Source organism: Aeoliella sp., assembly GCF_965227375.1.
Lineage (GTDB): Bacteria > Planctomycetota > Planctomycetia > Pirellulales > Lacipirellulaceae > Aeoliella.
On record NZ_CBDDFX010000002.1, the window covers coordinates 3,510,612 to 3,625,954 of the forward strand.

Genomic DNA, 115,343 nt, shown 5'->3' on the forward strand with positions numbered 1-115,343 from the left:
ATCCCCTTGGCGGACTCGTTCTTCGAGCGTGTCGCCACTTCCATCAACGCCCCAGCCGCTCCCGAACGCGACAAGGTCTTGTAGGTCGAGCTTTCCATTCAAATCGATGTCGCTGACGGTAAACGGAAGCAATTGTCCCGAGTCGAGCGGAGTGGAGATCTGGAGATAGTTGATGCGGGTCTGCTTGTCCCCTGCGTTGCCCGAATCGAGGGTCAGGTGACCGTCGAGCACAACCACCAAGTGGGTTGCTACCGCGAACTCGTTAGGCTCCAGGTGCTCGTTGTTCCAGTAGTTCTGCCCTTCCACATTCAACGTGTGGTCACTAACGAACCCTGCGTCCCCTACGCTTGCCGTCACCAGATATTCGCCGTTGGGAATCTCAATTTCCCATTCTCCACCGGCGTGAAAATGGAGCAAGGTGTCGAGCAACTGGTTGGGATTGAGGTCGCGGTCGCGACTAACGTCGGTGTGGTCCGACGACCATCCGTAGTTCCATCCATTCCCTTGGTTTCCATATAGTTGACCTGAATCTGCCAGATATCCTGCTGGAGTCGCGGCGGTATCTAGTTGGAAGTTGATGTTCACCACGGGTTCGCTGGCGGCCAGAGCCAGCCTTGCTCCGGCCCAGTCGGCGTGGTCGAATCCCACGCCATCCCCCCCGTCTTCCACAATCAGTTGCAACTCGGCGACACCGCTCACCACGACGTCGGCGGTCTTGGTGGCGGAGGCTCCTGTCATCGTGCCACTGTTGTAGAGTTCGATCCCGTCGCCAAGCACACGAAACACGACCGAGCCCTGATTCACCTCATCGTCCACACCGATGTCGGAGATGAACCGGGCGTACTGACCGTTGAGGTCGTAGGTGATTTCCGAATAGGCGTGCACGCCCAGTCCCTTGCTATAAGTCACGCCGTTCAGGGTGAGAGGTCCTCCGTCGCCCGCTGCATCCTCTCCATTGCTCCGATCCAATTCGATTGGACCCCAGCCGTTAACCACCGGCGCTGCTGGCGTGAGATCGCTGACGTACACATACGATTCGTCGAAGGTCTGGTACAAGGCGACGTAGGCTGTGTCGTCTTCGGGTGTGAAGACAGTCCGATCCGGCGAGGTGGTGCCATCGAGCCATTGAGTGAAGTAGGCCGTCTGGCCATTGACGGTTTGATACAGCGGCGCCGATAGCGTTCGCTCGACGTTTTCGACTCCGGTGTCCGCGAACGGCCTCTCTACGACCTGTCCATCAATCAACAGATTGCCGGCACCGCCTGGCAGATTAGTCTCAACGACGAAGTCAGACTTTTCCGGCAACACGTCGATGAAGGTCGATGTGCTCAGCCCTGCCGAATCCGTCGCGGTCAGGTTGATTCGGTACCAGACGTCGTTGTCGGTTTCCGTAGCAGTAGGGACGGTGAAGCTTCCGTTCGAAATGCCCGTGGTCGGTGGAATCAACGGATGGGAGTGCACGTTGTGATGGAAGTCGACTCGCCAAGTGAGCGCAGATGGGCCCAGCGTCCCGTCTTCGCCACCGGCGCCGAGCCCTTCGAAGCTGATCGTATCCCCAGCGCGATACGTCGCTCCAGCGACCGGGAGCGTAATGTGTGGAGTGGGCGGAACGTCGCTTGTGACGCTCAGTGTGGCTGCCGAACTGACGACGTTGCCAAGCAAGTTGCTCACCAAGACTCGGTATTCGTTCCCCGAGTCGCTTAGCTGGACGTCTTCCAGCAGCAGCGTGGCTTCGTGCGCACCCTGAATATCCGAATAGCTGCCACCGGTAGAAACCTGCCATTGATAGGTAAGCGGCGAAGTGCCCGCAGCGCTCACTTGGAACTGCGCATCGTAGCCAGCCGACACCAACTTGCTTTGGGGGTGCGTAACGACCGCAGGGGGAACATCAGCCGAATAGGCGATGCGCCGGACGCTCCCCGTGCCTATCCCAGGCGCACCACCCGCGCCGGCGCCGCGGGAAATGTAGTAGAGTGCGCCGTCGGGCCCGAATTCAATGTTCATTGGATAGCCGGCGTCCGTCGCGAAAACGGCGGCCGTGTCCGACTCAGCGGGGTTGTCCGGATCGATGATCCGAATCTGACCGCCACAGAACTCGGAGAAGAAGACCATTCCCTGGTACTGCGATGGGAATGGACTGAGGCCACCGTTGTTGAACGCTAGTCCCGTAATCGCGCATCCATTCGCGTGGCTATAGGCATAGAGCGGTTCAGTGAAGTCGGGGAACTGGCTCGTGTTGAAGTTGCCTTCTGTAAGCGGCCAGCCGAAGTTCAGCCCCGGCTCGGTGGCGTCGTTGATCTCCTCCCACGATCCCCCTCCTACGTCGGCAATCAAGTACCGGCCGGTCACGGGGTCCAAGTCCCCCGCAAAAGGATTCCGGAGCCCTGAGGCCCAAATGTAGTCCTTCCACGTGATTCCATCAGCTTCATCGTAGTAGGGGTTGTCGGTGGGAATGTCCCCATCGGCGTCGATGCGAAACACCTTTCCCAACGGCGACTCGAGGTCTTGCGATTGCTCCGCTTGTTGCGACTCGCCGATTTGAACGTAGAGGTATCCCTCATCGTCGAAGTGAATCGCGCCGCCAATGTGCCAGGGAGGATTTCCGTAGTCGGACAAGTTGGGAAGTTCGAGCAGAGGAACTTCGCTTCCCGCCAAGATTGTATTCTCCGTCGTCGGATCGACGGTCAATCGGCTCAGACGGTTGTGCGGCTCAGGGGAATCGGCCGTGTAGTAGACATAAAGGTAATGGTTGGTCTCGAAATCTGGATCGAGTTCGATGCCTTGCAAGCCGTGCTCCGCCGAGCCATCGGCGTCGAGTTGATAGGCGAACGACGTACCCGATTCTCCCGGCTCGATCACTTCGATGCGGCCGTCTTGAAAGGCAAGCCAAATCCGGCCGTTCTCCTCGATGTCGAACGTGGTTGGGCTAGTCAGTTCGCTTGCCAGGACAGACTCGGTGAACCCGACGGGAACGTTGGCAAGCATGCAGCGATCCTCAAGACGCTCGATGCCAAGACGATGCCCCCCGCTGTGATGACTGCCCATATTCTCTGTTCCAACTCTTACAGACCGCTCACATCGATCACGTTGCCATCTTCTCGGTTGCCCAGATCACGATGGACCTGCCAGTCAATGTCAAATGGCAACGAATGGACACTGCCATCACAGAAAGCCATCAGCCACACCGCCGGGTGCGCCGAACCGAATCGGCCACCCCCGTCGTTGTCGGGTTCGGTGTCTTTGGCTGGCACCAGCGCCACGATGTTGCCCCCTTGAAGGCGACCCGTGACGCGATAGTTGTCATTGTTAAACCCGGTGCACCACGTTTCGTTGTCGGCTCCCCACCTTCCATCCTCGTAATGCTCCACGGGGATGTACCGCTCGCCAATCATGTAGGTGTTCGACGTCCCATCACTGATGCGACGCATGGGAACCTTGCTCCGTTCGTACGATATGCCAACCATATAGGGCTCGTAGGGAAGGCGATTCGACGGCCAGTTGTGAGTGAGCGCCTCGGTATAGTTGGTAGGTCCTTGGCCGTAGGGATTAGGAAACTCGTTGAATGCGACACCTGCGCACATTGCGTAGTCCGATCGACCCGCTTCGTTAGGAGTCAACGCGTTGAACAGACCATTCGATCCCCCTTCATTCGTACCGAGTGTATAGGTACGGGCGGCGCGACGCGACGGGCAGTTCATGAAGTCGATCGGCGTCGTCACTACGTACTGGGCACCCACTCGCTGATCTCGCGATAGCACCGCTGGATCGCCATCAGCGCCCGTATCGTGCAAAGGCGCCTGCTCCATAAATGGCAGCGTGTTGTACACCCATCCGCCGGGCTGATCAGGACCAAAGCCGCGATCGGGGTCCCCGACCCAGTACCAACCCCAACCACCCGTCTGAAAGTGCTTCATCACGTCGTGGTGATTGAGTGACCCAAGGGCCAACTGCTTGAGCTGGTTCTTGCACTTGGTGCGGCGTGCCGCCTCGCGGGCCGCTTGTACGGCCGGCAAGAGCAGAGCCACTAGTACGCCGATGATGGCGATCACCACCAGCAGTTCGACCAAAGTGAAACCGAGGCGCGGACTGCTCCTTTCGTGCAACGCAACTCTATCTCGCTCTGCTATCCAGTTCATACTGACAATCTCCCTATATGCATCGCCGGCGAGCCTGCGACCAAAAGGCCCAGGCACTCCCGACGCATTCCAAACCAATTGCTCCGATGAGAATGTCCTTCCACAAGGCATTCGTGGCGAAGAAACTGCCAGAAACTGCGACCTGTGGCGGATTTCTTGCCGCGACACCAAGCAGGTTTTGTGGATTTCCTGCTATTCGATGCGATACCAATCGCCCACTGGCGGACAAGCCTAAAGGAAAGCAGCTGCGCGAGGCGCGGGCCTCGGCAGCAGCGGAGTCTGCGCGAGCCGAACTTAGCGAACGGTCGCACAGCTTCATTGCCACGTGGGGTAGCCGCAGATGGCGACCTGTGCACTGGCAACCAATCGACCGGCGGCGTGTACCGGGTTGCGAGATCAATTGGGCAGTTTGATCGACCGCAGCACCGGAACACGCCAGCCGGTCTGGTGCACTCAGTGATTCATCGCCAGTTTTTTCGCCACTTCTTGCATTGAGGTGGACATTACAATAGTAGCGATGATGAGGCCACTTACAGCGTGAGTGCTGCTCGCCACCGTACGAGCAACACTGCGTTGGAGTGCTCGGCCAAGAGCAGAAGGCAGATCCAGAGATGCACCCCCGGAGTATTGAGAGGAGTTTTCATGACACCTTCGATGTGCTGGTGGACATCTTTAACATGAGGGGCTTGCTTTTTGACTTCGCGGGGGCGGCCCAAAGGATCGGATAGTCACCGACAATCCTCTTCGATTTCTCTATTTGACTTTGCTGCTCGAACCACACCTCATATGGAGCTGGATCATGCGGAATGGCGGGTATGAACGGCAATTCTACTGCATTGCAGCTAGCTTACTTGCCTTGCTCATGTCTGGGTCGTCTGCTTATGCGTTCGACGTGTTCTGGACGGCAGGAACTAGCAGTTGGAATTCCTCATCAAACTGGGACTCAGGAGCCGTTCCCTACGTCTTTTTTGAAGACGTGGCGATCATCAATAACAATGGTGTCGCTACGCTCAATACCGCAGCTACTGGATTGGACGAGAACAATCAGGTAAAGAGCCCCTTGGATGCCGGTGGGCTGATCTTGGGCCAGACAGTCGGGGACTTTGGGACGCTGCATCTCCAGTCAGGGGGACTTCTGAATCTTGTGCAGGGGACGGGACAAGCCGAAGGATTTGCCAACATCGGCCTGGGAGGGGGAACAGGTGTGTTGCAAGTCGATGGCGGCGCTACGTTCACTACGACCTTACTCGACGTCGACCCCGGAAGTACGGTTGAGATTGGTGCCGGTAGCGGCGCTGCTTCAGTCGTTTCGTCTGGTGGAATATGGCTCGCTGGCAGGACGATTACTCACGGGGCTGGTCACGAGTTTCGCTCGGACTCTTTTGTAAACTTCCAGGGTGGCACCGAATATGTGGTCGACTTGCAGTCGTCGTCGCATGCCACGCTGGTTGCTGCAGGGGCGATCGTAGGAGTGCAAGGTCCGCTGGTGGTTGAAGTGTCAGGTGGCTACACACCCACTGTTGGTACAACCTGGACCATCCTGGACGGTCAATCGATCAATGGTACTTTTGATCTCGACCTGACCGGACTGGCCGATCCGGTTCCTGGTACACGATTCATACAGCAAGTCGTTCCCGGCGGGAATGGACAGCAGCTGCAACTTACCTACCAGGCGGTGGCCACACTCGCGCTGAATGCCAATACGGGCGCCATGTCGATTTCAAGTGAAAGTGGCGGCCCCACGAGCATCATCGGCTATTCGGTAGATTCTGCTGGCGGTTCGTTAAACCCTGCTAGCTGGAGTAGCCTGGACGATCAAAACACTGGTGGCGCCGATGTTTGGCAGGAAGCAAGCCCGACCTCTACCTCGCTGAGTGAGCTGATTGGCAACGGGACGGACTCGCTTAGCGTTACCTCCACAGCAACAACGCTAGGAAATGGATATGCGTTCGCTCCGACCACCTTCGGTGAGTCACCTGATGTTCAATTCGAGTACATCACGCCAGACGGTCAAGTTGTCCAGGGGCTCGTAAAGCACACGGGCACTGCCGCCTACAACAATCTGGTTCTTACCGTCGATCCTGATACGGGGGAAGCGAGGTTGCAGAACGGGTCGACCTTCACGATCGACCTGCTCGGCTATTCCATCGATTCGGACTCAGGCTCGCTGCAGCCCGGAAACTCCGACTGGTCTAGTCTCGACGATCAAGGCATTACCGGCTGGCAAGAGGCAGCACCAACGGCCAGCTCTCTGTCGGAACTCATTGATTCCGGTATCGAGACGCTGACGCTGACGCCAGGCAAGTCGTACCTGCTGGGTACTTTGTTCGACAACATTGGTGGTTCGAGAGATCTCGAACTGGAGTTCCTCCTCGATGGAGACCCAACAACGCACCTGGGTGTCGTGGTGTACGAAACGATCATCGACGGCGTGGTGGGAGACTACAACAACGACGGGGTGGTTAACCTTGCCGATTACACTGTGTGGCGCAACAACCTGGGCGGTGATTCGGGGGCGTTGGCGAATCGCGACCCTGCCAACACCGGGGTCATTAGCGCGGCGGATTACGCATCCTGGAAATCAATGTTCGGTGCCACAACGGATGCTGCCGCCAGCAGCACCGTGGCCGCCTCTCAAAACGTCCCTGAACCGGCAGCTTGGTTGCTCGGAGCATTTAGCACCAGTCTGCTCTGGAGGCTACGCCGGCAAAGCTATCTGGCGTGGTCGTGGAATATGGTGGTGAGAGCACGGCTTTGATTTTCGGTTCCACCTACTTTGAAAACACCTTACGACTTTTGATACTTCCTTTTCGAAGCAGCTTAAACATCGAGGTATAAAGGCAATGAGCATTTGCGTAAGTCTGTCCAAGGTTTCGCGCCCAGCGCAGCAGTCGGTGGCATTGGTGCTGCTTACAGGGGTTGTGTTAACGGCCTTAGCATCCAGCGGAAGGGCTGGCAGCATTGGAGTCAACATCACTGTGAATCGGGACGGAACCGCAGACAACGACAGCGATATCACCGCGTTGGAGACCACTGGACTGGAGCCTCAGACCGACTGGAACAACGTCTACGCCCTATTCGCCGGCGATGGGAACATTCACACCTTCGACCCCAATGGCGACCTGCTCGGAACGGCGGGCGAAACAGCAACCATCACCAACAATTCGCCTACCGGTAACTGGCGGACGCAAAACCTTGACGGTGCCAGCGGAACCGCCACCAATCGACTCTTCGATGGATATCTGGAGGCTTCCATCGAGCAAGGCACCCAGGTGTCGTTGACCGTGGATGGTTTGGATGAGGCGGTCTATGCCGCTGGTTACGACGTGATCGTCTACTTCGGCATCGAAGGCGGCACCCGCAACGGCTTTGTGGGTATGAATGGTTCCTCGATACCGGTCACGGTTACTAGCAAGTTTGGCGTATTCGACACCGATCCCTTGGACGGCGATGGCATCAACACCTACATCTTTTCTGGTGTTACGGGAACCAGTTTTACTGTGACCGCTCAGGGCGATACGACCGGCGACCGATTCGGAATTGCCGGTCTGCAGATCACAGAGATTGGAAGCCACGTCTTCCTGCCCGGCGATGTGAATGACGATTCTTTCGTCGATGAGATTGATTTCGGCATTATCCGAGATCACTTCAAGCAGAACGTTGCGTCCCGTGATTTGGGAGACCTCGATGGTGATGGCATCGTTAGTTTCAGCGACTACTACGAGTGGCGGACCAACCTGCCTCCGGGAAGCTCACTGGCGGGGCTGAGCCTCTTTTCGACAGTGCCCGAACCATCGACCCTTGGGCTACTAGCCACGGTTGCGCTAGTTGTAATCGGTGGACGCAAGCTCAAGTGCAAGTAGCAAGAGCAAGAAGCTCCGCAATCAACTCTGGTTCGGAGGAGACCACAAGAGGAATGGCAGAGGTTCGTGGCTTTGTGATTACTCACACCAGTGGGTTCTCTTTTCTTTCTCAAGCATGGTGAATTCAAAAGGACAAGCAACTAATGAAACGATCAACCCTATTCGCTGCGACTGCATTGTCAGTTGCCATGGCAGCCGGAGCGATGGCCGGCACCATCGGAGTAAACATCACCATTAACCGCGATGGTGGCGGACCAAACGATAGCGATATCGCTTCCGGCGATGTTTCCGGACTGGTTCCCCAGGACATGTGGAACAATGCATACGCCGAATTTGCCGGTGACGGCAATATCCACGCTTTCACCGGAGGAAGCGACGCCCTGGTTGGCACGGGCGGCGAGACGGCTACCATCACCAACAATAGTGCCACCGGAAATTGGCGGACCCAGAATCTCAATGGTAGTGGCAGCGATGCTACTCACTACCTTTTTGACGGCTATCTCGAGGCTTCCATCGAACAAGGCACCCTGGCCTCCTTGACCATCGACGGACTGGACGAGGCCGCGTTTGCTAACGGCTACGACGTAGTCGTCTACTTTGGCATCGAGAGTGGCACGCGAAATGGTTTCGTGGGCTTGAATGGCTCGTCGGAGAGCGTGGTGGTGACTGCCGAGTTCGACAATTTCGATACCGACCCATTGGACGGCGACGGCGTGAACACCTACGTTTTCTCGGGGGTAACCGGAGACAGCTTCACCGTGACCGCACAGGGCGATACGACGGGCGATCGCTTGGGCATCGCGGGCCTGCAAATCGTGCCGGTACAGATTCCCGAACCCGCTTCGGTTGTACTGCTTGCTTTGGTTGGTGGTATGGTGGTCCTTGCAGATGGCCGACGATTTCCACTTCGTCGAGGCTAGGGCCGCTTCCACCACCGGCTAGAAGCCGTTCCGGGGCAACGTCCCGGAACGGCCGCGGCAGGATATCAAGCAGAATCCTGGCGATGAACGGCGTGCGGCACGGCGCAGAAACTGAAATAATTCCAAATTGTATGACACTTTCACCGCGTCTCTGGACAAACCTAATCGGAGCACTCTACTACTACGTAGCATTCTGCCTCGACGGCCGACCTAGATAGGGCAAGCATGGACCACCACCAGGGAGATGAAATCGCCAAAGATTCGGTTGGTGGTTCGGAGATCGAGAATTTTGTTCACCTACTGACGGAGTCACAAGGCAGCCTCAAGGCATACCTGCTCGCCGCGCTGGGCAACTTTGATGATGCCGCGGAAGTGTTACAACGTACCAATCTCACGCTCTGGCGAAATGCTGCGAAATTTCGCCCCGGGGCGGAGTTCATGCCATGGGCTGTGACCCTGGCTCGATACGAGGTTATGTCGTTCTACAGGGACCGCAGTCGGGACAGGCATGTGTTCTCCGAAGAGGTTGCGTTGCTTATGCTGAGTGCGGCCACCGAGCATGCACCTGACTTGGACGACCGCCACCATGCGCTTCGGATCTGCCTTGGCGAGTTGCCCAAAGCCTCCCAGAAGATGATCCAGTTGCGGTACGAGCATCGTAGCCCAATCGCTGAGATCGCGCGAGAATTGAAGCGGACCGAAGATGCGATTAAGTCCGCATTGCTCCGCATACGCAAGTCACTTGCTAATTGCATCTTAAAGCGACTGGAGTTGGATTCAGCCCCTTAGCCAGGCGACTGAGACAGGCTAGAGACGTATGGACGACACAGACAAACTGCCGACGGACCTCCAGGAGGTCTTAATTCGTATGCTGTCGAACGAGGCGACAGGCAGCGAGGTTGCGAGCCTGGACAAGGCACTGAAGCACTCGCCAGAACTCCGCGCCCAGGCCGCCCAGTTCCTTTGCGATGAGTCTCTGCTGTCGGAGTTGTGTGTAACGCAACGCCAGGCCGACGACATACTCTTCCTCCGCAACTCGCCACGCAGACCGGCCGAAAACAACTCCTCGCCACAATCGCCGAGGCGGGCTACGTCAGCGAACTCCGTCCTGACTCGTATCAACCGACACGGGTTGGCCATTGGGGCGGTTGCGGCCCTGGTGATCGTGGCGTTTGCCGTCTATACCGCGGTGCTCAATCGCCAGCTTTCTCGCCTGCACGACTTGGCCGTCGTAACGACCGACTCGGCTCCCAGCAATGTGCAGAAGAGCAGAAGAAAAGGCGGCAGGAATTCCAAAGAGCCAGCAACCGAAGTTGTGGGACGGGTTGCAGGATTGGACGCGCCAGTGTGGAAGGAAGGGACCACTGGTCTGAGCTTTGGCGATCGTATAACCAAGGGCCAAACGATTGAACTCGAGAGCGGTGTCGTGGAGCTTCTGCTTTCCACAGGAGCCAAACTAACGGTCGAAGGCCCCGCCCGATTGGAAGCGCACTCGGCGCTCGAATCATTTCTGGAACGCGGCCGCCTTGCGGCCGCGGCCCCACGGGTCGCTCGAGGGTACACCGTCATTACACCGACCGCTGAACTAGTGGACATCGGCACGCAGTTTGGTGTCAAAGTAGAAGACACCGGCGACTCTGAGCTCCATGTTTTCGACGGCGATGTTGTGGCACGATCGCGGCTCTCGTCTAAGGGAGCCGGCACGCTGATTCATGCCAAGCAAGACGAAGCGATGCGGTTTGACTCCGTAAGCGCAGACCCCCAGCGGTTCACCGCTCGCGAGACCGACTTCGTTCGTCATGTGAACCAACTCTACGATCCTAGTGAACTACCCAACCTGCCGACCACCACTTCCCTCGCTCAGTGGTACACCGCCGACACCTGCAAAGCAGTAGCGGGCGGCAATCAAGTGGGTACTTGGAACGACTTGTTAGTGGGCGACAACGGCTTTGCCGATAACGCGTGGCAGTTTGACGAACTGCGGCGTCCCGAGCTTGTACAGGATGGCGCCGGCCGCGCCGCATTGAAGTTTGATGGCTGGTCTACCTGCATGGTTACCAGTCCCGTGGAAGGAAGCGATAAACAAACGGTTTTCGTGGTGCTTATGCCGGCTCCCATCGCCTATGACAATACCCAGTTGCTCTATATGTTCGGTATGGAACCCACGTTGGAGATTGCCGTACTGACCGATTTCACGGCGCGCGGCTGGGTATGGCCCGGCACGGGGAAGTCGGCTGCAGGCGAGATTCATACCACGCGTATCGACAACAGCAAGCCGGCTGTGCTGGTGTATCAGTATGACACTACCCAGAACGTATCGAAGTGCTGGTTGAATGGAGTGTTGCAGGGTCAGGGCACTGCTGCTACCGACATCAATCATGCGAGCCAACGGTTCATTGGTATCCACCGCGACATGCACGCCGCATTTTTCGGAAACCTGTACGAGATCGCCGTATTCAACGACACCTTTAGCGACGACCAACTAGACGAGTTCTGGGCGTACTTTTCGCAGCGATACGGCATTGAATTACCGTAGGGTCCGCGAAATGGGCAGGCCAGCGGTCGCCGCCGTGATCGAAGAATGACTTCCTTTTCCCCACAAATCTCAGCACATCGTTAGCCCCGACGCCCTCGCTGGATTACAATCGCTCTTACTGCTCCACCTTGCTCACCCTGTCCGCTGCGGGGTTGCCACCGTGCCTCACACCAAACGCGTCCTTTCTGACTCGGCTGGGTCTCTTAGGGGATTCACAATCGTCGAGATGCTTGTGACTACCGGCATCATGGGTGTGCTGCTCACGCTACTTCTACCCGCAGTTCAGGCGGCGAGAGAGGCCGCTCGACGTGTTGAATGTAAAAGTAACCTTAAGCAGCTCGCTATCGCTTGCCATAGCCATCACGACGTGCATGGTTTCTTTCCTAGCGGCGGCTGGGGATGGTACTGGACCGGCGATGCAGATCGTGGATTCGGGAAGGACCAGCCAGGCGGTTGGATTTACAATACGCTCCCCTACTTTGAGCAGTACAGTTTGTACGACACCGCCTCCGACGGAGACCCCACTCGGCTCTCTCGAAAGCAGCGGTTGGGGGCATCGAAGATCATTCAAACTCCCCTGTCCATCATCAACTGCCCTTCGCGTCGCGCGAATGCCGTTTACCCCATGACTGCCAATGACGGGGGGGCACTTGGTTTCTACAACTCACTAACACCCGATGTGGCTGGTCGAAGTGACTATGCCGTCAATTCGGGACATGTATTCAACGAGTGGCCGCTTCGAGCACTCGGAAGTGGACCTCGCAGTTATGAGGAGGCCCGAACTTGGTCGACCAATAGCTATTGGGGAGTCGACCAGGCGCCGTTTGATCGCACGCTACCCGATCAAGTGGTGATGACCGGGATCTCGTATGAACGAAGTACCGTTTCGGTTCGTCAGGTGAACGCTGGATTGACCCACACCTACCTAATCGGGGAACGGTATATCCCAGTCACGCACTACGAGACGGGATTGCATAACGGAGATAACGAAACATGGTGTACCGGCTTCAATAACGATAACTATCGTAAGACTGGACGGCTTGTCGATGGGCGGATCGCCGAGTGTTTGCCGGTGCCCGATACTACAGAGAACGTCGTCGACGCCGCCGGCCGCTTCGGCTCGGCTCACTCCGGCACTTGGAACGTTGCCTTCTGCGACGGCAGCGTCCATCAAGTGTCGTACGACATCGACTGGCGAATCCACCGCGATGCCGGCGATCGACGAACTGACTAAGCACAACTCAACAGCTAGTTTGCGATCGAGCCTCAATTCGGAAGTTTGGCGCAGCGTGGCGTCCCGAACTAGACGGTGCGTGCTAGTCCTATTCACGTTTCAGGTCGGGCATCACCGCAATTTGCGTTAGCGATACACTGACATGTTCGGCGGCATATTCATGACTACTTATCCACAAGATTTATCGGTGCTATGCAACCGACGGCAAATAGAGCAATGCGGAACGGCGGGCAGGGTTGCCCGCTGCTCGTTTTGGGAAGGTGCGTTCAGCCCCTGAACGACGAGTCACTTGCGGAGCCCGAAGTCGCCAGAAGCTCATGGGACCCCTCGAAGATAGCTCGTATCCGCGGAACTACAAATCACTCGAAAAAGCAGGCTGATGCAGTTTGACGTCGTACTGACTCTCAAGACGATTCCGAATCCAGAAGATCCCCGCCAGCAATATCAACATCCAGAATGCGGAAGCTTCGGGTACAACCTGACTTGCGGTTGTCGTACTCTGTAGTGCGATCGTCTGCCCTCCGTGGTCCTTCCAGATTCGATAGTCGGTTTCGTCTACAATTCCATCTCCATTCCCATCGGCTGCTTGGCCGATACCAGTAGCCCCCAGTGTATTGCGCCACACGGTGTAGTCCGCCAAGTTCACCACCCCATCGCCATTGAAGTCAGGTCTGTCGGGCAATGTGTCGTAGATGACGCGCAAAGTCCTAGGATCGGAATCCGCCTGAAGCAGTAGCTGAAAGGCCAAGTCGCGTATTCCGCCGCCAGTGTCGAAGATGTTCCCAAGCCGAATCACCTGATCGTCCGCGAGTGTATAGCCGCCAGACTGAAGTAGCTCGGCCAATTGAACGGGCGACGGATTTGACTCTCGCCAGCCACCATCGTCGATACCCGATCCATCGAGATCATCGAGGCTTTGCCACTCATCCGGAAGCAGCGAACCACTGTCGGACAGCAATTGGTAGCCTTCGAATGCGACGTTGCTACCCGATTGGTTTCGGAGCTGGACTTCGCCGGTCGTCGGGTTCACCAACACAAACAGCTCTCTAGTTTCTGGGATTGTTGGCAGGGCAGTAAGTCTGAAGATTTCTCCGGTCTGCGAAACGCTGCCCGCAGGACCTCCATCGCCGATCTTGACTAGGTACACATTGCCAGCGTTGTCTTCGCCGAACGAGACAATGTTGGTGACTGAGCCCGCATTGACTTGACTCTGGAGATCCGCGGAAATCTCGCTAACACCCGTCAGATTCATTCCATCAAATGAAGTTGAAGGGGTGTCTCGATCAAATTCTGCCATCCAGATTCTGCCGCTGAACGAATCGGCGAAGAAATAGCTATCTTGCAGGCTCTGAACTGGGCCGCGATAGACGTAGCCACCAGCAATCGAGACGCCAATTGCATGGTCGTACTCAAAGATCGGATCAACCGAGTTTCCGATTGGCCCTCCCATTTCGGGTGAACTGCCGCCAGGTACCTCGATAGTGCCTTCACGATTGGACCAGCCAAAATCCAAACCTGCTTGCCCGTCTTTGACGAAATCAATCTCCTCTCTGGTCAACCAGCCCACGTCGCCAATGTACATGTCGCCAGTCGCCCGGTCGAAACTTGCTCGCCACGGGTTGCGGAGTCCAGAGTGAAACACCTCGCCTAGCGCTTCAGTCGAATCGACGTGTGGATTGTCGTCAGGTATACCGAAGTTCTTGGTTGCATCGTCGGGGTAAGCATCGATGCCGGTTCCGACTTCGATACGCAGCACCTTTCCGTAGTTCGTGCCAAGGTCTTGCGAAACGTTCACGTAGTTGGCACTTCCTTCGGGGAATCCACCTTCGCCAGTAGTGATGTAGAGGTGGTTCACGGCAGAGCCGGTGGCGCCAGGTTTGAATCCAATCCAACCAATGGAGTGCCGTCCTGGCCGGGTGGCCAAAGTGGGATAGCTGAGAATGGGATTGGGCGACATTGTCACACTGCCGTTTTGGTCGGTGAACTCATCCACTCGGCTGTTGCCGAGACTGTCTACCCAACTGACGTAGAACTTTCCGTTACTTTGAAAATCGGGATGAAACGTCATGGTATGTAGACCGCCGTCGTCAAACCCTGCCTTGGCGTCAAGGTTATCGATTTCAATGATCGACTCTCGAACTCCCGTCGTGAGATCGAACGTCGAAATGCGTCCCTTGGTCGAATTCCCCAGCCGTTGCTCAACGACGTAGAGGATGTCTGTGTCGCCAGGCGCTTGGGTGACATACACAGGATGGTCGAGCCCTGTTGCAACACGTTCAATACCAAAATCTAGTCCTGCAGACGGGCGAACAATGCCCCACAGGATGACGCCTAGAAGTGTGACAATCTCAATTGACCTACGAGGACGCATTGATTTCGATTCCGTTTGTGTAGACGACAGAATTCACGAACCGACAACAGCCCTTGGATGCGCAACCTGCCACCTCAACGTGGCAAGATCCTGCGCAGAATTTCAAGTGCGCCACCGCGGAAACAAACCAATCACAGCAGTCAGAATGGCGCCCACTGTCGCCGTGGCCGGTTCCGGTACCTGATCGACACTATTTGCAGTGAGCATCCCGCCGCTCGAAACGCTAAAATGATATTTCCACACTTGATAGTCCGCTGCGTCTACAATTCCGTCCCCATTTCCATCTGCAGTCTGGCCGATACCCGTGCTGCCAAGCATATTGCGCCATACCGTGTAGTCCGCCAGATTGACAAAGCCATCGCCATTGAAATCGGGGCTCTCCGGTAATGTTTCGTAGATGACGCGCAAAGTTGTAGGTTCGGAATCCCTTTGGAGCAGCAACTGAATGGTCAGGTCACGATTCCCGCCGTCCGTGTCAAAGATGCTTCCGAGTCGAATGATCTGCTCGTCAGCGAGCAGATAGTCGCCAGACTGAAGTAGCTCGGCCAATTGAATGGTCGATGGATTCGACTCCCGCCAGCCACCATCTTCGCTGCCCGGTCCGTCGAGATCATCGAGGCTTTGCCACTCATTCGGCAGCAGCGAACCACTGTCGGACTGCAGCATGTAGCCCTCGAACGCTACGTCGATACCTGACTGATTGCGTAGTTGCGCTGTACCCGTTTCTGGGTCTACTAGAAGGAAGATATCTGCAATTCCCTCAATGTGGTTTCCAGAAGCTACAGTGCTAAGTGTGAACTGAAACTGATTAGCTGGATCAGTCCTCCATTGGTCCAGATGAGGGGAGTAGGTTTTGACTTGAACCGTCTGGCCATCGGGCAGAAATTCAAGCAGTCGAATCCAGCCATCGCCTCCGTTGGCATCAGCTTGTGCATTGAACAACATCTGATGCACAGACTGACCCGCCGAACCAGTGCTCTCCAGGTAACCGAGCTGCCCTCCGATGATCACATGGCCATTGAAGGTCATTTCGAAGTTGTCATTAACACCGACCAACTCTCGCCAAAGTTCCTCACCATCGTTCGTATCGTTCGCAGGGGCGCTGTCGTCGGTATCGGCGGTGCCATAAACGTGTGGGTTGGCTCCCTGCCCTGATCCAGAGTGTGTGTTGCCCGGCTCATCGTTAGACGTATTTTGATTCGTCCAGTCGTATCGCGTGCTATCGCTATACAGGTAGGCATGAGTTAGAAGGACAGCCGTGTGGTCAGCATAGCGTTCGTCTGAGGCAACGGCATTCGCCCAGTCAACAACCTCCTGCCGAACGCCCCATTCAAGAGAAAAGACAAGCATTTTCCGGCCGTCGGGTGCGGCAAACTGGTAGGCAACGTTCTCGAGCGTCCGGTTTGCCTCGGGCTCTTCGGAGTCGGTTCCAAAACGCGATATGTCTTCGAACTGCTCCGCTATCCTGAGATCAGGGAATATGAGTCCTTCATCGCTTTCGTACAAGCTTTCGTCAAAGTAGTCGTTAAACAGCGTCTGTCGATTTCCCGCGCCGCCGCCCGGTCCATAGTCATGATTACCAGTTGCAAGTATGTAAGGGACATTCCCATCCATGTTTGCGATCGCGGGCTTGGCTCGTCCCCATTCGGTGGTGTCATTTCGGTTAGTAATGTCGCCCACATGCAAAGCCAATGAGATATCGTTGCCCTCGTCGGCAAGCCAGTTGGTAATCGTTGAGAAAATTCCGTTGTTCAGGGTCGTATAGTTTTGCGTATCTGGAATAATTGCCATCGTCCATGATCCAGGGACGGACGGAGCGGGCGGAATCGGCTCGGGGACTTCTGTCACCGCCCCTCCCACGACCGAAGAGGGTGTCGCAGAGCCATCGTACAAGGACTGAATATTCGCCGCGGATAACGCTCCATGGTGAATTGCAACGTCGTCGATGAACCCGTCCCAATTGCGCGATCCATCTCCGCTACGGTGATTTCCAATACTGAATCCACTCGAGGAAGGATTCATTCCGTATCCGGACGGCAGCATCGCACTGTCAAAGAGCTGACCATCGTGATAGAAGCTTACTTCACCCGCACTTTGATCGATCACGACTGCAGAATGGTGCCATTGCGAGTCATCAACTAACGGGCCGCTGTTGCTATCGTTTGAGATAGAAGGGGACTGTGTGAACCACTGCCCTCTTTTCTCGCCATCGGACGTATCGCTGCGGACTCCGTATGAAAGTGAATAAGATCCCACGGTTTCCCAGATGAAATTCCTGGTGTCCATTCCGTCGCCTGCGATATCCTCCAGTCGGTACCAGCCAGAAACGGTGATCGAGTCGCTCGTCGAGAATACAGGCGAAGTTGCAATCTCTACATAGTTGGCATCGGCGAGGGAGTCATCGATCTTCAGTCCGCTAGAACCAACACGGAACTCATCTGCACTACTGCTGATCATAGTTCCCGCTCCCATGGCAACCCCATCGAATGATGGGGAATTCACGGAGCTGGAATAGTCGCCTTCAAAATCCCACCAGGCCGTGAGGGATGTCTGAGCAACAACCGTGCCAGCGAACAGGCTCGCCGCTGCCATGTGCGTTAATAAATGCAAAGTTCGCAACCACGTCGCGAAGACGCCTTGATCGATAAGCATAACAGTGTCTTGTAATTGGCGTTGGAAATGATCAGAGGAGTTTAGGGCGAGTAAAACATGAGGTACCCCATGTCACGCCCGCGCGCAAAGAGATGCGATCGGCAACGGCGACCGCGTTCTCTAGCAAAGTGCGCGCGTTGTTCGTGTACGCACCTTTAGCCCGAATGCGATCAAAGGCTGGCAGATTCGTGGTGCCTAGCAGATCGATCACCGATCTGCGCAGTCTGCCAATACCGTTGGCTATCATATGGTCGACATTGAGCGCAACGGACCGACTTGTGGTGCCGGCGTCCACAGGGGTAAACAGAAACACCCTGGACAACAGATTCCGGTAGCACGACCAGATCACACCGGGAGACTCCTGCCTCCAAGCTAGAAATCGAATGCTCATTTGTTGATCACGCCCAGTTTGAAAAGGCCACATCGACTACGTGCCCGCATCGTCGAGGAGGCTTCATTTCCAGCACACTTCAAGGCATGAAGGATGGCGCAGGGCTGCCCACCTGCGCCGTCCCTCAACCATCGCAGCAAGGTCGTCAAATGGCCTGCTATGTAGCTTCACCGCTTCGAACGCTTTACGACGCCGAGGGCTACCAACGCTCCAAGTCCGATCAACCAACTACTCGGTTCCGGCACCACAGCTTGCCGCTGCAATAGGGACACCTGAGCGTCGGTGAGAACATGGTCGTAAAACGCCACCGCATCGATCTGACCTTCGAAGTTCCGACCCGTCCCAGCGCGATGGCCGCCGATCACTAGGCCTCCCACTGCTGTTCGTGTCGCCAAGTTGTCTTCCGTCTCGATCAATTGGCCATCGAGGTAGACTCTCATCAATCCCGTGTCTTCGTTGGTTCCTCCGTCGGCATCGAAGGTCACGATCACGTTCTGCCAAGTATTCAGAGCCATCGGTTCTTGGACAACCGATAGACTGGGATGCGTGAACACCTCCATGACATCTGTACCAGACACGTCTCGCAGGCCGATGGAGGCTGTCCAAGCGCCGTCTCCACTGGGCGTGTCGAAAGCGGAAGTCTCTAGTACGAAGTAGCGGTTGCTGCCTTCGATGCCTTCTTCTTCGTTCTCGAGGGCGGTCTTGTACCACGCCGTGTAACTGAAGTCCTGACCAGGCTGCAAGACGTCGCCACCAGTGTAAGCGTACTCTCCATTGGCACGCTCGAATGTCGCGGCGTTACCGAACCTCCCGCCCGTATCCCCAGCCGTGGAGCCGTTAACGGAAGTCAGGTCGTACGCGACGCCACCGACGTCAGCCGTGAAGTCATTGTCGAAGGAGTAGTAGGTTACCAATTCCGCATGTGTTGGGATACAGAACATGGCGATCACGCAAATGTAGATGCATCTCATGAGGTCGCTCTCTTTCTGAAGGATAGAAGTCAAACGATAGCTAAAGAAACTCTATGCAGACACTACAGACAGCTTCGCTCTATAGGCCTCGTTGCCTAGGTCGCATGATCTGGACGGCGAATAGCGCACCAATGCCAATGGCAAGAACAAACCCAGTTGCAGGCTCGGGCACATTTGCGCCTGCCACGGCCGCTATGCCGCCGTTGTAGCTAGTACCAAAGTTGTCCTTCCACACTTGATAATCAGCCGCCGAAACTACGCTTGCTCCGGTGCCGTTTTCATTGATAGCCGACGCTGGACTACCGAGGTTGTTGCGCCACACGGCATAGTCGGCGAGGTTGACGACACCGTCGCCGTTGAAGTCGCCAAAGTTGGCATCGGATGGAGTGAACTCATCGTAGACGACCGTTCCAACGAGTGGCACGCTTTCGCCTGCCATCAAGAAGCTGAAAACCAAGTCGCGATGGTCCGTAGCGAAGTCGTAGATCGATCCGAGCAGTTTGCCTGCCGAACTCACCGAAAGTGCACTATCTTCATTTAGCTCGGCGATGAAAGAAGTCGTCCCGGGCGATTCTCGCCATCCCCCGTCGTTGTTGCCAACGCCGTCGGCATCGTCGAGGCTAGTCCAGTTGCCTGGCACCAACGAGTCCATCGACGAGGTGATTTCGTATGCTTCGATGTCTACTTGGAAACCTGACGGGTTGCTGAGTTTGACGTCGCCGTCCGTGGGATCGACAGTAAGCACCAAGTCGTTGACATAGCTGGAATTGATATTCACGATACCTTGTCGCACCGCGCCATCGGATGTCATGTAGTCAAACACTAGGTCGGCTCCAGGAACCGGAGCTCTGAACTCGGGTGGAGCATCTGGTGCGTAGATCGCGCCGAGACTCACTCCGGTTTCATCAATCGAAGTCGATCCATCCTGGTTCAACTCGGCCAACTGATTGGCGGAGCCCGGCGTTTCGCGCCAGCCGCCGTCGTTGTTGCCAGGGCCATCGAGATCATCCAGGCTGCTCCATCCAGAGGGATTCAGACCGCCGCCCGCCGAACGAACACGGTAGCCCTCAATCGTTACGGGGAAGCCTGCAACTGGGCTCATTATGGTCGCTGTTCCACCATTGTCAGCGTCGATCGCAAGTACGAGTTGCGTATCGACAAATAGCTCTGCCGCCTCACGACCGCCACCAGCTTCCACTGTCCGGGTCTGCCAAAAGAGGCCATCTTGCAGAGTAACTCCTGTCGCCGAGATGTCCGTAAAGGACCCAGAAATCGAATTGGCCTCGATTAAAGTCCATGATCCGGAACTATCGGGAGTGAATCCAGAGAATGTGATTTCCAGAGTGCCACCGAGGCTCGCATTCTCCCCGACCTGGATTGGAGTCAATCCCCCGCTAGTGATCTCTTGCACTAGCGCCCCATTGAGCGACAAGATCTCTGCTTCAAATACACCACCGCTGGCAACATCCAGTACACCGCTCCCACCAAAACTCGCTGCGCCAGTGGTAAAAATCCCGGTGGGATTGGAGTTTGCATCTACGGTTTCGACAGCGTCGACTTGAATGTTGCCGCTGGACGAGACCGCGAGAGTTCCGTTGGACACATTCATGTAACCTTGCGTGGGTACCATGTTGGAAACAGTTGCCGTCCCGCCGTTGCCGATGATTGCGATCTCGTCGAACTGCCCTTCAGGCACAAAAGGGCCATTAATCGAGGGGTGGTCCCAGTTGGCGGCAATGTTGAAATCGCCGTCGAAGACTCCATTTCCTGGGTCGGAACCTACCCACTGGACTTCGACTTGGGCCGACGCCCGCGTCGCCCAGAGCACCAGCCCCAAGGCGGCCATCAAAGCGAGAGGCCTTCCAGTAAAGAATCGTCTCATGGTTATCTATGCTCGCTTGAATTGCTTGTTGAATGATCCGGGTCCATCAAGTACGTCGTTCGTTTCAGCGGCAACGTATGTTACGAAGTCCGAGCACAGCCAAGACGCCCCCCAACAGGACAACCGTCGATGGCTCCGGAACTGCAAAACCCGCAGCAGCTAGAACCGACGCAGGCGCGTTGTCCCTCCACTGACGGAAGTCGGCAAAGTTCACCACGCCATCGACGTTCAGATCACCATTTGTTCCGAGTGTGACTCCTTGCGAAAGGTTGTCGCTGATGTCGTAGAAGTCCTGAACGATGTAGGTAGAAGGATCGCGGGGTTCAGGAATGGCCAGCCCGCTCAAGCCCGTGTTGTAGATGCTGATGATCGATTCTGCGGGGAGAGCCGCATCCCAGAAAGCAATCTCATCCAACTTGCCGTCAAAACCGCGAGTGAGAGCGGTATTCCTTGCGTTACCGATGTTGATGGCTTCGCTGACTAGGCTCGTGGTCGATCCTTCCAGCGGCGAGTCGACCTCAGTTCCATCAATGTATGTGCGAATCGTAGTCACACCTCCAACGCTCTCGTATGTGTGAGCTACATGCTGCCATTGGCCAGCCGTATGAGCATCGGCGTAGAGGATCGATCCGAGGCCGTTCGTGAATGTCTGCGTATCGGCAAACCCGTCAACATCACTGTAGCTCCGGAGTCCGTACGAGATGTCGTAGTCGGTGCTTCCTTCATAGACGAAGAAGCGGCCAGTCGGACTGCTAGGCACAGTGTCTAGGTTGTACCAAGCGGAGACCGTGAAGTTGTCGCCGAGTTGATTGGTGCCGCCGCCACCGAATCCAAGATTTGTGGTCAGGACGTTCCCATCTGCTCCAGTGAACTCGACAGCATTGCCCACGATTCCACCAGCTACCCCTAAAGTGTGGCCTGATCCGGTTTCTGTAAGATCTGGACCACTAAGGCTGGGAGCATTCTGCGAATCTTCAAAGTCGTAGTAGGCCACCAAGTCGGCGGAGGCAGGGCTCACTGCGATAAGGAAGGCAAGGCCAGCAAGCAGGCAAGTCAGCGATTTCGACATTTTGATGTTCTCCAAGAGAGTTTGGGCAGATCGCACAACTTAGGGAAACAGTGGGTCAGGAATCCGTTGGGAAAAGCCCCAAGTGCCTCGCTGGCCTGCGACTTCCCCAGAATCACCCCGTTCCGCTAAACTGAAGGAGCATGTGTTCGAAAAGGAACAGTCTGCTGCTTAACAAAAAGTTAACAGCATGCACGTTTGGTGACTAACAATCACCTCGACGTCAGTTTACCGGCCCTCTAGCCCCCGTCAATGAAGTGTCAGAGAAATTAGTTGAATCTTCACAAACTTCTGCGAATCCCAGTTCGAGCGACCCCTCAGCCAACTCTGGCGGGAATCTGGTTGAACTGGCGCAGCGCATCCGCCAAAAGCGCATAGACCGCCGCATGACGATCGAGCAATTGGCAGCCGGGACTGGTCTTACTCGCAGTTGGCTGAGCAAAGTAGAGAACTTTCGCGTTACTCCATCGCTACCTGCGTTGTTTAAGATCGCTGCTAGCTTAGGCACCCCCCTCTCAGAGCTAGTTGAAGGGCTGGAAGATGGCCCAGAGCTTTGTATTGTGAGGAAAGGAGAGGGAAAGGAGTTTGATCGCGACCCCTCGCCGGACAACGACATCCGTTACGAGTCGCTTGCGCACCGCCGGCAGTCGCGCGCCATGGAGCCATTCCTGCTCACCATCCCGCCAAAGGGGGGGAGAGCTCAACTGCTGCCCCATGATGGTGAGGAGTTTCTAATGGTCATCTCTGGAGAGGCATCTTTCGATTACGGAGATGATAAGTTCGTAATGGGGGAAGGAGACTGCCTGTACTTCAACGGATCCACTCCGCACCGGGTCTACAATCTTAGTGACTGCGTCGCCGAGGTACTTTGCGTTTTCTTTGTCTCCAACTAGGAGAAGGCACGGAAACTTCACCGAAAGTTAACTTCACTTTTGTTGACTTTAAGTCACCCTCCTGTATCCTGATGGCGTAGTGCTTCTGCGAGGAGCACGCGGTACGGTTAGCATCCCGCACCGCCGAGCGGCATTAATTAGTTGCAGGGAGACGGATACATGCGCGCGTCCATGGAATCTAAGGCTCGGGGTGGTTTTACTTTGGTCGAGTTGCTTGTAGTGATCGCCATTATTGGAATTCTGGTTGCCTTGTTGCTGCCGGCGGTCCAGGCGGCACGAGAAGCGGCCCGCCGGATGAGTTGCGGCAATAACCTGAAGCAGTTGGGGCTAGCTTCGCTCAATCATCATGACACGCATGGGCACTTTCCCCTGGGCGCTGCGGCGAACGAAGGCTCGATGTGGTCATACTATACGCTCCCATTCCTCGAAGAGGGAGTGTCGTATCAAGCGGCAACCATTCAAGAGCATTCAGGATTGAACTATCAATGGGGAAACCCTGGTGGGTCTTATAGCGACGTCAGCCAGCTGCCTGAGAATATTCGCCGCAACACGCAATTGCAGGAGATCGTCTATCCAGTGATGCGGTGTCCCTCGGCAGCGCTCCCCGAACACCAGTTGGATGTCGCCATGGATAGCTTCTACGTCATGCGACGAGTGCCAGCATCCTATCTGGGAAACGCCACTGGATTGGTATCCAACGGATACAAGTCGGCGTGCCCCGCGAAGGTGATCTCTACTTCAAACGGTAAGATTCAAACCGAGAATACACGTTTTGGTGACCTCGACGGGGTGCTGTATTCGTGGAGTCGCACAAAAATAAGACAGATCACTGATGGAACTTCTAACACGATGTTGATTGGCGAAGCCCTACACGATTCCGATGCTCAAGAGCGTCTCGGTCCTACGAAAGAGCCGGACGAGGGAGACCACAAAGACCATTGGGCGATCGGTAGCGACGACATCGATATATCTCGGGCTGGTGCGCATGGGCTCGATGTCTCGGAGTGCTTGGGTTCGCTTGCCGTGCCGATCAACTACCAAGACCAGTTCCCCAACAACTCGGCCTGTGAGTCCCCTGGATCGCCTGGAAGCTCAGACTGTCAGCGCGTTCAGCTCGCGTTTGGCAGTGTGCACTCGGGCGGTTTTCAGATGGTTCGCTGCGATGGCTCAGTCGCTTTTATTGAAGAGAACGTCGACGCCGACGTGCGTAGCGCTCTGGGAACTCGCGCCAGCCAGACTGCTGCGGATTCGTGCGTTCAACTCGGCCCACGCTAACTGTTAGTCGCACAGAATTGCTCGAATCCTAGCAATGGATGTATTGAGAATGGGTCTATCACGGTTTGATCGGCGCAAATTCATGGTCGCTGGTACTGCTGGCATATCCGCGCTGGCAATCGACAAGGCCGCCGGCCAGGAAGAGTCTCGCGCGCATGCCGAAATCAGGGCATGTGTGCTGGAATATCCAGATCGCTGGACGGAGAATTCGACGGGGCTCTCACAACTGTTGACCACATCTGGTGCTAACGCAGCTGAGTTGCAACTCGACCGTTCGCCCCTTGAGCAGCAACCTCGTCCACAACTAATCGGCTTTGGTTCGTTCACGAATAATGACAAGGCCTACAAAGACTATGTTCGTCGCTATGCGACAGAGCTTCAAGAATTCGTGGCGGCCGGTGGCGTCGTTCTGGAGATGACGCAGTCGGACCAGTTCGGCAATACGGTTCACTACCTTCCAGCCGGTATGCAGGCGAAACGTGGTGATCGCGACCTTTCTTCGGTGATAGCCCTGGATCCCAGACACCCGTTAGTTGCCGATTGGTGGCCCGATGGGACATCGCAACTGGGTAGCGACTTCTTTCACCGGAGGAATCCGAATTGGGAGAGCTTTGACACGTGGGACGGGTTGCAAGTGGTGTTGGCCTCGGAAGTCGACGGCCACAGTCCTTGCCTCCTGGAAGGCGCGCACGGCGATGGCAGGTTTCTGATATGCAGTCTGTGGCTAGACAAGTGCTATCGCCCAGACGGTTCGTCCACCTATGGCAACGCAGCCGTCGACGCCAGTAATAAGTTCTTCACCGCTGTGGTGAACTACGTTCGCATGGTGACTTCCGGTGCCGCACCGTCCGTCGTTGCGACGCCAATGCCCCCTGCGTTGCCGACTGGACCGATGGTTGGCCATGTCGATGCAGAAATGGCGCGAATCTGGTTTCGCCCAAGCGAAGATCAAAGAAGGGTCCCAGCGTGGCGATGCACCGTTATATCGGGCGAAGGTGAAGAAGTCACCGCCACCAAAACGCCTGATGCAGACCACGACTTCACGCTGCTGTTCGACATCGAAGGCCTGGAGCCCGCCAAGCAATATACCTACGAGATTACACCAAGCACTGCGGAAGAGGCGGCGCTGAGAAGTTTCGGACCCTACAAATTCAGCACTGATACGCTAGACGGGACGCCCAGTAGAGTGGTGCTTGGTCTCGGGTCATGCGCACCTTCCGATCCGAATTACGTTTGGAGTCGCATCGTCGACGAAGGGTGCGAAGGATTCGTCTTCCTGGGCGATACTCCCTATGTTGATTCCGGCGACTTGAAGGTAGCCCGCGAGAAGCACCGCCGGTTTTTGTCGCAGCCTGAGATTGCCAAGATGATTGCCAATATGCCGTGCTGGGGCACGTGGGACGACCACGATTTCGGCCGCAATGACGGGCACGGGGACTTCCCCGGCAAGCACGTTTGCCGCACAGCGTTTACTGAGTATCGAGCCAACCTCGAATTTGGGCATCGAGCCGACGGACAGCTTCAGACAGACCCGTTTGGAGATGGCCGCGGAATTTATACATCGTTCCGAAGAGGACCCCTGGAGGTATTTCTCATTGATCCTCGGTGGTTCAGTCGTACTGAAGCGAGTTGGGCCGATGACCAACATCCAACATGCATCGGCAAAGTGCAGTGGAACTGGTTAAAACAAGGTCTGAAGAATAGCACGGCGACTTTCAAAGCCTTGACTACGGGGATGATCTGGGACGACAAGACCAACTCCGAGATGGACGACTGGCACACCTATCGTTACGAACGCGAGGCGATCTTCGACTTTATTCGCCAAGAGGCCATTCCTGGATGCTTTTTGATTGGCGGCGATATCCACGTCTCTCGCGCATTGAATTATGGACCGCGAGTAGGTTACGACCTATGGCAGTTTATTATTAGCCCGCTACACGATCGGATCATACCTGCCCTGGACGTTCCGCATCCGAACCTTGTACATCACGCCCTTGAGCCGCATGTGTTCCTTCGTCTTGAAGTCGAAGACCATGCTACCCCAGCCACGCTAAAGGCCGAGTGGATAAACCGCGATGGTAAGAGGATCTTCGCGGTGAATCTCGACAGTACACAATTGACGCCAAATACCTAGTCGTGATGTGGCTGCTCGCCACGCCAACGCCTAATAACAAACCTAGCGAACGGTTGCCCTGCAAGGGTGGCCACTTATCTCTCGCCACAGCCAAGTTGTAGTAGTTCATGAGTTCGCCAGTAGCATCTGTTGTCGCATCGCGCCTATTAAATGATCTTTCACTCAGACGCACAGAGTTCGGAGATGATGCTTGCGACAGTTTGCGCGCAAAACTGCTGCACCTCGGCGCGGTTCACCCCTTGCTTGTAAGAGACCCAGCGGCAACCGCAGCATCCAGCATTGATGAAGAGCTGGTCGACGTTCTTTCGAATGGTACTCGATGTGCCGTATTGGATGTAACTTCACCCTTGTCACCCGCAGATGTGGACGAGTATGGGCGGGTCTGCAGTGAGGGAGATTTCGATTGCGTTGTCGCAGTTGGCGGCGGCGCAACGCTGGACGCAGCCAAGCTTATCGCACTTCGCGCATCGAATGACATGCCGACGCTGTCCCTGTTGGATGGAAGTTGTGATCCCAATTCGATTCCCATCATCGCCATTCCGACGACGGCAGGCTCCGGAAGCGAGGCCACGCACTTTGCTGTGCTGTTTGTGGGGGAGGTAAAGCACTCTATCAGTCACCCTACTTTGCGACCTTCTGTTTCGATCATCGACCCTTCGCTAATCGTGTCAGTGCCACAGAGGGTGGCCGTGGCTGCTGGGCTGGATGTGCTTTGCCAGTCCATTGAATCACTTTGGTCGCGACGCGCGGATCGAAAGTCGCTGACTTATGCATCAGAGGCACTGCGACTGGTTGTTCCGAATCTTCGTCCGGCGGTGATGGATGCCGATTCCGACGCACAGGCGGCACTTTGTCTTGCCTCTCACTTAGCGGGGCAGGCGATCAATCGCAGCTTCACCACCATTTGCCACGCTCTTTCTTACCTCATCACGGCTCGGTATGGCGTACCACATGGATTGGCGGCGGCCTCAACATTGCCGGCGTCTCTCTTGTTCAACTGCGACCGCCGGCTTCCAGCCAATTCGCCCTCAACGAGAGCCGGCGACATGGACCGATGCCTCCAGGAATTAAAGAGCTGCTTTAATCGCGACAGCATCGAGGCCATCACGCGCGACATTGTACTACTGATTCGCTCCATTGGTGGAGCAGCGAGCGTCTTTGAGCTAGGGTTGCCGACAGACTATCAACCGGTTGAGCACGCGGAGAAGTTCAATCCCGAGCGACTACGCAACAACCCTCGTCGCGCCACTCCGGATGACATTGTTGGCATTCTGCGACAGACATTTGATCACGACGGCTGCGCGAAAGCCTAGCACTAATTCGCCTAGGGCTCCCCGAAATAGTAGCTTGTAGTTTCTCTGGTGGTGCATCGCTAACTGACTCACTTACTGCGTTAGATCCCGAGGATGGACCAGCCGCCGTTCCGGCCCGGTCGGCCTGAACTGAATTAGGTCAGAAAGACCTCCGCATTTGCAGAATCATTTTGACGACGCCAACGCCCCGGCCTTTGCGATCCTAACACGCCGGTCCCGAAGTGCCCCAGGTGGGCGTGTCATCTGCGCGTAACGGCAGCTGCTGAGGTCGAAATCACCGCAGCAGATTTGGCGGATTCAGAACTGAGCGAAGGTGGACCAGCTTCAGCGACTTGGGTCCTTCCACTAAGTGCAGAGATGTCCCATCGGTGAGGACACCGCCCGCAGTTGCGCCCATTCCCACTGCCGAGACTAAAGGCCCCGCTGACGATTCCGCAACTCCACGCGGTGTACATCACCTCAGCGCCGATGGGCCTTGTCGAACAATTCCCTCAAACCAAGCGTTTTATGGGTAGGAATGGATTCTATTTCTTATCTGAAGGAGCGTTGTCATGGGGAAGAAGCGGAAGACTGCTTACAAGGTCACGAATTGGCGTGAGTACAACGAGTCGTTAGTGCGGCGGACTGATATCACTTTGTGGTTCGGCGAGGACGCGCTAGCGACCTGGGAGCATGCTAACGAGGAGGTAAAGCGAGGGCGCCCTTTTACTTACAGTGACACCGCGATTGAGTGCTTGCTGATGCTCCGTGAGTTGTTTCGCTTGCCCTATCGCCAGACCGAAGGTCTGGGGCGGGCGCTGGTGCAACTGATGGACGTGGATGTTCCGATTCCCAGTTTCACGCTGCTAGCGTAACTCCGTGAACTCCAGCTTTTCGCACCTTCGTTGGAGGGAGAGGACGCCAGGCAATGATTCTGGTCGGCGAGCAGGCCGTAGCGGTCCGTCCGGCTCATTCTGCGGGCTCACGCCAGCCCATACCCAATTCGGATCCTTCCAAGGGATTATGGAGTGACGCAGCGATAGCTTCCATCGCGGGTTGCTCACTTCCGACGAAGCCGATGTCCCTGATGGGGTGCTACGGAGCTACTCACAGCCTCAGCACACAGTTTCCAGGACATCATTAAGCGGCCTTGGTCCGCGTCACTCGTCGACTCTGGATAGTGGCGTTAAGGCCGGGCCCTGCAGAATCTCCCCTTCCGGACCAAATCGCGAACCGTGGCACGGACAGTCCCACGAGTTTTCTGCGTTGTTCCATTGCACGAAGCACCCCAGGTGTGTGCAGACAGGCGAGCGGAGATGAAGCTGGCCATTTCCGTCTCGGTACGCAGCGACCTTCTTGCCATCGTGTTCACAGATTCCACCCTCGTCGTTACCGAGCCGACCCGTGTCGGGTGCCGCAAGGGCACTCAGCCTGTCACCAACGAAGTGCTTAGCGGCATCTAGATTCTCTCTTATCAAGTTCTTTGCAGCTCGAAGATGAACGCGAGCTGGGTCGAAGAACTCTTGCCAGGGATTGTCACGTTCGATAACAAGATCCGTGAGTATCGAGGCAGCGGTAGTGCCCATCGCTAGGCCCCACTTATTGAGACCAGTGACGGTGAGCACACGGCCCGAAGTCATTGGCAGCCTACCGACGAATGGAATTCCGTCCGCAGGAATATAGTCCTGTGACGACCAACGATTATCGATCCTTGAGACCGGGAACCAGCGAAAGGCCCATTTCTCCAGCTCGCTGAAGTGCTCGCTGGCATTGGTGTCTTGGCCGACTTTGTGATCCTCGCCAACCACGATGACGCGGCGGGAATTAAGTTGTCGAACGGATCGCACTGGCGAATCGGCACTGATATACATGCCTCGTGGCGCCGAGTCCGATCGGAGCGCAGCGACTACTCAATACGAGCGACTGGGATAGGTTCGTGCGAACAGCCCTCCACGGTCGAGGAATGGCAATAATGTTGCGAGGACGACGTAATCGGCTTTCAGTTGCGCACACGCTGTTCTCAGAATGCAGTGGTCATCCTGCTCGAAAGATGCAACCCGCGAATTCTCGAAGAGCTCTCCCCCGGCTGCAACAAATGACTTTGCTAGGTGACGGCAATAACGATACGGATCGAACTGGGCTTGGTTGTCGACTCGCACTGCACCTTCCACCGCGAATGGCAAGTCGGTTTGCTTTGTAAAGGCCGCCTGCAGGCCTGCGCGTGCCGCTGCCTCCGTTTCGCGTTGAAGTCGATGCAGTAGTTCTGGCGTTGTCGTATAGGTATATGCCGACCGACGTGAGAAGCCACAGTCAATTTCCAACTCAGAGACAAGTGTCGCCACACGTTCGATGCCGGCCTGGTTAGCCGCCGCGTAGGCCGCGGAAGCGTCACTCCCTAGATCTTTCTCCAGATCGACATAGCCGAGTCGGTGCAGGGCAGTCAGCTTAGCGGTAGAGTGACCGGAGACGCCGCAACCGACGTGGTTCGCCTCAACAAGGGCAACCTTCAGCCCTTCTCTTTGAAGCAATATTGCTGTCGTTAAACCTGTAATGCCCGCTCCGACAACCGCCACGTCGACGCGGCGATTAGACAGCAACAGAGGAAACTCAGGCTTCGGCTCTGAGGGTAGCCACACGGACTCTGAAGTCGTCCGATGCATAGGAATACCTGCGAAGTAAGTGCGCTCACTGATCAGTAATTCGTATACCGGATCGCCAGCATCGAGGTCACCATTTAGCTCCGGCACCGCTGATCATCGTTCTCCAATCCCCTTCTCAAGGTCACTTACAACGAATGCGGATTGTTTTGCTAGTTAGAAGCATCTTAAGAGTAATCGAGGCAATTTATCGCGGTCGAGTGGTTATTCACTGAGGAATTAGGCGAGTCAGACACGGCACACCCGTTTCGTTCGTACTCGTGCCTTTGCCCTGGAGCCCTGCCATTCAAAGTCACACACCGACTTGCGCAGCGACTGGTTTGAGTTCCACTTTCAACCAACCTTCCTCCCGCTTGTCAAAGGCCTCGTAGGCCTCGATAGCCGAAACGAGTTCCTGTTGTTTGGTCAGCACTCTTGTCGGGTCCACAGCACCCGATGCAACTAGCCGAACCAAGTCGGGCAGATACCGACGGTGATTGCAGTTTCCCATGTTGACCGTCAGATTTTTGTTCATCGCTGCGCCGATGGGGAATGTCTGACAGGTAGGCGGATAGACGCCAATGATCGACAGCGTTCCGGCTTTGGCCAAGCTATTCACAGCCCATTTAAGGGCTTGCGTGGGGGCGTTGCCTTCTTCCCACAACCGTTGCTCTGCATCTGCCGTTTTCGAAGCATTAGGACGCTCAGCATCAATTCCCACTGCGTCGATCACGCGATCCGGGCCAATACCACCAGTCAGTTCACGGAGGGTTTCCACCGGGTTTTCTTCATCGAAATTGATCGTCTCGGCGCCCATTGATTGGGCTGTTTCGAGACGGGAGCCGATATGGTCGATGGCCAACACTCTTCCCGCGCCGAGATGAAACGCGCTCATGATGGCGAATTGCCCTACTGGTCCGCAACCGAATACTGCCACCGTGTCTCCTGGTCTGACCTCTGCCAGCTTGGCTCCGAAATATCCAGTGGGAAAGATGTCAGACAAAGGAATCGCCTGCTCATCGGTTATCTCGTCCGGAAGTTTGACGAGCCCGACGTTGGCAAAGGGGATTCGGGCGTATTCGGACTGAAGGCCGTCTAGTGGCCCAGACGCTTCCGGACCACCAAAGAAGGTTGTGCCGGCTAAGCTGCCATTGGGATTAGCGTTGTCACACTGGGCAAAGTAGCCATCTCGGCAGTAAGAGCAGCAGCCGCACCCCACCGTCGACGGAACGACCACCCGATCACCACGACGCAGATTCCTCACCTCTTTTCCGGTCTCTACGACTATTCCGACAGCCTCGTGGCCAAGAACCGTGCCTGGCTTCATTCCGGGAAACGTCCCCCGCACGAAGTGCAGGTCGGTTCCGCAGATGGCGCTAGCGGTGACCTCGACGATCGCATCCGTTGGTTGCTTGATGACCGGGTCGGGGACTTCGTCGAGGCGAATATCGCCCACATCATGATATACGACGGCCTTCATAGTCTTTCCTTATATTTATTGAGTTGAGAGTCCCAGGTTGATGTGCAAGTCCTGCGCCGACGCCTGGCAAATTAGTTGTAAGGAATACGACTTGCTGGGATCAGAACTCTTACAGTGGCCAATTGCCTCAACCATTGAAGTGCTCACTAACTGTGTAAAGGGATCATGGACGGGTTTTTCATTCGCGATGCGGCCGGCCTTATTCGAATCGCGTCAAGCGCCGTGGTCACCTACGTCAGCGTCGTCGTCTTCGTCCGCGCGGCGGGCAAGCGTGCGACGTCCCAGATGAATAACTTTGACTGGATTGTCACAGTCGCCATCGGTTCGGTGGTCGGATCAACGATCGTGCTCCGCGACTTGCCACTGCTAGAGGGGATTGTTGCCGTGGGGACCTTGCTTGCGGTGCAGTACGCAGTGACGAAGCTGTCGATCCATACACCCGCATTCTCGCGGCTGGTTCACGCCTCGCCCACACTGCTCTTCTATAGGGGCGCTTTTATATACGCTGCCATGAAAAAGGAGCGAGTGACGGAGCAGGAGATCCTAAGCGCAATCCGGCAATCCGGAATCCATGCGACATCGCAGGTAGAGGCCGTCGTGCTAGAGACGGACGCGAAGCTAAGTGTCCTCAGCCGCCCTGATACCGACCCGCCTACTTCGGAGGCGTCGACGCTGGCAGAAGTCTCGAATTATTCACAGGTAACGTAGGCCTGCCGCGTTGGTAGCGGTCGGGGGGCTTTGCACAGTACCGTCAATACCTCACGAATCCTCTCGCATGGACGTCGCCACATCTGAGTGCCTTTCAGTATCCCGCGATATCAAGAAGCCATAGCAGGCCTGCTAGCGCCGGTGCGGCGATTGCGACGAACACGCCAGGCGAGACGCCGACAAGCTGCGGCAGCGTCAGCTTGCCGCGTTGGCCCCAACGGCTGACGGCTTTCGTGCTAAACTTCGAATTCAGCGCGTAGATGTACGAGCCCAATACGAGCCCCGCGACGCCCACTAGCGCGTCGAGATTTCCCTGACCGAGAGCTGCTGCATTGGTGCCCGGGCAATAGCCCAGCAGCCCAAAGCCGACACCGAATATCAGCCCGCCAATGATGTCGGCGCCGTACTTCGTCTCGTTGATCTGCAGCTCGATGACGCCCATCCGTCGTAGCAGGTAGCTGCCCACCATCCCGACGATGATCGCCGTCACCATGATTTTTACGACCACGAAGTTTTCGAGCAGCAGAACGCCGATGAGGATGTCGAACTTGGCGACGCCCCCTTTCTGCAGGAGAAATCCAAAGATCACTCCAAACAGCAGTCCTGCGGCCAACTTACCCGGAGAGGCTTCCAACCAGTTCCACTGCTGGGGGTCAGATCCTTCCTCAATCTGCGATTCCGCCTGTTGTGGCGGGTTCCGCAGCGTTGGATCGGCCGGCGGCAAGGCAGTATGGAGCTTCGTATCCATCGGGCAACTCTCCGAGTGACTCACATGCGGTACATTAATATGGCTGTAGCGATGCCGCCTACGAAAAAGCAACACACCGCGATCCAAGAGCTGACCGCAAGTTGAAGCGTGCCGCTGATTCCGTGCCCACTGGTGCAACCTCCTGCCATGCGCGCACCGAAGGCCATCAATGCCCCGCCGATGAGCGCGACACCCGTTCGCAGAGCGGCGCTGTCGCTCCCGAATCGGGCGACCCACATGTCCTGAAGATATGTGCCGGTCAACTCCCCGCCAGACCATGCCGCGACGAACGCGCCCAATATGGCGCCGAGGACGATGGTCAACGTCCAGCCGATCATCGGCCTATTTTCCTGGTAGTAGGGCAGCGAAGCGATGTGCGCCGGCGCCACCAGCCGGCCAATCATCCCAGCGGCGTCCGAATAGCCGCTGGAGGCGCCGATCTTCTTGCCCGCGAGGGCTAGCGTCGTAAGCACCAACAGCCCGATCAGTCCCCCAACCAGATACGGCGACCAAGCCGGTTCCGGATAGGGATAGGGCGACGGCAAGTCTTCGGTGGCTTGCAGGTTGGTAGCGGGCCACAGGAAGACCATCGTATAGAGGAAGACTCGGCGTTTGACGATGCGTGCATCGCGTGCACATGATGAAAAAGTCACTGCTTCACCTCTAACCCAGTAGCCTTCCAGGCCTTCATACTGCCCGGGACGTTGTAGACCTCGCCAAAACCGTCTCGCTTCAACAAACTGGCGGCAATGCTGGCCCGATAGCCACTGCCGCAGTACACGGCGATGGGCCGGTTGGGATCGAGCCCTAGGTCACCGTCTATGCCATCGCGCATCTCGGCTACGTACTTGTGTTTGGCACCGTCGATGCGGCCATTGTCGTACTCGCCGGCGGAACGGACATCTAACAGTTGCAGCCGATCCAACTCCTCGGCAAGGCGGCGGACCGAAATCTGCTGCACGGTCTCCAATGGCAGCCCCTTGTTGTTCCAGGCCTTCATGCCACCGGCCAAGTAGCCGACAAACCGAGTATGCCCAACGTAGGCAAAGTGCCAGAGAATCCAGTCGAGTTGCGTCTCATCTTCTACTACCACCAGGATAGGCTTGTCGTACGAGAGCATATCTCCGGCCCATACAGACAGCTCTGGCCGATCGCCGATGTTGATGGCTGCCGGGATGTGACCGCCGCCAAAGGACAACATCTGCCGCGTATCGACAAGCTGCGCCTCGCCTTTCTCGATGGCCTGCTGAAATTCTTCGGGCGGCAGACCAGGCGCAGTTGGGGCACTACCGATCGGCTGCGGACCCTGTGAATTGATCCTTTTCAGAATCGGGTAGTGCTGGGGCACCGGCGGTGCGCCTCGCTTGACGAGGGACTTGAAGGCATCGAACTGATCGTACTGCAAAAACTCGTTCGTTCGTCGTTCATAGCCGATAGTGCTCATGGGCCGCTCGCCGATATCCGCACCACAGGCAGATCCAGCCCCATGGCACGGGTAGATGAGGACTCCATCATTGAGCTGCAGATAGTAGTCTCTAAGCGTATGAAACAGTTGCTCGGTAAGCTCATCGGTTTCTTCCTCTCCCAGCAGATCGGGCCTACCGGCGGAACTGACAAATAGCGAGTCGCCGGTCAGCACGCCCCAGGGGTCATCGGTGCGATCCTTCTCGGCCAGTTCGTAGGATACGTGCTCGGGAGTATGTCCTGGGGTGTGACGCACCGTCAGAGCGACCCCACCAAACTCAAAACGATCCCCATCCTTGACCTTGTGGACGGGGAAATCATACGAAGCGTCCCCTTCGCCGCTGGCGTAGATCTTGGCCGATCCCAGCCGCTGCTCCAGTTCACGAGCGCCGCTCATGAAATCGGCGTGAATGTGCGTCTCGAAAATATGCGTAATCGCCACTCGTGTTTGCGGGCCAACTCCAGGTAGACCTCGACGTCTGGTCTTGGATCGATCACGGCGGCCGTCTGCGTGCCATCGTCTCCAACCAGATACGAAAGCTGGGCAATGCCTGCAGTCTGGATGCTCTCAAAGAGCATTGTCATTGGTAATCTCTCTGGAAGCGGCGACGTTGACGAAAGCTCAGGGCGACCGACTGGCAAGGAAGCGAACTTGGCCTGCTCGACCTCAGCACCGGAGCATCTATGCGGCTACAGCACGACATGCTTCGGCGCATTTGTAGCATTCTTCGGCGCAGTGCTGGCAGTGGTCGTGGGGATGTTCTTTGCATTGCTCTGCGCACCAGTCGCATATCTCGGCGCACAGCTGGCACGTCTGTGCTACAAACTGCCCATCGACGGCCATCGATTCCACGCAGTGTTGGCAGGCCGCAGCACACTCTAAACAACACTGGGGGCATGCGTTGTCGCTGTCCTTATCGAGCATGGCGACGACATTCGCCAGGCATGTCGTGGCGCAAGCCTGACAGGCGTCTAGGCAGGTCTGGTAGTTTGCGGTCTGTATGGTCATCGGTCTTGTCCTCCAGGGGCTTGGATAGAGATCGTTTCTTGGAGCAATCGTTGGGCAAATGTTATGCCCCCGTGGCTCACGATGGCGATATGGCGACCAAAATGTTGGAATCTTCTTCTTTCCGCTTTGGTTTCTGCACATGGCTTCTGGTTTGCTACTGCAGGTATCACGACTTGGTAAGAACAGGGATAATCGATGATGACTACGCGCTCCGCTGCGACTTGTAACGTGCAGAATCAACTGCTGCGGACTTACCTTCTTGATCATCTGACCGGCGGGGACACGGCCCTACAGGTGCTGCGAGACTTCGAACAGCAGGAGGCACGCCGCACTAACAGTGAATTAGCTCAACGTCTGTTGCCAGAGATCGAACACGACCGCGAAGTCCTTCGGCGGTTGTTGCAGGAGGTCGGCGGAACGACGAACGCATTCAGGCGATTTATCTCATGGTTGAGCGGGAAAATGAGCGGCCTTAAGTTCTGGTGGCGGTTGTCTAAAGAGCTGGGTCCCTTCGAAGGTCTAGAGGTTCTCTCGCTCGGCATCCTCGGGAAACGTGCTTTGTGGCGAACACTGCAGCGTTTGCAATCGGACGCGGGGGTTTTTCCGAATCAAGACTTCGACTCCCTGATTCAGCGAGCAGAAAGCCAGTACACACTGGTGGAAAACGGACGAATGCAAGCGGTCCCGCACACTTTCCTATGCCGCCCTTCGTAGAAGTGCCGTACGCGGAGGTCGGGAAGGGGTGCTCCCAAGGTTAGCCCCAGCGTTTCGCAGCTCTCTCAAATCTGCACAACGGTTCTCTTATCGTGACGGCCTTCTCGAGCTGTGCTGCCTGCGTCCGGTGCTTCGGCCCCCGGAACTGCCATCTGGGAGCGAGGGTTGCCCCCTCCTCCGCCAATCGCTTGGCCGCACGTCCGCCACCCTGGCAGCCGTGCGACCAATCAGAGAGGTATTCAGCAACATTAAGTTTCTACATAGTTGACCCAATAGTACTACAAGCGATACGCTGGCCAGATCGGTTAATCAGAGCAAGGCGGCGGAGGAATCGTGATGCGATTCGGCGAGCAGGTGAGAGCACTACGCCAGGAGCGTCAACTCACTCAAAGAGAGCTGGCGAATCGGCTGGGTGTAAGCGCCTCTTACATCAGCAAGGTCGAGAATGAGAACCTGCCTTTTGGCGATTTCCCCTCTGAGAGCTTCATCCATCGATTGGCTGAGGAGCTCGAGGCGGACGAGGAAGTGCTGTTGCTGCTTGCGAACAAGATTCCACCTTTGATACGTCGACGAGTTCTGGAACAACCGAACGAGTTCCGCAAACTAGCAGAACTCGACCGGAACACACTTAACCGATTGGTGAGCAGAGTTATGGCAGAACAAGCTAAGCAGCTTTGAGGCGTTTTAGTTTCGCCGGTGCGTAGCGTTTTAGAGTCTGAATCTTATCTGGTCCCGCGGCACTCCGCATGAGAACAATGACCTATGCTTAATAACCATACTGCCATCAAGGCATCCAGGTTGGATGACCTCTTTGGACGCGGAGAGATGGCTGAAAGGACTCGGTCTTTCGACTGGTCGCAAACGCCCGTGGGTCCAATCGACGGGTGGCCTCAGAGTCTGAAGACAGCGGTCCAAATTGTGCTTGGATCGCGGTACGCCATGTGGCTTGGCTGGGGGCCTGAGTTCACTTTTATCTACAACGACGCCTACGCCAAGATGACGCTCGGCCCCAAGCATCCCTGGGCGTTGGGGCAATCGGCTCGCGAGGTGTGGTCTGAGATCTGGGAGGACATCGGACCACGTGCAGATTCAGTTCTCAAAACCGGTGAAGCCACGTGGGACGAAGGTTTGCTCTTGTTTCTTGAGCGGAAAGGATTTCCTGAAGAGACTTATCACACCTTCTCTTATAGCCCTCTGCCGTCTGATAGAGGAAGCGTAGGTGGCATGCTCTGTGTCGTGACGGAGGAAACGGAACGCGCCATCGGTGAACGACGGCTTCAAACACTGCGAGAGCTTGCGGCACGCACGACTGACGAAACACGCTCGGCTGAGCAGGCTTGCCAGTCCGCGGCCAAGATAATTGCAGACAACCCCTACGACTTCCCATTTGCGGCAATTTACCTATTGGAAGGTGATCAGGACTCGGTGAAGCTCGTCGGCACAACTGGTTTCAAGGGGGGCTTCGTAGGCTGCCCTGAACACTTCCAGGTTAACGACACTGACGCCCTCTGGCCCCTCAAAGAAGTAGGTAATAGTGGGAAGGTCGTTGATCTCGATCATCTCCAAAGCGGGTTGAGTGCGTTAGAAGTAGGGATTTGGCCTGAGCCACCGCGTCAGGCGATGGTCTTGCCCATCTCGAAGCCCGGCCAAGCACAGGTAGCTGGATTCTTGATTGCAGGGGTCAGCCCGCGACTGGCTCTTGACGATTCCTATCGTGGCTTCTTCGACCTTGTAGCCGGTCAACTCGCAACCACAGTAGCGAACGCTCGGGCGTACGAGGATGAGAGAAGGCGAGCTGAGGCTCTCGCGGAACTCGATCGGGCCAAGACCGCATTCTTCTCCAATGTCAGTCACGAGTTCCGCACTCCGTTGACTTTGATGCTGGGCCCTTTGGCAGACATGCTCTCAGAGGACAAATCTACGGACACGCCTATCGTGCGTGAGCAGCTTGAGGTGGTGAATCGGAATGGCTTGCGACTATTGCGTTTAGTGAACTCGCTGCTCGACTTCTCTCGTATCGAGGCTGGGCGAGCCCAAGCCTCGTTCGTTGCCACTGATCTCAGCAGCATGACAGCTGAACTGGCCAGCGTCTTTCGAGCCGCTTGTGAGCGTGCCGAGATAAGTTTGAAAGTAGAATGCGACCAACTCGACGAGCTGGTCTTTGTTGATCGCGATATGTGGGAGAAGATTGTGCTCAATCTCCTCTCCAATGCATTGAAATTTACCCGCCAGGGTGAAATTTCCGTCACCCTGCGCAAGGAGGCGGACGCTGCCGTCCTTTGTGTCAGTGACACGGGGGTTGGCGTTGCAGCGGAAGATTTACCGCGCCTGTTTGAGCGATTCCATCGTTCGGAAAGAACTTGGGCCAGAACACATGAAGGGAGCGGGATTGGCTTGGCCCTGGTGCAGGAGTTGGTGAATCTTCATGGCGGTTCTGTCACAGCAGAGAGCGACCAAGGTGATGGAACAGCCTTTACGGTCGTCATCCCCCTTGGGAGTTCGCACCTCCCTCCTGATCAAGTGACGGAGGGTGACCGTGGAGGGGAGATCGGCGCCGGAGCCGCTCCCTTCGTCGAGGAGGCCCTTCGGTGGTTGCCCGACAATGGGTTCATAGCCGACGTACCCCAGTTTCACTCCTGCGACAGTCGCTCGACGGTCCCCTCTGCAAACGCTGGCATCGATCCAAGAGATCGTCGGCCACGCGTGCTTGTTGCTGACGACAATGCCGACATGAGGGACTACGTCGTTCGCCTGCTTTCCGATAGTTACTGCGTAACCGCGGTCGCTGATGGCGATCAGGCGTTAGAAGCCGCCTACCGGGACCCGCCGGAACTGGTTGTTGCAGATGTAATGATGCCCAACCGGGATGGCTTCAGTCTTCTGCAAGCTTTGCGTGAAAACCCGGCGTTGAGCGATATCCCTGTCGTGTTGCTCTCGGCACGAGCTGGCGAAGAGAGCCGAATTGAGGGGATGGAGGCTGGTGCGGATGATTATCTGGTGAAGCCATTCAGCGCGCGAGAACTACTGGCGCGTGTTGCGGCGCGCCTGCAGATTGCAAGCGTGCGGCGCGAGTCGAAAGAGGCTGTACGCGAGAGCGAAGAACGGCTCCGCATGGCCCTCGAAGCCGCAAGAATGGTTGCCTGGCGATGGGATCTTTCCACCGATCTTATCACGATGTCAGGCAATGCCCCCGCGGTTCTTGGTTTACAAGCCGATAGAAGCGTTGAGAAGTGCTCCCAGTTCTTCTCCCTGATCCATCCTCAAGACGCCGCGCGACACCGCGAGACGCTCGAACGAACGATTGAGCACGGCGCCAGTTACTCAAGCCAGTTCCGAATTGTTCGTCAGAATAGTGGCGAGACGCTATGGCTGGAGGAGCGGGGCCAAGCGGTTAGAGGAGACAATGGCGAAGCTACATGCCTGATAGGCATTGTTATTGATGTTACCGACCGCAAAGCAATGGAGGACACACTCCGAGACCGAGAACAGTTGCTGCAAGCAATCTTTGAGACCACGCCTGAGTGCATCAAAGTTGTTGCACCAGATGGCACACTCTTGCAGATGAACCCCGCTGGAGTGTCAATGGTGGAAGCGGAAGCCATCGATGCCATATTGGGGGGCTGCGTCTACGATCTTATTGCTCCTGAGTGTCGCGACTCCTTTCGCCAATTCAATGACCGCATTTGTAGTGGCGGTCGGGGGATGCTGGAATTTGAGATCATTGGCCAGGAAGGAACTAGGCGAAGCATGGAAACGCACGCCGTGCCGCTTAAGGGGGCTGATGGTGCGCAGGTTCAGTTGGCGATAACCCGCGACGTGACCACGCGTAAGCAGGCTGAAACAGCATTGCGCAGGGAGAAAGACTTGCTACAAGTCACCCTCGCTAGCATTGGCGATGCGGTGGTCACCACCGATACACAAGAATGCGTGACAAGCATGAATCCTGTCGCGGAATCACTTACAGGATGGTCTTCTGATGATGCCGTAGGGCTATCTCTCGATCAGATTATCAGGGTAGTCAGCCATGACGCCGATGGCAGGGTCGATGGTTCCAAGGTGCCCGCGTGCGCGTTAGATAGCCAGGAACGATCAACAACCAACAGTGCATTGATTCTCAGCGACGGCAAGAGCCTGCCCGTGGACATCAATCGCGCTGCCATTCGCGGCGATGACGGCGAACGCATTGGCAGCGTGCTCGTGATCAGGGATGTAACCGACCGCAAGCGTGCCGAGGACGCGCTCCGCGAGAGCGAAGTGTACTTCCGCACTATGGCGGATAACGCTCCCGCAATGCTCTGGGTGACCGAACACGACTGTAGTTGCTCATTCCTGTCTCGGGGGTGGTACGAGTACACCGGTCAGACGGAAGCCGAGGGACTCGGCGACGGCGGCTTCGGCTGGCTGAAGGCCGTTCATCCTGAAGACCGAGACGACTCTGCCCGGGTCTTCATGGACGCCAATGCCGCCCGCGAACCCTTCTCGCTTGACTACCGACTGCGGAGGCACGACGGCGAATACCGCTGGGCGATCGATTCCGGCACGCCTCGATTCGATACGCAGGGTGAGTTCATCGGTTACATCGGCACGGTGATCGACGTGCATGAACGCAAACAAGCCGAGGAATTTCGTGCGGCGCAGATCCGTGTACTGGAAATGATCACAAGCGAGCAACCGCTTGAAGCAATCCTTACCGAATTGGTGACTTATATTGAATCCCAGGTAGCGGGCGCAATCGGGTCCATTTTGTTGGTGGACAATGACGGCAAGCGACTGCGGCACGGTGCGGCGCCTCGGCTCCCGAAAGAATACAACGAGGCCATTGACGGGATCGAGATCGGCCCCAACGTGGGTTCCTGCGGTACCGCCGCGTACCACGGGCGCCAGATCCTTGTCGACGACATCCAGAGCGACCCCTTGTGGGCAGACTTCAAAGACCTCGCCGAGGAGCATGGGCTGTCCGCGTGCTGGTCAGAGCCAATACGATCAAGCACCGGCGAGTTGCTTGGCACGACGGCACTATACTTCACGTCGCGTCGCACTTCGCGAGAGAGGGAGTTGGCTGCCCTCGCTGCTGCAGCACGCTTCGCGGGTATCGCGATTGAACGACCTCGTGCGCAAGCAGCCCTTCGGCAAAGCGAGCAGCAATTGCGGGCATACACGGACGCCACGTTTGACGTGGTGTACCGCATGAGTCCTGATTGGTCTGAATTGCGACTCTTGCAGGGCCGCGGCTTCCTCACAGACGCAGACTCGCCTAGCCGTTCCTGGCTAAACGACTACGTCTCCTCCGACGACCAACCCAGAATAACGGCTGCCATCGCAGCCGCCATTGAATCTAAGACCACGTTCGAGTTGGAGCACCGTGTCATATGCAAGGACGGGTCAACAGGTTGGATCTACTCCCGGGCGATTCCGCTGCTAGACGCTCATAACAATATCACTGAGTGGTTTGGCGCCGCCAGCGACGTGACTCAGCGGAAGTCTGCAGAAGAAGCTCTCCGTCTTCGCGAGCAGATCATGGCGGGTCAACGCGAGGCGTTGGAGTTGGCGGTCAACGACGCGTCCTTAGAAGAGTCCCTTGGTGTCCTCGTTCGCTCCGCGATCCAAGCCCTCGGAGGCGAGGTCAGAGCAGGGTTCTATCTTGCGAATGACGACAGGACGTCAATCCGCCACATAGTCGGCATGAGTCCAGAATATGCCGCAGCCATCGATCAATTCCCCATTGGCCCGCATTCGATGGCGTGCGGCCTCGCAATTCACATGGGAGAGCCAATCATTACTCCCGATGTAAGAAACGAACCTCTGTGGGAACCGTGGTTGTGGCTTGCCAAAGAAACAGGATTCTATGGCTGCTGGAGTTTTCCGATCCACACTACTAAGGAGCAGTACGTTGGCACGATGGCGGTTTATACCAATCAGCCGCGTGACGCTACGACCAGAGACAAGGAAACCTGCGCACTACTTGTCCATTCAGCCTCAGTCATTATCTCCCGAAAGACCGAATCCGATGTGCGGAAGCAGACGCAGAAAGCGTTGCGCGAAAGTGCGCGCCTGAACGCCATGCTCTCGCAAGCGGGAACACAGCTGCTCCAGGATTCCAATCCTCAGCGTGTGGTGGAAGAGTGTTGCCGCGACGTATTGGAATTCCTCGATTGCCAAACTTTCTTCAATTACATTTTTGATGCGAACGCCAATCGACTGCGATTGAATGCTTGTGCCGGCGTGCCCCCCGATGACGCGGCCAGAATTGAATGGATGGACCTTGGCGACGCCGTGTGCGGCTGCGTCGCACGCGACTGCCGGCGGTTTTCCGCCGACGACATCGGGCAGAGCCTCGACCCACGCACAGAACTTGTCAAGTCGTATGGTATCCAGGCGTATTGCTGTCATCCCCTCATCGTTCAAGGGCGTTTGCTTGGCACGTTGTCGTTTGGCACGCGTTCGCGGAAGAGTTTTAGCGATCAAGACATCGACACTATGAAGTCGATCTCTGATCTCGTGGCGTTAGCGATGGATCGCATCCAGAGCGAACAGTCACTGCGAGACAGCCAAGAAAGTTTCCGTCGTAGTGCAGAAACGTTTGCCGCCTTAGTGGAGGAATCCCCGCTTGGCATCTACACGGTCGATTCGGAATTCAAGATTAAGCACGCCAGCGCAGGCTCTGCGCCCGCATTTCAGAATATCCAACCCGTCATCGGTCGCGATTTTGCTGAAGTAATGCACGCGATTTGGCCAGCGGAGTTTGCCGACGAAGCGATCCGGCTATTCCGTCGCACGCTCGAAACGGGCGAGCCCTACATTTCACCCGGACTGACTGAACAACGAAAGGATCTTGGCACGGTTGAGTCTTACGAGTGGCAGATCAATCGCGTCACCTTGGCCGATGGCGGCTATGGCGTTGTGTGCTATTACTTCGACACAACGCGACTACAGCATGCATTGCAAAACTTGCGGGATAGCGAAGAACGTTTCAGGATGCTTGCTGACAACATGGCCCAACTCGCTTGGACCTGCACTGAACTTGGGGAGGTCAACTGGTACAACCAACGTTGGCTCGACTATACAGGCCGACCCTCACGAGAGATGCTTGGCGAGGGATGGGTTGATGTTCTTCATCCGGACCATCTCGAGCGAGTCAAGGGCAGCGTCGACCGATCACGACGCTCGGGTGTTGTGTGGGTTGACACGATCCCACTGCGTCGTGCGGATGGAAAGTATCGGTGGTTCTTGTCTCGTGCGGTTCCGATTCGAGACGACTCAGGCGCCATCATCCGTTGGTTTGGGACGAACACAGACATCACCGAGCAACGCAACGCTGAGGAAGCACTGAAGCAAGCGGACCGTCGCAAAGACGAGTTTTTGGCGACTCTCGCCCATGAGCTTAGAAACCCGCTGGCGCCTATCCGTAGCGGCATCGACTTACTGAGACTTGACACAGACCCGCAAACGATCGAGGACACTCGACTGGTCATGGAGCGACAGTTGTCGCAGCTTGTTGCGCTGGTGGATGACCTCCTGGATGTGTCCCGTATTACGCGCGGCAAGTTCGAGCTTCGCAAACGCCGCGTTACGCTGGAGGAAATAGTGCGGAGCGCCGTTGAAGCCACACATCCACTGGTAACTGAATCGAAGCACACTCTTACCGTCTCCTTGCCAGAGCAGGCTGTTCATCTGGATGCCGATCCGAATCGATTGGCCCAAATAATCTCCAATCTGTTGACCAACGCTGCCAGATATACTCCTCCGCAGGGAACAATTGACCTGCATTGCGAAGTGCGTCAGGACCAACAAGTAGTAGTTAGAATTGTCGACAACGGCGTGGGTATTCCGATCGAGAGACAGGGGCGCGTGTTCGATATGTTCGATCAAGGTGACCGATCGCAAGATCAGGGGCACGGTGGGCTCGGTATCGGTCTAACGCTTGTAAAGTCCCTGACGGAGATGCATGGAGGAACCGTCAGCGTTAGCAGCGAAGGTAAGGGAATGGGAAGCGAGTTTAAGGTGATGCTCCCCATAGTGGTCGAGGCCTCCACCGATCACAAACAACCAAGTACAGAACTGTCTGCGAGTTTCGGACTTCGAGTGCTGGTGGTGGATGATAACCGGAGCGGAGTCTATCTTCTTAGCGCATTGTGCCAGAAGTTGGGGAACGAAGTTAGAACTGCGAGCGATGGACATCAGGCAATTCTCGCGGCCGAGGAGTTCCGTCCCCAAGTTGTGCTGATGGACGTGAATATGCCGGTGATGGATGGATGTGCTGCCGCCCGCCACATTCGAGAGCAAGCTTGGGGAGAGAAGATGACGCTGGTTGCGGTGACCGGGAACGGCCAAGCTGAAGATCGCCGCCGGTCTCAAGAATCAGGATTTGACAGGCATCTTGTGAAACCTGCTGGGATTGATGACCTTCAGGAACTTTTCTCGAGTATCTCATGCGTTAAGCGTGGGTGAAAGGCCTACAGCTAACGCATACCATCGGAGAAATGGTCGGGAGATTCTGAGTACAAATCTGACTAGGTGTTCTCTCGATCGTATTGCTTTGCCTTTCGAAGACTTCCAGCAGGAAGTGTCGCCATGGCTTGCACGCGACATGGAAGAGTTCGCTGACGTTGAACCAATGCGCGAGAATCTGGGGTGCTGGCACATAAGCTTTCCAGCACGCGTCGACCAGATCGTAGTGGCTGCCGCAGCGGCGGTGCGTTGTATGGAAGAGTGGGCGGCTGACGGATTTACCAAGACTGGATTGCACGTCTTTGAACAAGACTATGACGGTATCCGTCGAGTTCAGTCGCCAGGAGGAGAGCTCTGATGGACTGGGTGCCGATAGAACAAGTCCAGTATTGGACTACAGATAAGAAATTCGGCGTGAAGCTCAACCCCAAAGCACTACGTGAGCTCCTAAGACACGCTCAGAGCGCAGGCACTTTAGAGACCGGTGGGATCGCCATGGGGCGATACAGCGAGTGCCACACATATGCGACCGTAGACCTATTCACTGGGCCGCCTCCAGATTCGCAGCACGGTCCGATGACATTTCTCCGCGGTACCAGCGGACTTCAACGACTGGTCGCTAAGCTCTGGAGGTCAGAGCGACGGTATTATCTCGGAGAGTGGCACTATCACCCACACGCTTCAGCCCAGCCAAGTGGCACCGATCTATCTCAGATGAAGACTATTGCGAACGATGAAAAATACGCAACTCCGGAGCCCCTTCTTTTCATTGTTGGTGGAGACCCCAATTCGGAGTGGGAGCTGAGAGTCTATTTGGCATTTCGGAATCGCGATCAGTTGGAACCTATGAACCAGAGAACGTCCGGTTAGTGCAATGTAACTTATGGAAATGTGAGGTATCCAAACCATTGATGACGCTGCCGCTTCCCGAAACAGAGGAGGGCGCAGATATGACGATTGCTGATTAGTTAGTCGAGATAGATCGCCTGGCCTAGCTCATCTCGCAACCCGCGAATAGCGTTATCGATGATCCCGTCGCTACTTCTCTCGCGTGCCCTCGCTAACTGTGGTCGGACTTGCTTCCCGGACGGCCCGTTCCGCCTGTTGCCGCAAGTAGTCTGGGTTTTGGGAAAGATGCGAGTAGACTCGGCTGACCATTGTCGTGTCGCGGTGCCCCATAAGGTGAGCCACAGAGATTGGGTCCACACCACCATCGGCCAACGCCCTGGTCGCCCAGGAGTGGCGGACCCCATAGGCTACCACCCGAAAGCCGACTTTCTCACTGATCCTATTCAGGCGGCACTTGATCGAGTCTTTTGTCCAAGGGAGTCCTTTGGAATTCCGAAAGAGCACTCCCGTTGTATGCTCCTTAGCAAGTCGATTGAGCATCGCTGCTGCTTCAGGCACTAGGTAGATCACGCGTGCATCTCGTGCTCCTTTGGATTCGTCTGCCGGAAAGATGACAAGATCGCCATGAACATGCCGGGCTTCTATCGAACGGCCTTCCAATGGACGGCACCCAGTGAGATACAAGAAGGTAATGAAACTTGCAAATGGCTCTGTCGCATGTTCACAGATCTGCTTCCACTGCCCTGCCGTATAGTACACATCACGTCGCTTGCGGCGAGGCTTCTTCATGCCCGCAACCGGATTGCGATGCAGGTACTCTTGCTCGACGGCCCAGTTCAGCATCCTCTGAACGATACTCACTGCGTCGTTCTGAGAAGTCGTTCCAATGCCCAGTCCTTCGTGCCACTTTACGACTTGATGGACCTTCAGTTGCGATGGCTTAAGACGCTTACCGACGGCGCCAATGAAGAGCTTCAAATAGTGCCGATGACGCTTGTAAGTACCGGGCTTCCGATTCGCTTGGCACCAGTCCAGGTAGACTTGCGACAGGTCGTAAAGCGAGTTGACCTCGCTCTTCACCTGTTCCCGATTGCCCATGAGTTCATAGAACTTCTCAAAGGCCGCATCGCGGTCCTTGCCGAGCGATATCTGGTGTCCGCCGATCGAGCAGTACCAGCTCTTGGTTTGCTTGCGGAGGTACGGCTTGGGTTGCCGTGGCATGGCTTGGACTCCATTTCGTGCATTGAAACGTACATTTGACGTTTCAATCGTTCGAGCCAAGCCTAGAAAAGTCTAGTATTTTCCAGTCGGGCTGAGAGGATTTGAACCTCCGACCTCTGCGTCCCGAACGCAGACCCCAGGGTTGCCCGGCAAACAAAACACTCTGGAATGTTAGCATCGGCTATTACCGATGGCTACCTTTATTCGTACTATTTCACTCAAAGGTAGCCAGAAAGGTAGCCAACTCCGGCAGCAATTCGATGTGGGGGTGGGGGTCGATTCTGGCAGTTTTTTACCCTGACCCCCAGGGTCGCGGCTTGGTTCCATCGTTATTGTTCCCGCGTTCATGCAGACGTGAAAGCGCTAATGCGACGGCCGATATGTGCCATGATCGTTGGTTGTGATGGATGATGTTACTTTCAGGTCGTCACCTACCACCACATTGTGCTTGAACGAGGAGCTAGCAATGTTAATCAGATTTCAACGTGGACCCTACGACGGCGTCGATCGATGGGCAGCACCCGAGGCCGTGCGGATCGTGGCGATGGTGTGGTGCTTCGGACCCCATTGTCTCGGCGAATCAGCATTCTCAGCACCGATGGCCAATCATCCACCGAGGCTGGAGTCGCCTCAGAACAGATCTCCGGAATGAATGCTAAGTTCATACCCCGCCACATCCGCAGCCTGTTCAATCTCATCAAGTCCGAAAACTACCTCCCGCTCCATCAAGCTCTCACTTGATGAGCGATCCATCGCCAGCAGCAACAGTAGGCTCGAGTCTTCGTGGATGCTGGTAAATTGACTGTGTGTGGGTTGAGACTTCGATGTCCCACTGGATCCCACCCTGTCGATGGTCATCGAGGCGAATGCCAGTTCGTACGGTGAGGGCTGAATTGTCGAGGGAAGTGCGGCGCTCATTTCAGCCGGAGAGGAAGCAGTGGTTCCTAAGGCTGACGAGTAGGCGATGTCATCGCCCAGTGTGACTGAATTCGACAGCGAGGCGCCGAGGTTATTTCTCCACACGGCGTAGTCCGCAAGGTTCACACGGCCATCGCCATTTCCGTCGGCTGAAAGCACGTCGCCAGCATTTCCGAACTGCTGCTTCCACACGGCGTAGTCTCCCTCGTCGACCATACCGCTGTAATCGTAATCCCCTGTAAGCTGCGGGGGTGCGTACGCGACTTCAGCCTTCAGGATCGTAGTCATCCGATTGCGAACGCTGGACTGATAGGTCACCGCGATTTCGTCAACTCCCACGAAGCCACTGTCGGGAGTGTAGGTATACGTGCCATCACCGTTGTCCACCAACGTGCCGTTCTCAGGTTGAGCCACAGAAACAAACGCGGCAACACCATCTAGTGAAATTCCCGTTGTCGCTAGCGACAAGTTTCTTGATTCGTTTCCGGCCAGCCTGAAGTGCTGAACGGTAGTGGTCACCGGCAACCAGGTCGGAAGGCCCATCGCTGAAACTTGATCGACAGCGCCTTGAGAGACCTCTAACCCCCACTCGTCGACCATATACCGCACCAGGTTGTAACCGGTTGCCTCCGACCAACGGATCAGCCATTGGTCCTTTTTCTCTTGGTTTGTCGAAGGCAGGGCGGAGGGATTGTTCTGTTGATCGTCAACGTAGCCCTTTAGCACTTCGCGGTAAGTTTCCCATCCAAAAGCATCGCTCAGTTGAAAATAGAATGGATAAGGATCCTTGTCGTCGAAGCCGGGGCTGGAGTTGTCGTTGATGGTTGATCGTGCCCGATCCATCACTAGTCCAGGGTAAACTGAATAGGCCCATCCCGATCCACTGTAGGGCGGAGCCACGACCTGACTTTCGAGCGCGGCATTGGCAAAGATGTTAACAGTCACCTCTGTATCGCCGGCGAATGTATAGGGGTTTTCGTATCCCCAGCCTAGCTCCGGGTGGCGCTGCATTTCGTGCCCCAGCTCGTGAAAGTACCCCCAGTTGCCATGCTGCAACAGATACTCCAGATCGACGAGTTCTTCCGAAGCCCAAGTTGGACCTTGAATTGGATATCCAGCATGCAACAGGCCAACGCTGATTTGCACATCGACATTGAAACGCTCGGGGCCGGTTCGTAGTTGTTCGAAACCTCCAACCCAATCTTGGAACGCTACCACCTGGTCCCAATAGTTCATGAGAGCCTCGGGGTCGTCGAGGGCCCGAATCCAATCCGATGGCACCGACATTGTCAGTCCATTGGAGACTAGCTCGGCGTACGGCGCCGGGAAGTCCCGAATCGTCGCTATCCAATCCTCATTGCTGGTCTCGCCCAGAACGAAGAAGGGAGCTTTTATCGCACCAGTGACCTCAATGGTTGTCGAAGTCTCAGCCGGAGGAGTCCCGGCATTTTGACCACCGACATCGATGTAGATTGCTCCTCCGAAAGCACTCGCAACCTCGATTGTAGTGCTAGTGATTTCGTATCGGCGATCAACCCCAAACGGCACCCGGTCCCAGCTCGCCCGGGAAGAAATATTGTCCACATGACCGCCGATCTGCAAGAAATAGCCTTTGCCTACAAGCGCAGAAGGCACCTCGATCGTCACTAAATCTCCGGGAGGCGCATACAGTCCGGTAGGTAGCCAGCCCGTTTTCGTCGTGTCCACACTCACCTGAAGCCCAACAACAGGCTGGGCATCGTCAGGGATGGTTCCATAGACTGCCTCGGCGGTGCGGTGTGCTGTTAATGATTGCGGAGTCAAGTTCGCAATCAATTGCATCTCAAGTTCGAGAAGCGCTTTTTCGAACGAACTCGCTACCGGCGTGCCAGGTGTCGGATTGATTTGCTCGAAAGCGTCCTCGGCCACAGAGACTAACTGTGCCCACAGTGTATCTTCCGGCGGTAGGATCTCTGCCAGCCGCGGTAGCTGCGCCATCGCGCCCGCCTGCTGAGTCGAGGTGTAGTTACCCGCTGAGGCGAGTACACTTAAGATGAATTGGGCATCATAATGCACTGAAGCGGCTGCAACCATCAAGTTGCTACCACTTCTAGCGCCGCCACTGAATCCAAGACCTGCATCGCGGAGCAGTCGATTCGCATCGACCTCATGAACCTCGTCAGGCCACCAGTTATTGTAACCTTGATACCCTTGTCCGTACTCGGCGATAAAGAGTCCGCCGCCACCTTCGACAAAGTCGGAGATAGCATCCAGCCTTGTTTGAGAATTGCCGTGCGCCAGCCACCCAATAAGCAAGTCGGCGTCGCTAAGGTGCGACGTGTAGTTCGCTACGCGAACCACATTCAAATAGCCTTGCGACTCGAGCCAATTCTCGGTCGCCGAGTCTCCGGCATCGGCCAGGACAATCTTGATGTTCTTGTCCGACGTGCCCGCGAGCCACTCGATACTGTTGATGTAGAACTGTCCCGTGTCTCCCGTGCTTGCGAAAGCCCCCATCCGAAGCCACTGATGGTCGGGTAGGGCCACCACGCGCCCCTGTCCCCAGGTGGCCGCGGCAATCATGGGACCACCTTCGGGATCGGCTGGGTATTCCGCGACCGTCACGGTTGTAGGACCGTATGCTACCATCCGTCCGGGGCTACCCGGATCGGCTAAACTCGCGACGCCACTCAGTAAAGTCGCCCGTACGACCGAAGCATCGATCCCAGGGTTCACATCCACCTCCACGCTGGCCTGGGCTGAATCGGTTCCGTCGGACACCGTGTAGTTGAAGTTGTCTGATCCGACGAACCCAGTATCGGGAGTGTAGAAGTAACCTTCGCCCCTAACGAAATCCACCGATCCATGACTAGGAATCGAGTAGCTGACAATCGACAGTAAGTCGCCATCCCCGTCGGAGTCATTGGCCAGTAGGGTTGCGAGGCTCAGGGCTTCGTTCTCCACGGCAAGAACTCGATCGCCGACAGCAACCGGTCCGGCATTCAACATCTGTCGAGGTTCAAGTTGCTCGATTGATCGCATCGCGTGCTTCGCTTTTTCGATAGTTGCCTATGTTCGGAGATCGATGTTCCTACGCCACTTGCCTGCGGCCTGCCGCATCGGAGTTGGGTCCTACCGTCCGAGGTTGACAGGTTCTGCTTAGATAGAGCGTTCATTGGCGATGTCTGCCTCAGAGTTTTCTAGTTTCTCGAAAATTGTCCGACGGATCCTTCCAGCCTCTGCTCTCTAGGGATAGACGCGAGTCAGGCTTGAAAAGGCGAACCGGCAATCTTGCTGGTATGCAAGCCCTCGCCGCCGCTATTCCGACGCCATTCGACAACTTAGTCGAGCCTATCTCACACCACGCGATAACAAACAATGGAGTTAGTCACCATGACTACGAATCTCAGTCGTCGACGTTTGAGAAGCCTCACTATCGTCGCACTGGCGGCTCTTCTGGTTGCTGTTGGTGGACAGACCGCCAACGCTCAGTCAAATCTCATCACGAATGGCAACTTTGAAGACCCTTCCGATTTCCTTGACGGTTGGACTGTTACCGGTAGCGTATCGACATCACCCGAGTTGGTTGTACCAGGCAACCAAGTGGCTCCGCTGATCGACTTCAACGGTGGCGATGCGTTGCAGCAGGACTTCAGCTCTATTGTCAGTGGCACTCTCGACTTCTATGCCTACTTCGTGTCGTTCGCCAGTTCGGAACGATTTCGGCTGCGAGGTCCGAGTGGTGAGGACCTCATTACCCTACGCTTCCTCGACACCGGTCAATTGCAACGGTTCTCGGGTTCGTGGGGCGATGTGCCAGGCGCCATTTTTGCACCCCAATCAACTTATCGTTTTCAGGTCTCCACCACGGCTTTGGATACCCCGGATCGCAGCTACGATATCTCGTGGTCGGATGCAGCTTTGAGCGATCCCAGCGGAGAACTGGCCCTGACCAACACCGAAACAATCGCCGGCTTTCACGGTGGTGTCGGTCCGTTCGGGAGGGTGGTGTTCGAAGCCGGATCAGGAGGCCAGTTCTATGTTGATGAGGTTTCCGTGATCGATACGGCAGTCAACCTGCTCACACTGGTCGTCGATCGCGACGCGGGTACGCTTTCCTTGACCAATACTGGTATGCGAGGAGACAGCGTGATAGCGGGCGATGTGGAATTCTCTCAGTACAGCATCACTTCGGGGTTCGAATCACTCAGCTCGGGCGCGTGGACTCCCATCACCGGAAACTACGACAACGGAGTGGTCGGCGGGGTTGCGAGCGATCCATGGATGATTGATACAGCCGAGGTGGACAACTTGAGCGAGTCGGACGACGGAACCGGTTTTGCTTCGCTCGCCGTGGGACAGTCGATATCAATCGGTGGTATGGACGCATGGTCGGCAAGCTACCTCGAAGACATCAACCTGACGTATACCCTGCCCAGCGGCGAGGTAATTTCTGGCGTGGTTTCGTACGTCGGCAACGAGGTGGAAGGCGTGCCGACTCCGTTCGATTTTGGCGACCTGGATGTCGACGGCGACATCGACGAAGTTGACTGGCAAACTTACAAAGCAGCCGTAGGGACCGACGTTTCCGCTCTAACGCTGGTCGAGGGTTACTATCTAGGCGACATGGATGGCAATGGCGCTGTTGAACTGGACGATTTTCCACAGTTCAAAACGGCCTACGAGAACGCGAACGGGCTGGGTTCGTTTGCCGCGATGCTGAGCGGCACAGCGGTTCCCGAGCCTTCAGGCGTTGCCATGATCTTGATGGGTTCGCTGGCGCTAGTGTGTGTTCGTGTTCGCCGCAACTTGTTGACCTTAGCGATGACCGTTGTGCTGGGATGTAGTTTGTTCTGCGGAGCAAGCGTTCGGGCTTACGACTTTGCTGACGACTTCGAGGATGGATTCGACGAAGGATGGCTTAGCACCGACGCTGCGACAGTTCAGTCTGGGGCCGGTCAAGGCGCACTGGGAAGTGATAGTTGGGCCTTCGTCGACTCCGTCGGACAGGATGCTGCTTTCGGTACGTTGGGTGATATACTCACTAGTGCCATCGGCGCCACCGACTTCTCAGTCGACTTCTACGCTCGTGTTGCAAATCTCAATAGCGACGCGACGCGAGAACTCAACTTTCAACTTTCAACCAATGGGAATGCCACTCTTGGTGGTGCAAACAACTCAAACTTTGCAGCGGTAAATCTGCGATATCAAAACGGTGGGTTTGCCGTGTTTTCCGGTGGCTGGCAGCCATTGGGTGACCTTGGTTCACTTACTGGCGGGGCATGGCATCGTATCGAAGTCTCTGGAAGTGACTGGGGACTGCCAACCGCCAGCTACGATATTGCCGTTTCTGAAGCTGGCAGTTCCACTCTCACTAGAAGTGTCGCTGGACTTGCGTTCTATCAGATTGGCGATCCAACTACCCAGTTCGCCCAGGCATTCAATTTCAACTCGAGCTTTGGGAGTAATCCTGGATTTGATGTCGACCAGGTGACGGCCACCTCTGCTGGTCCCAATTTGACACTGGAAGTCAATACTTCTACCGGGCAAGCAACACTAAAGAGCGACGCCGTATTCGCTTTTGAGATCGATGCTATCGAACTCACCAGCGGCACTGGAGGTCCCGGTTCGTTAAATGCAGCCTGGGACAGCACGGACAGTGCTTTGCCGGATGGCGATGGTACGGGTAACGGATGGGAAGAGGTAGGAACGTCGAGTAGCTCCTTTATCAGCGAGTCGTACTTGCTGGGAAGCCAAACACTCGACTCGGACGTGAGTTTAGGGCAAGTGTTCGTGCCTGGGCAGGCGGAGGATCTGGCCTTTCGATTCCATATCGTGGATGGCGGTTTTATCAACGGGGTTGTTGAGTACGTATCGGGCGGTGAGCTCTTTGGCGATTACAACGGGGACAGCGTTGTAAATCTGGCCGACTATACCGTCTGGCGAAACAACCTGGGAAGCGATTCGCTCACCAACGAAGACCCAAGCCAGTCTCCTGGCGTGGTGGACGGTGCTGACTACCTGGTGTGGAAGAACAACTTTGGGCAGTCGCTAAATCCTGTCGACGCGATTACATCAGCAACCGCCAGCATCCCAGAGCCTTGCACCCTGGCTGTCGCGGGCCTGGCGGTTGGCTTGCTCCTCACTTCGCGAGCAACCTACAGGCGTTAATCAATCGTAAGTCTCTTCCTTTCAATCCTTCTGCTGGAGAATCGGACTAATGAAGCTGCATCACTCGAGAAATACGGTAAAACTAACAGCAGGCGTTGTGGTCTGCGCGTTGGTAGTCACGGCTGGTCAAGTGTCGGCTGCTATGCTGACTAATGGAGACTTTGAGGAGGCGACGTTCGACAGCGGCTGGATCAACTCTGGTGCGACGGCTGCTGATGAGTTGGTGTTGGGTGGAAATACAACCTCAGCGGAACTGGACGGCGGTGATTCCCTGCGGCAGGAGTTTGCGGCTTCGGATGCCGAGGAACTCCTGCAAGGCACAGCAGAATTCTATCTGCGTTTCGCAGACTTCACGGATGGAACCCGAATTCGGTTGCGTGGCGATGGCAACGCATCCGATTTGATCACCCTACGCGTCAACTCAACTGGCCAGTTGCAGCGGTTTAGTGGTAGTTGGGGAGATATCGCAGTTCCAGCTTTCAGCCAGGACGAAACTTATCGAGTTCAGATTGCTTTAAACGATTTAGCTGGGTCGCGTACTTTTGATGTGTTCACTTCGGCTGGCGAGGCCGGCGTGCCCAGTGGAGAACTAGCATTGGCAAACTCAGACACCGGGCTGACAGCCTTTCACTCGGCGCCATTGGGAACCGGACTGGGAACGTTAACCTTCGAGGCAGGAAATAGTGTGTTTCGATTGGATAACGTCAGTGTCGAAATCCCCGAACCAAGCACCATCGCACTAGGTGGCTTGATACTGGGGCTAACCTGCCTGTACCACCGTCGCCAACGATAACCCTTGACTCTCGGGCTGCCGGAGCCAGGGCAGCGGCTTCGGCGGCCTGAGGTATAGTGGATGAGAAAATGTCACTTGTTTGCGAGGAATCACGCAGCATGGCCACGCCTGACGAAATCCGAAAACGCCGTGTTGAGGAGTTCTGCCGACTCTTCGGCCAGGCTCAAAGGCCATTGCATCGCTACATCCACGCCATGGTTTTCAACACTTCAGATACGTACGACATCCTGCAAGATACAAACTTGGCGATGTGGAAGAACTTCGATAGTTTCCAGCCCGGAACCAACTTCCTGGCTTGGGGGCGAGAGATTGCCAGGCTCCGCACGCTCTCCTACTTCCGCACAAAAAAGCGGCGAGCAACCACATTAGATCACGAGGTGCTGCTGCAACTGGCAGGAGATGCCTCGGAGGTAAGAGATGAGGTCGTAGCCGCTCGGGACAAAGCCTTGGGCATGTGCATGGAGCGCCTGGATGATCAGGACCGTAAGTTACTCCATGCCCGTTACGCTACGGACGATACCCTAGAAGCAACCGCTAGATCATTGAATCGAAGCGTGAACTCTCTTTCCCTAAGACTACGCCGGATTCGGGCCAAACTCCGTAGTTGCATCGAACACCGACTTGCCTGTAGCTAGACGAAGTGATCGCTATAAAGCCAGAGCCATGAACAGTGAAAACTCCAAACGTGACATGCCATACGATCGTGAACGCCTGATTCACGGCTTGCTTGATGGTATTCTGTCACCTGACGAAGTGGAACAACTGCTCGCACGCGCAGCTGCGGACGACTCATGGCGTGAAGAGTTGGCGCGCGCCGAAGAGGTTAGTGAGCAGCTTGCATGGCTGCAGAACGGCGGACTACGTGCGTTCACTCCCGAGGAACTGCTTGCATTCGAGGACGCTGAGCGTCAACTGGATTCCATCGAGCTGGAGTTGCAAGACGAATTCTCTCATGGCAGTATACCACCCAACTCCAGCGGACAGGCAAATCGCGGCCGTTCGTGGTGGGCGGCAGCAGCTTTGGCCGCCTGTTTGATGATTGCGGTCTATTCGTTTTGGCCTTCGAAGTCGCCAATCAATGTTGCGCACTCGGATCAAATCGAGGACGACGTCGAAGCCAATGATCTTCCGAAGTCGATCGCGACGCTTACACGCACCATTAGTTCTGACCTTGCCCCCGGAGGCTTGGCGGAATCAACAGAACTTGCAGTCGGGCAGGTCTTGGAGTTCTCGCAGGGGATTGCCGAGGTTCGCTTTCATTCTGGAGTCGACTTGGTCGTCTCGGGGCCAGCAAAACTGCGAATCGACGGGCCAATGGCCGCCACACTAAGTTACGGACGCGCTACCGCCGATGTAGAGGAGTCCGCGATTGGCTTCCGTCTGGACACCCTCGACGCCCGTGTCATCGACTTGGGCACTGTGTTCGGGGTCGAGGCGCCTCGCAACGGTCCATCGAAGGTCAACGTGTTCTCAGGGAAGGTCGACGTTAGCTCGCAGCGAAACCTTGATGCGAAGCTAAGGCTCAATGAGGGCGAGTCGGCCACGATCCGCCAACGAAAAGTAGTCGTCATCCCTCCCGATACTTCCGGTCGTTTTCTGTTGCGCTCGCTGGACCGTCCCACTCGACACATCGCGGTCTCGCAGGACGCATACATAGCAGGTGGCGCCGAGCAAGACGAGGTGTCCGGCGATGACGAATTGCTGCTGGTAAAGCGAGACGATTTACTCAGTGACTTCAACCGCCAGACGTATCTGCAGTTCGATCTTTCGCAACTGGATCGTTCTCGCATCGTAGCAGCCCGCCTGACAATGACCCTCTGTCCAAACGACATCGCTGAGACGAAGCATCCAGAGAACCAGATCGCCGACATTGCCTGGAAGTTTGAGGTAGGAGGAGTTTGGGATTCGGATCTCGATTGGTCGGAGCATCATCTCACCTGGAATACTGCGCCGGCTCATGACCCAACCAGCGTTACGGGAGACATATTTGGCCCCGACGCGCCCTATACAGTAGGGACGTTTGAAGTTGCTGGACATGGCACGTATGGTCGCCAAGTCTCTGTGAGTGGCCCGAAGTTGCTCCAGTTTCTGACAACCGACCAGGACGGCCTGATCTCCCTTAAGGTCAGCCGGCTAACGGGCTACACCTACAGTGCTCCCATAGCGAATAGCGAAGACCGAGTTGTTCATAGCTTCGCTAGCAAGGAGCACGGGCGACTGCCTCCTCCGATACTCGAAGTTTGGGTTGAATAGATGTCGCTGCCGTCTACAAGCAGCAGTACACAACTAGACTTGAAGGATCACGAGATGAATCGTTTAAAGAATAGTGCTCCTCGACACGCGTTTACTTTGGTCGAACTTCTGGTGGTGATTGCGATCATCGGAATTCTCGTCGCCTTACTATTGCCGGCGGTCCAAGCAGCGAGGGAGGCCGCGAGAAGGACACAGTGCATTAACAACCTGAAGCAATTGGGGTTGGCACTGCATAACTACCACGCCTCGTTTAATCAGTTTCCTCCAGGTGGGGAGGTTCCGGAGTCGTCCAGCGAATCGCAACCAAGTTACCTCGCTCGCATGCTGCCATACATGGAGCAAAGTACCATCTCAGACAATCTCGACTTCAGGGCAGCTCTATCGGATCCTAGCAACAATGCTATGGCACAGCTCGAACTGGCCGTGTTCCGTTGTCCATCCAACTCTCCAACCGAGATTAGCGGAAACCGCACCGATCCTTGGGTGGGCGGACAACTCTACCAGACCAGCAATTACGAGGGTATTAACGGAGCTGGACGCGAGCAGATGAGAAAGAACGCCACTCATAATTGTGGCGCGCACAACATCGATGGATTCGTATTTCCCGGGAGCAAGACTTCCATCAGGAAAATCACCGACGGAACATCCCACACCTTTGCGATGGGTGAGCGGATTCATGAACTTCGAGCGTGGGCTCGCGGGTACACTGCAAGCTTCAATGTTTGTACTTTCATGTCGAAGAATCTGACTTACCCGCTCACCGGCGATCCGTCCGGAATTGGGTACTACAACGCAATATCGGCAGATGTGTCTCCGAAGATCGTCAAGTTCAACGACCTGTATTTCGGCAGCGATCATCCTGGAGGAACGCAGTTCCTGTTTGCCGACGGCAGTGCCACCTTGTTGATCAACGATACTTCACTGCCCGTCTTGCGCAATCAAGCGACCATCGCGGGTGGCGAGCCCACGGATCTAGATCGGGAGCCAGGACTTCGATGATTACCCCAAACCTTTCGCAGTGTCATTTCGCTACCTGGTTGCCGCTTGTCGTTATCGCGTTGCTAGGTCAGCTAGCGGGCTGTAGCAGCAAAGAGGCAACACATGAGGTTTCAGGCGTCGTGTCCTACGAAGGAAAGCCACTGAATTACGGCATCATCCGCTTTGTAGCAACAGCCTCGAACTCCAACGCGGCAGGAGAAATATCCGAAGGCGGCAATTACACGCTCGAGTTACCAGCGGGAAACTATGCCATAGGTGTCGAAGCCGTCCCTCCCTTTCAAGACTACGAACCCGACCCGCGATATGAAGGGGGCGTTCCTCCCAACGTAAAACGGCAGCCCGGTCCAAGCGTTCCAACGAAATACAACGATCCATTGAGCTCAGGACTCACGTGCACTGTAGGAGAAGCCGGAAGCAGTCACGACATTTCGTTGCCCTAGCTCAAGAGAATCCATTTTGCACACCCTCCCAGTCAAAAGCTAACCGACTCTCCTATGATAGTTTCACGCAAACCATCGCAGATGTTCTTTCCTGCGGTTGTCCTCGGTGTTATCTTCGCTGCTTCGCAGGTCGTCATCGCCCAAGAAAGTACGTTATTCGATTCATTCGAAACGGGCGGGTTCAGCACCGAATGGAGTATCGTAACTGCGCCGCAAGTGCAAGTGATTGGCCAGCAAGGCAACGGCGCGGGGCCGTCTGACTTTTTTGCGAGGTTCCAACGCGTGGACGGAGCAGGTGGCGACTTGGGAGTTACTCTCCCGTCGACTTCGATGGCAAATTCTTACGCAGAAGACTTCGAAGTCCAGCTCGATTTCCGGGTTCAAGAGACCACCGCCAACCAAAGGCAATTCGCGGTGACGGTATCGGCTACGTCGTTGATTCCCAACTTCAATGCTGCCAGTCTGAACCTCCGCTACCAGGACGGAACGTGGTCGGCATACACGGACCAGTGGAACGAACTCTCCGGGCTTGCGGCCGTCACGCCGGGCGAATGGAATCACCTGACTCTCACTGGTACAGGCTGGGGAACCGGCGCCGGCAACGCCGTGTTTGGGCTGGAACTCACCGATCATCTTGGTAGCACGACTTCCACAGCAGGTTTGCGATATTACCAACATGGGGAGGCCGGGCCAGATACCCAGGGGGCCAAGTCGCTCAATATAAACAACATCTTTGGCGGAAACCCAGGCTTCGACATCGACAACGTATGGGTCTCGGTAACGGAGCCGCCCCCCGGGCCAACCACCGAGGTTATTACCCCAGTGAGTCCTGTGGCCTATAGCGGAATCTACCCTCACCTGGCTGTTACGAACACACATAACGAAGTGGGCGTGGGTGGGATGATTAACCGCGGCGACGCGATCTACTACATGACCTATGGTCCCCACATCGTTACCGGCGGCAGTGACAAGCTCTATGCTTTCAACCCAGACACGCTCGAGCGGACGACCTACCTGGATTACCCGGGCAACACCGACGCCAATCGGTACACCGATAGTAATTTGGGACTCGACATTCTGGGAGCCGCCTACATCGATCCCGAAAGCAAAGTCCGCTTCCTGCCTGTGGCCAGATCAGGCGACTTGCGGGGCCGAATCACTGGCACCGCTGCACACCTGAGTGACCCCAACAAGTTGTACTACGCCACGATGGAAGAGGGGCTCTACGAAGTCGACTTTAGTGACTTGGACAACCCGACCATCTCGGTTCTGCGGGAGGATGGAAACGTCGACTCGCAACCGGGAATCCAGAAAAACTTGCCCGGAGTGCACGGGAAAGGACTCTATACGGGGCAGCAGCACTTGTATTTCACCAACAACGGCGCCGATGGATCGGCAATGGGGGGTCTCGTAGAGTGGGATGGTAATGGCGATCCCGAACAGCTTTCGAGTTGGACCATTGTGGATGATCGCGCCCAGTACACCGAAGTAACCAGCAAGCTCGGCCCGAGCAACATGGACCCCAACGGCGATGCCCCAATTTGGGCCACTGGTTGGGACGATGCTTCAATGTTCATCAATGTACGTGACGCCGAGACAGGCCAGTGGCATAAGTTTCGTGCCCCCAAGAGCAGCTACACTCACGGCCATCCGAACGGCTGGTACACTGAGTGGCCCCGCATTCGCGACGTAGGGCTCGAAGGGGGATACCTGATGAGCCACCACGGAATGATGTTCCTGGTACCTCAGCAGTTCAGCCAGCAGAACTTCGGAGGCCTCACACCGCTTCGTACGCATCACAAGATGATCGTAGACTATGTGGAAGACGGTGATAGAGTTATCTTTGGCGCCAACGATGCAAGCCGCTTCGATAACGAGCTTGTTCCGCAGGCGAATTCGAATCTGATGTTCGTATCGAAAGACCGGCTTGCAAGCTACGGGGGTGCAGCATCAGGTTTTGGCGGTCCTTGGATGTCGGAGGATGTTGCCAGCGGACAGACGTCCGATGCGTTCTTGGTCGGCGGGTTCGAGCATCGTCTCATACACTTCTCTCACGATTCGACTGGCGATGTTGAAGTCGTTGTAGAGGTGGACTCGAACGGCACTGGCAACTGGGTAGAGCACCAGACCGTTGTTATCCCCGGTCAGCAGCAAGGAGGATACGCCTACACCATGCTGCCCTCCGACCTGGATGCCCAGTGGATGCGAGTCCGTGCGAACACGAGCGCCACCGCACTTACCACTTACATGCACCTTCGAAACGCTCCGAACGTCCGCGATGATCAATTGCAGAATAGTTTGTTATCTGTGGGGTCCAATGCTCCGCGCTCACAAGGCATCATTCGTTCGATGTCCGATACGGGGCTATCGCTGGAGTTTGCTGCCGATATTCTCGATGAGTCTGGCAACGTAACCGACACTGGTTACTATCGCGCAAGCCTTAATCCGATGACTCAAGCACTGGAGTTGATTGCTGTGGACGACACCGCAGCGGAAGAGCGCGTTCGCAGTGAATCGGGGCCGGCAGCCGGGCGAATTGGATCGGACGACGCTTCTGCCTACATCGACCAGAATGGCACACGCTACCGATTGCCCCGCGGCCCAGCAGAGTTGCAATCGACCACCGGCTCGGGGCAGCGACGCACGGAGCGCGAAGTGGTGACCGAACGAGGATTGGCAAACGTCGCAGGCACCTTTTATGAAATTCCCCTCGAGTTTCAAGGCGGCGGTGTCGCCCGTATGCGTCCCCTGGCTACTCACAATCTCGACATCTACGACTTCGCGTCCTGGCGTGGAATGCTCGTGCTATCAGGCAATCGACTGGATGCAAGCGAGGATGGGCACTTTGTGCAGTCCGACGACGACCAGGTTGGGTTGTGGTTCGGGAACGTAGACGATCTATGGCACTTTGGATCTCCGGAAGGAACTGGAGGACCCTGGCTGAACTCACAAGTAGCAGTTGATCAGCCTTCCGATCCTTACTTGATGGCAGGCTTCGACAAGAAGTCGCTGCAGTTGTCTCACGGCGCCGACTCAGAGGTGGATTTTACTGTCGAAATCGATTTCCTGGGAACAGGCGACTGGGAGGAATTCGACACGTTTAGTGTAAGTCCTGGTGAACAGTTTGAGTACATTTTCGAGTCAGGCTACTCGGCCCATTGGATCCGATTTCGCTCCAGTACTGCAACGAATGCCACCGCCCAACTGGTGTACGAATCGACCACTCCCCTACCCGGAGACTACAACCGGGATGGACAAGTTGATCAGGCTGACTACCAGATTTGGAAAGACAGCTTCGGTGCATTCGGCAGCCAGTTGGCGGATGGAAACGGAGACGGAGCAGTAAATCTCGCTGACTACACAGTCTGGCGCAACAACCTGCGCTCGCAAGTTGCGTCCAGCGCCGAGCTGCTCTCCCAGTCTGTCCCGGAGCCCGGAACTCTGGAGCTAGTAGTCTCGATTACCGTTTTATTGATGCGTGCTAGATAAATGCAGGTGATCTGATAGCGACGAAGCATGACCTACAAGTCACCGAGTAGCACTTTTCCAAAGCGCCGCAGAATTGTGCGCAGTCAGCGTCTGATAGCGGAGACTACAAAGGTCTGGAAGACCAAGAGGCAGCAGAAAATGCCAAGAGTTCCAGTCCTGTCACTCAAGCCCAAGTTGGCTTGCCAGGCAGTATTTGAAGCTCTCACGCGGGCTGCTAGGGGCCTTTACGGCGATCTGAGGTTTCGCGCTCGCCAGCATCTGCTTCTGAGGCTGCTGCGAGTTCTTCGGCTGTTGGTGGTAAAGGCCGGTCCTTGCTCAACAGCCACTTGGCCAGCCAGTCACGGGCCTTGGCGTCACCGCTTTGGGCACGCTCTAGCGTCACTCGTATGAGTCGCTTGAATTCAGACTCTGTGACCACTTCGCCGAGGTAGCGGGCGTAGCGGTTGCCGGGTGGTTTCGGCTTGCGTCCTGGGCCACCAGCGTGACCTGGCAGGAACCGGCCACGTGCATCTCGTTTTTCTTCCATTGCACTTCCAATTCAATTAGGAGTTTTGGGGCTGAGAGTGGGTGAGAAGGGGTGATTTCACCTGCTCATTACCTGCTTTGGGGCGTGAAAACACTTGCTTTCGACCATTTCGCCTTGGGGTGGAGGTGCCAAAAGGTGGTATTTCGCCCTTGGTTAGAACGGTGAGCACGGCTTTCCCTCCCTGTTGGCGGTGATCGCTTCCCAGCGGTGTCGCTCAAAGGCGATGGCGGCTTCCTCGCGGTGGATGCTCTCCTGGTTGATGTCATCCACCTGGGGAGCCATATACTGGCCCTTGAGTCGACGATGGTACTCGCGGCGGAATGGATTCGGTTGGTGTCTGGTGGTCATAATTTCTGTAGGTGGCAGACCGCGTTAGCGCGTCTGCCCTTATGCTTTATGGATGTGTGAAGTGGGCTTCACTAGGTTTTGCACCTTAATTTCACTAGGGGTAGTGAAGTGGGCTTCACTAGGTAGGGGCTGATAGCGTGTACTTGTTTGCCGTGCTGGTTTGTGGATTTCCCTTCTCGATCCTGCGGATTAGCTCCTTGTCGATGAGTCCATTAACGGCGGTAATGGCTTGCCGTCTTGATACTCCGCACTTCGTTGCAATTTCCTGGTGAGATACGCTCGCGACGCCATTGCGCTCGGCTCGCCAAAGCACGAACCACGCCGAGCGTTCCGAACTCGTTAGCGTTGCCATTTGGGTGTCGATGAACCAATTGATGCTGGCGAATCGGTTGCCCTTGCTCTTGGGCTTGGGCTTGCCATTCCGCGACGGTGCCCGCCGGTTGATGACTTGTCGCCGCAGTTCGTCCGTGTCCGCGTTGATGCGATTTGTCATGCAAGGGCCGCCTCCGTGCCGTACTCAGCGAAATCGTCCCACTCGGCAACCTCAGGTGGGGCGGTGTGTTCCTGGAACCGGCCATCGAAGGTCAACTCGATGTCTGCCATCGCGCCATGACGGTTCTTGATGCACTTGGCAACCAACTGTCGGCCGTCGACGGTTGGGTCTTGGTGTTCGGCGTCCAGCAGGACGAATCCCGTATCGCAGGCGTACTCGCATTCGCTCGATTCCCGGAATTGGCCCTGCCTGCTCATGGCGCTGACGGCAATCAGTGCCGGGCCCTGCATGGCGATCTCACGGCAATCGCTCATTACGTCGCTCACCCGTTGCCGCTGGTCGCTTGCTTCGGTGGTCGGACGGAATCTCTGGATGTAGTCGCACAGCACGACGGAGGCCCCCACGCTGGCCGACAGGGCCTTCAGACGGGCCATCGTGAACGGCGGCCCCATGAAGTGCAGGCGCGGCTTGAGGGACAGCAGGAGCTTCGAGGCGGCCAACACCTTGTCGAGATTCTCACCACGATACCGGCGGTCGCGGATCACGCCGTAGGGGACGTGGGCAAGGTAGGCCAACATGCGGTCGAGCATCACACCGGTGGGCATCTCGCAGTTGCCAACCATCGCTATGGTGTCGGGGTACTGCATGAGGATGTTGAGAATCAACTGCAGGGCGAGGGCGGTTTTGCCCATCCCAGGCGCAGCACCAACCAGGACTAACTGCTCTGGTCCGATGTTGAGCCGGTTCAACTGGCTGTTGTTGCCACCTGGTTCCCAGTAGGTCAATCGATCAGTGTCGGCCAGGGACTTTTCCCACGCCCGCCAAGGGTCGCCATTGAAGCTATATTGATCGACCACAGCCGAGGCGTCGGAGAACACCCTCGGAACAATGTCGCTCGATTCATGGCCGTGGTTGATGTCGTGCACCACGCGGAGCGCCATGTCGAGCAATTGACGCTTGCGAGCAGCTTCGGCCACCTTGCTGGCGTAGTGGCGGGCGTGGGCAGCGGTTGGAAACTCCTGGAGCAACTCGGCGATGTACTCGCCAGCGAGCTCCCCAATGTCAGAACCCGTATTCCGCATCCGCCGCAACACCAGGTTGGCGTCGATGGGCTCACCAGCCTGCAGGGCGTCATGGCAGGCCCATGCGGCCGCCTGCCCCAGTTCGTCGTCGAAGTCGTCGGGCTGGACTGTCGCAAACACCTCGGGCGCCGTGGCGCCATCGATCAGCATGGAGGCGATGGTCCACTTCTCGGCCTCAGGGTCGCGGGGGCGTTGGATGTCGGCTGTACAGTCAGACCTTGAACTAGTTTGGGCTCCGTTGTACATCGTCATACCCCCATTCCTTTGAGGGCTTCCGCTGCGGTCCGACGGGCGGCTTCCAGGTGAACCGCCTCTTCGTTCTCACGCTCGACTTCGGCGTTGAATAAGTCGATGTCCAGCACGCCCATAATGGCGTCCCGCAGGTCGGACAACATATCCTCCGGTTCCAGGGCTTCCAGTTCCCAGACCGTATCGTCACCACCGTTGCGGTCGACGAACCACTGGTGGTTGCTGGATGTTTCCTTCGCGAAGTTTTGCGGCGGCAAGTCGTATCGTTCGATCTGCTCACGCGTCACTCCGGCTTTGATGACCGTGAGTTGTTCACCAAACAGGCCGAAGTCGTCTCGCAAGATTCGACCGGCAGAGTGAGGGATCATTTCGCCTTCAGGGTCGAAGTCGGATAGCACAACCAGGATCAGCCGATCCTTGCCGCTACTGAGAAACCGACGATGGATGTCGTGCAGCGCATCGATGCTGTTGAACCCGCGCCCACTGGACGTCGGAATCTGGAACTCGCGCGTCACCTCGCAGGCCATGCTGAAGACGGTGTTCTTCTCCACCAGCACCTCGATGTAGTTCGGCTGAGATTGGAGCAAGTCCCGCCAGTAGCCATCGAACAAGCGGTTCAACTCTTGCTGGATAAACTGCCGAACATCGTGGAATGCGTTGAAGGTCTTGGCGGGTCGTGTGCCATCGTCGATAGCGTTCCATGGAATCACGCCAGACAGCCGAAGCCGGACTAGTAGGTCGCACGTGGCGGCATAGGACTGACGGTCATTCCTGTAGGCTAACGCCTGTTTCGTGTTCCGCTGAAACTCGTGGTTCAGCAGGGCATAGTGGACCGTTCGGTTGCTCAGTGGCCAGTACTTTCGCCGGTCCGTGTTCACCACCTTCAGTATGTGTTTGACGTGATCGCTTTTCTGGTCGGAGATGCAATGGCGTTTCGATTTGCCCTCGATGGCGATTGCCAGGGAGTCGTCTGTCGGCTCTGCCTCGAGCTTGCGGCGATCCCAGAGCAACTCGCACGCTTCGCCAGGATCGATGTCGACCAACGTCTCGCGAATCTGTTCGGCAGCCGATTTGTGTCGCTGTCGATTGTGGTCGCGGAGTAGTGCGACGAATTCATCCTGCGTCATGTCAGCGCGGCGCCGGTCCATGACCTTGCAGGTGACCATCACTTGCCCGATTCGGACCAGGGCAGCATACCGCCGGTGGCCACTAACGATGTAGTTGTCCTTTGTGACGATCAGGTGGTTATGAAGCCCTTCTCGCTTGATGGACTTGGCCAATTCCACTATCTCAGGATCATCAGGGTCGACCGGGTGATACAGCAGTTCGTTCTCGGGCGACGGCTCCAAGGAAGCAACCCGCTTGCGGGTGGTACGGTAGGGCGTCTCGGTCATGCGGCTGCCCTCCGGTCGAAGTCAGCGGCCCACTTCTCCCCCAAAGTGTCGGCCCAGAGCCGAAAGAGTGGGCCAGCCTGTGGTTGGCCTGCATGTTCCGCTTCGAGATAAGCGAAGTTGATAGCGCCGAGCATATCGCACAGTTGCCGATAGCTTCGCGAGTTTGCCCGCTGGGGGCGAAGTGGAGTAGAATGGGTATCCACAATCCGGACCTTCCATGTTTTGCTCCCGTACCGATGCCAGTCGGGCGGGAGCATTTTTCATGCACCCGCTGGGAGCGGTTACGGGAATTCAGACACCCATCGCAGCCAGCTTGGCCTGCGCTTGGTGATGCTCAGAAGTGACGGCGGAGTCGGCCTGGCGCACAGCTTGGTCGAACTCGTCACACCATTGGGTAGTGGTAAGACGTTTGCCACCAAAGCGAATCGAGCGCAGTTTCACGCCGCGACAGCCAACTTGCATCCAACGTCGAACAGAATTGACGTGGGGCGATCCCGGAAACCGCTTAGCGGCATCCGCGACAGATAGATATGAAGCCATTTGTAGAAAACCGAGAAAGTAGCCAATCCACGCACAAAGGCCGCGTGGGTAGCCTCCATTCCCTTCTCGATATGCTGAGCGGCTTTTTTGTTCCTCGCGCCAAAGCCGCTCAACTAACCCCCAGTATAACAAAACCTACCAAGGCGGGCAAATCGTACTCATCCAATCTGCCTCGCGGCTTCGATGGCGCGCTCGATATTCACTCGCGCGTAGACCTCGGTCATGTCTGCTTTCGAGTGTCCAAGCGCCGACTGTGCGTGCTCGATTCCCAGAGCGTCTCTGATGGCCGTTCCGGCATTGTGCCTGAGCCGATGGGGATGCCAGTGGTGCTCCTTCCTCCACTCTCGAAGGTGGCGTTCTTCAGCCTTGGTGAGCTTCTCTTTCTGCGATAATTCAGGGTGTGGGAACGCTCGCACGCATGCGCGGGCAATTGCGCGCCGATACCCTGCAACGGTGTAGTTGAAGCATGGTTCAGCGAAGAGATACTTCGACAGAATGGCCTGCGCCTGCGGGCCGATGGCAATGCATCTCGTCTTGCCCTTCTTCTTCGTCTTGTGGCGTGGAGGTGAGAACAACCAGACCTCTCCAGTGCGGTCGATGTGCTTGTTGGACAGTTGGACAAGCTCACCTGTCCGCATGCCGGTGAGGATCTGAATCTGCACCATATCGGCAGCAGTTTCGGGTAGTTCAGCCACCGTGCCGTCAATCAACTCCTGCGGAACGGGCCGCTTCTCCTCGTTGTCCTTTACGCCGAACTCACCCGGCTCCAAGCCTTCCACCGCTTCCAGGGATGTCTGCGTGCTTGCGGGTACGATCTCCTCCACAACACCCCAACGAGTCATGCGTTTGATGCGCTGGCATTGGTCGTTGACGTAGCCGCGGGTCCAACCCTCCGCCACCATCAGACGCTGCACTCGTCGCAGGGTTTTGCCGGTAAAATCGCGGGCGAGGGTATCACTGAAGTAGTCCTTCAGGATGCGGAGCGCACCCTTCAGGTGGACGACTTCAGAGGCTTTCTCGCCCCCGTACTTGTCGATGGCGAACTCCAGGTAGTCGGCCATCAGCATGGCCACCGTGGGGATTGCAGGAGCTGGCTGGGCTTCTTCGTTAACATCCTTGGACGTGTTGCCAGAGATGGCCTCAGCGTACTTTTCGTAGCTCTCAGGGGAGCCATAGTTGCCAAGCATGATGCGTTTGCCGTCGACCTTCACGTAGGCACGATCGGGGCGTCCGGTCTGCTTCTGGCAGCAATACTTGGGGGGCCGAGATAGAGTTTTTGGCATCGGTGCGGTACCTCCAAAACTTGTTAAAGGTAGCCAATGGCTACCTTTGTGTTTTGTCGGCCGCACCTCCAACCATTGGAGGGTCGCCTCGAAGGGCTTATCGGCAAAGAACTTAAGTCAAGTCGGGGCGACAAGACGGCTATTGAACTTTTTCTGGCCGGCATCCGGGGCTGGGAAGCCGGGCTGCGGCGGCGGATGCTCGTGAAAGGAGCCGTGGAAGAACTTGGACAAACGTGGTAAGTTCTCTCCATGAAAACGTTTGCTTGGTATTTTCTGGCAGCTTTTGCCGAGATCGGCGGTTGCTTTGCATTTTGGGCGTGGCTTCGGCTCGCCAAGAGCGCTTGGTGGACCGTGCCGGGCATGTTCTCGCTCGCTCTGTTCGCCTATGCCCTGACGAAAATCGATTCGAGCCACGCGGGACGAACTTACGCGGCCTATGGCGGCGTCTACATCGTGTCGTCTCTTTTCTGGCTGTGGGCAGTTGAGAAGGCCCGACCAGACCGATGGGATTTTCTAGGAGCGTCGATTTGTATTATTGGGTCGCTGGTCATCCTTTTCGGTCCACGACCTCAATAATCGGTGGAAAGTTCAAAGTTCCGCCAACCTTCGCCGAAATCGGCGAGTTAGACGGGATTCGTTGGCCCATCTTCTGCGAAGCGTTTCGACTGCGCAGCGTTTCGACAATGCCGGGGGAAGTGAACTTGACATGGCGGTTGATGCGTAAGGAGCGCTGATTGCCCAGGCGGAGAGGTTCCGAAAACACGGAGATGCGTGACATGCGCCTCAAGTTCCTCTATCCGCCGAACCGATAAATCCGTAAGGTACGGCAGTTGTCGCAGGGGACGGTAAAATTGCGTTCATTTGAATCGGAGTGGTGAGACACATGGTGCGGATCGGGTTAATAATCTACCTGATTCTCTTGGGGCCGGTTGAGACGGTCGTCCGCCCGTGTTCCGCGCATCAGTTCGCGTCATCGCTTTCGTCGTCGGATTCAGAAGGAACGCCCCGCGAAGCTCCAGCTTCGCCATGCTGCCCGAGACTTCCGATATCCCCCGGCGACGTGCCAATGGGAGGAGAGTGCCCCGGCGGTTCACGATGTCCCTGCCAGTCGCGCGGTGAGACTAAGGCATTGCCATCGTCTCGCACTCGGCAAACTCGTCAAGCTGCGGGCAGATTTCGCAGCGACTCAGCCGACAGAGCGTCGCTGCGTTGGTCGAACATCGCCTCGCTCAGTACGAACCTGGGTTCTTTTGCCAGGGTAGACGGCGAGTTTCTGTCGCCACGGGATCGCCTTCACGTCATTTGCCTCATGCGCTGTTGAGGCTTTGTGTGGGTGATGGTCACCGCCACATTGGGCCGTCGTGACCTCCTCATCTTTTAGCGAACCATCTTCAGCTAACGGTGGTTTTGTCCCCCCGCGATCACGAGCAGGATGCGCCCATTTGCGCGCATTGCGGATCGGTTGCTGGCGTGAGGGATTGGATCAGACCGCATGACCACGTCACATGCGGCGAATTCCCAGGTTTTTCAAGTTGGGCAGTCGAACAGGAGGTTCCCATGCGGAAACTGATTGAAGGGTTGAAACATTTCCAGAATCACGTGATGTGGGAAAGACGTGAACAGTTCGAGCGGAGTGTCCAAGGTCAGAAGCCCCAGGCGTTGCTGATTACCTGCTCGGATTCGCGCGTCCTCCCCGAGACGCTGATGCAGGCTGATCCTGGTGACTTATTCGTTTCACGCAACGCGGGAAATTTGGTTCCTCCGTGTGATGGTCCGAGCGGTGAAGCGGCTACGATTGAATACGCCGTTTCCGCGCTTGGTGTGACTGACATCATTGTTTGCGGACACTATCATTGCGGTGCGGTACGGGCAATTCTGCATCCGGAAGAGGCGGTCAATCTAAGCAAGACGAATGAGTGGCTGGCCCGAGCCGCTGAGACAAGCGAGACGATCCGGAGGGAACACCCCGGTATCGAAGGAGACGCCTTGTGGGACAAGGCGGTCGAGCGAAACGTACTCTTGCAAGTCGAAAACCTGGCGAAACACCCAGCGGTCGCTGCTGCTTTGTCTGCCGGCACCCTTCGTCTGCACGCCTGGGTCTTGCGATTCGAGACAGGAGACGTGCTTGCCTACGATCAAGCAAGCGAAGCCTTCGCGCCGTTAGCGGAGATGCCGGTCATCCATGCTGCCCGGTCTGATTCTGATTCGAGTTCACGGCCGCCCGAAGACGTGGGATCGCAGAAGGCTTCGCGAGTCGCTGAGCACCCTAAATGGTTCGAGGCGCTCAAGAGCGACATTCCGTCTTCTTTGGTGGTCTTTATGGTTGCACTGCCGCTGTGCTTGGCCATTGCAAAGGCTTGCGGTGTTCCAGCGGAAGTCGGCCTGATCACCGGTATCATCGGCGGAATTCTGGTGGGGTTGATTGGCGGCAGCCCATTGCAGGTGAGCGGGCCGGCGGCGGGGCTCATCGTGATCCTGCTCGACATAGTCGAGAAACAGGGTATCGGGATGTTAGGAGTCGTCGTGCTTCTCGCGGGGTTGATTCAAGTTGCCGCTGGCCTGCTGCGGCTAGGCCAGTGGTTTCGGGCCGTGTCGCCCGCTGTCATCCTTGGCATGCTGGCTGGGATCGGGGCCGTCATCTTCTCCCAACAGTTCCATGTTGCGTTGGACGACGCTCCCGCCCGAAATCCGCTGGTCAACTTTGTAAACATTCCACGGGCCGTGACGCATGTTTTCGTCGGCCACGATGGACATCCAGGGCACCTTCCCGCTGCCCTCGTTGGTGCCGCCACGCTGCTCATTTTGGTATTCTGGAAGAGAATCGTCCCGGACAAACTCAGGGCGGTACCGGCTGTCATTGTGGCGATGGTTTTCGTGACCGCTGTTTCTGCCTTCCTGACGCTGCCCATTGAGCGGGTCGAGTTTGACAGCCTGGGGGCGGCAGTGAAATGGGCCGATTTTGGTTCGCTCCCGGGCCATCTCACGAGTCCATCGGTTTGGAAGGTTGCATTGATGGTCGCCTTCGTCACGAGTGCACAAACCCTTTTGACCGCCGCCGCCGTCGACCGTATGCATCAGGGTCCTCGGACCCGCTATGACCGCGAGTTAGCGGCTCAGGGAGTAGGTAACGCTGTCTGCGGTCTAATGGGCGCATTGCCGATGGCAGGAGTGATTGTTCGCAGTTCGGCCAATGTCGATGCAGGTGCTCGAACCCGCTGGTCAGCAGTGTTTCACGGAGCATGGCTGCTGGTATTTGCTCTCTTGTTTCCCGAAGTGCTCCGAATGTTGCCTACGTCCGCTCTGGCCGCAATACTTGTGTTGACGGGTGTCAAACTGCTTGGAATTCGTGCGATTCGAGCGCTGTGGGAAGAAAGCCGGAGCGAGGGAATCATCTGTGTCGTCACCGCTGGTGCTGTTGTTTCCTTAGACTTGCTCACTGGCGTATTGATTGGGATCGGGATCTCAATAGCGAAGTTAATTTATACGTTTTCCAGGCTTTCTATAATCCATCGCGGCGACACGACAGGCGACCAGAGAACGCTGGTTCTGGAAGGCTCGGCGACCTTCATCCGCCTGCCGAAGTTGGCGGCGGCATTGGAAGCGGTGCCGTCGGGCACGGTCCTACACATCGACTTGAAAGGCTTGAGCTTCATTGACCACGCCTGCCTCCAACACTTGATGGATTGGGAAAAGCAGCACGAAGCGACGGGCGGCGCTCTCGTGCTGGATTGGGATACACTGCATGCGAGGTTCCACAACGCACGACCGCGCCCACAGCATTCCTGTAAAATTGGTCAGGACGCCGCCGATGCAGGCGGCAGCCGGGAGTGGTCACGGGCAGCGTAGTTTTCACTTGCTGGCGTTCGACATTCGTGGTCGTATTCGTCGCGACAGGATGACTCCTATGGCGGTTGCGAACAGTCAGGGTCGCCATCAACGTAGCACCAATGATGAAACGAGACGGAGAGCACGATGTCCAAGAAAACGCAAATTGACATTGACCTGATTTTGCCCACCTTGCCAAGTGCTCGTGATGCCTGCGTTCAGCGTCTGACCGATTTGCTGACGGCGAAAGAAGGAATTGACGCCGCACATCCTGTGGAAGAGAAGGGAACAGAATTGGGCCAAATTTGCATTCACTTTGACCCCAATCGATTTTACTTCACAGACGTACACTCCTTGGCTAAACAGGCCGGAGCCGAACTCGATCAGCGGTACGGCCATTTGCTGCTCAAATCAAGATCGATGCACGTCCGCCAGGCCCGCACGGCCGAGTCGCGCGCGCAACAAATCGCTGGCGTGTTGGAAGCCGCAATCTCTCCGGCTGGAGTGCTGCGGATCGAGTTCGATCGTGAAATCACCGACGAGGCAACCATCCGAATGGCGGTGGAGAAAATCGGTATTCACACCGCTGAAAAGGTGGAACAGCCTCCGCTGGCCGAACCGTCCGACGAGGCAGACCAGCCTGCCGTGAAAGAACACGACCATGAACATGGTGGCCTGTTCGGCGAAAAAGCGGAACTCGGCTTTTCCCTGCTCTGTGGAGGTCTGCTGCTCACCGGTTGGCTGCTGGCATCGCTGACCAACGTGACTCCGTGGGTGCCGTGGAGTCTGTATCTGGGCGCATACTTCTTCGGCGGTTTCTTCACTCTTCGCGAAGCGATCGAGAACATCCGTACCGGCCGTTTCGAGATCGACTTCTTGATGCTTGTGGCAGCGATCGGCGCCGCATCGCTGGGTGAGTGGGCCGAAGGCGCTCTCCTACTGTTCCTGTTCAGCTTCGGTCACTCATTGGAGCACTATGCGATGGGCCGAGCCAAGCGGGCAATCGAGGCTCTCGCCGACCTTGCCCCGCAATCGGCACTCGTCCGCCGTAACGGCGGCTCCGAGGAAATCTCGGTGGAAGAGCTCCACGTCGGCGATGTGGTGATCGTCAAGCCAAACGAACGAATCCCCGCCGACGGGTTTGTGATCATGGGCGAAAGCAGCGTCAATCAGGCTCCGATTACTGGCGAAAGCGTGCCGGTCGACAAGCGCCCGGTGGATGATGCAGAAGAGGCTGCGGAGAATCCCGACCGACTCGATGCGCGGCACCGTGTCTTTGCCGGCACGATTAACGAAAGCGGGGCATTGCAGATTCAGGTCACGAAACTCTCGACCGAGAGTACGCTGGCTCGTGTCGTGAAAATGGTCAACGAAGCGGAGACGCAAAAGTCACCGACGCAGCGGTTCACCGATAAGTTTGAGCGGTACTTCGTTCCGGCAGTGCTGGCCTTTGACGTGCTTCTGCTGTTTGCCTGGATTGTGATCGACGAGTCATTCAGCGCGTCATTCTACCGGGCGATGGCGGTGCTGGTGGCGGCGAGCCCCTGCGCGCTGGCCATTTCGACTCCGAGCGCCGTCCTCAGCGGGGTGGCCCGGGCGGCTCGCGGCGGCGTTCTGGTCAAAGGCGGTGGTCCACTGGAAAACCTCGGCACGCTGGGCGCGGTTGCCTTCGACAAAACCGGCACGTTGACGGAAGGGAAGCCTCGTCTAACTGACGTTGTCAGTTGCGACGGCGTGGCTGAGGACGAGTTGCTGCGGGTGGCCGTGGCGGTGGAGGAACTGAGCGATCATCCTCTGGCCGCCGCCGTGGTGCGTGGTGGGCGTGAGCGCCTGGGCGGGAACTCCGCGCCCGAAGCACGCGATTTGCAAAGCATCACCGGTCGCGGTGTCAAAGCCAACATCGACGGTCAGGCGGTGTATATCGGCAAGGATGACTTGTTCAGCGAAGTCGATGGACCGGCGATCCCCGATGCGCTGCGGAGGCAAGTCGAATCCCTGGAAGCCGACGGTCGGACGACAATGATCGTCCGGTACGGTGAAAAGTATCTTGGCGTATTAGGGCTGATGGATACGCCCCGCGAGGCGGCCAAGAGAACGGTGGCAAGGTTGCGCGAACTCGGCGTGCGGCGGATGATCATGATCTCAGGCGACAACCAGCAGGTCGCAGATGCAGTTGCGAAAGAAGTCGGCATTGACGAAGCCTGGGGTGATTTGATGCCCGATGACAAGGTTGAGGCAATTAAGAAATTGCGCCGCCAGGAAGAGGTGGCGATGGTCGGCGACGGCGTCAACGACGCACCCGCAATGGCCAATGCCACTGTCGGCATCGCGATGGGCGCGGCCGGTTCCGACGTGGCGCTCGAAACCGCCGATGTGGCACTGATGGCGGACGATTTGAATCACCTGCCGTTCGCCGTGGGTCTGAGCCGCCAGACAAGCCGTATTATTCGCCAGAACCTCTGGGTCAGCCTGGGTATGGTTCTATTTCTGGTTCCGGCCACCGTTCTCGGTTTGCAGATGGGCGCGGCGGTCCTGTTCCATGAAGGGTCGACACTGCTTGTGGTATTCAACGCGCTGCGGCTGTTGGCCTACAAACACTCGTGATGAAAGGCAGCACGACAGTTTTGGAGTTGAAGAACATCATGTTTGGCATCGTCGAAGCAATGATCCGGTACTTCTTTCTGTGGTACTTTCTCACCACCTTGATGAAAGACAGTAATCTATGGGTGGAGACTTTGATCTTGCTCGTACCCGCCTATTCGGGATTCGTCGCCTGTCCTTGGCGTCGAGAGACCGAAGCCTGGAAACAAATGTGACCATCAAATCTTCGATGCTATTTTTATTTGAGCGGTGAATTCCTTCGGAAGCTCGGCGGCCTAGTGTTGCTCTGTGCCGGGAACTTTGGCGACGCAGTTATTATCGAGTGGCTGCGGTCGTCACAGAAAGCGATCAATCGCGCGCCACACTGGGCCACGGGCATTGTGCTGGTGGATATCCTGCAAGAACTTCGCAGTGTTCGCAGACGTTGTCCTCGTCTACTTTGCCCTCCGCATTCAGAATTCAGAGCGAAGCGGTAAAAATAGATCGCCTGTGCGGCATTGTATTGACCGAGTTGAAAAGGACTGCGACGATTATTCAATCGCGTCAATTGAGAATAACGAAACTCCAGTCAATGACCGCCGCCGTGATGACCGCCGCCGTGATGACCGCCACCGTGATGACCGCCACCGTGATGACCGCCACCGTGATGACCGCCGCCATGACGTCGGATGACATGTTGCCCGCCATAGTGGCTGCCATAGTGGCTGCCATAGTACCCGTACCCAAGGCCCAAACCGCGCGAGTAGTACCCGCCGTAATACGGGGATGTGAAATTCCCATACCCGTGTGAGGGGGCATAATACGAGTACGTGGGAGTGTGCTGGGGGTATCCCCCGTAATATCCGGTCGAATACCCTCCGCGGTAGGAACGGCACTGAGCCTGGGCGGAAGATTCCGGGACTGCGACAACCAATCCCGCGGCGAGAACCGCCACTGTTGCGTGAATCTTGAACATCGTTCGTCCTCCTCATTCGTGGTAAGAATCGGATTGCAGGGGGGAGGCCTTCAAGGCCGTTCCAACACTTTAGGATGTCCCGCAGAAAGAGATAGAGCACCGTCCTTTTTTCGTCATTGCACGTCATTCCTGTGGGGAATTGGATTGTTTGTCATGGCCGGGCAGCGGGGTGAACCTCGTCGAGGGTCAGTTGGCCGTCACGGTTTCTGTCGAGATTGTCGAACCGCTTCGCCAACGGGCTGCGTGCGACTTCCTGTCGACTCAGCTTCCCGTCTTTGTTCGCATCGTAGGTTTTGAGAAGCAATTTGGGATGTGCCTTCTCTGTCGACGGACTTTCTGAGAGTTTCTTGGTTCTTGAAGCGTCATTCTTCCGGGATTCGCGGCGTTTCTGCCGTTTTTCCTCTTCGAGTTGCCTGCGCTTCTGGTCGGCCGCTCGGCGCAGCGCGTTGCGCCGAGCCTGTTGTTGGGCCAGCGCCTTCTGGCGTTGCTGCATCAGTTTCTGGTAGTTCTGAACGGCGTTGCGGTACGCCTTCTGGCGGGCCTGAATGTACCTTCTAATGCGGGACGAGTAACTGGACCGCCGCCGCGACCTCCCACGGCGTCCTCTCGCCTCGGACTCAATGACAGTTGATGTGATCACCACAATTGCGAGCAGACAAAGGGTAAGTTTCTTCAAAGGCGCTTGGTGTTTGAACATGGATTCTTCTCGCTTAAGAGCTGGTTGTGTTTCCGTAAACCGAAGAGTCGCGCAAATTGACGAACGAACCTGCTTGGCAGGCCGGAACACGAGAGGTTGAGCGATCCAGAAGGCCGGGCTGCAAGGATATCGCCCAAGAAACGGCTCTCATGTTCAACTGTTGGCCCCGTAGCCAAGCGAACGCAGCCATCCGGCGGACTAAACCAGCCAAGTACAGAGTTGGGCGTTCAAACGAGAGATCGGACGGCCGCGCGTTTTCGACGTCCAGAGTCCAATTTGAGTCTCGTTGTATTCCTGATTCGCTCGAAGCAGAGAAGCTGCCAAGGCACCTGACCGAGAATCCGGTCGGTCTCTCAGCGGAACCCGGCCAGCATTCTCAATCGCTACGCCTCTTCGGTCTGAAAACCGATGACATTCGCAGTTGCAGGGATCGTGGCCACTCGAAGAGACAGTTTCTACAGCATACACGGAGCATACCGATTTATGGTTCCCCGTTGCCGCATGGTGATCAAAGCAACCCTTGCAAACGCCTTGCGATTGGCAAGAATGCACGCCGATGAAAGCAATCAAAATGGAGAGCAGGATACGCATGAGAAATCCTCCTCTTGTCAATTCTAAATAGTGCAACGACCTGTCGTCAAGTACGGGAGTACGGGCACCCCGGCTCGCTTGGTCTTGACGCGTCTACGGCAGTTTTGGAAGATGACACAATGGTGGGAAACGACGCAATCAGATTCCAACGTGGATTGACTTTGACAGTGACTTTATTGTTGCTGTTCGCTTCGCCGTTGGTATCGGCGTTCGGAACTTGCTGCCATTCCACCAATGCGACTCAGTGTTGTCAGGGTGCCGAACACAGTATCCCGTGCCACAGCCCGACATGTGAGTGCCATCGATCAGCGACATTTGTGCCGTCCCTTCAATCGTCTGGGCAGCGGTCGGGACAAGGCGATCTGATCGTCGCTAGGTCGGATGGGCCCGAATTGCCGTGGCTCAATCTTCCGGCAGATGCTTCCTCTCTTCCCGCTCCGCTACCCGCAACGGCGCTTGAGCGCTGTGTGCTCTTCTCGCGGTTGACGCTGTAATCTGTCGCGCTGGCTTTTTGCACCCGTGAATTGAACGTTTTACGGCTGCACATAAGGCTGGGTTGCCGTCAGCGTCGCTTTTCTCTTGTCCGATGCCTTGCGCTCGACAAGTGGCTTGCAGCGTTTCCCCTTCTCAAATGTCCAATCATCTTTCCATGGCACAACAAGAGTGCCAGAAAAGGAGGCTCTTGCATGTTAGTCGTTACCCGCAAGATCGCTGAAGCTATCGTGGTTCCTTCACTCAACGTCTCGCTGGCGGTCCAGAGTATCGAAGGCCGGCGCGTGCGTCTGGCTGCTTCCGCACCGCCGGAGATTCCGGTGTTTCGGGAAGAAGTGTCGGCGCGAACTAATCCGCAGCCGCAACCCGAGCTGAGGATGGAAGGTGTTCGCGTGCTGTTAGCGGACGCCGACATCTCACTTGCCAGGTGCTATGCGGCTCACCTATCGCTGCTGGGCTTTGAAGTGACCACAGCCGGTAACGGGGTTGAATGCATCGCGCGCCTCCGCGAGCAGAGGCCGCATCTGGTCGTCTTGGATGTAGGGTTGTTGTGGGGCCGAGCGGAAGGCGTCCTGGCCTTGATGGTAGAGCAAATCGATGTTCCCGAAATCCCGGTCATCGTGACATATGACCAGTTCGGAGAGCAAGGACTGCCGGCCGTTCATTCGTTCCGCGTGAGTGATTACGCCGCGAAACCCCTCACGCCGAGCCAACTGGCGAAACGCATTCGCGAACTACTGGCGTTTCCAATCAACGGCGGCGATGGGCGACGGTGATCTCTTCCGGTGGTGAAACGAATTGATCGGATTTTCGCGATGAACGATATCAGTCAAGATGGTGTGGAACGACAGCCGAAACGGCGTTCGATTGGCACGCTCCTGATTTGGGCCGTCAATCTGCCGCTATTGGCGGCGCTGGCGCTGTTGTTGCCATTGGATTATCAGCGCGAGATGGAAGACGCGATTGTGGCGAAGCACGCGGCGCTGGAAGAGGAAGCGATGACAATCTACGAAGGGCTAATCGCCCTCGGTCAGAAAGGTGGGCGAGAGTCCGCCCAGAAATACATCAATTCGGTGTGTACTCGCATGCAGGAGTCGCGATCGCCAGGCCACCACATAGTCGTACGCTGGAATCATCACGTGCTGCAAGCCGATGCACATCACGCCGCATCGCCGGAAATCATCCGTGCTATGCAAGAGGCTTCCGTTTCATCTGACCATCGCGCTGCGGTCAATGACGAATCATTGGTCGTGGGCACGTTTTCGGGCGACGGCGTGGAAGTGCAAGTTTCGGAGTACACCACGAACATTCGCCGCTCGATTCGGCGAGAGATTCTCTTGCATTTGGCATGGCTCGCGGGGCTGGCAGTTGTCGCAGCAGCAATCGTGAACGTGGTGCTCTGGCGAATTATGACGCGTCCTGTGAAACGTCTGTCGAACGCCGTTATGCGTATCGCGAATGGCGATTATGAGGTGAATGCCAATGATTTTCACTGCCGCGAAATGAATGACCTGTCGAACGCAGTCGAGCAAATGTCCAAGATACTGGCCGACGACGAGCGCAACCGGCGAGTGCAAATGGATCGGGCACGGCGAATTCAGGAGCATCTGTTGCCCAACGGGGTGGAGGTTCCGGGGCTTCGCATCGCTCACTTGTACCAACCCGCCGATGAGGTGGCCGGGGATTACTATGATTTTCTCCGACTGTCCGACGACACTTGGCTGATTTGCGTGGCGGATGTTGCCGGACACGGCATCTCAGCGGCCATGGGCTCGGCGATGCTCAAGGCTCTCGTGTTACACGCGGCGGAGCAGCATCGCGAACCGTCAAAGATTTTACAATTCATGAACGAGCGGCTTCCCGCTTTACTGTGCGACGAGTTCATTACGATGTTTCTAGCCCGTTGGAACCCCCAAGGGGGCCGGCTGGATTACGCCAGTGCCGGACACGAGCCGGGCCTCCTGCTGTCACCGAGCGGTGACCTGCGTAAGTTGCCCGCTACCGGATTGCCCCTGGGCGTCGATCCGACTGACAATTGGCAAAGCGAGGTGATCTTCCTCGTGCCCGGAGAGCGGTTGCTCTTGACGACCGATGGCGTTGCCGAAACCAGTGCTCCCGGCGGCGAACTATTCGGCCGGGAGCGGCTGCTCAACGTGCTGCTCAACGGCGACAAGCAGTCGCCCCGGAAAACCGTGACGGCGATCCGAACAAAGCTGCTGGGACATCGGACCGGCGGGAAAGGAGCCGACGACGTAACGATATTGCTCTTGGAAGTGAATGGTGGGGAGCCGTCCGACGAAGTTGTTGCCCGAGAGAGTGAGCAAGATGCCAGCACGGAAACGTGTCTGCAACCGCACACTCTCATGCGGTCAAGCGAATCAAATGACTATCCCGACCAGATGTCAAATGGCGATGTACAAATCAAATGATGCTTCAAAATAGACGCCTGTCGTTGCTGCTGTTGGCCATCGCGTCGCTGACTGTCGTTGGCATCCGTGCGGGAATGCAAACGCAGCAGTCGGCGTGGGCCGACCAAGGGAGCGGCGCGACGCAGAAAGTGGAACCGGCTGCGGCAGCGGGCGATTCCGAGCATGACGAATCGGCGAACGAATTGCCGTTTTCGCCCATCCTGTTGGAGTTGGCCGTCATCATCGGCGTGGCAATGCTGGGACGCTGGCTGGCCGAATCACTCAAACAATCGGCCGTACTGGGCGAACTGCTGATCGGCGTCGTTATCGGCAACATCGGCTTTTGGCTGGGCATCCCCTTGTTTGTCATGGTGATGCATCTGGGTGAGGCGATGCCGCTGTTCAGCGAAGTGTGGCTCACCGGCCGCTCCGTGACGGAAGCAGCGAGCGAGATATTCTCGGCGTCTGCGTTGGCCGAGGGCGGCAGCGCCCGCCGGTTGGTGGAGATGATGACCGGCCCGGAAGGACCGCGCTACGTCGCCATGACTTTCGCCTTGTGGCTGTTCTCCGAACTGGGGGTGATCCTGCTGCTGTTCATGGTCGGCTTGGAGTCGGAAATCGATGAGATGCTGGCAGTCGGTTGGCGGGCGCTGCTGGTGGCCGTCACCGGCGTGGTGGCTCCATTCTTCCTGGGACTGCTGGTCGGAATGTGGCTGTTGCCGGACGCCGGGGCGACAGTGCACATTTTTCTGGCCGCCACGCTGTGCGCGACCAGTGTCGGCATCACGGCCCGCGTGTTCCGCGACCTGGGTAAGCTGCAAACACGCGAGGCCAAAGTCATTCTCGGCGCGGCGGTCATCGACGACGTGCTGGGGCTGATCATCCTGGCGGTGGTCGTCGGGATCGCCTCAACAGGGCAAATTGACGCCCTGGAAATCGGTCGCATCTCCTTGCTGTCGGTCCTGTTTCTCGGTTCGGTGATTTTGTTCGGTGGAAACCTCGTCCGCTGGCTGGTGCCGCTCGTCGCGGTTTTTGAAAAACACCATGTCAAACTGTTGTTTCCCTTGGCCCTGGCGTTCTTGTTGGCGTGGGCGGCCAGCGCCATCGAATTAGCCCCGATCGTGGGCGCGTTCGCCGCCGGCTTGATCTTGAGTGAAGAGCATTTCAAGAACGTATCCGCGACGGCTACAATGGCCAATCTGATCGCACCACTGGAGCGGATTTTCGCGCCGGTCTTCTTCGTACTGATGGGAATGCAGGTCAACCTGCAATCGTTCCTCGATCCGACGACCTTGTGGCTGGCATTGGCGTTCAGCGCCGTGGCCATTATCGGCAAACTCGTATGCGGTCTACCAGCGGGACGCGGCACGGACCGCTGGACGATTGGCCAGGGCATGATTCCCCGCGGCGAGGTGGGGCTAATCTTCGCCAGCATTGGCAAGGGCTTGGGAGTCGTCAGCGGGTCGGTCTTTTCCGCCCTGGTCGCGATGGTCGTCGTCACGACGTTGATCACGCCGATCTCCTTGAAGTGGTCGTTGTTTCGCACTTCAGGAGCGGAAGATAAGATATGAAATGAGAGGACCGCGTTGTGCCCATCGTAGATTGGCAATTAGAAGCGATGTACGCCGTGCGGGTGGTCGTTGCGGCGTTCTTGGGCGGTTTTGTCGGCTGGGAACGCGAGTGGCATGGCCGGGAGGCGGGCATTCGAACGTATGCCTCCGTGGCTCTCGGTTCATGCGTCTTTGCGCTAATCTCATCGCATATTCCTGGCGCCGAGCCGTCTCGGTTGGCCGCAAATATTGTGACAGGAGTGGGATTTCTAGGCGCGGGCATCATCCTGCGGGACCGTGGTCGTGCTGTGGGGCTGACCACGGCCGCCACGATTGGGGCAACCGCTGCGGTTGGGACAGCGATCGGGTTTGGAATGTACCTGCTAGCGGCCCTTGCGGCACTGATCATCTTCGGAGTCCTTGCTGCCCACCATATCCCCGGCTGGAAAGCCCTTTCTAGAAATTCCGAAGAGGCGACTTCGGCCAGTAGTGACGTTAAGGTCACAGCGAAGCCGCACAACCAACAGACGACAGAGGATTCCTGAATAGTTCATTTGTGAATTACTGGTGACCTGTGCTATCAACTTCAGTTCGGGACGTCACCAAGCCACATCGGAGCGGTAGTGGAAACATGATTGTAACAAAGAAGACTAGCTGGCTACGAATGATCTTCGCGGTCCATGGAACGACAATGGGCAAAGTGTGGCCGAGGGTGCTAATTGTAACTGCCTTCGCAGGCGTGGTGACTTATTTCTCAAGCGTCGCTGGCGCCCACAAGTATTCACTGACAACAGCTCCATTTACTGTCGTGGGACTCGCACTGGCGATTTTTCTTGGGTTTCGCAACAACGCCGCATACGATCGCTACTGGGAAGGGCGCAAGTTATGGGGTAACATGGTCAACACAACGCGGACTTTTGCGATTCAGGTTCACACCTTGATCAGCGCGGAAGAAGTGGCCAATATTGATGAGTTAATGCAATTACGCCGCAGCTTGATTCGGTTGACTCTTGCCTACGTCAATGCCTTGCGACACAAGTTGCGGGACAGCACTCCCGAAGCGGAGTTGTACGAGTACATGGAAGATAGTGCTTCTGTCGAGGCGGTGCTGCGGCATGCCAATGTTCCAGTTGCAATTGGTCGCCTTATTGCAGAGAAGATTGCTGTGGCGGAGCGACGCGGCTGGCTCAAGACATTTCACGTGCCACTGCTTTACAACAATCTGACGGAAATGATTGCAGTTCAGGGCGCATGTGAGCGAATCAAATCGACTCCCATTCCATACACCTACAGCGTTCTTACTCACCGCACCACGATGCTGTACTGCCTCGCGTTACCCTGTGGGCTGCATGACACCGTTGGCATCCTGACACCACTGGTTGTCGGCTTTATTGCGTATGCATTTCTGGGACTCGATGCTGTGGGAGATGAGATCGAACAGCCATTCGGCCTGGATGACAACCACCTTCCGATACACGCCATCACGAGGACAATTGAGATCAACCTTATTCAACTAGAAGACATTGACTCGAATCAAGTCCCACCGGCGCTTCAGCCGCAGAACCACCTGCTACATTGAGTTATTCATAGCGACACGCTTTTGCTGCATGTGAGGTGGACCAAGAGAATGAGAAATGCGCATCATGAAGCAGTGCGCTGACTTGCACATGTCGTGGATAGAGCTATTGCACACTACACAGCCGACTAGATCCATGGTGCTTCGGGACATACCCAGAGGCGCAGTGGTAGAATCAATACAATCGGGTGGCAAGCCGAAACAGGCGTTTTCCCGTGGAAAACAGCGGATTTCCCGGGGAAATCCAGCCTATGCTGTGCATAGGGAAGACGCCTGTCATCTTTTGTGCTGCACCGCGCCCTCAAGACCGCTTCCAGCCTTGGTCAGGACGCGATTCGTCATTCGAGCGCGGAGCGGGGCAGCAAGATTTGGATTGAGGCAGGATGGGGAGAACGGAAGACACGCCGGATTGGCGGTCTACGAGAAGGGACTGATGGTTGGGAAAAGCAGCAGCCAAGCGCCGGTTTGAGCCGACGCTTGGAACTCGTTGATGATTGGAAGCCAGCGGACGGTGAGCCGCCCGCTGGAGTCTGAATTACGCCGCTGCGGATTCCTTGCGGCTTTTGGCATCAGCCTGTTGCTGACGCATGATCCAGGTGTGGGCCTGGTCGAGCAGCTTGGCCACAGCGAGCAAGTCGTCGAAGCCGAAGCTGTCGGTTTCTTTCCAGGCATCATCCTGCTTGTAGCTGCGGCTGGGAATGACGCTGTACCAGGTGCCTTTGTCGCTTTGGTTCTTCCAGATTGTGACTTGGAGAACTCCGATGCGGATTTTGTGTGCTGGTTTTGACATGATGGTTTCCTTTCTTCGAGTTTGAAGGCCGCGACCATCGCGGCCTGATGGCATCGCAAAAAAGCCGCCTCGTTCCGGTGCGATTAGCGCACCGGGCAAGCGAAAGGCCGAAGGCTTCCTTCAGGAAAACGGCCTTGGCAGCTTGAGCGGACCGGCAGCGGCTTTACGCGTGCCCTGAAGCAGGCCGGGGGTGCGGTGTTGTCGAATTGAAGGAACTCGATTGGCTAACACCGAGGAATCTGTTGGGAGAAACCTCAAGATGCGGATAATGGATCAGCGTTTCGGACCGTCGAGATCGTCATGGTCGGACGTGGAAGAAATGCTTTGCGTATGCCTACCAATTAGGCTTCGACGCTGCCGAAGGCGTATTAAATAATCATCCGAGTCAGAATGGTCCAGTGCTGCTTCACGAAACACGCTTGGCGTATTGCGGAATTCTGCAAAACGCTCGTCGGCGGACAAACGAGCGATAGTTTCTTGAGCGTGGACGAGATACTCTTCAGTATTGCTCGGATGACTGACGACCGCCTTGCGAAAAACACCTGGCGTGTTGCAGAATGCTGTGAACCTTTTGTCCACAGCTAAGCGGGCGATGCTCTCTTGAGCGTCAATCAGAAACTGTGCTGGGTCACTCGGACAAGTGAGCACTGCTTTTCTGAGGATGTAGGGAGTATCTCGGAATTCTGCAAATCGTTCGTCTTCTGATAGACGAGCCATTGTTTCTCGCACGCGGGTCATAAACATCTCAGGGTCATTCGGCGATTGTACGGCTGCCTGCCTGAATATACCCGGAGTATCTCTGAAGTCTGCGAATTGTTCATCTGCTGCCAAGCGGGCACTTGCTTCCCGTACTCGCTCCAGGGTTGTATCTGGATCATTTGGGTAGTTGACCGCAACGTATCGAATTACACCGGGCGTTTCGCGGAAGTCGGCGAATCGCTCATCTGACATCAACCGCGCGACTGTCTCTTGAACGCGCGTCAAATACCCTTCGGGATCAGTAGGGTGGTGCGATGCGGCATGGCGAATAACTCCTGGTGTATCGCGGAAATCGGCAAATCTCTCGTCGGCTGACAGACAGGCAATCGTTTCCTGTACTTGAAGGAGAAATCCTTCTGGATCATTCGGATTTTTCGCTGCGGCACGTTGGAAAATGGAGGGAGAACCGCGAAACTCAGAGAATCGTTCATCGCGGGCAAGTCGGGTTACCGCGGCGAGAACACGATTCAAATAGCCCTCCGGGTCATTCGGAGAGCGAATGGCTGCATCTTGAAAGATATGCGGCGAGCTTCGGAACTGTGTAAACCGTTCGTCGGCAGCAAGTTGGGCAACAGTGCCTTGCACACGAACGAGGAATTGTGCAGGGTCGGCAGGATTACGTGATGCCGCCTCACGAAATATGTGCGGCGTGTCACGAAATTCAACAAACCTGTCGTCGCTGGCCAGTTGACTCACTTGCTCACGGAATCGGATCAATGCTCCTTCAGGGTCCTTTGGGTTTAGACGCACAGCCTGACGGAACATTCCAGGTGTATCGCGAAAGTCCGCAAACTGCTCATCTGCAGACAGACGAGCAATTGCTTCACGAGCAAACTCAAGAAATCCGGCAGGGTCAGTCGGATATCCTGTGGCGGCTGCTCTCACGATGCCTGGAAAATCTGAGAACTCAGGGAACTCTTGAGGAATTCTGTCGAGGGTGCCGTTGTAGAGAGTCGCAGAAGCGATTTTCTCTGGCTCAATCGCGAGGATGTCACTGTTAATGACGAGTTCGACCGCCAACAATCGGTAGATTGCCGGTCGTAACCCAGCCGGCAACTGAACTTTGCGACGGCGACACATCTCCTCAAATCGCTCGAAAGTGGTAGACAGGACTTCGTGAGACACTACTGGGTCTGGATTGCGTTGTAACTCGGCAAGAAGCGTGCTTGCTGAGTGCGTGGCGTGTGATGCGAGATGTGTATTGTCGGAAAGATGCGTTTTACCTGTCAAAGAGCGGCCACTGTCGCGCTGTATCTGGCGAACTCCCTCCATGAACTCGGCGGCTTGATTAAGTAGCTGAGGGTCAAGCGATGCAGAAACTGAAAGAGAGCGTGGTTCAGGGCGGTCGGTCACAAAGACTCACGAATCGTTAACTTCTGTCAACGATTGTGGCAGCAAATAGTTAATGGCGGGTAAAGCAGGCGGAGCGAAAGCAACGAAGGATGGAATATCAACAGCCCAACTGTCCTCCGTGTCAAATCCACAGAAAAACGATGTGATGCGCAAAACTGGCGCGATCTACGCTTGTATTGCAGTCACATCGTGGTCGCGCGTGGGTGATATTGCGGTTTCCGAGTCGCCGCAAACGTAGAGTGAGTGCGTGAGAGCACAAAAAGGTTAACGAATCATTAACCAATGCTGTGCTACCGTAAAATCAGTTATGATTCGTATCACGCAACAAGATAATGCCCGGTCGGCAAAGTCATATTATGCGAAGGCCGATTATTACAGTGAGGGGCAAGAGATAGTAGGTGCCTGGGGCGGCAAGGGTGCCGCTCGCCTTGGGTTGACCGGAATGGTCGACCAGTTCTCGTTCGAGCGCCTCTGCGATAACCTGCATCCTCAGACCGGTAAGCCATTGACGGTACGGACAAGGTCTGAGCGGACGGTTGGTTATGACTTCACCTTCTCGGTGCCGAAGTCGGTCTCACTTCTCTACGCCATGAGCGGCGATCAGGACATTCTGGAAGCGTTTCGCGGTGCGGTTGACGAAACCATGCGGGAGATGGAAGCCGAGATGATGACCCGCGTCCGCCGGGGGCATCAGGATACCAACCGTACAACGGGCAACATGGCCTGGGCGGAGTTCATTCATACTACGTCCCGCCCGGTGGACGGCCTTCCTGATCCGCAATTGCATGCCCACGTTTTTGTCTTCAATTCAACATGGGATCAAAAGGAAGACCGTTGGAAGGCCGGACAGTTCCGGGAACTGAAGCGGGATGCGCCGTACTTCCAGTCGGCGTTCCGCGTCCGGCTAGCCAACAATCTCCAGGACATCGGGTTTGGCATCAGGCGCAAACGCGATGATTTCGAGGTCGCCGGGATTCCGGTGGACGTGCTCAAGCGATTCTCACGGCGCACTGCCGTGATTGAACGCATGGCGGAAGAAAAAGGGATTACCAATCCCGACCGCAAGGCCGAGCTTGGGGCGGAATCTCGTGAGAAGAAGGCAGACACAATGGGATTGCAGGCGCTGCGCAAGGAATGGAATGCGCGCCTTTCCGGCGACGAACGCAGCAACCTGGCGACGGTCCATCGCCGGGACAAAGAGTTTGTCCGGCAGGATCACGGCGAAAGGCTGGCGGTCGATTATTCCTTAGAGCACAGTTTCGTTCGCGAAGCGGTGCTCCCTGAGCGAAAGCTGGTGACAGAAGCCCTCAAACGCGGCCTTGGAACAGTCACGGTTGAAGATACCGCGCGCGAGATGAAAAGCCGCGCTCTGGTGCGAAGCGAGATTGGCGGCCGGCAAATGGCGACCACGAAAGAGATGCTCGCTCTGGAATCCAAGCTGATCGAGTTTGCCCGGAAGGGCCGGGGACGCTGCCGCCCGCTCGGCAACCCGGATCGGGAAGTCTCGCGGGAGTGGTTCAATGACGGGCAGAAGGCAGCGGTTCGCCATGTGCTCGGCACACGCGACCGCGTGATGATTATTCGCGGTGTCGCCGGGACAGGTAAGACAACCCTGGAACAGGAAATCGGCGAGGCGCTCGCCGAAGTGGGCGTTCCCGTCGTGGCGCTGGCCCAGTCGGTCAAAGCCAGCCGCGAAGTGCTCCGCAATGAAGCGGGGTTTGCCGAAGCTGACACGGTGGCTCGGTTCCTCAAAGATAAAAAGATGCGGGCCGGGGCGAAGAACGGTGTCATTCTGGTGGATGAGGCAAGTCAGCTCGGCACGCGGGATATGCTCCGCGTCTTCGATGCGGCCGAAGAGTTGAGCGCTCGTGTGATCCTGGTCGGCGACCGCAGGCAGCATCGAAGTGTTACGGCGGGTGAGCCGCTCAAGCTCTTGCAGGAGTCTGCGGGTCTCAAAGTGGCGGAAGTGACGGAGATTTTGCGGCAGCAGGGCGATTACAAGAAAGCGGCGCAGGCTCTGAGTGAGGGGCGGACAGATGAGGCATTCGGCGAACTCGACAAGCTCGGATGGATCAGGGAGGTCGATGATTCGGAGCGATACCGGCAACTTGCCAGTTCATACTTAGAGGCAGTTTCGGAAAAGAAAAAGGGCGGTGCTTTCAAAACCGCCCTTGTCGTATCACCGACCCACGCGGAGGCGGCACGGATCACGCAGGCCGTCCGCGAAGGTCTCAAGGAGCAGGGGAAGCTCGGGCAGGAGCGAATCGTCTCGGGCTGGGTTCCATCGCATCTCACCGATGCCCAGAAAGCCGATGCGACGCAGTACGAGCCGGGTGACCTGCTCCAGTTCCATCAGAACGCGCGGGGATTCAAGAAGGGATCGCGGCTGATTGTGGATGACGGCGGCAGTGTGCCGACGCAGGTTGCGAATCGATTTGAGGTCTACCGCCCGACGCAGTTCGCCCTTGCTGCGGGTGATCGTGTCCGCATTACCGCCGGCGGCAAAACCAAAGACGGCAAGCATCGCCTCAGCAATGGCTCTTTGATGACCGTCCAGGGCTTCACCCCTCGCGGTGACATTGTGGTCGATCACGGCTGGGTGATTGACCGCGATTTCGGCCATCTGACGCATGGCTATGTGGTGACGAGCCATTCCAGCCAAGGCGTGACGGTGGACAAGGTGTTCGTGGGCATCTCCAGCCAGTCATTGCCGGCCACCGGACAGCGCACGGCGTATGTCGCCGTGACGCGGGGCAGACAGCAGGCCGTGATTTACACGGATGACCGCGTCGAACTACTGAGAGCCTTCGGCAAACCGGATGATCCGGTCTCGGCGACCGAACTGGCGGAATCGGCGCAGCCGAACACAGGAAACGGCAACCGAATGAAGGACCGGGGGACGTTCATACGGGGACGAGCTGTGTTCGCATCGCCCCCACAGCATTCACACAACGGAAAAGGCCGAGAACCGGCCCCACGACCGGAGATAGACAATGCGCGATGAAAAGATGACACCCGAGCGGCACTACAGCGTCAATCCACACCTTTCCGGCCATGCGAAGCGTGCATCCTTTGGCAATGACGGCGGGGACGATGGCGAAGCCTGTTGCCCTGCATTCGGATATTTGCGCGGCATCCATGACCGTTCAACGGCGATCGAGTTCCGATTCCGCAATGGGAACAGCGCGTTTTTCCCGTATAGCTGGCTGGGGCCTTGGTGGTACAACCCCACCGAAGGCTTGCTCATCAAGTTCACGGGCGACGTGGTCTATCTGGTGCTGATCCGGGGCAGCAACCTCGATACTCCGCTGGCTGAAGGTTCAATCGATCTGCTGCATGCCGGCTTGCACCGGCACCGGGTGGTGTGGATTCGCGAAATGATCCAGGAAGACATTGCCCAGGTTGGCGAGTCGGGGCCGACGATTGACAGTATCGACGTGGCGGAATTCGAGTCGAATGCGGAACTGAAGGCATGGCTTGAAAAGGCGGCGAGCGGGTTTCTGCATTAGGATGAACAGGTTACGCCGATTGAGCACGCCCCTCACGTGCTTTCGCCTTCCGCTTGTTGTAAGTTAGCCACACCGCCAAAGATCTTTGGTGCATACCCAATCTTCTGTGCTGCCTCGCACTGAAACGCATTTCACACAAATGTCACATTTGATGGCACTTTTTCTGATATAATTAGTTATTACTACTCACATGTTTAACAATCGCAAAGTGTTATCATGACGGACACTAAAGAATCTGAATTAGAATCTACATTTCGCAAGAAGAACCAGTGGCACTCGTTCAAGGCGGCCGCATACGGTGCTTTGGGCATGGCGGCGTACATGGGCGCATTTATGACTTTGGCGAACGGACTTATCGGAGTTGCTGGGGGAACAGCGGTCGCAGCGAGCATCTTCTCCCCACTTCCATTGCTTGCTATTGCGGCATTGGTTGTGGTTGGCACGGCGAGCACCTACATGAGCCAGCAGGAGCAGACGGAACTCAAAGTGATCCAAGACGAGCATTTGGCTCAGCAAAATGCGCGAGAACTTCGTAATAATGGGCATGCGCTGGGTAACGACATACAGGCAGATGTTGGGCGCCGAGATGGCCGAAGTTGGCAGGAGGTGGTTTCTACGCCGCGATCCATTCCAGCACAAGCGAATAGTGTCACACACAGTAGATAAATGTTGCACAACAGCGTAGCACGTTACATCGGTAGAAAGGATGTATATGGGAAAGACGACTAGAATGCATGAGGCCGCCAAAAAAGGGGACGTTACGGGAATTGCAAATTGTGCGCGGAGTGATGCTCTGGCTGAAGATGAGGAGGGTAAACGACCAGCCGATGTTGCTCTTACAGCAGAATCGGCTCACGCTATAAATGGCGTGGCTAGCGATACTACCGAGTTGTGGCAGGATGTTGTTAAAGCATCTTCGCGTAACCGGTCACTTTGTCCATGATATTGTGTTATCGGTGGCAATCGACAGTGTCGGAATAATGCGTGGCTCGACATAGGAAAAACCGGCCGCCGGAGTTATCCGGCGGCCGGCGGCGTTTTCGGGGTTACGCAGCGGGCTGCGGTTGCAGGCCGTGCAGGTATTCCACAGCCTTGCTGGCGTGGGATGCAGCGGAGAAAATCGCCCGCTTGTCGTCCTTCAGCACCTTGAGCCATTCGGCGATATAGGCGGCGTGGTCGTCGCGAATCTCCGGCGTGATCTTGAGGTCAGCACATAGGAAAGCCGATCCGAGTTCGGCGACCAGTTCTTCCATCGCGTAGCCTTCATCGCCCCAGCGTTTGCGACCGAATTCACGGTTGAGGCGGCTTTGATGCCGGGTCCAGTGCGTCATCTCGTGGGCGAGCGTTGCGGCGTGGGCTTCGGCATTGCGGAAGGTCTCCAGCGGGGGCAACTTCACGTAGTCGCCTTCAATCGCGTAGTAAGCCCGGTTGCCTCCGGTGCGGATGTCGGCTTTGGTGTTGGCGAAATAGGCTTCCACGTGCTCGATCCGCTCGATGGTCTCGGTGGGCGGTTCGGCCAGCGTGTAATAGTGCCCTGGCAGTCCGTCGCACTGCTCGGCATTGAAAACGGTATATTCCTTGAGGAACGGAATTTCCGCCTCGGTCTCGCTGCCGTCCTCGGTCTGGTCCTTCTTCTTGAACGTGCTGGCATACACGACCGGGGAGCCGTGCTCGCCCTTCTTGACGTGTCCACCAAGTTGCTTGGCCTGCTGGAAGGTGAGCCAGAACGGGCAGGAGTAGCCTTGCATCTCTGCCGATGCCCACAGCATCAGGATATTGATTCCCTGATACGGTTGGCCGCTGTGCCGCAATGGTCGCGTAATGCGTCCGGCTGCGTTCTCTGCGTTCCAAGGCTTGAGCCAAGGCCGCACGCCTCGCTCAAGCTCTGCGACGATGTGCGAGGTAACACGGGTGTAAACGTCGGTGCGGGTAGTGGTGGCGGTTGCCATGATGGTTGGTCCTTTCTGAACTTTGGAAATGTCCCCTTACGCGAAACGCGCTCGCGTTTTCCGGCGGAAGGGGGGCAAAGCCCAAAAAGGAAGGGGGGAGTGCAGTCAAGGACGACCGGCGTGGAGGGGCACCCGGTCTGCACAAGCGAGGTACGAGCGCGGAAGATTGGGGAGGAAGCCGCGCCGGTCGCGTGGCCCCGATCCTTGACGGCACGGGGGATTCACCCCCTGTTTTTCACACGAGAGGGCGAGAGGGGGGCGATAGCCGTCCGGCAGGACCGCAGCGAAGCGAAGCCCGGAAGCACTCGACCGCCTGGATGGCGGACGTGCCCAGAGAATCACACGTTTATGGAATAGATTCTGTTTGATGGTGCCCCTGGTCGGACTCGAACCAACACGCCTTGCGGCACTCGATTTTGAGTCGAGCGCGTCTACCAATTCCACCACAGGGGCACAGCACTTTGTGTCGAACACCTTATAGCGGCGAAGGAGGATTTCGCAATTAGTTATTTTGAGGCCCTCACAGTCCTCACGAGTCTTCGGCAGGAACCGGCTTTGCGGGCTTTGGTGGTTTCTGCTTACGCACATTGACGGCGGCAGCGTCGATGCTCGTCTTGATATGCGACGCGTAGTATTTTTCGATCATCTCCACGCTGGTGCGGCAATTCTTGGCGATCTGGTAGATGTCCGCGCCTTCCATCAGCCGGAGGCAGATATACGTGTGCCGAAGGCTGTAGGCCGTTCGGCGGTTGCCTTCCCGGTCGAATTTCAATCCCTCTTCGTCGAGAATGCGGTTAAACATTTCGCGGTGAGTTTTGGGGAAGATGGGGTCTGTAGCATCGGGATTGTTGCGTTTCTTGAGGCGACGGAAAGGCATAACCGCACCGGTCATGCTCTTGCAGTAGCCGACGCCTCGCTTGCCGCGAACTTCGATTTCGAGGATGGTCTCGCCGGTGGCGTCATCGTGGACGATGGCGACATCCCGATACTGAAGCCTGGCAGCTTCGTCCGGTCTCAAGCCGGTGTTCGCCATGAACAGGACGTAGTCGTGCAGTTGGGCGCTTTCCCATGCGTAACGGCTGCGAGTGGGATTCTTAGCGCGTTTTCTCGTCGCCGTGTAAAGTTGCTTGTACTCGTCGGGTGAAAACCATGCCCGGTGAGAAATCTTGCGGGATGCCTTGAAGGGTTCAGACAGGTCGGGAACAAGCGGGAGCCAGCCATGCCGGTTGGCAGTTTTGAGAACTTGCCGAATGGCGACGATCTCCTGGTGCATCGTGCTTCGAGCCGGCGGCTGGCCGCGCTCGGTGATGGCCTTTTCCCGCCGGTGGATGCGGTACTTCTGGACTACGCCCGGCGTGATTTCGCCAACCACCATGTGGCCGAAGAATGGAAGGATGTGGTTCCTGAGGCGCATTTCCTGCAACTCAACGTATAGCTCGCTGCGTTGCCCTTCCGTGATGATCTGGTATTCGCGAATGAACTGCTCAGCGGCATAGGCGAAGGTCTTGCCGTGAATCAGTTCGCCACGTTTGAGTTTGCCTCGCAGTTCAAGGTACCAGTCCTCCGCGATGTCCTTTGCGCGTGACAGGCTCTCCTCCCGTGTGCTCATACGGTAGTTTCTGCCGTCGAGAAATGTCGCACATTGCCAGTAGCGGCTGTTCTCCCGCTGGTAAAGGTGGAGTCTTCCTCCCATCAACACGTGGTCTGCCATCCTGATTCTCGAAACGCGCATCCTTCCTTGGAAAAACGCGAAAGTGTGTAACTACTGTGTAAGTGTAGCGCAGGTACAAAATGATGTCGAGAAGATGATGCAAACGATTGACTTTACAGTGGATTCAGGCCAGCGTATTTTTTAGACGTAAATGCTTTTGAGTCTAGCGCGTCTAGAGGTAAGACATTGAAGAGCAACGGAAAAGAATGAATGAAAAAGGTATATGTGTAAGAACCTGTGTAAAACAAGCCTCATTTTGCTTGGTTTGCGCGCCTTGGAGCGTATCAAGATGTGCAAATGCCAAGTGGAGTTGGGTTGCGGGTCACAAAGCCAATGCACGCGTTCACAGGTTCTCCAGCCCTCGAAGGTAGAACTCATCATGTGACGGGTAAACCTCGCCCGTAACGTATTGCATAAGTTGTGAGAAAGGAAGCTTGTACAACTCTGCTACTTGAGCGACAACCTCGGGCGGAGGCTGGCCCTTAACAAAGTCAGTCCCAGATGAGATGACCTCACCGTAGGGCAGGAAGTTGTGTAGGTCCAGAGTGTTGTTTCGCTGGGCTTCAATGAAGGCATCGTACATGCCGGTTTTGACGGCGACGAAGACCCAAAAATCCCTACCGTCTTTGAATTGCCCATCAATGAGCATGATCGTGCGTTGATCAGAATCGGCGAGTGTTTTCACGCTAGGGGGGGCTTTGAACGACGAAATATTCGTCTGGATGTTCATCGCATCGATGTCGGCTTCACGAAGTACCCTGGCGATCGACTCCGAGACTTTGGCGAAAAGTGACTTGCGTGTGCCGGCTGGAACCTGACCGATTATCTCGACGCTGATCCTGGCCCAGTAGGGTGGATCGGGTTCGAGTTCTTCTCCTCCGTTCATTAGAGCGCTTGGATACACGCTGAATATCGCTGCGAGGCGGTAGAGGTTTTCCATGCGGGGAGTGATGGAGCCGGTGAGCCATCGCTGGAGGGTGCGCTCGGAAACATCGACTTTCTTGGCAAGCTGAGCGTCGGTGATGCCCTGCTTGAGTTGAAGGCGTTTCAGTTCTTCAACATTCAGCTCGTAACTCGTGCTGTCGTCTTTCTTCTTCGCCATTGCTCCACCAAATGTCGGTCAAATGTCACGATGAGTGTCGGTTACTTGTCATCGGCTTCGGTTTAGGATTTCCGCATCAAATGGAAATTCCTCTTACCGCGAGGCTGTCATGGCAAAACTCATTTCAAAACCGACAACGTGGTTCAAATTCGATCCCAACCAACCGCGCAAACTATTCGAGAAGGATGACCTTCAACTGCTCGGCGAATCCCTCCGGGTGAAACAGATTCAGCCGGTTGTCTGCAATCGGGACGGTGTCCTGATCGCAGGGGAGCGACGAGTTCGGGCGGCGATTCAGGCCGAGTTACCGGAACTGTTGGCCATCATCTCGGATGATCCTCTGACCGACACCGAAGTTCGCATTCTACAACTTTCGGAGAATCTTCACCGCGCCGATCTGAACGATGCCGAGAAGTGGCACGCCTGCGAGGAACTGCTCGGGCTCAATCCGGACTGGTCCAACAAGGACCTCGCGTCCCACCTCAAACTGAGCGAAGGCACGGTCTCGAAATACCTGGCGGCCGGCAAAGCCGTGCCGGAAGTGCAGCAGGCACTGGAGGCGGGCGAGATTGGCATCACCGCCGTCTACGAGATCAGCCGTGCGGCAGCAGAACAGCAGGCGGAATTGCTGGAACTCAAACGCAACGGTACGTCGCGCGACGACCTTGCATCTCATGTGCGTCGGCAGAAGCAGGATGATGCACCACAGGTGCGAATGAAACGCATCCTGTGCCCTTTGGCATCGGGCGTTTCGATCACGGCCTCGGGCAATGAGCTATCTCTCGATGATTTGATCGATGCGCTTGGCGACGCCCAGAAGGAAGCCCGCAAGGCTCGCGAGCAGGGTTTGGACGCCAAGACCTTTAGCGCCGTGATGAAAGACAAGGCGAAGAAGGGAGGTGCGTAATGGAACGCAACTTTTCTCTTCGGTACGCAGTTCAAACCGGCCTTGGAATCGTGGTCCTGTCTTTCGCGGCATTGATTACGGTTCGCGGTGACCCAAATGGCCGGCCGTTGGTGATTGCTTGTGGGTTGGGCGGGATTGTGTGCATGGCCCACGCGGCCTTTCGCAATCTGACCAGTGAACCGGCTCCGCTTGCGGCGGCTTCAAAAGACGGCCTTGACCTCACGCTATTGCGATGGGGGCAGGATGACGCCTTCAGCGTTCGCGACCTGCTCAACGGTGGCGTGGCCATCTTCGGGCGTACGGGGTCGGGGAAGACCTCGTCGAGTGGAAAGGCGTTGGCGGGCGCTGTCACTGGTTTGCCGGGTAGCGGCGGGCTGATCCTGGCGGCCAAGCCGGGTGAGGACCGTCAGATGTGGGAGAACATCTTTGCGGCAGCGGGCCGCCGGGATGATCTGCTCATCTTTTCGCCGGAAACGCCGCTGAGGTTCAACTTCCTTGACTATGAGATGAAGCAGGGTGGTCACACTCGCAATATCACGAAATGTATCACCGTAATCGGGGAGACGCTTGGCTCCAGCGACACCGACAACCGGGAATCAGCGGATTTCTGGCAGAAGGAACAGGAGCGGATGATCTACAACGCGGTCGAGGTGGTGAAGCTCGCCACCGGCCGTATCTCGGCACCGGACCTTCAGCGGTTTATTACCGGTGCGGCGATGGCACCGCAGCAGTTTACTACTGAAGAATGGCTGGCAGGGTTTCATAACCAGTGCCTCAAGACAGCGTGGGAGAAGCAGAAATCGTCACTGGAATCGCATGACTACGAACTGGCCAAGGAATACTGGCTGAACGAATTCGTCTTCATGGCGGACAAAACCCGCTCGTCGATTCTGACCGGCGTGATGGGCATCCTGCACACGTTCAACACCGGGCTGGTGCGTGAGTTGGTGAGTGGGGCGAGTAACGTCAGTCCCGACGATCTATTCGCGGGCAAGTGGGTGCTCATCGACATGGCCCCTTCGGAATGGGGCGACATCGGCCTGTTCGTGGCGGGTGGCTGGAAGTACCTCACCGAAAAGGCTGTGCTCCGACGGATCGCGGACGATGCGGCAAACTGCGTCACAATCTGGGCAGACGAAGCGCAGCAGTTCGTCAACAGTTTCGATGCCCATTTCATCGCCCAATGCCGCAGCCATCGCGGCTGCATGATCTACCTGACACAGTCGCTTCACGCCTACTACGCTGCGCTGCCGGGGCAGGCGGGACGCCACCAGGCCGACAGCCTGCTGACCAACTTCCATACGAAGCTGTTTCACGCACTGGGTGATCTGGAGACAGCGAACTGGGCCAGCGGTCTGATTGGCAAGTCGCTCCAGACCTTCACGGGTGGTTCGATTACGCCGAGCGAAGGCATGTACGACGAGTTGATGGGGCAGAGTCAGTACAGCGGCAACTTCTCGCAGCACTTTGAATCGACCCTGCAAAGCAATGCTTTCATGCATGGTCTTCGCACCGGCGGTGCGGCAAACAACTTCACCTGCGACTGCTTCGTGATCCGAAGCGGTGAGCCTTTCTCAAACGGCCAGAACTGGCTGGCGACGAGTTTCGATCAGCGCAGTGCTGGTTAAACGCATTTTCCCTATTCACTCCAAAACAAAAGGAGACATTCGAATGACAAACCAACAACACGGCGGTCCCGGCGACCGTCTGACGATGGCAAACAGTTTCAACGGACTGAATGTCCTGGCGAATGCCCACGCAATTACCTGCACGGTCTTTCTTCGCACCGACTTTGGCCGTGAGGGCATCGGGATGTTCGGGCTGATCGGCGGTCTTCTCATCCTCGGATATGGCAGTTTTGCGAACTGCGGCCCGATGTTTATCTTCTTCCTGTTTTGGGTCGCAGCCCTCATCTGCCAGCGCGTGCGGTCATTCAGGAACTGGCGGCGCGGAGCCATGATCCACAGCCGGTACAACGGCTATCCGTTCGTGTCCAAGCGACTGTTTCCGCGAATGACGGAATTGAACGCAAGGGGCGTTGATGCATTCCTGTGCCTCGCCATTGGCGGGTTGCTCGCTCAATTCAGCCAGCCGCTCGGATTTTTCATTATGGCTGGCTTTCTCTCGATCCTGTTCTCCGAAGGGGTGATGGTCGAGGGGACAAAACGCCGGCTGCAAACGATGCGGGACGCTGAGATTGAGCAGCGATACCTGGCTGAGCAGTACAAGTCGGGCAATTTCTGATCCTTGAGCAAAGAGGAGACTGACCATGTCAGACAGCGACAGCATCTGGCAGCAAATGCTGGCCCAACGAGCCGAATGGGCGGCGGAGCAGCCGTCCCTTTCGGCGGAACTGAAGGCAATGGGGCGAGAAGCCATCAAGGATGTGCGCGGCACGATCCACGAGACGTTCTTCGGTCAGCCGGAGCACATGTCGGAAATGGGGACACCCCTAAACCCAACGCCGCAGATGACGACCCAGGATTTGGGCACGGTTTACGGTTCGTACGAGTCCATGCTCGATGCCTACGCGGAGCGTGGCAACGAGCAGCAACAACAGGAGGAGATGGAACGATGATTGAGAGTTTTGTGAATGATTTGGCGATGGGACTGGCCCTGATCGGCTTTGCCATTTTCGGCGTGGTGTACGTCGTCGGCGTGCTTCTCTACCTGCTCGCGCGGCATTGCCACCGCGACTACAAGAAGCAGGGCGGCGCGAAAGTTGTGGTTCCCAAAGTTGTGGGAGGCACGGCAGCGAAGATTGTCGGCAATGCACTGCGAAAACGTTTCCTTGGATGAACCAGCGTGGTTCCGTTTCTTCGACATCACTTTTTCTGAAAGGAGTGTGCCATGTACACACTGCAAAGTTACCAATGCCCGGATTGCAGCCACCAGTTTCATCTCGATGAGGACTTGATCGGCGTGCCGTTCGATTGCTCGACATGCGGCACGGAATTGATGATTCCGCCGACAAGCGGCCTGCCGGCAACGGCGCACGTCATGGATGACTACGTGGATTCTGCACCTGCCGTTCGGCGAAGGCCAGCAACGACACCGGTGGAGATGCGCCTGCCTGGCCAGCTCGGCAGCCTCAAAGCGCAGGTGGATCAACCGACCAGCAACGCGATGGCGACCACCTTCCTCGGCGGCCTGCTCGTGGCGCTCGGGGCGTTCCTATTCTCCGGATTCATGGGGAAAGGCAAGTCGAGTTGAAAGCCGGTCGCAGACGTTTCTCACAGCGGGCGGGGGTGTCCCATCCCGCCCGCTTTTGTCGAAGGAGTCTTCCGTGACGGTGGAGCAAAGACTGGAGCGCATTGAGTCGCTGCTTGTGGCGCTGATGCAGCGCGAACAGGCGAAGGACTGGTACGGCATCAATGAGTTCGCGCGGCTTGTGGGGCGCTCGCCGTTCACCTGCCGCGAGTGGTGCAGGCTCGGACGCATTGAGGCCAGCAAGAAGGCCAGCGGTCGCGGTGCTCATACGGCATGGGTGATTTCACACGGCGAATTGCTCCGTTTCCAGCGGGAAGGGCTTCGTAAGCCTTTCCGCAATTCTTAAACACAATCAGTCAGGTATTGGTTTCTCGTCATGGTCCGGCGCAATCAACAATCCGATTGCCAATTGCGAGTCGATGCATCCAGGTGCATCGTTCCGGCCGGCGCACCCGACTGGATCACGCCGGAGTTGATTGAAGCGACGATTCGTGTCTGGCAACCATACTACGCGGAGGTTCTTTCCCCGGAAGAAGCCGTTACAATGATCCTTGACGTGGGGAGGTTGTTCGACGCGCTTTCTTCGGGATTGTGAGCCATGAAACATCCAAGGTTGGACAGTCGTTTCGGGTTCTTGCCCACGCTCAATCTAACGCAAGGAGCGACCTCGATTCTCCGGCAGAATAGGTTCCGCATCGGCATGAAGGTCGGTGGCATTAGCCGCCGTGTGGGGCCGCTTGGTACGGTGAAAAATGAACGCGCCGACCGCCACTGCCGTACCCGCTGCAAATAGCAATGTTTTCGTCTTTTGCTCTGCCGTGAGGACTGTTCGCCATTTGTCCACGAGGCTGCCCGCCCCTTGTTCGCGGAACACGGTCTTTACCTCTTTGGCGTATTCCTTTTGCAGATTCTCGAATACTCCGCCGGCCCTCCAGCCCAGATCGATGTCAAAATAACTCTTCTCCAGCGCCTTGGCGATTTCGGTGTCGCTCGTGCTTTTGAGTTTAGATGCGAGCCTTGACTGCAAATCTTTGAACATGCCAAGCTGGGAAAACGTCGCTTGCGCATATTTTTGAATTTTGACGACTGCTATCAGAGCGCCAGCGGCTAAACTCGCCGCCCCTTTGAAGAAGGCGTCACGAAGAGGAGGTTGTTTGCGTTGTCCGTCCTTGGTTTCCATACCGATGTCAGCGTCAATACTTACTTGTCTGTCAATTTCGTCCCCTGACATTCCCCTGTCCGTGGGGCCGCCACTAAGCAACATCTCAGAATACCCTCAAAAGACTGTACTGTGTCATGACAATTTCATGACATCATCAAATAACTGAAACACAAGAACAATTGGTGGGGCGACGATAGCACAGGTTTTCACCCTGGCATGACTGAAGCCCTCACCACCCGACGTTTCATGCGGGGTAAAGCAGAAATGATGATGTGCGTGGTATTTCGGCGATGGCGTAACAGAGTTTGAACAACAATTCATGCGGCTAATGCGGCCTAAATGAAGCTGCTCGCAGAATTACTTCGGTGGATTGCGAAAATCGCCCCATTGGCCATTGTTGTATTCGAGAAACAGCCAATCCCGGCCTGTGCCGAGCAGGTCGTCCGTCCAAAAGCGGATAATCGTCGCGTTTGGGTAGTCTCGCAGCACGCTTTCGCCGAGTTCGTGGAATTCATCAACAGTAGCGCTGATATCGTGCACCTGCATTTGACCGTTAACTTGAAATTCAAGTTTGAGGCCGCGTACGGGCTGCGATCCAACCGTTGCCATGCTGATTGCCAAATCGAAAATGCTCTTGATCGTGAGCTTCATTGCCTGCTTTAGCTCAGCCATATGAGATTTATCGATGAACACATTCAGTGAATTGGATAGCGTACGATCAGCCAAAGCGTCGGAAAATGGCTTCCCGCGTGCGACCATGGCAAATCCGATTTTCGCAAACTCCTTGGCATATGGGACTGCCTTTGCATAAGGAGCGGTTCTCGGGTTTCTTTCCAAGAATATCTTGGCCGCTGCCGCCCCCCGATCAATGATCGTCGCGTTCACGAGGATGCTGGTGCCATAAGGCGTGATCATATCGTCAGACCACTCTGCGACCGACGTCGCAACGTCCGCGATTGTGGCATTGACGGCGCGATTGCCGTTGAGCCAGATCTCGAAGATGTTAGACATGAAACACGTTCTCCGATGAGATGAGTCACAAATTCCAACTGCAGAAGCGATAAAGAACAGGAATGTTCTCGCCCGGTTTCACGAAGACCGTCTACGATCCTACCATCCTCGACGCTTGGAATGCCATGGCGGATGTCTTTGGGAACAAAGTTGACGGCAGCGTAAAGCCTCGCCGATCAGCGGCGACATGATTACAATAGAATCCGTTACGGAAACGGTCTCTGTTTTCAAATCCCTGCCGAAGTAGTCGCCATGAAACAGTTCGCAGCACTCGCACGAGTCAGCAGCCGGGAACAGGAACGCGAAGGGTTCAGTCTGGAAGTACAGGAAGATGCTCTCAAGCGTTATGCGGCTCAGGCCGGCGGCGAAATCGTCAAGTTCTTCAAGATCGCCGAAACGGCCAGCAAGGGCGAAGAACGCAAGACGTTCCGCAAACTGATCGCATACGCTAAGAAGAATGCGGCGTTTCTTGATGGTCTCCTTTTCTACAAGGTGGACCGGGCATCCCGGAACCTATTCGATTACGTCGAACTGGAACGGCTGGAGTCGGAATACAACCTGCCGTTCATTTCCGTATCGCAGCCGACCGAGAACACGCCCGCCGGCCGCATGATGCGGCGGACACTCGCCAATATGGCGAGCTTCTACACTGAGCAGCAATCGGTTGACGTTCGCGAAGGGCTTTCCCGCCGCGTCCGGGAAGGCTGGTTCATCGGCCTGGCTCCGTATGGCTATCTCAATGTCCGCAAGGATGGGCGGGGCATCATCGAGACGGACGCGGAGCAGGCCGCCAACGTCAAACGCATCTTCCAACTCTACGCCGATGAAAACCTGACGATTGACGGCGTGGTCGAGAAGATCAACGCGGAGGGACGTACCTGGCGGAAGTCACAGGCGAACTTCCCGCGAAGCTCGGTCCACAACATTCTCAAGGACCGGGCCTATATCGGCGAGATTTCCCACAAGGGCGAGTGGTATCCCGGCAAGCATGAACCGCTGGTGGATCGGGCGACGTGGGACCGCGTACAGGCCCTGCTCGGCGGCCACGTCTACCAGTCGCAGACGCACACCTACGCCAGCCAACTGATCCAGTGCGGCCATTGCGGGCATCCGATCACCGGCGAGACGATTACGAAGAAGAGCAAGAAAGGCGAGCGGTTCTACACGTACTACCGCTGCACCTATTACAACCGCAAGGGGCATCCCCGTATCCGCGTGCGTGAGGCCGATCTCGAAGAACAGGTACTGGCCATCTTCGACAAGATGAAGGTCGAGAACGAAGAGGTGCAGGACTGGTTCCGCATGGTGCTCGCCTCGCAAACGCGAGACGCCCAAGCTGAGTCGCTTTCCCAGCGTGCTGAGCTACAGCGGCAGGAAACGTTGCTTGTCCAGCAACAGGACCGGCTGCTCAACATGCGGCTGGCGGAAGACATTGACCAGGAGACGTTCGCCCGAAAGCACACCGAACTCCGCGACCGGCTGGCATCAATCAAGCTGCAATTGGATGTTCTGGACCGCTGCCATGATGAAACGGCCGAGTTGGCCTCGAAAGTTTTTGAACTTTCGCAAACGCTGCGGCAGCAATGGCTTACCGCTGATTACTCGGCAAAGCGTCGTATCCTCGAAATCGTCTTTTTGAACTGCACGCTCGAAGACGTAACTCTTGTCCCCACAATGAGAAAGCCCTTCGACGTTCTCGCCGAAGGGCTTGTTTCCGAGAAAAGTCGGGCTGAAAGGATTTGAACCTTCGACCTCTGCGTCCCGAACGCAGCGCTCTAGCCAAGCTGAGCTACAGCCCGTGGGGTGGAGTGGCGGGGGCCGCTTCCACCTCGGTATTGTTGCATCTAGGTCCCCCGTTCCACAAGGCCCATTTACCGGCCCGGGGGCTGGTGAATGGCGGCCTGTGGAGGGGTGACAACAATACGGCGGTAAATGCTAGACCCGCGGGCGGGTTGGTTGGTTCGGGGCTAGGTTCTAGCCCCGTTTGGGTTTGAAGATCACCGTGCCGAGTGGGGGCAGGGTGATTTCGATCGACGCGGGGCGGCCGTGACTTTCGTGTGGGCCGGCGAGGATGCCGCCGTCGTTGCCGACGTTGCCGCCGCCGAAGTAGGCCGAGTCGCTGTTGCTGATCTCTTCGTACCAGCACGCTTCCGGAACGCCCAGTTTGTAACCGTGGCGGGGCACCGGCGTGAAGTTGCTGCAGACGATCACGAAATCCTGCGGGTCCTTCGCCTTACGCATGAAGGCCAGGGTGCTCGCTTCGTGGTCGTGGCAATCGATCCACTCGAATCCGGCGCCGTCGAAGTCCACTTCGTGCAGCGCGGCTTCGTTCTTGTAGATATTGTTCAGGTGCGCGACGTAGTTCTGCAGGCCCTGATGCGATTCCCACTGCAGCAGATCCCACTGCAGCGACGTGTTATAGTTCCATTCGTTCCACTGCCCGAACTCGCCGCCCATGAAGGTGAGCTTCTTGCCGGGGTGGCTCCACATGTAACCATACAGGCATCGCAGGTTGGCGAATCGCTGCCACAGGTCGCCGGGCATCTGGTCGAGCATGGAGCCTTTGCCGTGTACCACCTCGTCGTGCGAGAACGGCAGAATAAAGTTCTCGGTGAACGCGTAGATCAGCGAGAAGGTCAGCTCGTCGTGATGGTACTTACGATGGATCGGCTCGTGGTGGATGTACCGCAGCGTGTCGTTCATCCAACCCATGTTCCACTTGAGGCTGAAGCCGAGGCCGCCCAGGTAAGTGGGCCGCGACACGCCGGTCCAGGCGGTCGACTCTTCGGCGATGGTGAGCGTGCCGGGGTATTGCAGGTGGCACTCTTCGTTGAACTTCTTGAGGAAGTCGATCGCCTCGAGGTTCTCGCGACCGCCGAACATATTGGGGATCCAGTCGCCCCCTTCGCGGCTGTAGTCGAGGTACAGCATCGAAGCAACCGCGTCGACACGGAGCCCGTCGATGTGATACTTGTCGAGCCAGAACAGCGCGTTGGAGATGAGGAAGTTCTTCACCTCGTTGCGGCCATAGTTGTAGATCATCGTTCCCCAGTCGGGGTGCTCGCCCTTGCGGGGGTCTTCGTGCTCGTACAGCGCGGTGCCGTCGAACTGGCGGAGGCCATGATCGTCCTTGGGGAAGTGAGCGGGCACCCAGTCGATGATCACACCGATGCCAGCCTGGTGGCATTGATCGATCAGATACATGAGGTCCAGCGGCGAGCCAAACCGGCTGGTGGCGGCGAACATGCCGACCGGCTGGTAGCCCCAGCTGCCGGTGAAGGGATGCTCGCTGACCGGCAGAAGTTCAAGATGCGTGTAGCCCATCCGCTGGCAGTACTCAACCAGTCGAGGTGCGATCTCGCGATAGCTGAGCCACCGCTCGGGATCCTCCGGATCGCGTTGCCAACTGCCGAGGTGCACTTCGTAGATGGACATCGGTGCGTCCAGCGCGTTGTGATTCTTGCGCGTGGCGAGCCAGCTATCGTCCTGCCATTGGTAGGATTCCAGATCGGTAACGATGTTCGCAGTGCGGGGCGGCACTTCGGCGGCGAAGCCGTACGGGTCGCACTTCTCGACCACGCGTCCGCCACGTTGTTTAACGGCGAACTTATAGAGCGTGCCGACCTTCATCTCCGGAATGAACAGTTCCCACACCCCGCCCGGCACGTGCTTGCGCATGGGATGCGACTTGGCCGACCACTCGTTGAAGTCGCCCACGACGCTCACGCCTTCGGCATTGGGCGCCCAGACGGCGAAGTTGATGCCTTGGACGCCGTTGATCTCACGGATCTGGGCGCCGAGACGCTTATAGCTGTCCCAGTGATTGCCCTCGCCCAGAAGGTGCAGATCGTAATCGGTCAGCAGTGGATCGAATGCGTAGGGATCTTTCATGGTTCTCTCGATACCGTGGCTGTCGGTCAGTTGGAAGTGATATTGTCCGTGGGCGATCGTTTGTCCGTTGCCATCTTCCACAGGGCAGATGGCTTCGTACAGGCCCGACGGGTGGATCCGCCGCATGGGGCGACGATGACCGTGGGCCTCGTCGACCAACCACACCTGCTGCGATCCAGGTAGTAATGCCCGCACCGCAAGGCCTTGGCGTCCCTCGTCGGTCACCTGGTGCGGTCCGAGCACTTCAAAAGGGTTTTCGTGGTATCCGTTTACCAGGGGAGTCACGGCATCCAAGCTGACTTGAGTACGCATATCTGAATTCGAAGTGGTTCGGTGTGGTGGAATGAAATGGAAATATAAAGGTATGGAACCTTGTTTGGTTGGATCGCTTAACCTGCGGGTAATAGCGTTGGCTCGAGCAGCGACTCCACGCCGCGACGAAGTCCGCCGAGCGTGTTGCGTGTGGCCGCAGCCACTCGATCTCGGCGGCTCGTCTTGCGCCGTTTGGGCACGACCAGCACAGCCGACTCGTCGACCATCGACGGGGTGGCCGCTGCGGCGGTGTCTTCGAGCGAATCGAAAGAGTCGCAGGTGGATTGCTCTGGCTCGCTGGCGAGTTGGTTGCCGACGTGGGCCGCTTCGCCCCACAGCTGCGATTGCACGGAGTGGAACGCCAGGGCGTGGTCGATGCGCTGCCAGAGGTCGCAATCGCGGATGGGAACTCGCCGCCCGAAGCGTTCCCAGTGCCAACGCTGGTTGCGCCACTGGGCGAGGCCGCGACTGAAGCCGCGATCGATGTATTGGCTGCTTGTGAACAAGCGCACATTAGCCGGACCGTCGATGGCCTCCAGGCCTCGCACCACGGCCAGCAGCTCGGTGCGGGCGGCCGAATGCTCTTCGACCAGTTCGCTGGCCGAGACCGTGTGGTCGCTGCCGGCACGCAGCAGCAGGAAGCGCCACATCATCCGGCCCGAGGCATGTTGCAGAGCCTCGGTAAATAGTAGGTATTCCAGGGGGGCGGGCATGTTTATCGACACCAAGGACGGATCGGCGGGGTTACTACTCTTGGTGGGTAGCGCGCTGTTTTCGTCCTTGGCACACGCTTTGAGTGGGGCCAAGGAAGTGAATCCTTGGCCGCCACTCCCCGTTAGGGCTGGGCGTCGATGCCCGGCTCGAACGTGATGGTATTGGTATATCGTCAGAAATTACCCAGATGGTCCATATTTCCAGGTCGATTTAGGCAAGATTCCCTGCGAAGGGATTATCTTGCCCCGGCCAAAATCGGTAAAAGCCTCCTGTACGCTTGAGAAACAACTGGTTTACCTTCCCCCAAACTGGTGGCGATGACAACAGGGGCTGCCTATTATGGAGTGATCTAGCGGCCACCCGCCTGCCTGCCGTAAGTCGCATCGCACTCAATGCTTAGCACCGCAAGATAGGTGCCAATTCCTTACCTTTCCGAATGCTGAACGTATGCCCGCCCGCGAAGAATGCCCGTCGATCCTTGTCCGTCGCCCTGGGGTCCTGGCCCTGTTGGTCTGCGGAAGCCTGGTAATCTCCAACTGCGGCCTGGCCGGCAATCCGGAGTTTGTGGGTCTGTTGGCCCTGGCGACTGAGGACAGCTCGGCCGACGCCTTGGACCTTTCGGACGAGCAGGTCGAGAAATTGGGCGAGTTGCTCGATGATCGCGAAACGGCCGTGTTTAGTTTGCGCGGGCTCCAGGGCGAAGAGAAGGCAACGGCACTCCGAGCTCATCGCGTGGAATCGCAACGGCGGATGGCTGGCATTCTGACCGATAAGCAACTCGACTCGCTCAGCGAGTTGGCCGCCGCCAACCCCAACGATTTCTACGAACCACTCGGCGGGGCGCCCGAAGCAACGGAGCCTACCGACGATGAGCCGACCGACGAGGCTGCCACGGAGGTAGCTGCCGAAGCGACGGAGGAATCGGAGACTGCCGAGGAAGAGACAACCGACGAAGGGGACACCGAAGAACCGCCCGACGAAGGCGCCTCGGAAGAAATGGCCGAGGACGATGAGCCTGAAGAGCGTTCCGAGGGTCGGCCTTCGCGTGGATTCAATCGGTTTGGCGACCGGCCGAGCGGCGGTGAACGCCCCAGCTTTGGTCGCGACCGCGGCGGATTCGGGCGGGGCGGTTTTGGACGACGATCGGAAGACGACTCCGATCGTTCGCCAAGCGGCGAAAGGTCCACCACTCGCACCGAACCCGCCACCGGTGGTGCGGATCCCGACACGTTCCCCCAGGCCGATAGCGACGGCAAGCTGTCCTTCAACTTCCGTTACCAACCCTGGCAGGACGTGCTCGACTGGTTTGCCGAGCAAAACGACCTGTCGCTGCTGCTGGAGTCGCCCCCGTCGGGCACGTTCAACTACACCGATCCTCGCAAGTACACTCCGGCCGAAGCGCTCGACGTTATTAATAGTGTGCTGCTGACCAAAGGCTACACGCTGGTGCGGCGGGAGAAGATGCTGGTGCTGGTAAATCTGGAAGACGGCATTCCGCCCAACCTGGTGACCGACGTGCCGCTGGAAGAATTGGAACAGCGCGGTGAATTCGAGCTGATCCGCGTGTTGTTCCAAGTTCGAAACATGACACCCGAGGCGGCCTCCGAGGAAATCAGCCGCTTGGTTGGGCCGCAAGGTTCGGTGGTCGTGCTGCCGCGTGCCGGTATGCTGCAGGTCACTGAGACCGCAGGGCGCATCCGGGCGATACGCGAAGTGATCGATGCGATTGAGAACCCCGACTCGTCGAAGAAGGGCGACATTCGACCGTACGAACTCGAGTACGCCTCGGCCGGCATCGTGATGCCGGTGCTGCGGCAGATGCTCGGTATCGAAGCCGAAGGGTTCAGCACCGAAGATGGCACGCTGCAGTTGGCGGTCGACAACAGCACCGGCACCCGCCTGCTGGCGTACGGCACGCCGGAGATGATCAAGCGACTGGAAGAAGTGCTGGATTTGGTTGATGTACCCGAAGCGGCCGGTGGGCCGATCGACCAGTTGCAACTCGAAGTCTACCCAGTGAGCCAGGCCGACCCCGAAGCGGTGCTCACCGTGCTGCAAACAATGCTGGCCGACGAGCCCGGCACGCGTTTGGCGACCGATCCCGTGACGGGCAACCTGGTCGCGCTGGCCACGATCGCCAACCATCGCACCATCCAGGCGACGCTCGCTCAAATGTCCGAAGACGCCCGCCAGATCGAAGTGATCCCGCTGCAAAGCGTCGACCCACAATTGGCGTTGCTCTCGATCACCAAGCTGTTTGGCATCACCGTCGGCGAGGAGGTTGATCCTCGCGCGCCGATCGTCGACGCCGACCTGTCGACCAACAGCCTGATGGTCCGCGGCACCAAGTCGCAACTCGACCAGATCAAGTCGCTGCTGGGGCAGATGGGTGAGTCGGCCGACTCGGTCTTCGCCGACACCGATCGAGGTAACGTGCGACTGTTGCCCCTCACTTCGACCGAAGCCCGTACGGCGTTGGATCAGCTCGACCGGATCTGGCCGAGCATTCGCTCGAATCCCATCCAAATGGTCTCGCCCGCCACGGCGATTCGCTCCTACCGCCCCGCCGAGCAAGCAACGCCCGACTCGCCGACCGAAGACAGCTTCGACATCGAGAACATGTTCCGCTTCCAGTTGCCGGACACACCTCCCACGGAAGGCCGAGTGCCGACCGACCGTGGCACCTCCGCCGGGCGTCGCGTCCGGGCAATGACCGTGGCGCTCGGACAAGCCGACGACGTCGCGCCGGCCTCCACGCCCGAGAGCACCTCTGATGCACCCGCGACGCAGCCCAGCCAACCGGCTACGCAGCCGGCGAGTCCTTCGCAAAACGGCGCGCCGATCCTTGTTGCCCCCGGCCCCAACGGACTGTTGATCGCTTCGGACGACCTCGAAGCGCTCGATGCGTTTGAGCGGATCCTCGAAGCGTCGACCATGCAGTCGACCAGCGGTCGCGAGTACGCGGTGTTCTACCTGAAGCATGCCAAAGCAGCCACGGCCGCGGCAATCCTGGGCGAAATGTTCGGCAGCTCCGGTGGTTCTGGCGACAGCCTGATGGGTGGCATTGCCGACGCGGCGTTGGGCGACATCGGTGGTGGTCTGATGGGCGACTTGCTCGGACTCGGCGGTGGCGGCGCCTCGACCGGCTTCTCTGCTGCCGGTGTCGACATCGTTACCGACACCCGCCTGAACGCCCTGATCGTGTACGCTCGTCCCGACGACATCGACATGGTGTTTCGGTTGTTGCAGATTCTCGATCAACGAAGTGGTCCTACTGATGTTGAAGCCGAAGGCGTGCCGCGGTTGATTCCCGTGGTCAACACTACCGCGTCGCAAGTGGCGGACGTGGTGAAGACCATCTACTCCGATCGCCTGGAAGGCGGCGGCAACGGACAACCTTCGCCGGAAGACATCATGCGGATGCTTCGCCAAGGCCAAGGCGGTGGCGGCGCCGATGCCCAAGAGCCAGCCAAGATGTCCATCGGCATCGACACCCGCAGCAATAGTCTTGTCGTTCGTGCTCCCGATGTGTTGTTCTTTGAAGTGAAAGCCCTGGTCGCGCAGCTCGACACCGAGCAACTCGACAGCGGCGAGTCAACGCAGATCGTACGCATCCAGCACGCCAACCCCGAAGCCATCAAGGAAGCGCTGGGCAGCATCCTTGGTGAGCAAGCAGTGACGACCGCGCAGCAGTCTGGGGGTCAGGGTGGTGGAGGTGGAAATAACAATGCCGATGCCGCGCGTCAGCGCGACGAAATGATCCGTCGGATTCAAGAGTTCCGCAATCGCATGCAAGGCGGCGGCGGCCGTGGGGGCGGTGACCGAGGCGGCGGTGGTCGTGGAGGTCGTGGCGGCGGCGGCCGTGGTGGCCGTGGTTAACTCGCGCCCATAGCCGAACGCACACCTGCCTCCGCGTGCGTACCCGATCCTTCGGTCCTACCTACCTTTGCTGGAGTACTCGTCGCCGGTGACGATTCCGTCGCCGTTCAAGTCGTAACGCTCGAACTCGCGGACCTTGCTGTCGGTCCAGCTGCTACTGAATTCGGCCATGGAAACCTGGCCGTCTTGGTTGTCGTCGTACCGCTCGATCCACCGCCGCGTGGTGCTCGACATATGGTCCAGCGCCGAGGTGAAGCGGTAGGTGTTCTTGCTCGAACTATCGCCTTCGCCGCGGCTCGACCGGCCAGGGCCGCTGCGGCGGGACTGCCGCATGCGATCATTGAGTTCGGTGAGCGTGATTCGGCCGTCTTTGTTCAGGTCGGATCGCTCGGCGTTAGGCATGCTCTTGAACTCGTCGCCATCGATGATCGAGTTCTTGTCCTTGTCGTACTTGTCCATAAGGTCTTTGACGTATTCCCGCGATCGTTCGTCAAGGCTTTGACTGCCGCCGCGTGAACGCTCGCCACGCTCTTCGCGATCACCTCGATCTCGGTCACCACGATCACCCCGATCACCCCGGTCACCACGATCGCCACGATCACCTCGGTCGCCTCCGCCGAAGCGTCCACCGCCACCAAAACGACCGCCGCCACCCCAACCTGGTGGGCCTCGACGTTCTTCCCGGTTCTCCGTTTCCTTCTTCTCCTCGGCCGGCTTGGGCTCCGGCATGGTTACCTGGTTGGCTCGCTCGGGATTCAGCAGCACTAACTCTTCTTCGGTCAGCAGCGTGTCGAAGCCCGGCACGGGCTCGGGCGGGAGCGGCGCCAGGAACGCGGTGGGGTTTTCTTCCCGCTTCTTATCCCGGTCGCGCTGCATGTCCTGGCGTTTGCGTTTGGAGAGATAGTCCTCCACGTTGATGGCCTTGGACGTATCGAAACCTGCGGCCTTGGCGGTTTCCTCAAAACGCCCCCACCAACGGTCGTCGACCTCCGACCGCTCGATCTTGCCATCGCCGTTGCGATCCATCTGCCGGGCGAACCAGCGGCGGCGCTCGTCGTCCGACGGGCGACGTCGCTCTTCGTCTCGTCCTCGACCTCGGTCGCGGTCGCCACGATCACCGCGGTCTCCTCGATCACGCCTGTCTCGATCGCCCCGGTCGCGTTCTTCGCCACGATCGCCCCCTCGCCCTGGCTGGGCCCACGCGGTATCGGTGGCCACACCCACCAGAAGGAGGGATGAGAGAAGCAGGGTCAGAAATCGAGTTTGGCGCATATTGTTGCTCATACCTATTCAACTCCGCAGCGGCCGCCGGGTTTCGGCTGGCCGATCTTCCATTTTACTGGCTCCGTGTAAGGAATCGAGCGGGAAAGCAGGCGTTTTGTGAACACCGAGCCCCCTGAGCCGTACCAAGATCGACTAGAATGACACGCTTCGCCTGATTCCGGAGTTTCAACATGGAAAACCCTTTCTCGTCGCCGCAAACCGCCTCGACGATGGACGCCGGCGACTTCGCCCCGCTGCCACCCGAGCGCGAGCGGCTGGCCCTGCTGGGCGAGGTATTCGTCGCCTGGGAACGGCTGCGGATCTGGTACAACGTGGTACTGGCCGCGGTGGCACTGATTTCAATTCTCCTGTTCCAGCTTCCGTTGCTGTTTCATATGGGAGCCCTGGAAGACATGGTGCTCGCAGCCATTGCGGCGAACGCCTGCTTTCTGGCTGGCCCGCTGCTTGAGGGCTATGTGACTTGGTGGTTCGGACCTGTGCCGTGGCTTCGCCAGGCAGTGTTCATCATTGGTACGCTGGGGGCTGTCGTTCTCACAATCGCAGTGGTGGTTGCATTGACACTCGAATTCGGCCCGCCTGCACCGGAGAATCTTCTTTAGTCGCTTCGAGTAGCAACCAACTCCGCCAACTGCTCGAGCCGCCACGGCTTGCCAAGTACCGACGTCGCGCCAAGCTCCATCGCTCGCCGCACACGGTCGCGGCGTGGGAAGTCCAATAGCACCACCAGCGGAGACTCTTCTGGAAGCGTCTCGCGAAAGTCGGCCAGTTGGCGTTCTTCGGTGGCGTCGAGCTGCGCGCCGACCCACACTCCGGCGGCGGGCGCGGTGCTCAACGGGCGTTTATCGAATCGCGGCGACCACACGCCGCACGCGCCCATCGCCTCGCAGGCGTCGATCAGCGCGTCGGCCGTATCGGCGTCGGTCGAGTCGATAGCCACAACCTCCGCTCCGGTGAGTTGGGCAAGTTCCCCATTCGTCTGCGCCGGTCGTTGCCACGGAGTTGGCCTTCGCGCGAGCCACGCGGTGCGCACCGTTTGCCACCACGCGTCGAACTGGTACCAGAATACCCGCTCGCAATGCGGCAGCGGCGCGCCGGTGCGCATCTCGCCTTCGCACCAACTGCCCAGCAACACGGCCATGCCGGCCAGCGGCATGCGGTCGTGCAACTGCTCGATCCGCTTTCGATCGAACGTTCCCGGGCGCGACTGAAACACCATCGCCAATTCAAACGGCCCATCGTGTTGGTCGTCGATCATCTCGACAAACGTCTCGCCAGCCAGCCGCTCGATGGCCGTGGTAAACTCGCGATCGTCGCGATCGCCCAGTGCTAGCAAGCGAAGTTTATTGGTCATCATTGTCACTCTGGCTGCGGAATCTTCGAGGTTTCGTGCATCGAGTTCGAGCATTGTATCGCATTGAGCGAAAAGTCGCCTTGACAGTTTTTCGCCAATCCGCGAAACAGGCTCTTGTCCGGTGCAACTCCCGCGCTGCCAAGGATGGTAGCAGCAACGGACAACCATCAAGCATGGTGGACCCACACGGCAAGACAGGAGGTCGCGCCGATGATCGTTCGTACCCATCCCACCGTCGTTCACGGAACGCTCGTATCCAGCGCTTTGCCAGACGCCCAACTGGCTGGCGGGAGCGATGTGGCCGTAAACAGTGTGACCGACCAGTTCGCGGCGGTCCGTCCCGGCGACGCGTTCATTGCCTGCGAAGACGCTGGCGACGTTCACTCGGCTGCCAAAGCGGCCGTGGCTCGCGGCGCAGTAGCGATTGTCTCCGAGCGATTCCTGCCCGTCTTTGGCGTGGCCCAATACGTAGTCGACGACGCCCGCAATGCTTACAGCCAACTGTGCCACGCAATCCTCGATTGCCCCAGTTCCCAACTCAACGCGGTAGCGATCGCTGGCGGTCACGGTAAGACGTCGGTCGCCATGGTGCTCGACTCCATCCTGAACATCGCGGGCCGCAACGTGGCCACCGCCAGCAACCAGTTTACGCGGATCGACGCCCAACGCAGCCGTTTCGTGCTGCCGACCACCGCGCCGGCCGTAGCAGAATTCATGGACGAAGCCTTGGCCAGCGGTTGCCGCCAGGCTGTGGTGGAGCTGTCCGAAGAGAGCCTGAGAAACAAGGTGGCCAGCGCCGCCGAGTTCGACGTGGTCTGCCTCACCAACCTGCATGGCGATCATGCCGAGGGCGACCTCAGCCCGCAAGCGTGCCGCGATGCGATGGCTACGGCGCTCGAGATGCTCACGCCGCACGGCATGGCCATCTTCAATGCCGACGATCAGGACTCGATGCGAGTGCTGGCCGAATACGATGGACCCGCGCTCACCTTCGGGCTGAGCGACACGGCCGACATCACGGCCACCATCGCCGAACAACACACCAACGAACAGATGTTCCTGCTCACCGCAGGCGACGAAACGGCTGCTGTGCGATCGAAAGTGATCGGGGAAACGCATGTAGCCAACTGCCTGGCCGCCGCGGCGATCGCCAAAGTGTACGGCGTATCGCTCTCGGACATCGCTCGCGGCATCGAACGGGTGACCGTTGTGCCGGGCGTGATGCATCGCTTCGACGCAGGACTCGGCGTCTCGGTCTTCCTGGACCGCGGCACCACACCCATCGCCCGCGGCGCGGCGCTTTCCACCGCCCGCAGCGTGGCTGCTGAAAAAGTGATCGCGGTTGTCGACCACGCTTGCTCGGTGACCGAAAAGTTGGCCGACAAGACCATCGACACCCATGGCTTGGCCAACGAAGAAGTAGTGACCGAAGCGGTCGCCAAAGTGCTGGCCGCCTTGGAAGTAAGCGACAACAAGCAACTGCGAACCATTACCGAAAAGCTCACCGGAATCGCCCTGGCCGTGATGTCCGCCAGCGAAGGCGATGTCGTGGTGGTCTGTGGTCTGGATTCCAGAACAGCTCGCCAGCGCCGCGTGTCGGTGAGTATGAGTGAAGAACAATTGATTCAAAACCTGATGTACGAGTTGGCCGCTCAACAAAAGAAGGCCGCTTAAGTTTTCACGCCAGCAGAACTGCGAGCTGCTGGCGAACGATATCCCCTCTCCCGGGCCCTCACCTGGGTGAGGGCCCGGGAGAGGGGATGACCCAACACCACAAACAAACCACTTAACAAACCATGCTGTAGCTTCGTCGTTGGTCGTGCGGATTGCGGGGTCTTGCACGGCTGCCCTCCCCTTGGGTTGGAGCATCATAACCGGTTGCCAGGCAATTACTGGGTCGATTGCCCGCGCCGGTGCTTCGCGACGGAGCTAAGAACTGAGCGTCGGGGTGGCGAGCATTCGCCGCCCCGGCGACTCAGTGGATACAACAAAGGGGGGAAGCGGAAGGACGAAGGAGCGTGCAAGCCAACCAGTCTTGCACCTTCGGAACTCCCAAGGCTGCCTTCCTCCCCTGCCCTCCCCCGTACCGCTCTCTTGCCATGTCCAGTTCTCTCGAAGTTGTGATTGCCGGCGGTGGCTCGCCGGGCCATGTCTATCCGGGGCTTGCGATTGCCGACGCACTGCGCGCCCGCATGCCCGACGTATCGATTCTGTTCGCCGGCACCGGTCGCCCGCTCGAACGCCACTTGGTTCGCGCCGCTGGCTACAACCACATGGCGTTACCTGCGAAGCCGGCGCCGCACAATCCGCTCGAAGCGGTTCGCTTTCTCACCGACAACGCGCTCGGCTTCATGGCCGCCGCCTGGATGCTTCGCGAACAACACACATCGCTGGTCGTCGGCCTCGGCGGCTACGCCGGAGCAACGACCGTCCGCGCCGCGGTAGGTCGAGGCATTCCGACCGTGCTCTTGGAGCAAAACGCAACCACCGGCCGCATGACCAAGTGGCTTTCCGGCATGGTCGAAACGGTTTGCACCGGGTTCAAGGAAGTGGCGCCGTGCCTTTCGCCCGTGGCCGACATCGTCCACACCGGCACGCCCGCTCGTCCGCGATTCATCAAGCAATACCATCACTGGCAGCAGCAGGGCGAAGCGGAACGCAAGTCGCGCGAGCCCCGCATCGTGGTGCTCGGCGGATCCGGCGGTGCGCAGACGCTCAATAACCACATGCCGGAGGTGGTCTCGCGACTGACCGAAGAACTCAAAGATTGGCGTATAGTTCATCAAACCGGCGAAGGTCAGCTCCAAACTACCGAGGACCGCTATCCCAGCGACACCTCGCAGATTCTCACGGTTAGTTACATCGATGAACTCGCATCGCTGTTGTTCGAAACCGACATCGTGGTCTGCCGCGCCGGCGGAACCACGCTCGCCGAACTCGCTTTGGCCGGAGTGCCAGCGGTGGTCGTTCCATTTCCTGACGCGGCGGACAACCACCAAATGGCCAACGCCGAGGTCTACCGCGAGGCAGGCGCGTGCGTGGTGGTCGACGAGTGGGCCGCCGGCGACCGTTTGACCGACGAACTCACTAACCAGGTCCGCGCACTGGCCGCCGACCACGAGCGCCGCGACGAAATGCGCCGCGCGATGCGCAGCCTCGCCCGACCCGACGCCGCCGAAGCCATCGCCACGCGCTGCTGCGAAATCCTCTGCGGTGCCGATGTGCAAGTCGCCGCGTAACGCGGTGAAACTCCGTAGCTTCCGTCGCCAGACGGAGGACGAGTTGGGATCATAGTTCCCCAATTCACGTCCATGGGCCCAAAACCCGACCGCTTCCACTCCTAAGTCTCATCACAAACCCCTGCTTTTAACGAGCCATTCTGCTCCGCGGGGAGTTTCGCCCCACCGCGTTGTTCCCCGCATGTTTCCTCGATCGGCCCAAAACGTCGGATCCGTTCTCGCCGCACTAGATCCATCAAGCCTTGAAGCTCCTTCGCCAGATCGAACTCCGGCTCCGCGGGCGGACCATACTTCTCCGGGTGCGCTTTCTCCAGCATCGTGATCGACTCCCGATACGTCTGGCCCCGCACCGGCTTCCACTTCGGCCGTTTGACCGGCCCGATGGCTGGCGGCAACGTAGTCGGGGGTGAAGTAGTCGGCTCGTTTACGGATGGTTTCTCCGGCTGACTCGCTTCGTCATTGATAGTTGCTTGAAGCTCCGCGTCATCCGGCACCTCCGGCTTCGCCGCTAGCTCCGGCACCACGTTCACGAACGCCTGATCGATCTTCCGCGCGACGTACGCTTCGTCTTCGCGAATCACCACCGACGTCAGCACCGACTCTTTGACCTTCCCGGCCAGCTTCACTAGCTCGACGCGCGTCAGCGTCACCTTGTCGGCCGCTTC

84 protein-coding genes, 2 tRNA genes and 1 pseudogene (2 of these 87 cut by a window edge) are annotated in these 115,343 nt (G+C 57.1%); 48 read left to right on the plus strand and 39 right to left on the minus strand.

Features of this window, described 5'->3' with window-relative positions; genetic code table 11:
• Nucleotides 1-2,985, minus strand: partial view of an NPCBM/NEW2 domain-containing protein gene (locus tag ACQK2L_RS26870; protein ID WP_425400133.1) — the 5' portion only. It extends 1,083 nt beyond the left edge of the window; the window shows 2,985 of its 4,068 coding nt (coding positions 1-2,985); its start codon is at nt 2,983-2,985; its stop codon lies off the left edge, out of view.
• A 77-nt stretch (nt 2,986-3,062) separates the two neighbouring features.
• Nucleotides 3,063-4,136 carry a DUF1559 domain-containing protein gene (locus ACQK2L_RS26875; RefSeq protein WP_425400134.1) on the minus strand — a complete coding sequence of 358 codons (1,074 nt, stop codon included), beginning with the start codon at nt 4,134-4,136 and terminating at the stop codon, nt 3,063-3,065.
• Between the two features lie 862 nt (nt 4,137-4,998).
• Here ACQK2L_RS26875 and ACQK2L_RS26880 point away from each other — a divergent pair.
• The 6 genes from ACQK2L_RS26880 to ACQK2L_RS26905 all read left to right on the plus strand — a co-directional run bounded on the left by ACQK2L_RS26880 (nt 4,999) and on the right by ACQK2L_RS26905 (nt 12,689).
• A complete protein-coding gene (locus ACQK2L_RS26880; RefSeq protein WP_425400135.1) occupies nt 4,999-6,894 on the plus strand; it encodes a hypothetical protein in 1,896 nt (631 codons plus the stop codon).
• A 220-nt stretch (nt 6,895-7,114) separates the two neighbouring features.
• Nucleotides 7,115-7,999 (plus strand): PEP-CTERM sorting domain-containing protein, encoded by an 885-nt coding sequence (locus ACQK2L_RS26885; RefSeq protein ID WP_425400136.1) that lies wholly within the window; start codon nt 7,115-7,117, stop codon nt 7,997-7,999.
• Between the two features lie 143 nt (nt 8,000-8,142).
• Complete coding sequence (locus ACQK2L_RS26890) at nt 8,143-8,919, plus strand: hypothetical protein (RefSeq protein WP_425400137.1); 777 nt, start codon at nt 8,143-8,145, stop codon at nt 8,917-8,919.
• 225 nt (nt 8,920-9,144) lie between these two features.
• Complete coding sequence (locus ACQK2L_RS26895; protein WP_425400138.1) at nt 9,145-9,708, plus strand: sigma-70 family RNA polymerase sigma factor; 564 nt, start codon at nt 9,145-9,147, stop codon at nt 9,706-9,708.
• A gap of 28 nt (nt 9,709-9,736) precedes the next feature.
• On the plus strand, nt 9,737-11,455 hold the full coding sequence (locus ACQK2L_RS26900) for a hypothetical protein (RefSeq protein ID WP_425400139.1): 1,719 nt from the start codon (nt 9,737-9,739) through the stop codon (nt 11,453-11,455).
• A gap of 226 nt (nt 11,456-11,681) precedes the next feature.
• Nucleotides 11,682-12,689, plus strand: a complete 1,008-nt coding sequence (locus tag ACQK2L_RS26905; RefSeq protein ID WP_425400140.1) for a DUF1559 domain-containing protein — start codon at nt 11,682-11,684, stop codon at nt 12,687-12,689.
• A 352-nt stretch (nt 12,690-13,041) separates the two neighbouring features.
• On the opposite strand, the gene ACQK2L_RS26910 is transcribed toward ACQK2L_RS26905, so the two are convergent.
• The 5 genes from ACQK2L_RS26910 to ACQK2L_RS26930 all read right to left on the minus strand — a co-directional run bounded on the left by ACQK2L_RS26910 (nt 13,042) and on the right by ACQK2L_RS26930 (nt 22,025).
• On the minus strand, nt 13,042-15,060 hold the full coding sequence (locus ACQK2L_RS26910) for a PQQ-dependent sugar dehydrogenase (protein WP_425400141.1): 2,019 nt from the start codon (nt 15,058-15,060) through the stop codon (nt 13,042-13,044).
• Nucleotides 15,061-15,162: 102 nt separating this feature from the next.
• On the minus strand, nt 15,163-17,712 hold the full coding sequence (locus ACQK2L_RS26915) for a LamG-like jellyroll fold domain-containing protein (RefSeq protein WP_425400142.1): 2,550 nt from the start codon (nt 17,710-17,712) through the stop codon (nt 15,163-15,165).
• Between the two features lie 558 nt (nt 17,713-18,270).
• Nucleotides 18,271-19,074, minus strand: coding sequence for a LamG-like jellyroll fold domain-containing protein (locus ACQK2L_RS26920; protein WP_425400143.1), 804 nt, complete (start codon nt 19,072-19,074; stop codon nt 18,271-18,273).
• A gap of 79 nt (nt 19,075-19,153) precedes the next feature.
• Nucleotides 19,154-20,956 carry a hypothetical protein gene (locus tag ACQK2L_RS26925; protein WP_425400144.1) on the minus strand — a complete coding sequence of 601 codons (1,803 nt, stop codon included), beginning with the start codon at nt 20,954-20,956 and terminating at the stop codon, nt 19,154-19,156.
• Nucleotides 20,957-21,020: 64 nt separating this feature from the next.
• Entirely contained in the window at nt 21,021-22,025 is a 1,005-nt protein-coding gene (locus ACQK2L_RS26930) for a LamG-like jellyroll fold domain-containing protein (protein WP_425400145.1), read from the minus strand.
• A gap of 254 nt (nt 22,026-22,279) precedes the next feature.
• Here ACQK2L_RS26930 and ACQK2L_RS26935 point away from each other — a divergent pair, with 254 nt between their 5' ends.
• The 5 genes from ACQK2L_RS26935 to ACQK2L_RS26955 all read left to right on the plus strand — a co-directional run bounded on the left by ACQK2L_RS26935 (nt 22,280) and on the right by ACQK2L_RS26955 (nt 28,491).
• Entirely contained in the window at nt 22,280-22,915 is a 636-nt protein-coding gene (locus ACQK2L_RS26935) for a helix-turn-helix domain-containing protein (RefSeq protein ID WP_425400146.1), read from the plus strand.
• 159 nt (nt 22,916-23,074) lie between these two features.
• Nucleotides 23,075-24,190, plus strand: coding sequence for a DUF1559 domain-containing protein (locus tag ACQK2L_RS26940; protein ID WP_425400147.1), 1,116 nt, complete (start codon nt 23,075-23,077; stop codon nt 24,188-24,190).
• Nucleotides 24,191-24,224: 34 nt separating this feature from the next.
• Nucleotides 24,225-26,324, plus strand: coding sequence for an alkaline phosphatase D family protein (locus tag ACQK2L_RS26945; RefSeq protein ID WP_425400148.1), 2,100 nt, complete (start codon nt 24,225-24,227; stop codon nt 26,322-26,324).
• Between the two features lie 107 nt (nt 26,325-26,431).
• The gene (locus ACQK2L_RS26950) at nt 26,432-27,637 is read left to right on the plus strand and encodes an iron-containing alcohol dehydrogenase (protein ID WP_425400149.1); all 1,206 of its coding nucleotides are present in this window, start codon (nt 26,432-26,434) and stop codon (nt 27,635-27,637) included.
• Between the two features lie 551 nt (nt 27,638-28,188).
• Nucleotides 28,189-28,491: a transposase gene (locus ACQK2L_RS26955; RefSeq protein WP_425400150.1), complete on the plus strand. Its 303-nt coding sequence runs from the start codon at nt 28,189-28,191 to the stop codon at nt 28,489-28,491.
• Between the two features lie 285 nt (nt 28,492-28,776).
• On the opposite strand, the gene ACQK2L_RS26960 is transcribed toward ACQK2L_RS26955, so the two are convergent.
• On the minus strand, nt 28,777-28,992 hold the full coding sequence (locus ACQK2L_RS26960; RefSeq protein ID WP_425401130.1) for a Rieske 2Fe-2S domain-containing protein: 216 nt from the start codon (nt 28,990-28,992) through the stop codon (nt 28,777-28,779).
• Here ACQK2L_RS26960 and ACQK2L_RS26965 point away from each other — a divergent pair.
• Complete coding sequence (locus ACQK2L_RS26965; protein ID WP_425401142.1) at nt 28,933-29,079, plus strand: hypothetical protein; 147 nt, start codon at nt 28,933-28,935, stop codon at nt 29,077-29,079. The genes ACQK2L_RS26960 and ACQK2L_RS26965 overlap by 60 nt on opposite strands.
• Before the next feature lie 99 nt (nt 29,080-29,178).
• On the opposite strand, the pseudogene ACQK2L_RS26970 reads toward ACQK2L_RS26965, so the two are convergent.
• Both ACQK2L_RS26970 and ACQK2L_RS26975 read right to left on the minus strand, forming a co-directional pair.
• A pseudogene (locus ACQK2L_RS26970) lies at nt 29,179-30,276 on the minus strand (NAD(P)/FAD-dependent oxidoreductase); the annotation flags it as partial.
• A gap of 289 nt (nt 30,277-30,565) precedes the next feature.
• A complete protein-coding gene (locus tag ACQK2L_RS26975) occupies nt 30,566-31,732 on the minus strand; it encodes a zinc-dependent alcohol dehydrogenase (protein ID WP_425400151.1) in 1,167 nt (388 codons plus the stop codon).
• 165 nt (nt 31,733-31,897) lie between these two features.
• Here ACQK2L_RS26975 and ACQK2L_RS26980 point away from each other — a divergent pair, with 165 nt between their 5' ends.
• On the plus strand, nt 31,898-32,440 hold the full coding sequence (locus ACQK2L_RS26980) for a DUF421 domain-containing protein (RefSeq protein ID WP_425400152.1): 543 nt from the start codon (nt 31,898-31,900) through the stop codon (nt 32,438-32,440).
• A 94-nt stretch (nt 32,441-32,534) separates the two neighbouring features.
• On the opposite strand, the gene ACQK2L_RS26985 is transcribed toward ACQK2L_RS26980, so the two are convergent.
• From ACQK2L_RS26985 to ACQK2L_RS27000, 4 genes are read right to left on the minus strand one after another with little or no spacing between them, the layout of a single operon-like run.
• Nucleotides 32,535-33,188 (minus strand): DUF6691 family protein, encoded by a 654-nt coding sequence (locus ACQK2L_RS26985; protein ID WP_425400153.1) that lies wholly within the window; start codon nt 33,186-33,188, stop codon nt 32,535-32,537.
• A gap of 20 nt (nt 33,189-33,208) precedes the next feature.
• Nucleotides 33,209-33,841, minus strand: coding sequence for a YeeE/YedE thiosulfate transporter family protein (locus ACQK2L_RS26990; RefSeq protein WP_425400154.1), 633 nt, complete (start codon nt 33,839-33,841; stop codon nt 33,209-33,211).
• The gene (locus ACQK2L_RS26995; protein ID WP_425400155.1) at nt 33,838-35,049 is read right to left on the minus strand and encodes an MBL fold metallo-hydrolase; all 1,212 of its coding nucleotides are present in this window, start codon (nt 35,047-35,049) and stop codon (nt 33,838-33,840) included. The genes ACQK2L_RS26990 and ACQK2L_RS26995 overlap by 4 nt, the downstream gene beginning before the upstream one ends.
• Nucleotides 35,046-35,237 (minus strand): hypothetical protein, encoded by a 192-nt coding sequence (locus ACQK2L_RS27000; protein WP_425400156.1) that lies wholly within the window; start codon nt 35,235-35,237, stop codon nt 35,046-35,048. Before ACQK2L_RS27000 ends, ACQK2L_RS26995 begins: the two co-directional genes overlap by 4 nt.
• 619 nt (nt 35,238-35,856) lie before the next feature.
• On the opposite strand from ACQK2L_RS27000, the gene ACQK2L_RS27005 reads away from it, so the two are divergent.
• From ACQK2L_RS27005 to ACQK2L_RS27025, 5 genes are all read left to right on the plus strand, one after another.
• Nucleotides 35,857-36,375, plus strand: a complete 519-nt coding sequence (locus ACQK2L_RS27005) for a hypothetical protein (RefSeq protein WP_425400157.1) — start codon at nt 35,857-35,859, stop codon at nt 36,373-36,375.
• A gap of 336 nt (nt 36,376-36,711) precedes the next feature.
• Entirely contained in the window at nt 36,712-37,053 is a 342-nt protein-coding gene (locus tag ACQK2L_RS27010; RefSeq protein ID WP_425400158.1) for a helix-turn-helix domain-containing protein, read from the plus strand.
• Nucleotides 37,054-37,314: 261 nt separating this feature from the next.
• Entirely contained in the window at nt 37,315-44,823 is a 7,509-nt protein-coding gene (locus ACQK2L_RS27015; protein WP_425400159.1) for a PAS domain S-box protein, read from the plus strand.
• 88 nt (nt 44,824-44,911) lie between these two features.
• On the plus strand, nt 44,912-45,181 hold the full coding sequence (locus ACQK2L_RS27020) for a hypothetical protein (RefSeq protein ID WP_425400160.1): 270 nt from the start codon (nt 44,912-44,914) through the stop codon (nt 45,179-45,181).
• Nucleotides 45,181-45,693 carry a Mov34/MPN/PAD-1 family protein gene (locus ACQK2L_RS27025; protein ID WP_425400161.1) on the plus strand — a complete coding sequence of 171 codons (513 nt, stop codon included), beginning with the start codon at nt 45,181-45,183 and terminating at the stop codon, nt 45,691-45,693. The genes ACQK2L_RS27020 and ACQK2L_RS27025 overlap by 1 nt, the downstream gene beginning before the upstream one ends.
• A gap of 168 nt (nt 45,694-45,861) precedes the next feature.
• On the opposite strand, the gene ACQK2L_RS27030 is transcribed toward ACQK2L_RS27025, so the two are convergent.
• Together ACQK2L_RS27030 and ACQK2L_RS27035 are read right to left on the minus strand one after the other, a co-directional pair.
• Entirely contained in the window at nt 45,862-46,893 is a 1,032-nt protein-coding gene (locus ACQK2L_RS27030) for a tyrosine-type recombinase/integrase (RefSeq protein WP_425400162.1), read from the minus strand.
• Between the two features lie 630 nt (nt 46,894-47,523).
• Entirely contained in the window at nt 47,524-50,799 is a 3,276-nt protein-coding gene (locus ACQK2L_RS27035) for a M60 family metallopeptidase (protein ID WP_425400163.1), read from the minus strand.
• A gap of 384 nt (nt 50,800-51,183) precedes the next feature.
• Here ACQK2L_RS27035 and ACQK2L_RS27040 point away from each other — a divergent pair, with 384 nt between their 5' ends.
• The 6 genes from ACQK2L_RS27040 (at nt 51,184) to ACQK2L_RS27065 (ending at nt 61,935) form a co-directional block, all read left to right on the plus strand.
• Nucleotides 51,184-53,961 carry a hypothetical protein gene (locus ACQK2L_RS27040; protein WP_425400164.1) on the plus strand — a complete coding sequence of 926 codons (2,778 nt, stop codon included), beginning with the start codon at nt 51,184-51,186 and terminating at the stop codon, nt 53,959-53,961.
• Nucleotides 53,962-54,010: 49 nt separating this feature from the next.
• Entirely contained in the window at nt 54,011-54,754 is a 744-nt protein-coding gene (locus ACQK2L_RS27045) for a hypothetical protein (protein WP_425400165.1), read from the plus strand.
• A gap of 98 nt (nt 54,755-54,852) precedes the next feature.
• Nucleotides 54,853-55,389: a sigma-70 family RNA polymerase sigma factor gene (locus ACQK2L_RS27050; RefSeq protein WP_425400166.1), complete on the plus strand. Its 537-nt coding sequence runs from the start codon at nt 54,853-54,855 to the stop codon at nt 55,387-55,389.
• 55 nt (nt 55,390-55,444) lie between these two features.
• A complete protein-coding gene (locus tag ACQK2L_RS27055; RefSeq protein WP_425400167.1) occupies nt 55,445-57,007 on the plus strand; it encodes a DUF7594 domain-containing protein in 1,563 nt (520 codons plus the stop codon).
• A 54-nt stretch (nt 57,008-57,061) separates the two neighbouring features.
• Entirely contained in the window at nt 57,062-58,006 is a 945-nt protein-coding gene (locus ACQK2L_RS27060; protein WP_425400168.1) for a DUF1559 domain-containing protein, read from the plus strand.
• Nucleotides 58,007-58,500: 494 nt separating this feature from the next.
• Nucleotides 58,501-61,935, plus strand: a complete 3,435-nt coding sequence (locus tag ACQK2L_RS27065) for a hypothetical protein (protein ID WP_425400169.1) — start codon at nt 58,501-58,503, stop codon at nt 61,933-61,935.
• 214 nt (nt 61,936-62,149) lie between these two features.
• On the opposite strand, the gene ACQK2L_RS27070 is transcribed toward ACQK2L_RS27065, so the two are convergent.
• From ACQK2L_RS27070 to ACQK2L_RS27100, 7 genes are all read right to left on the minus strand, one after another.
• The gene (locus ACQK2L_RS27070) at nt 62,150-62,461 is read right to left on the minus strand and encodes a hypothetical protein (RefSeq protein ID WP_425400170.1); all 312 of its coding nucleotides are present in this window, start codon (nt 62,459-62,461) and stop codon (nt 62,150-62,152) included.
• Between the two features lie 153 nt (nt 62,462-62,614).
• On the minus strand, nt 62,615-62,809 hold the full coding sequence (locus ACQK2L_RS27075; RefSeq protein WP_425400171.1) for a hypothetical protein: 195 nt from the start codon (nt 62,807-62,809) through the stop codon (nt 62,615-62,617).
• Nucleotides 62,810-62,927: 118 nt separating this feature from the next.
• Nucleotides 62,928-63,302 carry a hypothetical protein gene (locus ACQK2L_RS27080; RefSeq protein ID WP_425400172.1) on the minus strand — a complete coding sequence of 125 codons (375 nt, stop codon included), beginning with the start codon at nt 63,300-63,302 and terminating at the stop codon, nt 62,928-62,930.
• Nucleotides 63,299-64,636, minus strand: a complete 1,338-nt coding sequence (locus tag ACQK2L_RS27085; protein WP_425400173.1) for a DnaB-like helicase C-terminal domain-containing protein — start codon at nt 64,634-64,636, stop codon at nt 63,299-63,301. The genes ACQK2L_RS27080 and ACQK2L_RS27085 overlap by 4 nt, the downstream gene beginning before the upstream one ends.
• Entirely contained in the window at nt 64,633-66,027 is a 1,395-nt protein-coding gene (locus tag ACQK2L_RS27090; protein WP_425400174.1) for a ParB N-terminal domain-containing protein, read from the minus strand. The genes ACQK2L_RS27085 and ACQK2L_RS27090 overlap by 4 nt, the downstream gene beginning before the upstream one ends.
• A 291-nt stretch (nt 66,028-66,318) precedes the next feature.
• Nucleotides 66,319-66,567, minus strand: coding sequence for a DUF1580 domain-containing protein (locus tag ACQK2L_RS27095; RefSeq protein WP_425400175.1), 249 nt, complete (start codon nt 66,565-66,567; stop codon nt 66,319-66,321).
• A 158-nt stretch (nt 66,568-66,725) separates the two neighbouring features.
• A complete protein-coding gene (locus ACQK2L_RS27100; protein WP_425400176.1) occupies nt 66,726-67,850 on the minus strand; it encodes a tyrosine-type recombinase/integrase in 1,125 nt (374 codons plus the stop codon).
• 249 nt (nt 67,851-68,099) lie between these two features.
• Here ACQK2L_RS27100 and ACQK2L_RS27105 point away from each other — a divergent pair, with 249 nt between their 5' ends.
• From ACQK2L_RS27105 to ACQK2L_RS27120, 4 genes are all read left to right on the plus strand, one after another.
• Entirely contained in the window at nt 68,100-68,426 is a 327-nt protein-coding gene (locus ACQK2L_RS27105) for a YnfA family protein (protein ID WP_425400177.1), read from the plus strand.
• Between the two features lie 981 nt (nt 68,427-69,407).
• Entirely contained in the window at nt 69,408-71,696 is a 2,289-nt protein-coding gene (locus ACQK2L_RS27110) for a SulP family inorganic anion transporter (protein ID WP_425400178.1), read from the plus strand.
• Between the two features lie 126 nt (nt 71,697-71,822).
• Nucleotides 71,823-74,279 (plus strand): heavy metal translocating P-type ATPase, encoded by a 2,457-nt coding sequence (locus ACQK2L_RS27115; RefSeq protein ID WP_425400179.1) that lies wholly within the window; start codon nt 71,823-71,825, stop codon nt 74,277-74,279.
• A complete protein-coding gene (locus tag ACQK2L_RS27120; RefSeq protein WP_425400180.1) occupies nt 74,279-74,491 on the plus strand; it encodes a hypothetical protein in 213 nt (70 codons plus the stop codon). Before ACQK2L_RS27115 ends, ACQK2L_RS27120 begins: the two co-directional genes overlap by 1 nt.
• A 328-nt stretch (nt 74,492-74,819) precedes the next feature.
• Here the strand turns inward: ACQK2L_RS27120 and ACQK2L_RS27125 are convergent, their stop codons facing one another.
• Together ACQK2L_RS27125 and ACQK2L_RS27130 are read right to left on the minus strand one after the other, a co-directional pair.
• On the minus strand, nt 74,820-74,951 hold the full coding sequence (locus ACQK2L_RS27125) for a hypothetical protein (protein ID WP_425400181.1): 132 nt from the start codon (nt 74,949-74,951) through the stop codon (nt 74,820-74,822).
• A 431-nt stretch (nt 74,952-75,382) separates the two neighbouring features.
• The gene (locus ACQK2L_RS27130; RefSeq protein WP_425400182.1) at nt 75,383-75,928 is read right to left on the minus strand and encodes a hypothetical protein; all 546 of its coding nucleotides are present in this window, start codon (nt 75,926-75,928) and stop codon (nt 75,383-75,385) included.
• 1,277 nt (nt 75,929-77,205) lie between these two features.
• Here ACQK2L_RS27130 and ACQK2L_RS27135 point away from each other — a divergent pair.
• From ACQK2L_RS27135 to ACQK2L_RS27155, 5 genes are all read left to right on the plus strand, one after another.
• On the plus strand, nt 77,206-77,787 hold the full coding sequence (locus ACQK2L_RS27135) for a carbon storage regulator (protein ID WP_425400183.1): 582 nt from the start codon (nt 77,206-77,208) through the stop codon (nt 77,785-77,787).
• A gap of 12 nt (nt 77,788-77,799) precedes the next feature.
• Nucleotides 77,800-79,440 (plus strand): PP2C family protein-serine/threonine phosphatase, encoded by a 1,641-nt coding sequence (locus ACQK2L_RS27140; RefSeq protein ID WP_425400184.1) that lies wholly within the window; start codon nt 77,800-77,802, stop codon nt 79,438-79,440.
• Complete coding sequence (locus tag ACQK2L_RS27145) at nt 79,437-80,990, plus strand: cation:proton antiporter (RefSeq protein ID WP_425400185.1); 1,554 nt, start codon at nt 79,437-79,439, stop codon at nt 80,988-80,990. Before ACQK2L_RS27140 ends, ACQK2L_RS27145 begins: the two co-directional genes overlap by 4 nt.
• A 17-nt stretch (nt 80,991-81,007) precedes the next feature.
• Nucleotides 81,008-81,514, plus strand: coding sequence for an MgtC/SapB family protein (locus ACQK2L_RS27150; RefSeq protein WP_425400186.1), 507 nt, complete (start codon nt 81,008-81,010; stop codon nt 81,512-81,514).
• An 86-nt stretch (nt 81,515-81,600) separates the two neighbouring features.
• On the plus strand, nt 81,601-82,548 hold the full coding sequence (locus ACQK2L_RS27155; protein ID WP_425400187.1) for a bestrophin family protein: 948 nt from the start codon (nt 81,601-81,603) through the stop codon (nt 82,546-82,548).
• A gap of 532 nt (nt 82,549-83,080) precedes the next feature.
• Here the strand turns inward: ACQK2L_RS27155 and ACQK2L_RS27160 are convergent.
• Together ACQK2L_RS27160 and ACQK2L_RS27165 are read right to left on the minus strand one after the other, a co-directional pair.
• Entirely contained in the window at nt 83,081-83,335 is a 255-nt protein-coding gene (locus ACQK2L_RS27160) for a hypothetical protein (RefSeq protein ID WP_425400188.1), read from the minus strand.
• A 273-nt stretch (nt 83,336-83,608) separates the two neighbouring features.
• On the minus strand, nt 83,609-85,447 hold the full coding sequence (locus tag ACQK2L_RS27165) for a hypothetical protein (protein WP_425400189.1): 1,839 nt from the start codon (nt 85,445-85,447) through the stop codon (nt 83,609-83,611).
• A gap of 307 nt (nt 85,448-85,754) precedes the next feature.
• Between ACQK2L_RS27165 and mobF the strand changes: the two genes are divergently transcribed.
• The 3 genes from mobF (at nt 85,755) to ACQK2L_RS27180 (ending at nt 89,622) form a co-directional block, all read left to right on the plus strand.
• Nucleotides 85,755-88,451, plus strand: coding sequence for a MobF family relaxase (mobF, locus tag ACQK2L_RS27170; RefSeq protein ID WP_425400190.1), 2,697 nt, complete (start codon nt 85,755-85,757; stop codon nt 88,449-88,451).
• Entirely contained in the window at nt 88,441-88,956 is a 516-nt protein-coding gene (locus ACQK2L_RS27175; protein WP_425400191.1) for a hypothetical protein, read from the plus strand. Before mobF ends, ACQK2L_RS27175 begins: the two co-directional genes overlap by 11 nt.
• A gap of 216 nt (nt 88,957-89,172) precedes the next feature.
• Nucleotides 89,173-89,622 carry a hypothetical protein gene (locus tag ACQK2L_RS27180; protein ID WP_425400192.1) on the plus strand — a complete coding sequence of 150 codons (450 nt, stop codon included), beginning with the start codon at nt 89,173-89,175 and terminating at the stop codon, nt 89,620-89,622.
• Between the two features lie 380 nt (nt 89,623-90,002).
• Here the strand turns inward: ACQK2L_RS27180 and ACQK2L_RS27185 are convergent, their stop codons facing one another.
• The 4 genes from ACQK2L_RS27185 to ACQK2L_RS27200 form a co-directional block, all read right to left on the minus strand.
• Complete coding sequence (locus ACQK2L_RS27185; protein WP_425400193.1) at nt 90,003-90,905, minus strand: ArdC family protein; 903 nt, start codon at nt 90,903-90,905, stop codon at nt 90,003-90,005.
• Between the two features lie 368 nt (nt 90,906-91,273).
• A tRNA-Leu gene (locus ACQK2L_RS27190) sits at nt 91,274-91,358 on the minus strand.
• 76 nt (nt 91,359-91,434) lie between these two features.
• Entirely contained in the window at nt 91,435-92,616 is a 1,182-nt protein-coding gene (locus ACQK2L_RS27195) for a tyrosine-type recombinase/integrase (RefSeq protein ID WP_425400194.1), read from the minus strand.
• 343 nt (nt 92,617-92,959) lie between these two features.
• The gene (locus ACQK2L_RS27200) at nt 92,960-93,718 is read right to left on the minus strand and encodes a helix-turn-helix domain-containing protein (protein ID WP_425400195.1); all 759 of its coding nucleotides are present in this window, start codon (nt 93,716-93,718) and stop codon (nt 92,960-92,962) included.
• A gap of 109 nt (nt 93,719-93,827) precedes the next feature.
• Between ACQK2L_RS27200 and ACQK2L_RS27205 the strand changes: the two genes are divergently transcribed.
• The 7 genes from ACQK2L_RS27205 (at nt 93,828) to ACQK2L_RS27235 (ending at nt 98,181) form a co-directional block, all read left to right on the plus strand.
• Nucleotides 93,828-94,625 (plus strand): ParB/RepB/Spo0J family partition protein, encoded by a 798-nt coding sequence (locus ACQK2L_RS27205; protein WP_425400196.1) that lies wholly within the window; start codon nt 93,828-93,830, stop codon nt 94,623-94,625.
• Between the two features lie 143 nt (nt 94,626-94,768).
• Entirely contained in the window at nt 94,769-96,253 is a 1,485-nt protein-coding gene (locus tag ACQK2L_RS27210; protein WP_425400197.1) for a type IV secretory system conjugative DNA transfer family protein, read from the plus strand.
• A gap of 43 nt (nt 96,254-96,296) precedes the next feature.
• Nucleotides 96,297-96,869: a hypothetical protein gene (locus tag ACQK2L_RS27215; RefSeq protein WP_425400198.1), complete on the plus strand. Its 573-nt coding sequence runs from the start codon at nt 96,297-96,299 to the stop codon at nt 96,867-96,869.
• 25 nt (nt 96,870-96,894) lie between these two features.
• A complete protein-coding gene (locus ACQK2L_RS27220) occupies nt 96,895-97,203 on the plus strand; it encodes a hypothetical protein (RefSeq protein ID WP_425400199.1) in 309 nt (102 codons plus the stop codon).
• The gene (locus ACQK2L_RS27225; RefSeq protein WP_425400200.1) at nt 97,200-97,424 is read left to right on the plus strand and encodes a hypothetical protein; all 225 of its coding nucleotides are present in this window, start codon (nt 97,200-97,202) and stop codon (nt 97,422-97,424) included. The genes ACQK2L_RS27220 and ACQK2L_RS27225 overlap by 4 nt, the downstream gene beginning before the upstream one ends.
• Nucleotides 97,425-97,475: 51 nt before the next feature.
• Nucleotides 97,476-97,838 carry a hypothetical protein gene (locus tag ACQK2L_RS27230; RefSeq protein WP_425400201.1) on the plus strand — a complete coding sequence of 121 codons (363 nt, stop codon included), beginning with the start codon at nt 97,476-97,478 and terminating at the stop codon, nt 97,836-97,838.
• A gap of 73 nt (nt 97,839-97,911) precedes the next feature.
• Nucleotides 97,912-98,181 (plus strand): hypothetical protein, encoded by a 270-nt coding sequence (locus tag ACQK2L_RS27235; RefSeq protein ID WP_425400202.1) that lies wholly within the window; start codon nt 97,912-97,914, stop codon nt 98,179-98,181.
• A gap of 303 nt (nt 98,182-98,484) precedes the next feature.
• Here ACQK2L_RS27235 and ACQK2L_RS27240 read toward each other — a convergent pair whose 3' ends face one another.
• Nucleotides 98,485-99,066, minus strand: coding sequence for a hypothetical protein (locus tag ACQK2L_RS27240; RefSeq protein ID WP_425400203.1), 582 nt, complete (start codon nt 99,064-99,066; stop codon nt 98,485-98,487).
• A gap of 288 nt (nt 99,067-99,354) precedes the next feature.
• Nucleotides 99,355-100,008: a hypothetical protein gene (locus ACQK2L_RS27245; protein ID WP_425400204.1), complete on the minus strand. Its 654-nt coding sequence runs from the start codon at nt 100,006-100,008 to the stop codon at nt 99,355-99,357.
• Nucleotides 100,009-100,260: 252 nt separating this feature from the next.
• Between ACQK2L_RS27245 and ACQK2L_RS27250 the strand changes: the two genes are divergently transcribed.
• Complete coding sequence (locus tag ACQK2L_RS27250) at nt 100,261-101,751, plus strand: recombinase family protein (RefSeq protein WP_425400205.1); 1,491 nt, start codon at nt 100,261-100,263, stop codon at nt 101,749-101,751.
• Here the strand turns inward: ACQK2L_RS27250 and ACQK2L_RS27255 are convergent.
• The 3 genes from ACQK2L_RS27255 to ACQK2L_RS27265 form a co-directional block, all read right to left on the minus strand.
• A tRNA-Pro gene (locus tag ACQK2L_RS27255) sits at nt 101,733-101,807 on the minus strand. The genes ACQK2L_RS27250 and ACQK2L_RS27255 overlap by 19 nt on opposite strands.
• A gap of 175 nt (nt 101,808-101,982) precedes the next feature.
• Nucleotides 101,983-104,211 carry a 1,4-alpha-glucan branching protein GlgB gene (gene glgB, locus ACQK2L_RS27260; RefSeq protein WP_425400206.1) on the minus strand — a complete coding sequence of 743 codons (2,229 nt, stop codon included), beginning with the start codon at nt 104,209-104,211 and terminating at the stop codon, nt 101,983-101,985.
• Between the two features lie 77 nt (nt 104,212-104,288).
• The gene (locus tag ACQK2L_RS27265) at nt 104,289-105,017 is read right to left on the minus strand and encodes an RNase H family protein (protein WP_425400207.1); all 729 of its coding nucleotides are present in this window, start codon (nt 105,015-105,017) and stop codon (nt 104,289-104,291) included.
• Between the two features lie 355 nt (nt 105,018-105,372).
• Here ACQK2L_RS27265 and ACQK2L_RS27270 point away from each other — a divergent pair, with 355 nt between their 5' ends.
• Nucleotides 105,373-108,804: a secretin N-terminal domain-containing protein gene (locus ACQK2L_RS27270; RefSeq protein ID WP_425400208.1), complete on the plus strand. Its 3,432-nt coding sequence runs from the start codon at nt 105,373-105,375 to the stop codon at nt 108,802-108,804.
• A 57-nt stretch (nt 108,805-108,861) separates the two neighbouring features.
• On the opposite strand, the gene ACQK2L_RS27275 is transcribed toward ACQK2L_RS27270, so the two are convergent.
• A complete protein-coding gene (locus ACQK2L_RS27275; RefSeq protein WP_425400209.1) occupies nt 108,862-110,088 on the minus strand; it encodes a hypothetical protein in 1,227 nt (408 codons plus the stop codon).
• A gap of 170 nt (nt 110,089-110,258) precedes the next feature.
• Between ACQK2L_RS27275 and ACQK2L_RS27280 the strand changes: the two genes are divergently transcribed.
• Nucleotides 110,259-110,687, plus strand: coding sequence for a hypothetical protein (locus ACQK2L_RS27280; RefSeq protein WP_425400210.1), 429 nt, complete (start codon nt 110,259-110,261; stop codon nt 110,685-110,687).
• On the opposite strand, the gene ACQK2L_RS27285 is transcribed toward ACQK2L_RS27280, so the two are convergent.
• Nucleotides 110,684-111,442: a hypothetical protein gene (locus tag ACQK2L_RS27285; RefSeq protein WP_425400211.1), complete on the minus strand. Its 759-nt coding sequence runs from the start codon at nt 111,440-111,442 to the stop codon at nt 110,684-110,686. The genes ACQK2L_RS27280 and ACQK2L_RS27285 overlap by 4 nt on opposite strands.
• 207 nt (nt 111,443-111,649) lie before the next feature.
• Here ACQK2L_RS27285 and ACQK2L_RS27290 point away from each other — a divergent pair, with 207 nt between their 5' ends.
• Nucleotides 111,650-113,113, plus strand: a complete 1,464-nt coding sequence (locus tag ACQK2L_RS27290; protein ID WP_425400212.1) for a Mur ligase family protein — start codon at nt 111,650-111,652, stop codon at nt 113,111-113,113.
• Between the two features lie 425 nt (nt 113,114-113,538).
• Nucleotides 113,539-114,678 (plus strand): UDP-N-acetylglucosamine--N-acetylmuramyl-(pentapeptide) pyrophosphoryl-undecaprenol N-acetylglucosamine transferase, encoded by a 1,140-nt coding sequence (locus ACQK2L_RS27295; RefSeq protein WP_425400213.1) that lies wholly within the window; start codon nt 113,539-113,541, stop codon nt 114,676-114,678.
• Between the two features lie 101 nt (nt 114,679-114,779).
• Here the strand turns inward: ACQK2L_RS27295 and ACQK2L_RS27300 are convergent, their stop codons facing one another.
• Nucleotides 114,780-115,343, minus strand: the 3' portion of a protein-coding gene (locus ACQK2L_RS27300) for a helix-turn-helix domain-containing protein (protein ID WP_425400214.1). 294 nt of this gene lie beyond the right edge of the window; the window shows 564 of its 858 coding nt (coding positions 295-858); the start codon falls outside the window, past its right edge; the stop codon is at nt 114,780-114,782.

Excerpts from the sequence above, each read along its gene's own strand:
- ACQK2L_RS26875 (WP_425400134.1), bottom strand. The coding sequence starts at position 4,136 with ATGAACTGGATAGCAGAGCGAGATAGAGTTGCGTTGCACGAAAGGAGC.
- ACQK2L_RS26880 (WP_425400135.1), top strand. The coding sequence starts at position 4,999 with ATGTCTGGGTCGTCTGCTTATGCGTTCGACGTGTTCTGGACGGCAGGA.
- ACQK2L_RS26890 (WP_425400137.1), top strand. The coding sequence starts at position 8,143 with ATGAAACGATCAACCCTATTCGCTGCGACTGCATTGTCAGTTGCCATG.
- ACQK2L_RS26895 (WP_425400138.1), top strand. The coding sequence starts at position 9,145 with ATGGACCACCACCAGGGAGATGAAATCGCCAAAGATTCGGTTGGTGGT.
- ACQK2L_RS26900 (WP_425400139.1), top strand. The coding sequence starts at position 9,737 with ATGGACGACACAGACAAACTGCCGACGGACCTCCAGGAGGTCTTAATT.
- ACQK2L_RS26905 (WP_425400140.1), top strand. The coding sequence starts at position 11,682 with ATGCTTGTGACTACCGGCATCATGGGTGTGCTGCTCACGCTACTTCTA.
- ACQK2L_RS26910 (WP_425400141.1), bottom strand. The coding sequence starts at position 15,060 with ATGCGTCCTCGTAGGTCAATTGAGATTGTCACACTTCTAGGCGTCATC.
- ACQK2L_RS26915 (WP_425400142.1), bottom strand. The coding sequence starts at position 17,712 with ATGCTTATCGATCAAGGCGTCTTCGCGACGTGGTTGCGAACTTTGCAT.
- ACQK2L_RS26920 (WP_425400143.1), bottom strand. The coding sequence starts at position 19,074 with ATGAGATGCATCTACATTTGCGTGATCGCCATGTTCTGTATCCCAACA.
- ACQK2L_RS26925 (WP_425400144.1), bottom strand. The coding sequence starts at position 20,956 with ATGAGACGATTCTTTACTGGAAGGCCTCTCGCTTTGATGGCCGCCTTG.
- ACQK2L_RS26930 (WP_425400145.1), bottom strand. The coding sequence starts at position 22,025 with ATGTCGAAATCGCTGACTTGCCTGCTTGCTGGCCTTGCCTTCCTTATC.
- ACQK2L_RS26940 (WP_425400147.1), top strand. The coding sequence starts at position 23,075 with ATGCGCGCGTCCATGGAATCTAAGGCTCGGGGTGGTTTTACTTTGGTC.
- ACQK2L_RS26945 (WP_425400148.1), top strand. The coding sequence starts at position 24,225 with ATGGATGTATTGAGAATGGGTCTATCACGGTTTGATCGGCGCAAATTC.
- ACQK2L_RS26950 (WP_425400149.1), top strand. The coding sequence starts at position 26,432 with ATGAGTTCGCCAGTAGCATCTGTTGTCGCATCGCGCCTATTAAATGAT.
- ACQK2L_RS26955 (WP_425400150.1), top strand. The coding sequence starts at position 28,189 with ATGGGGAAGAAGCGGAAGACTGCTTACAAGGTCACGAATTGGCGTGAG.
- ACQK2L_RS26965 (WP_425401142.1), top strand. The coding sequence starts at position 28,933 with ATGAAGCTGGCCATTTCCGTCTCGGTACGCAGCGACCTTCTTGCCATC.
- ACQK2L_RS26975 (WP_425400151.1), bottom strand. The coding sequence starts at position 31,732 with ATGAAGGCCGTCGTATATCATGATGTGGGCGATATTCGCCTCGACGAA.
- ACQK2L_RS26980 (WP_425400152.1), top strand. The coding sequence starts at position 31,898 with ATGGACGGGTTTTTCATTCGCGATGCGGCCGGCCTTATTCGAATCGCG.
- ACQK2L_RS26985 (WP_425400153.1), bottom strand. The coding sequence starts at position 33,188 with ATGGATACGAAGCTCCATACTGCCTTGCCGCCGGCCGATCCAACGCTG.
- ACQK2L_RS26995 (WP_425400155.1), bottom strand. The coding sequence starts at position 35,049 with ATGAGCGGCGCTCGTGAACTGGAGCAGCGGCTGGGATCGGCCAAGATC.
- ACQK2L_RS27000 (WP_425400156.1), bottom strand. The coding sequence starts at position 35,237 with ATGACAATGCTCTTTGAGAGCATCCAGACTGCAGGCATTGCCCAGCTT.
- ACQK2L_RS27005 (WP_425400157.1), top strand. The coding sequence starts at position 35,857 with ATGATGACTACGCGCTCCGCTGCGACTTGTAACGTGCAGAATCAACTG.
- ACQK2L_RS27010 (WP_425400158.1), top strand. The coding sequence starts at position 36,712 with ATGCGATTCGGCGAGCAGGTGAGAGCACTACGCCAGGAGCGTCAACTC.
- ACQK2L_RS27015 (WP_425400159.1), top strand. The coding sequence starts at position 37,315 with ATGTGGCTTGGCTGGGGGCCTGAGTTCACTTTTATCTACAACGACGCC.
- ACQK2L_RS27025 (WP_425400161.1), top strand. The coding sequence starts at position 45,181 with ATGGACTGGGTGCCGATAGAACAAGTCCAGTATTGGACTACAGATAAG.
- ACQK2L_RS27030 (WP_425400162.1), bottom strand. The coding sequence starts at position 46,893 with ATGCCACGGCAACCCAAGCCGTACCTCCGCAAGCAAACCAAGAGCTGG.
- ACQK2L_RS27035 (WP_425400163.1), bottom strand. The coding sequence starts at position 50,799 with ATGTTGAATGCCGGACCGGTTGCTGTCGGCGATCGAGTTCTTGCCGTG.
- ACQK2L_RS27040 (WP_425400164.1), top strand. The coding sequence starts at position 51,184 with ATGACTACGAATCTCAGTCGTCGACGTTTGAGAAGCCTCACTATCGTC.
- ACQK2L_RS27045 (WP_425400165.1), top strand. The coding sequence starts at position 54,011 with ATGAAGCTGCATCACTCGAGAAATACGGTAAAACTAACAGCAGGCGTT.
- ACQK2L_RS27050 (WP_425400166.1), top strand. The coding sequence starts at position 54,853 with ATGGCCACGCCTGACGAAATCCGAAAACGCCGTGTTGAGGAGTTCTGC.
- ACQK2L_RS27055 (WP_425400167.1), top strand. The coding sequence starts at position 55,445 with ATGCCATACGATCGTGAACGCCTGATTCACGGCTTGCTTGATGGTATT.
- ACQK2L_RS27060 (WP_425400168.1), top strand. The coding sequence starts at position 57,062 with ATGAATCGTTTAAAGAATAGTGCTCCTCGACACGCGTTTACTTTGGTC.
- ACQK2L_RS27065 (WP_425400169.1), top strand. The coding sequence starts at position 58,501 with ATGATAGTTTCACGCAAACCATCGCAGATGTTCTTTCCTGCGGTTGTC.
- ACQK2L_RS27070 (WP_425400170.1), bottom strand. The coding sequence starts at position 62,461 with ATGGAAGAAAAACGAGATGCACGTGGCCGGTTCCTGCCAGGTCACGCT.
- ACQK2L_RS27075 (WP_425400171.1), bottom strand. The coding sequence starts at position 62,809 with ATGACCACCAGACACCAACCGAATCCATTCCGCCGCGAGTACCATCGT.
- ACQK2L_RS27080 (WP_425400172.1), bottom strand. The coding sequence starts at position 63,302 with ATGACAAATCGCATCAACGCGGACACGGACGAACTGCGGCGACAAGTC.
- ACQK2L_RS27085 (WP_425400173.1), bottom strand. The coding sequence starts at position 64,636 with ATGACGATGTACAACGGAGCCCAAACTAGTTCAAGGTCTGACTGTACA.
- ACQK2L_RS27090 (WP_425400174.1), bottom strand. The coding sequence starts at position 66,027 with ATGACCGAGACGCCCTACCGTACCACCCGCAAGCGGGTTGCTTCCTTG.
- ACQK2L_RS27095 (WP_425400175.1), bottom strand. The coding sequence starts at position 66,567 with ATGGCTTCATATCTATCTGTCGCGGATGCCGCTAAGCGGTTTCCGGGA.
- ACQK2L_RS27100 (WP_425400176.1), bottom strand. The coding sequence starts at position 67,850 with ATGCCAAAAACTCTATCTCGGCCCCCCAAGTATTGCTGCCAGAAGCAG.
- ACQK2L_RS27105 (WP_425400177.1), top strand. The coding sequence starts at position 68,100 with ATGAAAACGTTTGCTTGGTATTTTCTGGCAGCTTTTGCCGAGATCGGC.
- ACQK2L_RS27110 (WP_425400178.1), top strand. The coding sequence starts at position 69,408 with ATGCGGAAACTGATTGAAGGGTTGAAACATTTCCAGAATCACGTGATG.
- ACQK2L_RS27115 (WP_425400179.1), top strand. The coding sequence starts at position 71,823 with ATGTCCAAGAAAACGCAAATTGACATTGACCTGATTTTGCCCACCTTG.
- ACQK2L_RS27120 (WP_425400180.1), top strand. The coding sequence starts at position 74,279 with ATGAAAGGCAGCACGACAGTTTTGGAGTTGAAGAACATCATGTTTGGC.
- ACQK2L_RS27125 (WP_425400181.1), bottom strand. The coding sequence starts at position 74,951 with ATGTCATCCGACGTCATGGCGGCGGTCATCACGGTGGCGGTCATCACG.
- ACQK2L_RS27130 (WP_425400182.1), bottom strand. The coding sequence starts at position 75,928 with ATGTTCAAACACCAAGCGCCTTTGAAGAAACTTACCCTTTGTCTGCTC.
- ACQK2L_RS27135 (WP_425400183.1), top strand. The coding sequence starts at position 77,206 with ATGTTAGTCGTTACCCGCAAGATCGCTGAAGCTATCGTGGTTCCTTCA.
- ACQK2L_RS27145 (WP_425400185.1), top strand. The coding sequence starts at position 79,437 with ATGATGCTTCAAAATAGACGCCTGTCGTTGCTGCTGTTGGCCATCGCG.
- ACQK2L_RS27155 (WP_425400187.1), top strand. The coding sequence starts at position 81,601 with ATGATTGTAACAAAGAAGACTAGCTGGCTACGAATGATCTTCGCGGTC.
- ACQK2L_RS27160 (WP_425400188.1), bottom strand. The coding sequence starts at position 83,335 with ATGTCAAAACCAGCACACAAAATCCGCATCGGAGTTCTCCAAGTCACA.
- mobF (WP_425400190.1), top strand. The coding sequence starts at position 85,755 with ATGATTCGTATCACGCAACAAGATAATGCCCGGTCGGCAAAGTCATAT.
- ACQK2L_RS27175 (WP_425400191.1), top strand. The coding sequence starts at position 88,441 with ATGCGCGATGAAAAGATGACACCCGAGCGGCACTACAGCGTCAATCCA.
- ACQK2L_RS27180 (WP_425400192.1), top strand. The coding sequence starts at position 89,173 with ATGACGGACACTAAAGAATCTGAATTAGAATCTACATTTCGCAAGAAG.
- ACQK2L_RS27185 (WP_425400193.1), bottom strand. The coding sequence starts at position 90,905 with ATGGCAACCGCCACCACTACCCGCACCGACGTTTACACCCGTGTTACC.
- ACQK2L_RS27195 (WP_425400194.1), bottom strand. The coding sequence starts at position 92,616 with ATGGCAGACCACGTGTTGATGGGAGGAAGACTCCACCTTTACCAGCGG.
- ACQK2L_RS27200 (WP_425400195.1), bottom strand. The coding sequence starts at position 93,718 with ATGGCGAAGAAGAAAGACGACAGCACGAGTTACGAGCTGAATGTTGAA.
- ACQK2L_RS27205 (WP_425400196.1), top strand. The coding sequence starts at position 93,828 with ATGGCAAAACTCATTTCAAAACCGACAACGTGGTTCAAATTCGATCCC.
- ACQK2L_RS27210 (WP_425400197.1), top strand. The coding sequence starts at position 94,769 with ATGGCCCACGCGGCCTTTCGCAATCTGACCAGTGAACCGGCTCCGCTT.
- ACQK2L_RS27215 (WP_425400198.1), top strand. The coding sequence starts at position 96,297 with ATGACAAACCAACAACACGGCGGTCCCGGCGACCGTCTGACGATGGCA.
- ACQK2L_RS27220 (WP_425400199.1), top strand. The coding sequence starts at position 96,895 with ATGTCAGACAGCGACAGCATCTGGCAGCAAATGCTGGCCCAACGAGCC.
- ACQK2L_RS27225 (WP_425400200.1), top strand. The coding sequence starts at position 97,200 with ATGATTGAGAGTTTTGTGAATGATTTGGCGATGGGACTGGCCCTGATC.
- ACQK2L_RS27230 (WP_425400201.1), top strand. The coding sequence starts at position 97,476 with ATGTACACACTGCAAAGTTACCAATGCCCGGATTGCAGCCACCAGTTT.
- ACQK2L_RS27240 (WP_425400203.1), bottom strand. The coding sequence starts at position 99,066 with ATGTCAGGGGACGAAATTGACAGACAAGTAAGTATTGACGCTGACATC.
- ACQK2L_RS27245 (WP_425400204.1), bottom strand. The coding sequence starts at position 100,008 with ATGTCTAACATCTTCGAGATCTGGCTCAACGGCAATCGCGCCGTCAAT.
- ACQK2L_RS27250 (WP_425400205.1), top strand. The coding sequence starts at position 100,261 with ATGAAACAGTTCGCAGCACTCGCACGAGTCAGCAGCCGGGAACAGGAA.
- glgB (WP_425400206.1), bottom strand. The coding sequence starts at position 104,211 with ATGCGTACTCAAGTCAGCTTGGATGCCGTGACTCCCCTGGTAAACGGA.
- ACQK2L_RS27270 (WP_425400208.1), top strand. The coding sequence starts at position 105,373 with ATGCCCGCCCGCGAAGAATGCCCGTCGATCCTTGTCCGTCGCCCTGGG.
- ACQK2L_RS27275 (WP_425400209.1), bottom strand. The coding sequence starts at position 110,088 with ATGAGCAACAATATGCGCCAAACTCGATTTCTGACCCTGCTTCTCTCA.
- ACQK2L_RS27280 (WP_425400210.1), top strand. The coding sequence starts at position 110,259 with ATGGAAAACCCTTTCTCGTCGCCGCAAACCGCCTCGACGATGGACGCC.
- ACQK2L_RS27285 (WP_425400211.1), bottom strand. The coding sequence starts at position 111,442 with ATGATGACCAATAAACTTCGCTTGCTAGCACTGGGCGATCGCGACGAT.
- ACQK2L_RS27290 (WP_425400212.1), top strand. The coding sequence starts at position 111,650 with ATGATCGTTCGTACCCATCCCACCGTCGTTCACGGAACGCTCGTATCC.
- ACQK2L_RS27295 (WP_425400213.1), top strand. The coding sequence starts at position 113,539 with ATGTCCAGTTCTCTCGAAGTTGTGATTGCCGGCGGTGGCTCGCCGGGC.